At 58.1% G+C, this 112925-nt stretch carries 114 protein-coding genes and 1 tRNA gene (2 of these 115 only partly in view); 56 read left to right on the top strand and 59 right to left on the bottom strand.

Going from position 1 to position 112925, the window contains the following annotated elements:
- Positions 1–263, bottom strand: the beginning of a protein-coding gene (locus tag AC2FGE_RS12365) for an NADPH:quinone oxidoreductase family protein (protein WP_496819511.1). It extends 694 nt beyond the left edge of the window; 263 of the gene's 957 nt are visible here — the first part of the coding sequence; it begins with the start codon at positions 261–263; its stop codon lies off the left edge, out of view.
- 321 nt (positions 264–584) lie between these two features.
- Between AC2FGE_RS12365 and AC2FGE_RS12360 the strand changes: the two genes are divergently transcribed.
- The 3 genes from AC2FGE_RS12360 (at position 585) to AC2FGE_RS12350 (ending at position 3245) form a co-directional block, all read left to right on the top strand.
- Positions 585–956 (top strand): helix-turn-helix domain-containing protein, encoded by a 372-nt coding sequence (locus AC2FGE_RS12360; protein ID WP_170531851.1) that lies wholly within the window; start codon positions 585–587, stop codon positions 954–956.
- Between the two features lie 50 nt (positions 957–1006).
- Positions 1007–1798, top strand: coding sequence for a histidinol-phosphatase (hisN, locus tag AC2FGE_RS12355; protein WP_496819510.1), 792 nt, complete (start codon positions 1007–1009; stop codon positions 1796–1798).
- Positions 1799–1910: 112 nt separating this feature from the next.
- Positions 1911–3245 carry an 8-oxoguanine deaminase gene (locus tag AC2FGE_RS12350; RefSeq protein WP_496819509.1) on the top strand — a complete coding sequence of 445 codons (1335 nt, stop codon included), beginning with the start codon at positions 1911–1913 and terminating at the stop codon, positions 3243–3245.
- Between the two features lie 60 nt (positions 3246–3305).
- Here the strand turns inward: AC2FGE_RS12350 and guaD are convergent, their stop codons facing one another.
- A complete protein-coding gene (gene guaD / locus AC2FGE_RS12345) occupies positions 3306–4595 on the bottom strand; it encodes a guanine deaminase (RefSeq protein WP_496819508.1) in 1290 nt (429 codons plus the stop codon).
- A 139-nt stretch (positions 4596–4734) separates the two neighbouring features.
- On the opposite strand from guaD, the gene mgtE reads away from it, so the two are divergent.
- Positions 4735–6129, top strand: coding sequence for a magnesium transporter (gene mgtE, locus AC2FGE_RS12340; protein ID WP_496819507.1), 1395 nt, complete (start codon positions 4735–4737; stop codon positions 6127–6129).
- Entirely contained in the window at positions 6126–6689 is a 564-nt protein-coding gene (locus tag AC2FGE_RS12335; protein WP_496819506.1) for a 5-formyltetrahydrofolate cyclo-ligase, read from the top strand. Before mgtE ends, AC2FGE_RS12335 begins: the two co-directional genes overlap by 4 nt.
- Here the strand turns inward: AC2FGE_RS12335 and AC2FGE_RS12330 are convergent.
- Entirely contained in the window at positions 6686–6913 is a 228-nt protein-coding gene (locus AC2FGE_RS12330) for a putative hemolysin (protein WP_496819505.1), read from the bottom strand. The two genes, AC2FGE_RS12335 and AC2FGE_RS12330, sit on opposite strands and share 4 nt — an antisense overlap.
- A gap of 88 nt (positions 6914–7001) precedes the next feature.
- Between AC2FGE_RS12330 and AC2FGE_RS12325 the strand changes: the two genes are divergently transcribed.
- The 3 genes from AC2FGE_RS12325 (at position 7002) to AC2FGE_RS12315 (ending at position 10498) form a co-directional block, all read left to right on the top strand.
- On the top strand, positions 7002–7814 hold the full coding sequence (locus AC2FGE_RS12325) for a TIGR00282 family metallophosphoesterase (RefSeq protein WP_496819504.1): 813 nt from the start codon (positions 7002–7004) through the stop codon (positions 7812–7814).
- A 76-nt stretch (positions 7815–7890) separates the two neighbouring features.
- Positions 7891–9669 carry an SLC13 family permease gene (locus AC2FGE_RS12320; protein ID WP_496819503.1) on the top strand — a complete coding sequence of 593 codons (1779 nt, stop codon included), beginning with the start codon at positions 7891–7893 and terminating at the stop codon, positions 9667–9669.
- A 97-nt stretch (positions 9670–9766) separates the two neighbouring features.
- The gene (locus tag AC2FGE_RS12315) at positions 9767–10498 is read left to right on the top strand and encodes a YbaY family lipoprotein (protein WP_496819502.1); all 732 of its coding nucleotides are present in this window, start codon (positions 9767–9769) and stop codon (positions 10496–10498) included.
- Between the two features lie 6 nt (positions 10499–10504).
- Here AC2FGE_RS12315 and AC2FGE_RS12310 read toward each other — a convergent pair whose 3' ends face one another.
- The 4 genes from AC2FGE_RS12310 to AC2FGE_RS12295 all read right to left on the bottom strand — a co-directional run bounded on the left by AC2FGE_RS12310 (position 10505) and on the right by AC2FGE_RS12295 (position 15632).
- Entirely contained in the window at positions 10505–12166 is a 1662-nt protein-coding gene (locus AC2FGE_RS12310; RefSeq protein WP_496819501.1) for an FAD-binding dehydrogenase, read from the bottom strand.
- An 11-nt stretch (positions 12167–12177) separates the two neighbouring features.
- Positions 12178–13035 (bottom strand): bile acid:sodium symporter family protein, encoded by an 858-nt coding sequence (locus AC2FGE_RS12305; protein WP_496819500.1) that lies wholly within the window; start codon positions 13033–13035, stop codon positions 12178–12180.
- A 73-nt stretch (positions 13036–13108) separates the two neighbouring features.
- Positions 13109–13843 carry a glutamine amidotransferase gene (locus AC2FGE_RS12300; protein WP_496819499.1) on the bottom strand — a complete coding sequence of 245 codons (735 nt, stop codon included), beginning with the start codon at positions 13841–13843 and terminating at the stop codon, positions 13109–13111.
- A 16-nt stretch (positions 13844–13859) separates the two neighbouring features.
- Positions 13860–15632: an SLC13 family permease gene (locus AC2FGE_RS12295; RefSeq protein ID WP_496819498.1), complete on the bottom strand. Its 1773-nt coding sequence runs from the start codon at positions 15630–15632 to the stop codon at positions 13860–13862.
- A gap of 111 nt (positions 15633–15743) precedes the next feature.
- On the opposite strand from AC2FGE_RS12295, the gene AC2FGE_RS12290 reads away from it, so the two are divergent.
- Positions 15744–16484 (top strand): YebC/PmpR family DNA-binding transcriptional regulator, encoded by a 741-nt coding sequence (locus AC2FGE_RS12290; protein WP_480540440.1) that lies wholly within the window; start codon positions 15744–15746, stop codon positions 16482–16484.
- 58 nt (positions 16485–16542) lie between these two features.
- On the opposite strand, the gene AC2FGE_RS12285 is transcribed toward AC2FGE_RS12290, so the two are convergent.
- Positions 16543–17232 carry a nitroreductase family protein gene (locus AC2FGE_RS12285; protein WP_496819497.1) on the bottom strand — a complete coding sequence of 230 codons (690 nt, stop codon included), beginning with the start codon at positions 17230–17232 and terminating at the stop codon, positions 16543–16545.
- Positions 17233–17236: 4 nt separating this feature from the next.
- Positions 17237–18154, bottom strand: a complete 918-nt coding sequence (locus AC2FGE_RS12280; RefSeq protein WP_496819496.1) for a LysR family transcriptional regulator ArgP — start codon at positions 18152–18154, stop codon at positions 17237–17239.
- Between the two features lie 86 nt (positions 18155–18240).
- Between AC2FGE_RS12280 and AC2FGE_RS12275 the strand changes: the two genes are divergently transcribed.
- The 4 genes from AC2FGE_RS12275 (at position 18241) to AC2FGE_RS12260 (ending at position 21822) form a co-directional block, all read left to right on the top strand.
- Positions 18241–18840 carry a LysE/ArgO family amino acid transporter gene (locus tag AC2FGE_RS12275; RefSeq protein ID WP_496819495.1) on the top strand — a complete coding sequence of 200 codons (600 nt, stop codon included), beginning with the start codon at positions 18241–18243 and terminating at the stop codon, positions 18838–18840.
- A gap of 40 nt (positions 18841–18880) precedes the next feature.
- Positions 18881–19789, top strand: a complete 909-nt coding sequence (locus AC2FGE_RS12270; RefSeq protein ID WP_496819494.1) for a DMT family transporter — start codon at positions 18881–18883, stop codon at positions 19787–19789.
- A gap of 171 nt (positions 19790–19960) precedes the next feature.
- A complete protein-coding gene (gene betC, locus AC2FGE_RS12265; protein WP_496819493.1) occupies positions 19961–21469 on the top strand; it encodes a choline-sulfatase in 1509 nt (502 codons plus the stop codon).
- A 113-nt stretch (positions 21470–21582) separates the two neighbouring features.
- Positions 21583–21822, top strand: a complete 240-nt coding sequence (locus tag AC2FGE_RS12260; RefSeq protein ID WP_496819492.1) for an HP1242/YdcH family protein — start codon at positions 21583–21585, stop codon at positions 21820–21822.
- 73 nt (positions 21823–21895) lie between these two features.
- Here the strand turns inward: AC2FGE_RS12260 and AC2FGE_RS12255 are convergent, their stop codons facing one another.
- Positions 21896–23296, bottom strand: coding sequence for a helix-turn-helix domain-containing protein (locus AC2FGE_RS12255; RefSeq protein ID WP_496819491.1), 1401 nt, complete (start codon positions 23294–23296; stop codon positions 21896–21898).
- A gap of 65 nt (positions 23297–23361) precedes the next feature.
- Positions 23362–24567, bottom strand: coding sequence for a multidrug effflux MFS transporter (locus AC2FGE_RS12250; protein ID WP_496819490.1), 1206 nt, complete (start codon positions 24565–24567; stop codon positions 23362–23364).
- 183 nt (positions 24568–24750) lie between these two features.
- Between AC2FGE_RS12250 and AC2FGE_RS12245 the strand changes: the two genes are divergently transcribed.
- The 4 genes from AC2FGE_RS12245 (at position 24751) to AC2FGE_RS12230 (ending at position 27367) form a co-directional block, all read left to right on the top strand.
- Complete coding sequence (locus tag AC2FGE_RS12245; protein WP_496819489.1) at positions 24751–26283, top strand: acyl-CoA carboxylase subunit beta; 1533 nt, start codon at positions 24751–24753, stop codon at positions 26281–26283.
- A 111-nt stretch (positions 26284–26394) separates the two neighbouring features.
- Positions 26395–26880 carry a DUF6497 family protein gene (locus AC2FGE_RS12240; RefSeq protein WP_480547458.1) on the top strand — a complete coding sequence of 162 codons (486 nt, stop codon included), beginning with the start codon at positions 26395–26397 and terminating at the stop codon, positions 26878–26880.
- A 2-nt stretch (positions 26881–26882) separates the two neighbouring features.
- Positions 26883–27023 carry a hypothetical protein gene (locus AC2FGE_RS12235; RefSeq protein ID WP_480547460.1) on the top strand — a complete coding sequence of 47 codons (141 nt, stop codon included), beginning with the start codon at positions 26883–26885 and terminating at the stop codon, positions 27021–27023.
- Positions 27017–27367, top strand: coding sequence for a hypothetical protein (locus AC2FGE_RS12230; RefSeq protein ID WP_496819488.1), 351 nt, complete (start codon positions 27017–27019; stop codon positions 27365–27367). The genes AC2FGE_RS12235 and AC2FGE_RS12230 overlap by 7 nt, the downstream gene beginning before the upstream one ends.
- A gap of 71 nt (positions 27368–27438) precedes the next feature.
- Here the strand turns inward: AC2FGE_RS12230 and AC2FGE_RS12225 are convergent, their stop codons facing one another.
- A complete protein-coding gene (locus tag AC2FGE_RS12225) occupies positions 27439–28596 on the bottom strand; it encodes a DcaP family trimeric outer membrane transporter (protein ID WP_496819487.1) in 1158 nt (385 codons plus the stop codon).
- A gap of 650 nt (positions 28597–29246) precedes the next feature.
- Between AC2FGE_RS12225 and AC2FGE_RS12220 the strand changes: the two genes are divergently transcribed.
- The 3 genes from AC2FGE_RS12220 to AC2FGE_RS12210 all read left to right on the top strand — a co-directional run bounded on the left by AC2FGE_RS12220 (position 29247) and on the right by AC2FGE_RS12210 (position 32472).
- On the top strand, positions 29247–29450 hold the full coding sequence (locus AC2FGE_RS12220) for a hypothetical protein (RefSeq protein WP_496819486.1): 204 nt from the start codon (positions 29247–29249) through the stop codon (positions 29448–29450).
- A gap of 116 nt (positions 29451–29566) precedes the next feature.
- Positions 29567–31612, top strand: a complete 2046-nt coding sequence (locus AC2FGE_RS12215; protein WP_496819485.1) for an acetyl-CoA carboxylase biotin carboxylase subunit — start codon at positions 29567–29569, stop codon at positions 31610–31612.
- 32 nt (positions 31613–31644) lie between these two features.
- Positions 31645–32472, top strand: coding sequence for a hypothetical protein (locus tag AC2FGE_RS12210; RefSeq protein ID WP_496819484.1), 828 nt, complete (start codon positions 31645–31647; stop codon positions 32470–32472).
- A gap of 151 nt (positions 32473–32623) precedes the next feature.
- Here AC2FGE_RS12210 and AC2FGE_RS12205 read toward each other — a convergent pair whose 3' ends face one another.
- On the bottom strand, positions 32624–33076 hold the full coding sequence (locus AC2FGE_RS12205; RefSeq protein ID WP_496819483.1) for a DUF4174 domain-containing protein: 453 nt from the start codon (positions 33074–33076) through the stop codon (positions 32624–32626).
- A gap of 168 nt (positions 33077–33244) precedes the next feature.
- Here AC2FGE_RS12205 and scpA point away from each other — a divergent pair, with 168 nt between their 5' ends.
- The 6 genes from scpA (at position 33245) to AC2FGE_RS12175 (ending at position 38697) form a co-directional block, all read left to right on the top strand.
- Positions 33245–35371 carry a methylmalonyl-CoA mutase gene (gene scpA / locus AC2FGE_RS12200; RefSeq protein ID WP_496819482.1) on the top strand — a complete coding sequence of 709 codons (2127 nt, stop codon included), beginning with the start codon at positions 33245–33247 and terminating at the stop codon, positions 35369–35371.
- Positions 35372–35474: 103 nt separating this feature from the next.
- Complete coding sequence (locus AC2FGE_RS12195) at positions 35475–36077, top strand: VOC family protein (RefSeq protein WP_496819481.1); 603 nt, start codon at positions 35475–35477, stop codon at positions 36075–36077.
- Positions 36074–36562, top strand: coding sequence for a GNAT family N-acetyltransferase (locus tag AC2FGE_RS12190; protein WP_496819480.1), 489 nt, complete (start codon positions 36074–36076; stop codon positions 36560–36562). Before AC2FGE_RS12195 ends, AC2FGE_RS12190 begins: the two co-directional genes overlap by 4 nt.
- Before the next feature lie 45 nt (positions 36563–36607).
- Positions 36608–37288: a TerB family tellurite resistance protein gene (locus tag AC2FGE_RS12185; protein WP_496819479.1), complete on the top strand. Its 681-nt coding sequence runs from the start codon at positions 36608–36610 to the stop codon at positions 37286–37288.
- Between the two features lie 4 nt (positions 37289–37292).
- The gene (locus tag AC2FGE_RS12180; RefSeq protein ID WP_496819561.1) at positions 37293–38285 is read left to right on the top strand and encodes an endonuclease/exonuclease/phosphatase family protein; all 993 of its coding nucleotides are present in this window, start codon (positions 37293–37295) and stop codon (positions 38283–38285) included.
- 37 nt (positions 38286–38322) lie between these two features.
- Positions 38323–38697 carry a hypothetical protein gene (locus tag AC2FGE_RS12175; protein ID WP_496819478.1) on the top strand — a complete coding sequence of 125 codons (375 nt, stop codon included), beginning with the start codon at positions 38323–38325 and terminating at the stop codon, positions 38695–38697.
- 8 nt (positions 38698–38705) lie between these two features.
- On the opposite strand, the gene AC2FGE_RS12170 is transcribed toward AC2FGE_RS12175, so the two are convergent.
- The 4 genes from AC2FGE_RS12170 to AC2FGE_RS12155 all read right to left on the bottom strand — a co-directional run bounded on the left by AC2FGE_RS12170 (position 38706) and on the right by AC2FGE_RS12155 (position 43525).
- The gene (locus AC2FGE_RS12170; RefSeq protein WP_496819477.1) at positions 38706–40250 is read right to left on the bottom strand and encodes a Ppx/GppA family phosphatase; all 1545 of its coding nucleotides are present in this window, start codon (positions 40248–40250) and stop codon (positions 38706–38708) included.
- A 49-nt stretch (positions 40251–40299) separates the two neighbouring features.
- Positions 40300–40989 (bottom strand): HdaA/DnaA family protein, encoded by a 690-nt coding sequence (locus AC2FGE_RS12165; protein ID WP_496819476.1) that lies wholly within the window; start codon positions 40987–40989, stop codon positions 40300–40302.
- Positions 40990–42066 carry an AI-2E family transporter gene (locus AC2FGE_RS12160; protein ID WP_496819475.1) on the bottom strand — a complete coding sequence of 359 codons (1077 nt, stop codon included), beginning with the start codon at positions 42064–42066 and terminating at the stop codon, positions 40990–40992.
- 94 nt (positions 42067–42160) lie between these two features.
- A complete protein-coding gene (locus tag AC2FGE_RS12155; RefSeq protein WP_496819474.1) occupies positions 42161–43525 on the bottom strand; it encodes an FAD-dependent oxidoreductase in 1365 nt (454 codons plus the stop codon).
- A gap of 169 nt (positions 43526–43694) precedes the next feature.
- On the opposite strand from AC2FGE_RS12155, the gene proS reads away from it, so the two are divergent.
- Entirely contained in the window at positions 43695–45035 is a 1341-nt protein-coding gene (gene proS, locus AC2FGE_RS12150) for a proline--tRNA ligase (protein ID WP_496819473.1), read from the top strand.
- A 39-nt stretch (positions 45036–45074) separates the two neighbouring features.
- Here proS and AC2FGE_RS12145 read toward each other — a convergent pair whose 3' ends face one another.
- Positions 45075–45431: a hypothetical protein gene (locus AC2FGE_RS12145; RefSeq protein ID WP_496819472.1), complete on the bottom strand. Its 357-nt coding sequence runs from the start codon at positions 45429–45431 to the stop codon at positions 45075–45077.
- Between the two features lie 363 nt (positions 45432–45794).
- Between AC2FGE_RS12145 and AC2FGE_RS12140 the strand changes: the two genes are divergently transcribed.
- Together AC2FGE_RS12140 and AC2FGE_RS12135 are read left to right on the top strand one after the other, a co-directional pair.
- The gene (locus AC2FGE_RS12140) at positions 45795–47090 is read left to right on the top strand and encodes a lipoprotein-releasing ABC transporter permease subunit (protein ID WP_496819471.1); all 1296 of its coding nucleotides are present in this window, start codon (positions 45795–45797) and stop codon (positions 47088–47090) included.
- Positions 47083–47769 (top strand): ABC transporter ATP-binding protein, encoded by a 687-nt coding sequence (locus AC2FGE_RS12135; RefSeq protein WP_496819470.1) that lies wholly within the window; start codon positions 47083–47085, stop codon positions 47767–47769. Before AC2FGE_RS12140 ends, AC2FGE_RS12135 begins: the two co-directional genes overlap by 8 nt.
- Here the strand turns inward: AC2FGE_RS12135 and AC2FGE_RS12130 are convergent.
- Positions 47753–48190 carry a DMT family transporter gene (locus tag AC2FGE_RS12130; RefSeq protein WP_496819469.1) on the bottom strand — a complete coding sequence of 146 codons (438 nt, stop codon included), beginning with the start codon at positions 48188–48190 and terminating at the stop codon, positions 47753–47755. The genes AC2FGE_RS12135 and AC2FGE_RS12130 overlap by 17 nt on opposite strands.
- Positions 48191–48284: 94 nt before the next feature.
- Here AC2FGE_RS12130 and AC2FGE_RS12125 point away from each other — a divergent pair, with 94 nt between their 5' ends.
- Positions 48285–48686 carry a c-type cytochrome gene (locus AC2FGE_RS12125; RefSeq protein ID WP_496819468.1) on the top strand — a complete coding sequence of 134 codons (402 nt, stop codon included), beginning with the start codon at positions 48285–48287 and terminating at the stop codon, positions 48684–48686.
- A 3-nt stretch (positions 48687–48689) separates the two neighbouring features.
- Here the strand turns inward: AC2FGE_RS12125 and AC2FGE_RS12120 are convergent, their stop codons facing one another.
- Positions 48690–49376, bottom strand: a complete 687-nt coding sequence (locus tag AC2FGE_RS12120) for a hypothetical protein (RefSeq protein ID WP_496819467.1) — start codon at positions 49374–49376, stop codon at positions 48690–48692.
- A gap of 41 nt (positions 49377–49417) precedes the next feature.
- On the bottom strand, positions 49418–50080 hold the full coding sequence (locus AC2FGE_RS12115; RefSeq protein ID WP_496819466.1) for a DNA-3-methyladenine glycosylase I: 663 nt from the start codon (positions 50078–50080) through the stop codon (positions 49418–49420).
- Positions 50081–50237: 157 nt separating this feature from the next.
- Here AC2FGE_RS12115 and AC2FGE_RS12110 point away from each other — a divergent pair, with 157 nt between their 5' ends.
- The 4 genes from AC2FGE_RS12110 to AC2FGE_RS12095 all read left to right on the top strand — a co-directional run bounded on the left by AC2FGE_RS12110 (position 50238) and on the right by AC2FGE_RS12095 (position 51693).
- Positions 50238–50759 carry a DUF2478 domain-containing protein gene (locus AC2FGE_RS12110; RefSeq protein ID WP_496819465.1) on the top strand — a complete coding sequence of 174 codons (522 nt, stop codon included), beginning with the start codon at positions 50238–50240 and terminating at the stop codon, positions 50757–50759.
- A gap of 104 nt (positions 50760–50863) precedes the next feature.
- Positions 50864–50949 (top strand) — tRNA-Leu (locus AC2FGE_RS12105).
- Positions 50950–51048: 99 nt separating this feature from the next.
- On the top strand, positions 51049–51426 hold the full coding sequence (locus AC2FGE_RS12100) for a rhodanese-like domain-containing protein (RefSeq protein ID WP_496819464.1): 378 nt from the start codon (positions 51049–51051) through the stop codon (positions 51424–51426).
- Positions 51427–51504: 78 nt separating this feature from the next.
- Positions 51505–51693: a hypothetical protein gene (locus tag AC2FGE_RS12095; RefSeq protein ID WP_480547497.1), complete on the top strand. Its 189-nt coding sequence runs from the start codon at positions 51505–51507 to the stop codon at positions 51691–51693.
- On the opposite strand, the gene AC2FGE_RS12090 is transcribed toward AC2FGE_RS12095, so the two are convergent.
- Positions 51694–52494, bottom strand: a complete 801-nt coding sequence (locus tag AC2FGE_RS12090; RefSeq protein ID WP_496819463.1) for an alpha/beta fold hydrolase — start codon at positions 52492–52494, stop codon at positions 51694–51696. It abuts the gene before it with no gap.
- Positions 52495–52541: 47 nt separating this feature from the next.
- Here AC2FGE_RS12090 and AC2FGE_RS12085 point away from each other — a divergent pair, with 47 nt between their 5' ends.
- The 4 genes from AC2FGE_RS12085 to AC2FGE_RS12070 all read left to right on the top strand — a co-directional run bounded on the left by AC2FGE_RS12085 (position 52542) and on the right by AC2FGE_RS12070 (position 54661).
- The gene (locus AC2FGE_RS12085; RefSeq protein ID WP_496819462.1) at positions 52542–52916 is read left to right on the top strand and encodes a hypothetical protein; all 375 of its coding nucleotides are present in this window, start codon (positions 52542–52544) and stop codon (positions 52914–52916) included.
- Positions 52917–52968: 52 nt separating this feature from the next.
- A complete protein-coding gene (locus AC2FGE_RS12080) occupies positions 52969–53559 on the top strand; it encodes a TetR/AcrR family transcriptional regulator (RefSeq protein WP_496819461.1) in 591 nt (196 codons plus the stop codon).
- A gap of 91 nt (positions 53560–53650) precedes the next feature.
- On the top strand, positions 53651–54334 hold the full coding sequence (locus AC2FGE_RS12075; protein ID WP_496819460.1) for a PspA/IM30 family protein: 684 nt from the start codon (positions 53651–53653) through the stop codon (positions 54332–54334).
- A 42-nt stretch (positions 54335–54376) separates the two neighbouring features.
- Positions 54377–54661 carry a YiaA/YiaB family inner membrane protein gene (locus AC2FGE_RS12070; protein ID WP_496819459.1) on the top strand — a complete coding sequence of 95 codons (285 nt, stop codon included), beginning with the start codon at positions 54377–54379 and terminating at the stop codon, positions 54659–54661.
- Between the two features lie 149 nt (positions 54662–54810).
- Here the strand turns inward: AC2FGE_RS12070 and glyA are convergent, their stop codons facing one another.
- Entirely contained in the window at positions 54811–56106 is a 1296-nt protein-coding gene (glyA, locus tag AC2FGE_RS12065; protein WP_496819458.1) for a serine hydroxymethyltransferase, read from the bottom strand.
- Positions 56107–56274: 168 nt separating this feature from the next.
- Between glyA and AC2FGE_RS12060 the strand changes: the two genes are divergently transcribed.
- Complete coding sequence (locus AC2FGE_RS12060; protein ID WP_496819457.1) at positions 56275–57036, top strand: NAD kinase; 762 nt, start codon at positions 56275–56277, stop codon at positions 57034–57036.
- A gap of 256 nt (positions 57037–57292) precedes the next feature.
- Here the strand turns inward: AC2FGE_RS12060 and AC2FGE_RS12055 are convergent, their stop codons facing one another.
- From AC2FGE_RS12055 to AC2FGE_RS12045, 3 genes are all read right to left on the bottom strand, one after another.
- The gene (locus tag AC2FGE_RS12055) at positions 57293–58732 is read right to left on the bottom strand and encodes an amidase family protein (protein ID WP_496819456.1); all 1440 of its coding nucleotides are present in this window, start codon (positions 58730–58732) and stop codon (positions 57293–57295) included.
- Positions 58733–58809: 77 nt separating this feature from the next.
- Positions 58810–60699, bottom strand: a complete 1890-nt coding sequence (gene prpE, locus AC2FGE_RS12050) for a propionate-CoA ligase PrpE (protein WP_496819455.1) — start codon at positions 60697–60699, stop codon at positions 58810–58812.
- 251 nt (positions 60700–60950) lie between these two features.
- On the bottom strand, positions 60951–63224 hold the full coding sequence (locus AC2FGE_RS12045) for an NADP-dependent malic enzyme (protein ID WP_496819454.1): 2274 nt from the start codon (positions 63222–63224) through the stop codon (positions 60951–60953).
- A gap of 268 nt (positions 63225–63492) precedes the next feature.
- Between AC2FGE_RS12045 and AC2FGE_RS12040 the strand changes: the two genes are divergently transcribed.
- From AC2FGE_RS12040 to upp, 6 genes are all read left to right on the top strand, one after another.
- A complete protein-coding gene (locus AC2FGE_RS12040) occupies positions 63493–64596 on the top strand; it encodes a cupin domain-containing protein (protein WP_496819453.1) in 1104 nt (367 codons plus the stop codon).
- Between the two features lie 91 nt (positions 64597–64687).
- A complete protein-coding gene (locus tag AC2FGE_RS12035) occupies positions 64688–65080 on the top strand; it encodes a cytidine deaminase (protein ID WP_496819452.1) in 393 nt (130 codons plus the stop codon).
- A gap of 4 nt (positions 65081–65084) precedes the next feature.
- On the top strand, positions 65085–66392 hold the full coding sequence (locus tag AC2FGE_RS12030; RefSeq protein ID WP_496819451.1) for a thymidine phosphorylase: 1308 nt from the start codon (positions 65085–65087) through the stop codon (positions 66390–66392).
- The gene (locus AC2FGE_RS12025) at positions 66389–67600 is read left to right on the top strand and encodes a phosphopentomutase (protein WP_496819450.1); all 1212 of its coding nucleotides are present in this window, start codon (positions 66389–66391) and stop codon (positions 67598–67600) included. The genes AC2FGE_RS12030 and AC2FGE_RS12025 overlap by 4 nt, the downstream gene beginning before the upstream one ends.
- Positions 67597–68583 (top strand): adenosine deaminase, encoded by a 987-nt coding sequence (locus AC2FGE_RS12020; RefSeq protein ID WP_496819449.1) that lies wholly within the window; start codon positions 67597–67599, stop codon positions 68581–68583. Before AC2FGE_RS12025 ends, AC2FGE_RS12020 begins: the two co-directional genes overlap by 4 nt.
- The gene (upp, locus tag AC2FGE_RS12015; RefSeq protein ID WP_480827736.1) at positions 68580–69212 is read left to right on the top strand and encodes a uracil phosphoribosyltransferase; all 633 of its coding nucleotides are present in this window, start codon (positions 68580–68582) and stop codon (positions 69210–69212) included. Before AC2FGE_RS12020 ends, upp begins: the two co-directional genes overlap by 4 nt.
- Positions 69213–69218: 6 nt before the next feature.
- On the opposite strand, the gene AC2FGE_RS12010 is transcribed toward upp, so the two are convergent.
- Positions 69219–70232, bottom strand: coding sequence for a hypothetical protein (locus AC2FGE_RS12010; protein ID WP_496819448.1), 1014 nt, complete (start codon positions 70230–70232; stop codon positions 69219–69221).
- 128 nt (positions 70233–70360) lie between these two features.
- Between AC2FGE_RS12010 and AC2FGE_RS12005 the strand changes: the two genes are divergently transcribed.
- From AC2FGE_RS12005 to AC2FGE_RS11995, 3 genes are all read left to right on the top strand, one after another.
- The gene (locus tag AC2FGE_RS12005; RefSeq protein WP_496819447.1) at positions 70361–71296 is read left to right on the top strand and encodes a DMT family transporter; all 936 of its coding nucleotides are present in this window, start codon (positions 70361–70363) and stop codon (positions 71294–71296) included.
- Positions 71293–71949 (top strand): sulfotransferase family 2 domain-containing protein, encoded by a 657-nt coding sequence (locus AC2FGE_RS12000; RefSeq protein ID WP_496819446.1) that lies wholly within the window; start codon positions 71293–71295, stop codon positions 71947–71949. The genes AC2FGE_RS12005 and AC2FGE_RS12000 overlap by 4 nt, the downstream gene beginning before the upstream one ends.
- Positions 71950–72139: 190 nt before the next feature.
- Positions 72140–72901 (top strand): Hint domain-containing protein, encoded by a 762-nt coding sequence (locus AC2FGE_RS11995; RefSeq protein ID WP_496819445.1) that lies wholly within the window; start codon positions 72140–72142, stop codon positions 72899–72901.
- A 53-nt stretch (positions 72902–72954) separates the two neighbouring features.
- Here the strand turns inward: AC2FGE_RS11995 and AC2FGE_RS11990 are convergent, their stop codons facing one another.
- The 7 genes from AC2FGE_RS11990 to AC2FGE_RS11960 form a co-directional block, all read right to left on the bottom strand.
- The gene (locus AC2FGE_RS11990; RefSeq protein WP_496819444.1) at positions 72955–75156 is read right to left on the bottom strand and encodes a 3-hydroxyacyl-CoA dehydrogenase NAD-binding domain-containing protein; all 2202 of its coding nucleotides are present in this window, start codon (positions 75154–75156) and stop codon (positions 72955–72957) included.
- Positions 75149–75637 carry a cupin domain-containing protein gene (locus AC2FGE_RS11985; RefSeq protein ID WP_496819443.1) on the bottom strand — a complete coding sequence of 163 codons (489 nt, stop codon included), beginning with the start codon at positions 75635–75637 and terminating at the stop codon, positions 75149–75151. Before AC2FGE_RS11985 ends, AC2FGE_RS11990 begins: the two co-directional genes overlap by 8 nt.
- Positions 75637–76848, bottom strand: coding sequence for an acetyl-CoA C-acetyltransferase (locus AC2FGE_RS11980; RefSeq protein ID WP_496819442.1), 1212 nt, complete (start codon positions 76846–76848; stop codon positions 75637–75639). The genes AC2FGE_RS11985 and AC2FGE_RS11980 overlap by 1 nt, the downstream gene beginning before the upstream one ends.
- Before the next feature lie 11 nt (positions 76849–76859).
- Complete coding sequence (locus tag AC2FGE_RS11975) at positions 76860–77498, bottom strand: glutathione S-transferase family protein (RefSeq protein ID WP_496819441.1); 639 nt, start codon at positions 77496–77498, stop codon at positions 76860–76862.
- Between the two features lie 113 nt (positions 77499–77611).
- Positions 77612–79393 (bottom strand): acyl-CoA dehydrogenase C-terminal domain-containing protein, encoded by a 1782-nt coding sequence (locus tag AC2FGE_RS11970; protein ID WP_480540549.1) that lies wholly within the window; start codon positions 79391–79393, stop codon positions 77612–77614.
- 45 nt (positions 79394–79438) lie between these two features.
- Positions 79439–79840, bottom strand: coding sequence for a MerR family transcriptional regulator (locus AC2FGE_RS11965; RefSeq protein WP_170532003.1), 402 nt, complete (start codon positions 79838–79840; stop codon positions 79439–79441).
- A gap of 265 nt (positions 79841–80105) precedes the next feature.
- Positions 80106–80474, bottom strand: coding sequence for a MerR family transcriptional regulator (locus tag AC2FGE_RS11960; RefSeq protein WP_170532005.1), 369 nt, complete (start codon positions 80472–80474; stop codon positions 80106–80108).
- A gap of 113 nt (positions 80475–80587) precedes the next feature.
- On the opposite strand from AC2FGE_RS11960, the gene AC2FGE_RS11955 reads away from it, so the two are divergent.
- The 3 genes from AC2FGE_RS11955 to AC2FGE_RS11945 are packed head-to-tail and all read left to right on the top strand — an operon-like array spanning position 80588 to position 82846.
- Positions 80588–81007: a PaaI family thioesterase gene (locus AC2FGE_RS11955; protein WP_496819440.1), complete on the top strand. Its 420-nt coding sequence runs from the start codon at positions 80588–80590 to the stop codon at positions 81005–81007.
- 1 nt (position 81008) lies between these two features.
- Positions 81009–81527, top strand: coding sequence for a PaaI family thioesterase (locus AC2FGE_RS11950; protein ID WP_496819439.1), 519 nt, complete (start codon positions 81009–81011; stop codon positions 81525–81527).
- 2 nt (positions 81528–81529) lie between these two features.
- On the top strand, positions 81530–82846 hold the full coding sequence (locus AC2FGE_RS11945; protein ID WP_496819438.1) for an MATE family efflux transporter: 1317 nt from the start codon (positions 81530–81532) through the stop codon (positions 82844–82846).
- Here the strand turns inward: AC2FGE_RS11945 and arsC are convergent.
- From arsC to AC2FGE_RS11925, 4 genes are read right to left on the bottom strand one after another with little or no spacing between them, the layout of a single operon-like run.
- On the bottom strand, positions 82843–83184 hold the full coding sequence (gene arsC / locus AC2FGE_RS11940) for an arsenate reductase (glutaredoxin) (RefSeq protein WP_496819437.1): 342 nt from the start codon (positions 83182–83184) through the stop codon (positions 82843–82845). The two genes, AC2FGE_RS11945 and arsC, sit on opposite strands and share 4 nt — an antisense overlap.
- The gene (locus tag AC2FGE_RS11935) at positions 83181–84239 is read right to left on the bottom strand and encodes a quinone-dependent dihydroorotate dehydrogenase (RefSeq protein ID WP_496819436.1); all 1059 of its coding nucleotides are present in this window, start codon (positions 84237–84239) and stop codon (positions 83181–83183) included. The genes arsC and AC2FGE_RS11935 overlap by 4 nt, the downstream gene beginning before the upstream one ends.
- Complete coding sequence (locus AC2FGE_RS11930) at positions 84236–84667, bottom strand: DUF1330 domain-containing protein (protein WP_496819435.1); 432 nt, start codon at positions 84665–84667, stop codon at positions 84236–84238. The genes AC2FGE_RS11935 and AC2FGE_RS11930 overlap by 4 nt, the downstream gene beginning before the upstream one ends.
- Entirely contained in the window at positions 84664–85002 is a 339-nt protein-coding gene (locus tag AC2FGE_RS11925; protein WP_496819434.1) for a DUF952 domain-containing protein, read from the bottom strand. Before AC2FGE_RS11925 ends, AC2FGE_RS11930 begins: the two co-directional genes overlap by 4 nt.
- A gap of 109 nt (positions 85003–85111) precedes the next feature.
- Here AC2FGE_RS11925 and AC2FGE_RS11920 point away from each other — a divergent pair, with 109 nt between their 5' ends.
- Together AC2FGE_RS11920 and mnmH are read left to right on the top strand one after the other, a co-directional pair.
- Positions 85112–86695: a bifunctional metallophosphatase/5'-nucleotidase gene (locus AC2FGE_RS11920; protein ID WP_496819433.1), complete on the top strand. Its 1584-nt coding sequence runs from the start codon at positions 85112–85114 to the stop codon at positions 86693–86695.
- 144 nt (positions 86696–86839) lie between these two features.
- Positions 86840–87892, top strand: coding sequence for a tRNA 2-selenouridine(34) synthase MnmH (mnmH, locus tag AC2FGE_RS11915; RefSeq protein WP_496819432.1), 1053 nt, complete (start codon positions 86840–86842; stop codon positions 87890–87892).
- Here the strand turns inward: mnmH and selD are convergent.
- Genes selD through AC2FGE_RS11880 form a run of 7 tightly spaced genes read right to left on the bottom strand, consistent with a single transcriptional unit; the run spans position 87883 to position 95972 of the window.
- Complete coding sequence (gene selD, locus AC2FGE_RS11910) at positions 87883–90042, bottom strand: selenide, water dikinase SelD (RefSeq protein WP_496819431.1); 2160 nt, start codon at positions 90040–90042, stop codon at positions 87883–87885. The two genes, mnmH and selD, sit on opposite strands and share 10 nt — an antisense overlap.
- Positions 90043–90047: 5 nt before the next feature.
- Positions 90048–90434 (bottom strand): Na+/H+ antiporter subunit G, encoded by a 387-nt coding sequence (locus AC2FGE_RS11905; protein WP_496819430.1) that lies wholly within the window; start codon positions 90432–90434, stop codon positions 90048–90050.
- Positions 90435–90441: 7 nt separating this feature from the next.
- Positions 90442–90711, bottom strand: coding sequence for a K+/H+ antiporter subunit F (locus AC2FGE_RS11900; protein ID WP_170532030.1), 270 nt, complete (start codon positions 90709–90711; stop codon positions 90442–90444).
- Positions 90708–91205, bottom strand: a complete 498-nt coding sequence (locus AC2FGE_RS11895) for a Na+/H+ antiporter subunit E (protein WP_496819560.1) — start codon at positions 91203–91205, stop codon at positions 90708–90710. Before AC2FGE_RS11895 ends, AC2FGE_RS11900 begins: the two co-directional genes overlap by 4 nt.
- Positions 91205–92746, bottom strand: coding sequence for a monovalent cation/H+ antiporter subunit D (locus tag AC2FGE_RS11890; protein ID WP_496819429.1), 1542 nt, complete (start codon positions 92744–92746; stop codon positions 91205–91207). The genes AC2FGE_RS11895 and AC2FGE_RS11890 overlap by 1 nt, the downstream gene beginning before the upstream one ends.
- Complete coding sequence (locus tag AC2FGE_RS11885; RefSeq protein ID WP_496819428.1) at positions 92743–93102, bottom strand: Na+/H+ antiporter subunit C; 360 nt, start codon at positions 93100–93102, stop codon at positions 92743–92745. The genes AC2FGE_RS11890 and AC2FGE_RS11885 overlap by 4 nt, the downstream gene beginning before the upstream one ends.
- Positions 93102–95972 carry a monovalent cation/H+ antiporter subunit A gene (locus tag AC2FGE_RS11880; protein WP_496819427.1) on the bottom strand — a complete coding sequence of 957 codons (2871 nt, stop codon included), beginning with the start codon at positions 95970–95972 and terminating at the stop codon, positions 93102–93104. Before AC2FGE_RS11880 ends, AC2FGE_RS11885 begins: the two co-directional genes overlap by 1 nt.
- 221 nt (positions 95973–96193) lie before the next feature.
- Here AC2FGE_RS11880 and AC2FGE_RS11875 point away from each other — a divergent pair, with 221 nt between their 5' ends.
- Entirely contained in the window at positions 96194–96664 is a 471-nt protein-coding gene (locus AC2FGE_RS11875; protein WP_496819426.1) for a rhodanese-like domain-containing protein, read from the top strand.
- 5 nt (positions 96665–96669) lie between these two features.
- Positions 96670–97488: a CE1 family esterase gene (locus AC2FGE_RS11870; protein ID WP_496819425.1), complete on the top strand. Its 819-nt coding sequence runs from the start codon at positions 96670–96672 to the stop codon at positions 97486–97488.
- Here the strand turns inward: AC2FGE_RS11870 and mdoH are convergent, their stop codons facing one another.
- From mdoH to cbiE, 13 genes are all read right to left on the bottom strand, one after another.
- Positions 97489–99357 (bottom strand): glucans biosynthesis glucosyltransferase MdoH, encoded by a 1869-nt coding sequence (gene mdoH / locus AC2FGE_RS11865; protein ID WP_496819424.1) that lies wholly within the window; start codon positions 99355–99357, stop codon positions 97489–97491.
- Positions 99354–100853 (bottom strand): OpgD/OpgG family glucan biosynthesis protein, encoded by a 1500-nt coding sequence (locus AC2FGE_RS11860; RefSeq protein ID WP_496819423.1) that lies wholly within the window; start codon positions 100851–100853, stop codon positions 99354–99356. Before AC2FGE_RS11860 ends, mdoH begins: the two co-directional genes overlap by 4 nt.
- Entirely contained in the window at positions 100850–102067 is a 1218-nt protein-coding gene (locus AC2FGE_RS11855) for an OpgC family protein (RefSeq protein WP_496819422.1), read from the bottom strand. Before AC2FGE_RS11855 ends, AC2FGE_RS11860 begins: the two co-directional genes overlap by 4 nt.
- A 28-nt stretch (positions 102068–102095) precedes the next feature.
- Positions 102096–103466, bottom strand: coding sequence for a tetratricopeptide repeat protein (locus AC2FGE_RS11850; protein WP_496819421.1), 1371 nt, complete (start codon positions 103464–103466; stop codon positions 102096–102098).
- A gap of 179 nt (positions 103467–103645) precedes the next feature.
- Positions 103646–104830 carry a CaiB/BaiF CoA transferase family protein gene (locus AC2FGE_RS11845; protein ID WP_496819420.1) on the bottom strand — a complete coding sequence of 395 codons (1185 nt, stop codon included), beginning with the start codon at positions 104828–104830 and terminating at the stop codon, positions 103646–103648.
- Positions 104817–106436, bottom strand: coding sequence for a thiamine pyrophosphate-binding protein (locus AC2FGE_RS11840; RefSeq protein WP_496819419.1), 1620 nt, complete (start codon positions 106434–106436; stop codon positions 104817–104819). The genes AC2FGE_RS11845 and AC2FGE_RS11840 overlap by 14 nt, the downstream gene beginning before the upstream one ends.
- 78 nt (positions 106437–106514) lie before the next feature.
- Entirely contained in the window at positions 106515–106973 is a 459-nt protein-coding gene (locus tag AC2FGE_RS11835) for a DUF302 domain-containing protein (protein WP_496819418.1), read from the bottom strand.
- A 58-nt stretch (positions 106974–107031) separates the two neighbouring features.
- Positions 107032–107781 carry a precorrin-6A synthase (deacetylating) gene (gene cobF / locus AC2FGE_RS11830; protein WP_496819417.1) on the bottom strand — a complete coding sequence of 250 codons (750 nt, stop codon included), beginning with the start codon at positions 107779–107781 and terminating at the stop codon, positions 107032–107034.
- Positions 107774–108502: a uroporphyrinogen-III C-methyltransferase gene (gene cobA, locus AC2FGE_RS11825; RefSeq protein WP_496819416.1), complete on the bottom strand. Its 729-nt coding sequence runs from the start codon at positions 108500–108502 to the stop codon at positions 107774–107776. Before cobA ends, cobF begins: the two co-directional genes overlap by 8 nt.
- On the bottom strand, positions 108499–109815 hold the full coding sequence (locus tag AC2FGE_RS11820) for a cobyrinic acid a,c-diamide synthase CobB (RefSeq protein WP_496819415.1): 1317 nt from the start codon (positions 109813–109815) through the stop codon (positions 108499–108501). Before AC2FGE_RS11820 ends, cobA begins: the two co-directional genes overlap by 4 nt.
- Positions 109808–110602, bottom strand: a complete 795-nt coding sequence (gene cobM, locus AC2FGE_RS11815) for a precorrin-4 C(11)-methyltransferase (RefSeq protein WP_496819414.1) — start codon at positions 110600–110602, stop codon at positions 109808–109810. The genes AC2FGE_RS11820 and cobM overlap by 8 nt, the downstream gene beginning before the upstream one ends.
- Entirely contained in the window at positions 110599–110967 is a 369-nt protein-coding gene (locus AC2FGE_RS11810; protein ID WP_496819413.1) for a cobalamin biosynthesis protein, read from the bottom strand. The genes cobM and AC2FGE_RS11810 overlap by 4 nt, the downstream gene beginning before the upstream one ends.
- Complete coding sequence (gene cbiE / locus AC2FGE_RS11805) at positions 110964–112163, bottom strand: precorrin-6y C5,15-methyltransferase (decarboxylating) subunit CbiE (protein WP_496819412.1); 1200 nt, start codon at positions 112161–112163, stop codon at positions 110964–110966. The genes AC2FGE_RS11810 and cbiE overlap by 4 nt, the downstream gene beginning before the upstream one ends.
- Between cbiE and AC2FGE_RS11800 the strand changes: the two genes are divergently transcribed.
- Positions 112162–112893 (top strand): cobalt-precorrin-6A reductase, encoded by a 732-nt coding sequence (locus tag AC2FGE_RS11800; RefSeq protein WP_496819411.1) that lies wholly within the window; start codon positions 112162–112164, stop codon positions 112891–112893. The genes cbiE and AC2FGE_RS11800 overlap by 2 nt on opposite strands.
- On the opposite strand, the gene cobJ is transcribed toward AC2FGE_RS11800, so the two are convergent.
- On the bottom strand, positions 112884–112925 hold the end of the coding sequence (gene cobJ, locus AC2FGE_RS11795) for a precorrin-3B C(17)-methyltransferase (RefSeq protein WP_496819410.1). 723 nt of this gene lie beyond the right edge of the window; the window shows 42 of its 765 coding nt (coding positions 724–765); its start codon lies off the right edge, out of view — the gene reads right to left on this strand; its stop codon occupies positions 112884–112886. The genes AC2FGE_RS11800 and cobJ overlap by 10 nt on opposite strands.

Below are 112925 nucleotides of genomic sequence, written 5' to 3'. Positions count from 1 at the left end.
CCTGAATAGACGGCCACGCGGTCACCAATGCTGATGCCGCTTACATCGGCCCCCACGGCATCTATCACGCCCGCAACCTCCATCCCCAATGTGAACGGAGGGGCGGGCGTGTCCTGATATGTCCCTTTTTGCATCAGAAGGTCAGCAAAATTCAGCCCGCAGGCCTTGATCGCAACGCGCACCTGACCCGAGGAGGGATTCGGTATGTTGATCCGACACAGCTTGGCCTGCTCACCTGCGGATTGAATATGAAATGCCTGCATGGTCTGATCATCCCCTTGTGCGGGGCATAGGTGCGTTTTGCGCAGGGCTTGTCAATGATATTGGGTAACCTGGCTTACCTCGGAAAGTAACACGGTGTTCGCGGCTTGGGCTAATCAGTGGCACAACCATAAACCATCGTTCCGATTACATGACTCAACCATCTTGAAAAATGATCAAAAAAAAGCAATAAAGGCAGTTAGTGCTGTAATCGGGGGAGGCACGATCCGCATTAGGGAATGGTTAAATTCCGTTCTCTAAGTTTGCGATATCGGACGTCGCGCAATCCCGAACAGATGTTTGTGTACTAGAGGAGAATACCAATGACTCATCACGTCGATGTCCATGTGGGCAAGCGCGTTCGGCATCGCCGCTGGCTGATTGGGATGACCCAACAGCAATTGGCGCAGCAAGTTGGTATCAAGTTTCAACAGATCCAAAAATACGAAACCGGTGCCAACCGAATCAGTGCTTCCCGCCTTTGGGACATTGCCGAGGCATTGGATGTTCCCGTCAGCTTTTTCTTTGAAGGGTTGGAAGAGGTTCAGAAAAGCGCGGATGAAAAGAAATCTGTGCCTGCGGACCTGATGGGAGACAAGGAAGCGCTGGATCTGGTGCGCTCTTACTATGCAATCCCGGAAAATCAGCGTCGCCGTCTGTTCGAATTGGCACGGGTTCTGAGCGACGTTGCGTGATCTGATCGCGCGCGCTTGACTTTGACGGGCGTTGGCCGCACCAGTGGCCCATGCACCAGACCCATCTGACCGATATGGATGTTGCCGAAGAAATGGCCGACGCGGCACGCGCGGCCATTCTTCCGCATTTTCGCCAACACGATCTTGAAACCGATAACAAGCTGGAAGGCGGCTTTGATCCCGTGACCATCGCAGATCGCGCGGCTGAAAAAGCAATGCGAGAGGTGTTGCAGCGCCTTCGCCCGGATGACGGTATTCTGGGCGAAGAATACGGACAGACCGAAGGTCAAAGCGGTCGCGTTTGGGTTCTGGACCCAATCGACGGAACGCGTGGATTTGTCAGCGGCACACCGACCTGGGGCGTTTTGATCGCGCTCAGCACCTCAGAGGGCCCGGAGCTGGGGGTGATCGATCAACCCTATATCGGCGAAAGGTTCAGAGGATCGTCCGAGATTGCGCAGTTGACCGGCCCCTTGGGCATATCCAAGTTGGCGACACGCTCAGTAAAAACGCTCGACCAGGCCACCCTGTTCACAACCTTCCCCGAGGTCGGCACCTCGGAAGATCGCGCCGGGTTCGAAGCTGTGTCAAAACAGGTTCAACTGACGCGCTATGGCATGGATTGCTATGCCTACGCGCTGCTGGCAGCGGGACAGGCGGATTTGGTGATCGAGGCCGGGTTGAATTCCTATGACATTCAGGCCCCTATTGCAGTGATTGAGGCCGCCGGCGGCATTGTAACGGATTGGCAGGGCGGGCCCGCGCATAATGGCGGACGTGCCCTTGCAGCTGCCAATGCAGAGATTCACGCAGCCGCATTGAGCATTCTGCGCAACTACTAAACCATTGCCCAAATGGCGCCCTGCCGCTAAACCGGTGTCGGCCGGTTCTTACGCCTGTTTTCCACCGGCAACGCATTCCTTGCATGAGACAGGCAGTTGCAGGAGTGTGGATATGACTGAATTTCTTATCAAAAATGCCGATACCATCCTGACGATGGATGATGACCGTCGCGAGCTAAACGAGGCGGACATTCTGATCCGCAATGGCCAGATCGCACAGCTTGGTCACGGGCTGACAACAATGGGTGAGGTGCATGATGCCAAGGGCTGTGTCGTCACCCCGGGCTTGGTGAACACGCACCATCATCTCTATCAAACCCTGACCCGCGCGGTTCCGGGCGGGCAGGACGCGCTGCTTTTTGGCTGGTTGCAAACGCTCTATCCCATTTGGGCGCGGTTCGGGCCCGAGGAGATGTTTGCCTCGGCTCAGATCGGATTGGCAGAGCTGGCGCTATCCGGCTGCACCCTCAGTGCCGATCACCTGTATCTGTATCCCAATGGCGCGCGGTTGGAGGATACGATCGTTGCCGCTTCCGAGCTGGGCCTGCGGTTTCACCCAACGCGCGGCGCGATGAGCATCGGCGAAAGTGATGGCGGCCTGCCACCGGACAGTCTGGTTGAGGCTGAAAGGGACATCCTGAACGACATGATCCGCGTTGTGGATGCGTTTCATGATCCCAGCGACGGGTCGATGTGCCGCATCGGCCTCGCCCCCTGTTCGCCCTTCTCGGTCAGCCGCGATCTGATGCGTGATGCCGCTTTGCTGGCGCGTGACAAGGGCGTCATGCTTCACACCCATCTGGCCGAGAATGACGAGGATATCGCCTATTCCAAAGCGCAATTCGGTTGCCGACCAGGGCAATATGCCGAAGAGTTGGGCTGGACCGGCCCGGATGTCTGGCACGCCCATTGCGTCAAGCTGGACGGGGCCGAGATTGACCTGTTCTCGAGAACAGGAACCGGAGTGGCCCATTGCCCCTGTTCAAATTGTCGTCTTGGCTCGGGCATCGCGCCGGTGCGCAGCATGCGTGATCAGGGCGTGAAAGTTGGGCTCGGCGCGGATGGCTCGGCCAGCAATGATAACGGCAACCTGATACTCGAAGCGCGGCAGGCGATGCTTTTACAACGCGTCTCAAATGGGGCCGACGCCATGTCCGCCCGCGAAGCGCTGGAGATTGCGACCCGAGGCGGTGCGGATGTGCTGGGGCGGCCCGATTGCGGGCGGTTGATGCCGGGCAAACGGGCCGACATTGCCGTGTGGGACACGAATTGCATCGAAAGCGCGGGTAGCTGGGATCCAGCAGCTCTGTTGCTGGCCGGGCCCATGCAAGTCAAACACTTGTTTGTCGAAGGGCGTCAGATCGTGCGGGATGGTCACATCACGACGATTGACCTGCCACGTGCCATCGAAGCCCAAAACCGCCTGGCGCGCGCGTTGGCGCAATAGCAGAATCCGTCCTTCATCTGGCTAAAATATCCCCGCCGGCGGCATGCGCCAAAGGCGCATTCAGCAGGCCACCTGCCTCCCTCCGATCCAGACCTCGGCAATGGCGCGGTCATCGCCCATCATGATGGTTGGGAACACTGCCTCCCACAGATCATCCGCATGGGCCTCTCGCTGGGCAATCGCCGCGGTTGAGGCGAGGTCGATGACAACTAGATCCGCCTCCACTCCGGGTGCGATATTGCCGATGCAATCCTCCATCCTCAGTGCCCGGGCCGATCCGACCGTGCCCAGCCACAACAATTGCGCCGGGTGCAGCGGGCGGCCGCGCAGCTGACCGATCTCATAGGCGGCCGCCATCGTGCGCAGCATCGAGAAGCTCGACCCGCCGCCGGTATCGGTGGCCAACCCGACTCGGTGACCCGCATGGATCAGCCCGTTCATGTCAAACAGGCCCGAGCCGATGAACGTGTTCGAGGTTGGACAATGCACCAACGCTGCATCTACTTCGCGCAACCTGTCGCGTTCGCGGTCTTCCAGATGGATGACATGACCATAAAGGCCATTTCGACCCAGCAGACCGAATTTCTCATAGGTATCCAGATAGTCCCGTGCATTCGGGAACAGGGATCGGACCCATTCGATCTCATCCGTCTGCTCGCTCAGATGAGTTTGCATCAGGCAATGCGGGTGTTCGGCCCAAAGCGCGCCCAATGCCTCAAGCTGTTCAGGTGTCGAGGTGGGTGAAAATCGAGGCGTGATCGCGTAAGATAAACGATCCACGTGATGCCATTTCTCAAGCAGCGCTTCGGATTGGTCATACGCTGTTTGCGCAGTGTCCAGCAAACCCTCGGGCGCGTTGCGATCCATGCAGGTTTTGCCGGCAACAACCCGCTGTCCGCGTTGCTGCGCGACCGAAAAGAACGCATCGACGCTTTCGGGATGGATGGTGCAGAAACTGCACATGGTGGTGGTGCCATGCGCCGTTGTCAGATCGAGATAGCGGTTCGCAATCTCGGTCGCATAGTTGATGTCGCCGAACTTCATTTCTTCGGGAAAAGTATAGGTGTTCAGCCAGTCGATCAGCCGTTTGCCCCAGCTTGCGATCATTGCGGTCTGCGGGTAGTGAACATGGGGGTCAACAAACCCCGCCATGATCAGATGGTTGCCATAGTCTCGGGTTTCGGCGCCCGGGTGAGCGGCGGTCAAGGCGTCCAGCGCACCGACGGCCTGCACACGCCCATCTTCGATCACCACGACCTCATCCAGCCGGGTTGCGTCGGTTGGCTCCCCGTCAAACGGCGACCCGTCAAAACTTAGAACGCGCCCTTTCAAAAGCGTCTTTTGCGCCATTCGCCCTGTTCCCTAGCTGTTTGAGGCCACGGATAAGCATATGCGGGCGAAAGATGCGGGTAAATCGGCGTATTGTCATTGTTTTCCGGTAGCTGCTTCTTCTAATTAGGGATCAATGACCGAGGAAACGGGGGCAGATATGACGACAGGCTTTGATGAACCCGTAAGTGACTCGACCTCTGACGAGGATGTCTATGTGCTGGACCGCCGGACTGTCGCGGCCATTCTCTATGCCGTGGATGTGGATGATCGGGCCAAGCTGATCGAGCTGATGGAGCCGCTGCACGCCGCCGACATCGCCGACCTTCTGGAACAGATCAACCCATATGACCGTGCCCGGCTGATCCGTCTATATGACAGGGAATTTGACGGCGATATCCTCTCAGAATTGGATGAATCGGTCCGGGAAGAGGTCATCAACGTTCTGAACCCCGACGTTTTGGCCGAAGCGGTTCGGGACATGGAAAGCGACGATGTCGTTGACCTGCTGGAGGACCTTGAAGAACCACAGCAGGAAACCATCCTGGACGCGCTGGAGGATTCTGAGCGGGTTGCGGCGGAGCAGGCGCTTGCCTATCCGGAAAACTCGGCCGGTCGCCTTATGCAGCGTGAGGTGGTTATGGCCCCCGAGCATTGGACTGTTGGGCAAGCTATCGATTTCATGCGCGCCAATGACGATTTGCCTGAACAATTTTACCATGTCGTTCTGGTTGATCCGCGTCTGAAACCTGTGGCGCAGGTCACACTGGGCAAGTTGATGGCAACCCGGCGCGAGGTCCCCCTGCATGATCTGACAGAAGAGGAATTCCATGTCATTCCCGTTGATCAGGACGAAGAGGATGTGGCTTATGCGTTCAACCAGTATCACCTGATCTCTGCCCCGGTCGTGGATGCCGATGGCCGTCTGGTCGGCGTAATCACCATCGACGATGCTATGGTGGTGCTCGACGAGGAACACGAGGAAGATATTCTGCGCCTTGCCGGTGTCAGCGACGAAAGCTCGCTTTCGGACAGCGTAGCGGCGACCAGCCGTCGGCGTTTGCCCTGGCTGGCTGTGAACCTGTGCACGGCCATTTGTGCTTCGCTGGTGATTTCACAATTCGAGGCGGCGATCGATCAGTTGGTGGCGCTGGCGATCCTGATGCCGATTGTGGCCTCGATGGGGGGTAATGCAGGGACGCAATCACTGACCGTCGCGGTGCGGGCACTGGCGACGCGCGACCTGACTGCCGCCAACGTCATGCGTGTGATCCGGCGTGAGTTGCTGGTGGGCATGCTTAACGGGCTGTGCTTTGCCATTGTTTTGGGGACAGTAGGAATGCTGTGGTTTGACTCTCCGCTGCTGGGTGTCGTGATTGGATCAGCCTTGGTCGTGAACATGATCATTGCTGGCTTTGCGGGTACGGTAGTACCTGTGGTGCTGGACCGGCTGGGTGTTGACCCCGCTCTGGCTTCAGGGACTTTTGTGACGACCACAACGGATGTCATGGGGTTCTTCATCTTCTTGGGACTGGCCAGCGTGGTGCTTTTGTGACGGATCTGACTGAAATCAAGGCTGCGGCGCGCAAAGCGGCTTTCGCCCGCCGTAAAGCTGCGTTTGACGCGCGCCTGCCCGGCGCTGCGGGACGCCTGTCCGAGGTGCTGGCGGGGTATCGCGGCGTGCCCCTGTCTGGCTACATGCCGATCCGAACCGAGATCAACCCGTTGCCTACCATGGCCGAGGCCTCGGCCTATGGTCCGGTCGGTGTGCCTGTGATTCAAGCCGCCGGTCAGGCGCTCAAGTTCTCGCGCTGGACGGCTGAAGGGGCGTTGAAAGACGGTCCCTTTGGCGCAAAGGTGCCTGAGGTTGACGACTACTTCGACCCCGAAATCCTGATTGTTCCGCTGGTGGCCTTCGATGCGCAGGGCGGGCGCCTGGGCTATGGTGGCGGATTCTATGACCGTACGCTGGACGGGCTGCGCGCCAAGCGTCCGACGCTGGCCATCGGTTTTGCCTTTGATGCGCAAGAGGCCGAGGGGCTACCACTGGAATCCACCGATCAGCCCTTGGATGTGGTTGTCACCGAAAGCCGAGTTCTGAGCTTCAATACCTAACCCATATTCTCGGCCCGGAAATACTCCCATGCATCCTGCGTTGAACCATCGGGCAGCGTGCATGTCCCGGTTTGGCCATCCTCGCCATCCACTATCTGGTACTGCCCGCCTTTCTCAGCGCAGAAGGTTGCTGCCGGATTGGCCAGCCCAGTCGCTGGTTCCGAAGGCTGATCGCAGGCGGCAAGAGGGGCAAGCAGGACGGCGTAAATCAGGTGGCGGGTCATGAACGTCTCCGATCCAATGCGGTTTTGTGCTCTATGGCCTTAGTTTAATCGCTTGTGCTTGGCATTGACCACACTTAGGACGGTTGGAATGAGGATACTTTTTCTGGGTGACGTCATGGGCCGCGCGGGACGCACGGCTATCCAGCAGCATCTGCCGCGTCTGCGCGACGACTGGCGGCTGGATTTCGTTGTGGTCAATGGCGAGAATGCGTCAAACGGGATGGGCCTGACCGGCGATCATGCCAAGCTGTTGCTGGATACGGGTGCAGATTGTCTGACGCTGGGCGATCATGCCTTCGACCAGAAAGATATGCTGCAGTTCATCGAGAAAGAACCGCGCATCGTGCGCCCGGTGAACTTTGCCAAAGGCGCGCCGGGGCGGGGGCATCGCCTGTTCAACGCGCCCGGAGGGCGCAAGGTGCTGGTGGTTCAGGTGCTGGGGCAGGTGTTCATGAAACGGCCTTTTGACGATCCGTTCTCGGCCATAGAACCGATCCTGAAATCCCACCCGCGCGGCGGGCAGGCGAACGCCATCATCGTCGACATGCATTGCGAGGCCACGTCCGAGAAGATGGCGATGGGCCATTATTGCGACAAACGCGCCAGCCTTGTGGTGGGCACGCATACGCATGTGCCGACGGCGGATTCACAGATACTGCCCGGTGGCACGGCCTATCTGACGGATGCGGGGATGTGCGGTGACTATGACTCGGTCATTGGCATGGACAAGGTCGAGCCGCTGCGCCGGTTCATCACCGGTATGCCAAAGGCCCGGTTCACCCCTGCGAATGGCGAAGCAACGCTCAGCGGTGTGTTTGTCGAGACCAATGATCAGGACGGCAGTGCAAAAACCGTGCGCATGGTGCGCGTCGGTGGGCGGCTAGAGCAGGCGGCTCCGTAAAGGCTTGCTCTGCCTCGCGCAATGCGGGAAACTACCCATCAGGCGCTTGGGCCAGGGTTCGGACAGAATACCACGAATGCACTTCCTTTCACTGACAGACACCGGCAGCGCAGTTCTGGCGCTTTTGATTGTTGCGGGCATGTTCGTCATGTTCCTGCGCGAGGTTTACCCGACCGAAGTTGTCGCCATCGGTGGTGTTGCTTTGATGCTGGTGACGGGAATACTGCCCTATCAAAGCGCGCTGGCTGTGCTGTCAAACCCCGCCCCGTGGACCATTGCGGCGATGTTCATCATCATGGGGGCGCTGGTGCGTACAGGGGCACTGGATGCCTTCACCTCGACCGCGCAGAAACAGGCGCAAGTGAACCCGAAGATCGCCATCGCCCTGCTTATGGCATTTGTGGTTCTGGCCTCGGCGGTGGTCTCTAACACGCCCGTTGTTGTTGTGATGATCCCGGTCTTTGTCCAGATTGCGCGCACGCTGAATGTGCCAGCCTCAAAACTGCTGATTCCGCTGAGTTATGCGGCCATTCTGGGTGGAACGCTGACCCTGATCGGAACCTCGACCAACCTGCTGGTGGATGGTGTTGCCCGCACGCAGGGCATGCAACCCTTCACAATTTTCGAGGTCACCCCGCTGGGGATCGCGCTCGTCATCTATGGCATGGTCTACCTGCGTTTTATCGCGCCCCGACTGCTGCCGGATCGGGATAGCATGGCATCGCTGTTGAGTGATCGGTCCAAGATGAAGTTCTTTACCGAGGCCGTCATCCCGCCCGACAGTAACCTGATCGGGCGCGAAGTAACCGGCGTGCAGTTGTTCAAACGCCCCGGTGTACGACTGATCGACGTTGTGCGTGGCGATGAATCGTTACGACGCAATCTGCAAGGCGTGACGCTCAATGTGGGTGATCGGGTTGTTCTGCGCACCGAGATGACCGAACTTCTGAGCCTGCAACGCAACAAAGAGCTAAAGCGGGTTGATCAGGTGTCGGCGATTGAGACCAAAACGGTCGAGGTTCTGATCACTCCGGGCTGCCGTATGGTCGGACGCACGCTTGGGGCGCTCAGGCTGCGACGGCGCTATGGTGTCTACGTTCTGGCGGTTCATCGTCGGAACCAGAATATCGGCCGACAGTTGGATGATCTGGTCGTGCGCGTGGGCGATACACTGTTGTTGGAAGGCTCACCCGCCGACATTCAGAAACTGGCCGCAGATATGGACATGGTCGATGTGACCCAACCTTCGGCGCGTGCATTCCGTCGTAGCCATGCGCCTATTGCTATTGGTGCGTTGGTTGGGATTGTTGCTCTGGCAGCGTTTGGCATAGCACCTATCCTGTTGCTGTCGATTTTGGCGGTCGCAGCTGTCTTGGTCACGCGTTGCATCGACGCGGACGAGGCCTTTTCCTTTGTCGAGGGCCGCCTGCTGGCACTGATCTTCGCTATGCTTGCCATCGGAGCCGCTCTCGATGCTTCGGGTGCAGTGTCGCTGATCGTCGAGGCCATCGCGCCTTCGCTTGGGCTATTGCCACCCTTCCTGATCATATGGGCGGTATATCTGCTGACTTCGGTCTTAACCGAATTGGTGTCGAACAATGCGGTTGCAGTTGTGGTTACACCTATCGCTATAGGGTTGGCACAGGCGGTCGGGTTGGATCCACGCCCCTTGGTTGTCGCCGTCATGGTTGCGGCTTCGGCGTCTTTTGCAACGCCCATTGGATACCAGACCAATATGATGGTCTATGGTCCGGGCGGGTACAGGTTCACTGATTTCATGAAGGTGGGTATACCGCTCAACCTGACGGTTGGGCTGCTGGCGTCGCTACTGATCCCGTTGATCTGGCCTCTGTAAAATCGGCGCAAGCTTGCCGCCGCGCTGCGGTTGCCCTTGTAAAATCACGCGAACATACAAAGTTTTGTGCATGTGATTGTGCAGAGGGAATTGGATCATGTCTGCGAGAGTAACCGCAATTTGTACTGCAGCAGCTTTGATGCTGGGAATGGGTCAGGCGGGTATCGCCGGAACCGTCGCAGGATCAGCCACCTATCGTGAACGGATCGCTGTGCCGCCAGATGCCACCTTGTTTGTCGAACTTCAGGATGTCTCGCTGGCGGACGCGCCTGCTGTGACCTTGGCCGCTCAACGCTATGCACTGACAGGTGTTCCTGCACAGTTTAAGCTGACCTATGACGATTCACTGATCCGGGATGGGCACAGCTACATTGTTCGTGCGTCGATTTCGCAGGGTCAAAGGCTGCTGTTCACCACCGATACCAGTTATCCGGTTCTGACGAACGGTGCCGATGATGCGGTCGATCTGATCTTGATTCAGCTGCAGAGCGAACCTTCACTGGACAATACAGACTGGATTGTTGGAACGCTGAACGGCGCTCCGGTTGAGACTGAACGGCGGCCAGAACTGAACTTTGTACAGAACGGTGCATTCTCCGGTACTGGCGGGTGCAATCGGTTCACGGGTCAGGCCGGGATAACCGGCAACCAGATCGACTTTCCGGACAATATGGCCGCTACCCTGATGGCGTGCCCACCTCCGTTGGATGAGGTCGAACGTGAGTTTCTGAAAACGCTGCAAACCATTACGAGTTTTGCGCGGCAAGGGGATACATTGGCGCTGCTGGATGGGGCGGGTGAGCCGGTCATCCAACTGGCACGCAAGTAATCCAGATCAGGCCACCGCGCGCGACCGGCCCGCATTTCGGCCCGAGAAGATACAACCACCAAGAAACGTGCCCTCAAGCGCGTTGTAGCCGTGATAGCCGCCGCCGCCAAAACCTGCGACCTCTCCGGCGGCGAACAGGCCGGGCACCATTTGCCCGTCAGCACCGATCATCTGGCTATCCAGATTGGTCTGCAATCCGCCCAGTGTTTTGCGGGTCAGCACATGCAGTTTGACCGCAATCAGCGGGCCGTTCGAGGGGTCAAGGAACTTGTGCGGCTTGGCGGTGCGGATCAGTTTGTCTCCGCGATAGTTGCGCGCAGCAAGGATCGCCGTCATCTGCGCATCTTTCGAGAACGGATTGTCGACTTGGGAGTCCCTTGCCTCAATTTGTGCCCGCAGATGCGCCTCGTCAATCAATCCGCCGCCCAACTGGTTCATGCCGCTGACCAGTTCCGTCAAAGTATTGGCGACGACAAAATCCTCACCCTTTTCCTTGAAAGCCTCGACCGGTGCGGTGGCTTTTGAACCGGACAAGATGCGCTGCCGGATGACCTCTTTCCAACTGCCCGATGTGAAATCGGGGTTTTGTTCTGATCCCGACAAAGCGAATTCTTTTTTGATCACCTTCTGCGTCAGTACAAACCAGCTGTAATCGTATCCGGTTTTCAGGATCTCGCGCAGGGTCCCCAACGTGTCGAAGCCTGGCAGACAAGGAGGTTCCATCCGGTTGCCAGTCGCGTCGAACCACATTGAACTTGGTCCGGGCAGGATACGAATGCCATGAGCAGGCCAGATCGGATCCCAGTTTTTGACACCTTCGGTATAGTGCCACATGCGATCGCCGTTGATCACATGCCCCCCCGCCTTTTCGCTGATGGCGATCATGCGGCCATCTACGTGAAACGGCACGCCGGCGACCATGTCTGTGGGTGGCTTGCCCAGGCGATCTTGTGGCCAGTTCTTGCGGACCATTTCGAAATTGCCGCCAATCCCGCCGGATGTGACGATCACCGACGGTGCGTAGCACTCGAATTCCCCAATCTCTTCACGGTTGGTCTTGCCGCCGCGCTGGGCGGTGTCATCGGCCAAAACCTCACCCGATACACCTTTGGCGGTGCCGTTTTGCATAATGATGTGGCTGACCTGATGGCGGAACTTCAGCTCGATCAAACCTGCGCTGACATGGTCTTTGACGCGGCGAATGAAATGCTCCAGAACGCCCGGGCCCGTGCCCCAGGTGATATGAAACCGTGGGACCGAGTTGCCATGCCCATTGGCGAATGACCCACCCCTTTCGGCCCAACCGACAACCGGGAACCAGCGAAGACCCATCTCATGCAGCCATGGCCGCATTTCTCCGGCCGCAAACTCTACATAGGCTTCGGCCCATTTGCGCGGCCAGGTATCTTCGTCGCGGTCGAACTGGGCGCTGCCCATCCAGTCGCGCAGGGCCAAATCATGGCTGTCCTTGATCCCCATCCGGCGTTGTTCCGGCGTGTCGACCATGAACAGGCCACCCAGGCTCCAGAACGCCTGACCACCCAGAAAGCTTTCGGGTTCCTGATCAACCATGATCACCTTTTTGCCGCGGTCGCCCAGCTCGGCTGCTGCGGCCAGCCCAGCCAAACCGCTACCAACGACAATTGCATCTGCGGTGGTATTGGTCATGAGCGGTCCTTTCAGCGTTTGCGGAACCAGATGAGAAATGGCAGCACGACCGCATACATCGTGATCCCGTAGACGGCAGATGGCAGGGCCAACGGGCTGAACCCGCTGTCGGTACTGGTGATCAGGGCCGCCAGCGTGATCCCCAGCGTCGAGTTCTGGATGCCCGTATCGATTGAGATGCTTTTACACTCGGCCCATGACAGGTTTGCGGCACGCGCGATCCCCAGCCCGATCAGCAAAAGCGCGATATTCAAGGAAATCAAGCCCGTGCCCATAATGCCCAGATTATTGACAAAAGTTTGCCAGTTTCCGGCCAGCGCCGCCACGACGATCAGAACGAACAGGATGGAGGCGAGCATCGACAAGCCGCCTTCGACGCGGTTTGCAAACTCCGTTGCAAACTTACGAATACTGACGCCGATGGCGACGGGAAGGGTTGTGATCAGGAACATGGCAATAGCCAAACCGGTGATCGACACTTCGGGCGCGTTTTCTCCCATAAAATAGGTGATGGACCACGCAGCCAGAACCGGAACTGTTAGGATCGACAGAATGCTGATTACCGCGGTCAGGCTGACCGATAAGGCCACATCGCCCTTGGCCAATTTGGTCAGGATGTTGCTGGTTACGCCGCCGGGGCAGAAGCTGAGCAACATAAAGCCAACCGCGATCTCAGGGGGAAACCCAAACAAGGTAACAGTTGCGAATGCGGAGATGGGCAGCAGGATCACCTGACAGACCGCACCGATGGCAAAGGGGATTTTGCGGCTTAGCACGCGTCGGAAATCCGCGATCTCAAGCCCGATACCCAGCGATAGCATGATGATGGCCAGCGAGATCGGCAGGCCGACATTAATAAGCAAATCCAAGAACAACTCCTTCCCAGGGTGTTTCGGATCAGCCTACGCGAGCTTGAAAGCCGCAGGCAATACCGCCGTTAGGTCACTTGTAGCGCTGGACAAACCGGCGCAGGATTTCACCGGGCTGGGTGACATCTGCGGCGTTGCAGATATCGATCAGGATTTGTGCGTCTTCAGGTGGGAAATAGCCGTGATGCTTGTAGATATTGATGCGCTGTTCAAAGTCTTTTGCGTCCGCCTCAGGGTGAAACTGCGTTGCATAGACGTTCTGGCCCCAGCGGATCATTTGAAACGGACAAGGATCTGAGGTAACGAGGTGCACGCATCCGTCGGGCAGGGCCTGCACGGCTTCCTTATGGCCGACAAAAGCGTCGAATTCTGGCTTCAATCCCGCCGTCAGCGGGTCAGTCGCGCCATCGTTTGTCAGACGGCAGGCCGAGGGGCCGACCGGTTCCCCAAACTGGGCCTTGCTGACATCCCCGCCGAGATGAGCCGCCAGAACACCCAAGCCATAGCAGCAGCCCATGAACGGATGATCATGGGCGGTGATCTGAGGCATAAGCTCCATCACCGCACCTTCGATCTTTGCGTCAAGCGCTGATTTCGTGTTGGGATCGTCACTGACGCAGCCGGGGCCTCCGCCGACGATGACACCCGCGTAATCTGTGACATTCAGCCCCTCTGGCAGGTCCTCGCAATCCAGCCGAATGCGGTGCGTCTGCGCAGGCGATAGGCCGGTTTTGTCCAAAATCGAGGCATATTCGGCATCCGAAGCATCTGCCTCGGGGCGGAGTTGCAAGATCAGGAAGCGTTTCATAAGCGGCCTTTACCTGTCACAGCGGCCAGAAGACAAGGATTGAGGGGATCGAGACCGCGATGATCAGGATCTCCAGCGGCAATCCCATACGCCAGTAGTCGCCGAACCTGTAGCCACCGGGACCCAGAACCAGTGTATTGTTTTTGTGTCCGATGGGGGTGAGGAATGCAGCCGAGGCCGCCACCGCAACCGTCATCAGGAATGGATCGGGTGAAACTTCCAAAGTACGTGCCATCTGGATGCCCACAGGGGCGGCGACAATGGCTGTGGCGGTGTTGTTCAACACATCCGACAGGGTCATGGTCACGACCATCAGCACCGTTAGAATAGCCCAAGCGGGCAAGCCATTAGTCAGTTGAATCAAGGCGTTCGCGATGAGTTCAGTCCCGCCGGAGGTCTCCAACGCACTGCCTAAAGGGATCATTGACCCTAACAATACGACGACGGGCCATTCGATGTGATTGTAGATGTCGCTGATCGGCATGATCTTGGTCAACACATAGGCGATGACAACCAATCCCAACGCAATAGGCAGATAGATCAGGCCGACGCTAGCCGCCAGAACGGCCGCCGCAAACAGGCCAATGGCGAGCCAGGCTTTTTCATTTGCGGTTACGTTCAACCCGCGTTGTGCCAGTGGCAAACAGCCCAGCCATTCGGTCACATCCGCACCTCTATCGCGGGGGCAGAGCAGCAGGAGGATATCGCCTGCTTCCACCTCGGTCTTGCGGACCTGCTCGGTGATCTGGCGACCTTGGCGTGAGATACCCATCAGAACCGTACTCTGCCGCCACGCCAGCCCCAACCCCTGAGCGGTGCGACCTGCAATGCGGGCGCTTTCGGTGGCGACGACCTCGATCACTTCAAGCCCTTCGCCCTCGGCGGTCAGAACCTCCTGTCGCCGGGTGTCCGAGAAATCCAGCTTCAGGGCAGCGCGAAATTCGTCCAACGCTTCGGGGCGGGCCTCCAGCACCAGCGCGTCGCCTTCTTTCAGCGTAGCGTGGGAGGATCGGCCATAGCGTCGTTTGCCGTCGCGGATCAGGCCAATGATGGCGACATCAGATTTCTCGGCATCCTCATAAAGCTCGCTGACACGCTTACCGATATGCGGGGAGTCAGGAGGCAGGGTCAGTTCAGCGATGTATTCAGCAAGAGCTTCAGAAGCTTCTTGTTGCTGGCTCCGGTTCGGGATCAACCGCCAGCCAATGAGGGACACAAAGGCCAGCCCGGCAATGGCGGCAATACCGCCAACCGGAGCAAAATCGAACATCTTGAAGGGCTCGCCTAACGTTTCTGCGCGGATTGAGGCGATGATGATATTCGGCGGTGTGCCGATCAATGTGGCCATGCCACCCAGAATGGTCGCAAAACTCAGCGGCATCAGCGACAGTCCCACCGATCGCCCGGCCTTGCGCGCGGTCTGAATGTCCACCGGCATCAGCAGGGCCAGCGCGGCGACGTTGTTCATGAAGGCTGACAGAACCGCGCCGATCCCGCCCATCAGCGCGATATGGGCGCCCAAACCGCGTGAGGCATCAACCAGTGTGCGGGTGATCAGGAACACCGCCCCGGACCGGACCAGCCCGGCAGAGACGACCAGAACCAACGCAACGATGATCGTTGCAGGATGACCAAACCCGGCGAAGGCATTGTCCACCGATACAACACCCAGCACGACACCGATCATCAGGGCGGCGAAAGCCACGAGGTCATAGCGGAACCGGCCCCATAGCAGCATTCCAAAAACAGCAGCAAAAAGTGTGAAAAGAATGATTTGTTCTGTCGTCATGCCGCCACCATACCTGCATGGGGGCGTCTCGCAAGCCGATCCCTTGATCCCGCCCCCCGCAAACGTCTATATGAGCGCCGAACACGCAATTACGAATGACGAGGACGCACCATGGCAGGCCATTCCAAATGGGCCAACATCCAGCACCGCAAGGGACGTCAGGACGCCGCGCGGTCCAAACTGTTTTCTAAACTGTCGAAAGAGATCACGGTGGCCGCCAAGATGGGCGATCCTGATCCCGACAAGAACCCGCGCCTGCGTCTGGCGGTGAAAGAGGCCAAGTCGAACTCGGTCCCCAAGGACGTGATCGACCGCGCGATCAAGAAATCGGTTGCGGGTGAAGGCGACGAATACGAAGAAATCCGGTACGAGGGCTACGGCCCCAACGGTGTGGCCGTGATCGTTGAGACCATGACCGACAACCGCAACCGGACGGCTTCGACCGTTCGTTCCACGTTCTCGAAGAACGGCGGTAATCTGGGCGAGACCGGCTCGGTCGGGTTCATGTTCGATCGCAAAGGTGAGGTCATTTACCCGGCAGATGCGGGTGATGCGGACACGATTTTCGAAGCCGCGATTGAAGCAGGTGCCGAAGATGTCGAAAGTTCGGAAGACGGGCATATCATCTGGTGCGCGGATACCGATCTTAACGATGTCTCAAACGCTCTGGAAGGGGCGCTGGGCGAGTCGGAATCGACCAAGCTGATCTGGAAGCCCACCACCACAACCGAGTTGGGCCTAGAGGATATGCAAAAGCTGATGAAACTGGTTGATGCGCTTGAAGACGACGACGACGTTCAGCGCGTTACAACCAACTTCGAAGCCACTGACGAGGTCATGGCGCAGCTTTGAGGCCCGCCTTTCTTCGAACTTACGAACCCGGCCGTTAGGCCGGGTTTTTCGTTTGGCATCAGAAGAACGACGCGATTTCGTCCAAAGGTTTCTTCAGCTTGGCAACGGCTGGAACTGTTGCAGTTTCTGAAGGGTGTCCAACCGCGATGATCATTGTGGGTTTTTCAGAGGCTGGCCTCTTTAGGGCTGCGTTCAGAAACTTCATCGGATTGGGTGTGTGTGTCAGCGTTGACAAACCGGCGTGATGCAGCGCCGCTAGCAGGAACCCGGTGGCGATATTCACGCTTTCGGGGACGTAGTAGTTCTTGTAGCGCGTGCCGTCCTCGAACTCGCCCCAGCGCTGGGCGAAAACTACGATCAGCCAGGGGGCAATGGTCAGGTGATCCTTCACCGCGTTGGTGCCAATTGGTTCCAGTGCCTTGATCCATTCGTCCCCGGCACCACCCTCATAGAACCGGCGTTCCTCTTCTTCGGCCTCTTCGCGGATTTGCTGTTTCAGCGCGGCATCTGTAATGGCTGCAAAATGCCACGGCTGATGATTGGCGCCCGATGGGGCCGTGCCAGCCGTGCGCAGGCAGGTTTCGATCACCGCTTTCTCGACTGGGCGGGCCGAGAAATCGCGCACCGTATGGCGCTGCCGCATCTTGTCGTGGAAGGCCAGTGCAGCCTGCTGCATCTGATCGTCGCTGATCTCGCACCGGTCGGGCAGGGGGATCGGATCATAGCTGAGGGCGTCGCGTGAAAACATAAGGTTACTCCGAAGGTTTGCCTCTTATCCGCTTGCGCGCGCCGGGGATCAAGACTTTGGCGGCAGCCGCTTTGACCGCTTTGGTTAGCGGGGCCAGGGCTGGGGACAGGACGCGACCGACTTGCCAGGTCAATGCAACATCCAGATGTGCGCCGGGGATGAGGGGCTGCAACGTCCCTTCGGTTATGGGCTTGCGCACCAACGGTTCCGGGTTCATCCCCCACCCGACCCCTGCAATGGCGGCGTCAACGAAGCCGTGAGAGGATGGTAGAAAATGCGTTGGAGGTGTGATGCGACCACCCGCCTGAGCCTCAAACCACGTCTTTTGCAGGCCGTCTTTGCGGTTGAAAACAAGGCAGGGGGCGGCGCTGAGGGTGGATTTGTTTATACCTTCCAAAAACCAACGCCGCATGAAATCCGGGCTGGCCGTTGGCAAATACCTCAGGGTTCCAAGTTCAGTTGCATCACAGCCCGTCACCGGTTGACCATCCACGGTGATCGCCGCACTGACTTCGCCCCGGCGCAGCCATTCAGCCGAATGGTCCTGATCATCAATAACCAGATCAAACAACAGGCCGGATGCAGTGGCCATAACGTCAATAAACAGGGTCGCCAGTATATCCGCCGGAATGGCCACACGCACGCGGGCGGTTTCGTCGGTTTGATCTAGCGATAGCTCACGCGAGAGCTGCGCTTCGAGCAAACCGATATCTTCTGCATATTGCGCAATGCGCAAACCGGCGGGTGTTGCGGTGCAGGGGCTTCCGCGATTGATCAAGGTCGCGCCGACGCGATCCTCCAGCGCTTTGATCCGCTGAGAGACTGCAGAAGGCGTGACAGCCAATGTACTTGCGGCCGCATCAAAACTGCCGTGGCGCAAAATTGCGGACAGCGCTGACAGGTGATGAGGGTCGAGAAGCATTAGCCAAACTTAATTGAGTTTATCATCATTAATTTGGTAGTTCATGTGGATGACGATAGTCAACGCCTCGAACAGTAGGAGGCATCATGTTCACAACCTTTATCGCCGGTTTTGCGCTTAGCTTCAGCCTGATCCTAGCCATCGGGGCCCAAAACGCCTTTATCCTGCGACAGGGGTTGTGCCGCGAACATGTCTTTGCGCTGTGTCTGACCTGTGGGCTGTCTGACGCGATCCTGATTGCCGCCGGGGTTGCGGGATTTGGAACATTGGCGCAGGCCTTGCCGTGGTTTGAAACTGTGATGCGGTATGGTGGTGCCGCTTTCCTGATCTGGTACGCTTTTCGCAGCTTCATTTCAGCGTGGAAGGGGGGCGCGGCCCTCAAGGCTGGGAACGGCGATGCAACCAGCCTGCGGGCGGCCATGCTGACCGTTATGGCCTTCACCTGGTTGAACCCGCATGTCTATTTGGACACGGTTGTTCTGATCGGTTCAATCTCGGCGCAATATGAGGACCGGCTGAGCTTTGCGATTGGCGCGATGTTGGCCAGTTTCGTGTTCTTCTTCACTCTTGGCTACGGGGCTAGGATCTTGTCACCGTTCTTCGCGCGGCCAAGGGCCTGGCAGGTGTTGGATGTGATCATTGGCATCGTCATGCTGGGTATTGCTTTGAAACTTGTTATCATGTGAAGGGTTGCCCGTCCTGATGTTTCGGTGTTCAACCTAGCGCATGAATTCCCAAGCTGTTTCCTCGCGCCCGATCGCTGGCATGTTCTGGATGTTTGCCGCCGGGTTGAGCTTTGTTGTCATGACAGCTCTGGTCAAGTCTTTGGGCACGACCATGGACCCGATACAGGCGGCATTCCTGCGCTATGTTCTGGGCCTTGTTTTCCTGCTGCCTGCATTGAAGTCGATCCTGGCGACCCATCTCAGCAAGCGTGATCTTGCGTTGTTTGGACTGCGCGGCGTGATCCATGGCGGCGCGGTCATGCTGTGGTTCTACGCGATGACGCAGATCCCATTGGCCGAGGTGACGGCGATGAACTACATGACCCCGGTTTATGTCACGCTGGGCGCGGCGTTGTTTCTGGGTGAGAAGCTGGCCTTTCGCCGGATTGCCGCCATTCTGGTCGCGCTTATCGGGGTTCTGATCATCTTGCGACCGGGGTTCCGAGACGTGTCGCCTGGTCATGTTGCCATGCTTGGCACCGCGCTGACCCTCGGTGGGTCTTATCTGCTTGCCAAGCTGCTGGTGCGCGATATCCCACCTTCGGTCGTTGTGGCACATCTGTCGATCTGGGTCACACTTGTGTTGATACCGTTCGCCATCGCGGTCTGGAGCCCACCCAGCCTGCGCGATATTGGTGTCCTTTTCCTTGTGGCCAGCTTCGCTACAGCCGGGCATTATTTCATGACGCTGGCATTGCAGGCCGCACCGGTGGCGGTTACGCAGCCGGTCACCTTCCTGCAATTGATCTGGGCCACCGTGTTGGGGGCGCTGGTCTTCAACGAGCCCATTGATATCTGGGTGGTGGCTGGTGGTACACTGATCCTGGCGGCGGTCAGCTTTATTTCCTGGCGCGAGGCCGTGCTGAACCGGCGCGAACTGACACCACCCACCATCGCGACAAAGCTGTGATTTTGTATCGCGGAATGTTTGTTGATTGACGAGTCAACGTCTGCGCCCTAGCGTTTGCAGGCTGCGCCAGAGCAGGGTGAGGATCTTTCCCGTGCGATGAGATCATCGGCCATCGTGCGAGGTCCTGAAAGCCAACTCTTTGGCCGTTACTTTTTGATTGGGACCCGACAAATGACCAAGCCGAATATTCTGATCCTTATGGTGGATCAGCTGAATGGAACCCTCTTTCCCGATGGCCCTGCAGACTGGCTGCATGCGCCCAATCTGAAGAAGCTGGCAGCGCGCTCGACGCGCTTTGCAAATGCCTATACCGCGTCGCCCCTATGCGCGCCGGGCCGGGCGAGTTTTATGTCGGGTCAATTGCCCTCGCGTACCGGAGTTTATGACAACGCAGCCGAGTTTCGCAGCGATATCCCGACCTATGCGCATCATCTGCGCCGTGCCGGATACTACACCTGCCTGTCCGGTAAAATGCACTTTGTCGGACCGGATCAACTGCACGGGTTTGAAGACCGGCTGACAACCGACATTTATCCCGCCGATTTCGGTTGGACCCCGGACTATCGCAAACCCGGTGAGCGGATTGATTGGTGGTATCACAATATGGGTTCAGTCACCGGCGCCGGTGTGGCCGAGATTTCCAACCAGATGGAATATGATGACGAAGTCGCTTACCACGCCAAGACCAAGATTTACGATCTGGCCCGAGGTCAGGATGACCGCCCGTGGTGCCTGACCGTCAGCTTTACGCATCCACACGACCCTTATGTTGCACGCCGCAAGTATTGGGACCTGTATGAGGATTGCGAGCATCTGTTGCCTGATGTCGCGGACCTTGGCTATGACAACCAGGACCCGCATTCGCAACGGATTTTCGATGCCAATGACTGGCGCAGCTTTGATATCTCCGAAGACGACATACGCAAATCCCGCCGAGCCTATTTTGCCAATATCTCGTATCTGGACGACAAGATTGGTGAGATCTTTGAGGTGCTTGAAACCACCCGGCAGGAGGCAATCATTCTGTTTGTCTCGGATCACGGCGACATGCTGGGTGAACGCGGGTTGTGGTTCAAGATGACGTTCTTTGAGGGCTCGTCGCGTGTGCCATTGATGATCTCCGCCCCTGATTTGCCTGCGGGCCTGATCGAAACGCCTGTGTCCACAATTGACGTGACCCCGACTCTCGGCGCACTCGCGGGTGTTGATATGGCCGAGATCGCCCCGTGGACGGATGGTGAGGACCTATGCCCATTGGCAAAAGGGGCTGAACGGAGGGCGCCCGTGGCGATGGAATACGCGGCCGAAGCGTCTTATGCGCCGCTTGTGTCCCTTCGATATGGCAAGTGGAAGTATAACCGGTGTGCCCTTGATCCTGATCAGCTGTTTGATATTGAGAGGGACCCGCAAGAACTGACCAATCTGGCCGATAATCCAGACCATGCGGGCACGCTGGAAAGCCTGCGCGTGAAATCGCAGGCGCGGTGGGATCTGGATCAGTTCGATGCAGATGTGCGGGCCAGTCAGGCGCGCCGTTGGGTGGTTTATGAGGCGTTGCGGCAGGGCGGCTACTACCCTTGGGATTATCAGCCACTGCAAAAAGCCTCGGAACGCTATATGCGCAATCACATGGATTTGAATGATGTCGAAGAAAAACAGCGCTTCCCACGCGGTGAATAGTCTTGCGCTTGGGGTTGGTGGGATGAACCTGATTAGTTTGATCCGCGTCAAAGTAGCGGCGGTTGTGGGTTGCTAGACAGACCCCACACAATCATGTTTTAGGAGCGAACAGCATGTCTCACACCCCGCACGAACTGGCCGAAGAGTTTCCGGACAAGGTTGAACTGATGAGCCAGCTCAAGCAATCGGACGCGCATTTCGCGCGACTGGCCGATGAATACCATGAAATCAACCGGCGGGTGCACCGGGCCGAGACAAACATCGAACCCGTGGAAGAACTGGTCGAAGGTGAGATGCGCAAGAAACGCGCGGCGCTGAAAGATGAAATCTGGGGGATGCTGTCGAAGACCTGAGGGTTTGAGCGGGGGCTCTGCCCCCGTCACGGCAGGCCGCGACTCCCCCGAGATATTTACAGCCAGGTGAAGATCAGGTCACTTTGTAGGGCAGGGTGCCGCGCGTATGGGTGTCGATGCTCAGGCGGCGTTCCAACGGAGGGACCGAACGTTGGTGGCAGGTTTGCCGTTCGCAAATCCGGCAGGAAATACCGATAGGTTCGTAGGCGCTGGCGTTGTTGATGTCGAGATTGTCCGCATAGACAAGGGCTTGTGCGTGGCGTACCTCGCATCCTAGGGCGATGGCATAGCGGCGGACGGGCGCGCCGTAGGAACCGCCTGATTTCGAGATATCGCGTGCCAGCGAGATGTATTTGACCCCGTCCGGTGTTTCCGCAAGTTGCAGCAGGAAGTGCCCGGGTGTTTCGAATGCGCGGTGCACGTTCCAAAGCGGGCAGGCGCCTCCGAACCGGGCGAATTGCAAACGTGTTGCGGAATGGCGTTTGGTGATGGTTCCGGCTTGATCGACGCGGACGAAGAAGAACGGGATGCCCTTGGCACCCGGTCGTTGCAGCGTGGAGAGGCGGTGCGCGATCTGTTCGATTGATGCGCCGAAACGGGTACTGAGCAACTCTAGATCATGGCGGGTTTCCTGTGCCGCAGCCAAAAAACTGGCGTAGGGCATCAGCGACGCACCGGCGAAGTAGTTGGCCAATCCGATCTTGGCGATGGATCGCGCCTCATCGCTCTGGAACTTGGCGAAGTCCAGTGTGGCTTCCAACAGTTTGTCCTGGCTGATAAGGGCGACCTGCAGCAACAACTGGAAGACCTGAGTTTGCGGCGCCGCGCGGGATGACAGGCGCAAAGTTTTGCTTTCAGAATCATAGGCGCGCAGGGTTTCGATGTCTGAGAACACAACTTGAATGCCACGTTCGGCCAGACCGTTCAGTGCGGCCTCACGGATGCCCCCCGGCGTTTCGGCCCGATTTGCAAACAGTTCGGCGGCGCGGTCGACGGCATCGATGTAGTTATCGCAATAGTGAAAGAAGTCTCGCACCTCCTCCCAAGGGCTGGCTTGTGTGCGTGAATCTTCGCGTCCCAATGCCTCATCCAATGAGGCGAGGCGTTCATGGGTTTGGCGGTAGGTGCGGTGAAGTTCAATAAAGGCGCGCGCCAGGGCGGGGGCGTTCGATGCGGTCAATCGCAAATCGGCCAAGGGTGGAATGGTATCCGCAAAAACCGGATCGGCGAGCGCTTCGCGCATATCAGAGACCAGACGTTCGCTGTCACCTGTGCTGAGCTCGGTGACATCCATTCCGAACTCCTGCGCCAATGCCAGTACGACCGTGGTCGAGATCGGACGGTTGTTGTTCTCCATCTGATTGAGGTAAGGCAGCGAAACGCCAAGCTTTGCGGCAAATTCTTTTTGAGTGAGGGATAAACGGGTGCGCATCTCGCGCAGTTTTGCGCCCGCGTAGAGTTTTTGGGTGGCCATGGCGTGCCTTTGCAAGTTTACCTATTGAGGAGGCTAACTTTGCAAACTCTGGAAGGCAAGCGGGCTTACAGGCCCAATTGCCGTTCGCGCCGGATCACAGAGTGGATCGAACCAATTGCCAGAACTGCAGTGGTCAGCATCAGCCAGAGCAGTGGCATGGCGCCGGTCTCGACTGTCAGTAGGGCTCCGGCCAATGCGCTGAGCCCTGCGCCGCCGCCCAACATTATGGCCCCGCTTAGGCCTGCTGCGGTGGCGGCCAGATGCGGGCGGACCGATAGCGCACCGGATGTCGCGTTGGGGATGGTCATGCCATTGCCGATGCCCACAAAGGTCATGAAACCGAAAAAGCTGAGCGCACCGCCTGCCCCGATCAGGAACAGCGCAGCCGAGATCGCCACGCCTGCGGCGTTTAGGACGCTACCCCAAAGAACCATACGGTTGATCCCAAAGCGTGTGGAATAGCGCCCGCTCAGGAAGTTTCCGAGAAAATATCCGACGGCTGGCGCGCCAAAGTAGAACCCGACCTCGGCTGCGCTGAGCCCGAATAGCTCGGTTCCAATGAAGGGTGCGCCGCCCAGATAGGCGAAGAACGCGCCGGACGAGAAGGCAGATGACAGTGAATAGCCCCAAAAGCGTGGGGATTTCAGAAGTTCGGGATATTCCCTGAACTGCTGGATCAGGGTTTTGCCGCTTTTTGCAGAGGTTTCACCGAAGTCCCAATAGGTTAGGACGAGTACCAGCGCGCCTAGCGCGAATGGCAGCCAGAAATTGGCTTTCCAGCCAAAACTTTCTTCTAGGATGCCGCCGATCGCGGGGCCAATCATCGGGACCACTGCCATCCCCATGGTGACATAGCCAATCATGGATGCGGCTTGATCCTGGTCATACATGTCCCGGACCGCCGCGCGGCTAAGAACCATACCGACAACGATCGCCGCCTGGCACATGCGGAAGATCAGAAAAACTTCGGCGGTGGGGGCGTAGATGCATCCTAGCGTTGCCAGCAGAAACAGCGACAACCCCCACAGCAGCACCGGCCTGCGCCCGGCTTTGTCCGCGATGGGGCCGATCAGAATCTGCAGCACCGCATTGACCAGCAGATACAGCGCAATCGACAATTGCATGACCTTGTAGTCCGTTGCGAAATACAGCGCCATGTTGGGTAGGCTAGGCAAAAACAAATTCATGCTCAGTGCCGCAAGGCCGGACAGCAAAACAAGGGTGCTGATTGTAGGTGGTGTGCGGCGAACCGCAGTCGATCTGAACTGCATAGTTCACATGTATAGTAGCGGTTTTCGGGAATGCCAGATCAGTATTGGGTTAGTCTGGAAAATTAGCAATTTTACAATTTATCAAATTATGGTTTTCAAATATTTGCAAATTTGCGGGAAAGAACTTTAGCCGACGCTTGGCAGCGGGTAGTGTCCGCTTGAATTTTATAGGGGATATGCGCCATGAAAGACATCCTTTCCGAGCTTGAAAATCGTCGTGAGGCGGCGCGTTTGGGCGGCGGGCAAAAGCGAATTGATGCCCAGCACGGTCGCGGTAAACTAACCGCGCGCGAGCGGATCGAGTTGCTGTTGGACGAAGGCAGTTTTGAAGAATTTGACATGTTTGTCAGTCATCGCTGCACCGATTTCGGCATGGAAAAACAACAACCTGCCGGGGATGGTGTGGTGACCGGATGGGGCACGATCAATGGACGTATGGTCTATGTCTTCAGCCAGGATTTCACGGTCTTTGGTGGCTCGCTTTCGGAAACACATGCGCAGAAGATCTGCAAGGTCATGGATATGGCAGTTCAGAACGGAGCGCCTATCATCGGCATCAACGACTCGGGCGGGGCGCGTATCCAGGAAGGTGTGGCTTCGCTTGCGGGATATGCCGAGGTGTTCCAGCGCAACATCACCGCCTCGGGCGTGGTGCCGCAGATCAGCGTGATCATGGGCCCCTGCGCGGGTGGCGCGGTGTACAGCCCGGCGATGACGGACTTTATCTTCATGGTCAAGGACTCGTCCTATATGTTCGTGACCGGTCCCGACGTGGTCAAGACCGTCACAAACGAAGTGGTCACGGCCGAAGAGCTTGGTGGTGCGTCGACCCACACCAAAAAGTCATCCGTTGCGGATGGCGCGTTCGAAAACGATGTCGAAGCACTGGCCGAGGTGCGCCGCCTTGTCGACTTCCTGCCGCTGAATAACCGCGAGAAACCTCCGGTCCGTCCGTTCTTTGATGATCCGGATCGCGTGGAGAAATCCCTGGATACGCTGGTGCCGGACAATCCGAACACACCGTATGACATGAAGGAACTGATCACGAAGATCGCAGACGAAGGCGATTTCTACGAGATCCAGGAAGACTTTGCCAAGAACATCATCACCGGTTTCATCCGGCTTGAAGGGCAGACAGTTGGCGTTGTGGCGAACCAGCCGATGGTTCTGGCAGGGTGTTTGGACATCGATAGTTCGCGCAAAGCGGCGCGGTTCGTTCGCTTCTGTGACTGTTTCGAGATCCCGATCCTGACGCTGGTTGACGTGCCGGGCTTCCTGCCGGGAACGCAGCAGGAATATAGCGGTGTGATCAAGCATGGTGCCAAGCTGCTGTATGCCTATGGCGAAGCGACCGTGCCGAAGGTCACGGTTATCACCCGCAAGGCCTATGGCGGTGCTTATGTTGTTATGGCGTCCAAGCATCTGCGCGGCGATTTCAACTATGCCTGGCCCACGGCCGAGATCGCGGTGATGGGTGCGAAAGGCGCGACCGAGATCATCCACCGTGCTGATCTGAAAGATGCCGAGAAAACTGCGCAACACGTGGCCGACTATGAAGATCGCTTTGCGAATCCATTTGTGGCGGCTGAACGTGGCTTTGTGGATGAGGTGATCATGCCCCATTCAACCCGCCGCCGTGTCTCGCGTGCTTTTGCCAGCTTGCGGGGCAAGCAGCTGAAGAACCCCTGGAAAAAACACGACAATATCCCGTTGTAAGGTACTCAGGGCGGAGAACCCGCCCTGCGCCTTGGACCACGCTGAACATAAGGATGGTTTAGAATCTGCCGCCAAATAAGGCAGGTTTGACAAAATCTGCTAAATAGTTGAATGATCCTCCCCAGCAATCATAGAACTGCGCAGGCCACAAGCACTGCGCGCGCGACCCCGGAAGGAGGAGCTTGCCGTTGGCGGGTCCGGGGCCGCGCCAAAGTTTTGCTGGCCAGCCTGTTTGCGACCCCGGCTTTCCCACAATCGGACATTCCGCTGCCTGTTCCATCTGGCCAGCCCGTGCATCTGAACAATGTTCTGTTGGACAATAATCCGGGTGAGCTTTGGGTTCGGTTTCGGTTCATTGCCCCAAAGATCGGAGCAACCGTGGGTCGGATCGGCTATGATGTGGCCTCAAAAGACATGACGCATTTGTGCCAGACCCTGGCCATTGCTTATGTCGCCCAGCATGAATTGGACCCGGCGCTTGTGATCATCTCGCTGGCGGACCGGCCTATCGAATTCGGCGACAGTGCGCCGGATGCCACACAGTTCTTTGAAGCCTATCGGTTGGAACCGTCCGGGTGTATCTGGGAGGGGCTTTGACCATGATCACCGAATTTCATGCGCTCACAGCGTCTCAGACCAATGATGCGGCTTTGGAGGTGCGCACTATGACCTCATCCCGAAACGGATGTGAATTTCCCGGTTTCAAACACGACGTCATGTCAGAGGTGCCGACATGCTGAAACATCGCGGATTTCCCGGGCGTCTGGCTGGTACCGATTTTCAGTTCACCATTCGCCGGGCCAACCCAAAAGGTGTAACCCCGATCACCCGCCGTGAACGGTTTCGGGATCGCAAACCCGCCGACCGCAGGGCCGATGCGGGGTTTCTAGAGGCGCTATGGCAGGCTTTTGGCGATCAGCCGTTTGAGCGCGGCAATCTGGATGCGGGTCGGCTGAGTTGGCTGTTTGGGCGCGAAGTCATTCCGGCAGAAGATCCGTTCGACCCGGAAAGCTATGATGCGTTGCTGGTAATTGATCTGGACGCCGCGCGCGCGTCGTTTCCCGATTTGTTCGGCGCGGGTTGATCATGTTGAACTTCATGCCGCCTTTAGCAAGAGAGACCCCGCCCAGTGTCGGGCTGGGTCCGATAGGCGCATCAGAAGTTCAACTGGGCGGCAAGCTGAATCCGATTGCCGTCGAAGTTCTGACCGGAATTCACGTCGTTCCGCTCGCCATAGATGTATTCGGCGCTCAGCGTCAGATTGTCGGTCGCCTTGTAGAAGGCGTTGACATGGATGGTCTCCAACTCGGTGAACGCCAGCGTTCCGGTCGACGTGGCCAGATCATATTCCTCGCGTCCGTAGGCGATGCCGACGTTCCACTTGTCACTCAGGTCCTGGCGGAATTCGACCGTGTAGCCATCGACATCGTTGGCTTCACCCCCGACAATCGCATCGCCCAGGCCAATCAGGTATGGGCCAAGGGCCTGACCGTGGACATAGTTGACCTGAAACAGGCCGCCCGCCCAAGGCCGGATCGAGCCAGACAGGGTCACGCCCCACTGATCGGCCTCGGTCGTACCGTCGCTTGTTTGTGCGTTGCCATAGAGCGCCGCGGCACGCGCTATATATGTGCCGTTGTTATACTCGGCTGCAGCCGTAAGAACCGGATCATCCGAGTTCGATCCGCCGACATTTTCTTCGATCGAGGTGCTGAACACGGTGTTCGTGCCCAGATTGGCAGTGTAACGAACCTGCGGCACACGGGCAAAGGCGATACCAACGGGGCCGTTGAACTCAACCGAGGTCGGATAGGTATCCAGCGGCATGAAGTTCGTCCAGGTCTGGCCGATCAACCAGTTGTCACCAATGGTGATATTGGCATGACGCAGGCGCAGTTCAGCGGTACCGTTCGAGGCGAAAAGGTCCAGTTCCAACTGTCCGCCGATTTCACCGATGCCGCTTGGGGTACTTGTGCGCAATCCGATCCGCGACTGACGGACTGTCGCACCAAAGGTTCCGTCGGTTGCAGCCGACGGCTCTCCAATATCGTTTACAAATGCCGTATCCCCCTGATCGAATTCGAAATCGTAGAAGAAATCGGCTTTGACATAGCCGTAGACATCCAGAGTGGTGTTTCCGATTCTGAAATCGCCATTGGCAGGTCCCGCGCGATTGGCCTCAAGCGCTTCTACCCTGGCGCGCAGCGCGTCCAGTTCGGCCTGCGTTTGGGCATCCTCAGCCAAAACAATCGTACCGGTTGCACAGAGAGCAGAGGCAGCGAGCAGGATTGCCTTTTTCCGTATTATGGTCATGTGGGTGTTTCCTTGTGTGCAAAAATGCAATCGCAGCGTTCCACGCGATTGACAGCTTCGGAAATCACGAGATTGGGACGAAAAAGCCTAAATTTCTCAAGGGAATGTGCGTCTTGGGGCCAATCAATTCACGGCAGGGTGAGCGGCTCTGCCAAGCGCATGAATGTGAACATGTTTTCACGCAGAGTGATCGCATCAACATGTGATGCTGCGTCCGCAAAAAGATCGGTTTGGATCGGGGAATGTAACGATATTGTGACAGATGCTATTTGCTGCATGCCCGGAACGCCGGAAAAAGAGATCGGCGCAATTTTGCGCGGAAATACGCCGTATGGGCAGATTCCAGCCGGAATCTACGCCGGAAACAATACTTTGTTTGCCGCATGCATTGTGGAGTGCAAGCTGATCGGGCCGTGCGGCTCTACTTTGCCTGCGCCGCACATGCACCTACTATTCCGTACCCCTTCCTTCCGCGGGCAGGCTTGTGTTTCCCACAATGTCCTGTCCGCGTTTTTCTTTGTGCATCCTGCAGGTATCAAGCGGCATAAATCTGCGCAAAATGTGGATTTGCTGTGTTTGATATTGAATAACAGGGCCCAAACCCAGCATCTGACCTCAAGGATATCAAATCGAGCAAGAGGGCAGACAACATGCAAATCTCACGTTTCATTCTGGTTGCAGCAACCTGCGCGGGCCTGTCGGCCTGTGGTGACACGACCGGCGAACAGGCATTGCTGGGTGGCGGAGCCGGCGCGGTCGGGGCGGCCGTCCTCAGCGCGGACCCGCTGTTTGGCGCGGCCGTTGGTGCGGCGGGCAACGTCCTTTACTGCAAAACACAAAACAACTGTAACTAACGCTAATTCCTTGGGGCGTGCTTCGTCCCATCCGTCATCGCGTATCACGCCGTTGCGGGGATCATTCCCTGCGGCGGCGTTTTGCGTTTCCAGAACACCAAATCAAAGGACATCGTATGTTCAATAAGATCCTGATCGCCAACCGGGGCGAAATCGCCTGCCGGGTCATCAAGACCGCCCGTAAGATGGGTATCGGCACCGTTGCCATTTACTCGGACGCGGACAGGAACGCGCTGCATGTCTCGATGGCGGATGAGGCGGTGCATATTGGCCCGCCGCCTGCGAACCAGTCTTACATCGTGATCGACAAGGTCATGGACGCCATCCGCCAAAGCGGCGCGCAGGCGGTTCATCCCGGTTATGGCTTCCTGTCTGAAAACGCCAAGTTTGCCGAGGCGCTTGAGGCAGAAGGCGTCGCCTTTGTTGGCCCGCCGAAAGGCGCGATTGAGGCGATGGGGGACAAGATCACCTCAAAAAAGATCGCTCAGGAGGCGGGTGTTTCAACCGTACCCGGCTATATGGGCCTGATTGAGGACGCGGAAGAGGCGGTCAAGATTTCGAACCAGATCGGTTATCCCGTGATGATTAAGGCCAGCGCCGGTGGTGGCGGTAAAGGCATGCGGATTGCCTGGAATGACGAGGAGGCGCGTGAAGGTTTCCAGTCTTCCAAGAACGAGGCGGCGAACTCGTTTGGCGATGACCGGATTTTCATCGAGAAATTTGTGACACAGCCGCGCCATATCGAGATTCAGGTTCTGTGCGACAACCACGGCAACGGCATCTATCTGGGCGAGCGCGAGTGCTCGATCCAGCGTCGGAACCAGAAAGTGGTAGAGGAAGCGCCGTCGCCCTTCCTGGATGAAGCGACGCGCAAGGCAATGGGGGAACAGGCCGTCGCTTTAGCAAAAGCCGTGGGCTATTCCAGCGCGGGCACGGTGGAGTTTATCGTCGACGGTCAGAAGAACTTCTACTTCCTCGAAATGAACACCCGCCTGCAGGTGGAACACCCGGTCACCGAGTTGATCACTGGCGTCGATCTGGTTGAGCAGATGATCCGCGTGGCCAATGGTGAGCCCTTGTCGATCACGCAGGACGACGTGACGCTGACCGGATGGGCCATTGAAAACCGTCTGTATGCGGAAGATCCGTATCGCAACTTCTTGCCCTCAATCGGGCGTCTGACCCGCTATCGCCCGCCGCAGGAAATCGCGGCTGGCCCGATGCTGGTCAACGGCAAATGGCAGGGTGACGCGCCGGAAGGTGAGGCCGCTGTACGCAACGACACCGGTGTCTACGAGGGGGGCGAGATCAGCATGTATTACGATCCGATGATCGCCAAGCTGTGCACCTGGGCCCCGACTCGCGAGGCCGCAATTGAGGCGATGCGTGTTGCGCTGGACAGCTTCGAAGTCGAGGGCATCGGCCACAATCTACCGTTCCTGTCGGCGGTGATGGATCACCCCAAATTCATCAGCGGTGATATGACGACAGCCTTCATCGCCGAAGAGTATCCGGATGGGTTTGAAGGTGTCACCTTACCTGAAGGTGATCTGCGCCGGATCGCGGCCTCCTGCGCTGCGATGCACCGTGTGGCCGAAATTAGGCGTACACGCGTATCGGGCCGGATGGACAACCACGAACGCAAGGTTGGCAAGCGCTGGGTTGTGGCCCTTGAAGGCCATGAACTGCCTGTTCAGGTCAATGCCGACAAAGAAGGCGCGACGGTCAAGTTCGAGGACGGATCAAGCATCCGCGTGTCCTCGGACTGGACGCCGGGTGATCAACTGGCAGTGATGGATGTTGATGGCAGCCCGCTTGTTTTGAAGGTGGGCAAGGTTACAGGCGGGTTCCGGGTGCGCAACCGTGGCGCGGACCTGAAAGTACTGGTACGCCGACCACGTCAGGCCGAACTTGCCAAGCTGATGCCCGAGAAACTGCCGCCGGATACCTCGAAAATGCTGCTGTGCCCGATGCCGGGCCTGGTCGTGAAGGTCGATGTCGAAGTCGGGCAGGAGATTCAGGAAGGTCAGGCGCTTTGCACGATCGAGGCGATGAAGATGGAAAACATCCTGCGTGCCGAAAAGAAAGGCACCGTTGCCAAGATCAACGCGGGCGCAGGTGACAGTTTGGCTGTGGATGATGTGATCATGGAATTCGAGTGATGTTCAGCGGGCATCGCGAAATAGACTTTTGCGTGCTCGCTTTTCTGACCTCGGCAATGCTTGGCGGTGTGGTTTTGGCTTATCTGAGACATGAAATCGGCGATTTGACCCTGATCCTGATCGGGTCTGCTCTGTTGCTCGGGTTTTATAGCTGGGCCATTCCACCGCTTCTGCGTCGCAGTTTCCTTCGAATCCTCGTGGTTTTGCCCCCGTTTCTTCTGCTGGGGGTGATTGGAGGGATAGTCGTCTGGGAATACGTACCGGACGCTGCAAGGGACAAGGTCTACCCGGCTTTGGTAACCGGCTCGGTTATCGTTCTTGGGTGGTTCGTGACGTTTCTGTTTTCGTCTTACGCCGAGGCGCAGAAATTCCATCTTCAGCGGAGGGATACGCTGATTGCGTTGAGAAATGAGATTTTCGCATTGGTGGATAAACTGGATAACCAGCCTATCGCGGCCCATGCGGAGAAGGTTCAAAAACGCATTCTGAGCGGTGACGGCACGGATGCGAACGGGAACCCGATCGAGTATTTCCCGTTTTCAACCATGGAAAGCGAACCCATCGTATTTGAGGCGATTTCATCGTCTATCCCAGCGCTTGGCGAAGATACCGTTGCAAGTGTCGTCCGCTTTTATGCCGAATACACCGATTTGCGACGCATGATCGAGGATTCCCGGAATGAGCAGACGCAGAACTTATCTCGCAAACGCCGTGTGGCGTTTCATGAACAATTGACGAACCGCAGAATTAGCACGCTACGCTGGGGCTTGCGCGCGTTGGTTGCCATCAATGTCGAGATGGAGCACGAAAATCCCGAGGGAATTAATCGTTCTGGTGAGAATGAGGATGTAAACCCTTGATCCTATTGTGCGAAATAGGACCCGGCAGCCGATCAGATGTCGCCGCTGATCGGCTTTTCCGGAGATTTCTCTGGTTGGTCACTGCTATAAAGCATGATCTTATCCTCACCTTCTATGCCTTCAACATAGTATCTATTGGTGAATATTTCAATTACGGTTTCGCCGCATCCCGCCGCTCGCGAATTTCGCGTTCGCGCAGGGGGGTCTTGTCGATGGACCGGCCAATCTCGCGCACACTCCACGGGCTGGGTTTACGCAGTTTGACCACGCCGTCCTTGTCAACGAACACCATCTGGAACCCGCGCGGGCGCAGCTTTGACCGGATCGGAGACCGCGCCGACGGATCGGTGTCGGTCAGGACCACCACGTCCCGATCCCGCATCTCCTCTTCACCGTCTAGCAACAAGTCAATCTGCTGTTGGAACCGGGGGTCGGCAGGTGTGTCTGCAAAGACGATGATGGGTCGGTTGATCCATAGAAACTCGCTGAGGTCGCTATCGCCTGCCGGGCGAACGAAATCATCATCGGAGGGTGCCGATCCGTCGGCCGCCAAAGCCGCCAACGGGAATAGCGTCGAAAAAACAAAGGCAAGCGTTCGTGTCATGGGGCCTCCTGCTGGAATGAATATAGCCCCTGTCTGCATGAATGCGACCGGTGATTTAAACAAGGCGTTCAAATTCTTGCGTTTTGCAGACCGCAAATCCGCCCTTTCACAGACAACAGCGCGCAGGCAAAGGCCGGGCGCGCCCCGAAACGAGAAAAGGATATTGCCATGACCGATAAGAAAGACTGGCAGGCGCTGGCCGAAAAAGAGCTGCGTGGTCGCCCGCTGGATGACCTGACCAAAGAGACGCTGGAAGGCATCGACGTTAAACCGCTCTATACGCAGGAAGACACCGCTGACCTGCCGCATATGGGCTCGCTTCCGGGCTTTGGCCCGTTCACGCGCGGCGTTAAGGCAACCATGTATGCGGGGCGGCCGTGGACGATCCGTCAGTATGCCGGGTTCTCGACCGCCGAGGAATCGAACGCCTTCTATCGTCGCAACCTGGCTGCGGGTCAACAGGGGGTTTCTGTGGCCTTCGATCTGGCAACACACCGGGGCTATGACAGTGATCACCCGCGGGTCGTGGGCGATGTGGGTAAGGCCGGCGTCGCCATCGATTCAGTCGAGGATATGAAAATCCTTTTCGACGGTATCCCGCTGGACAAGGTCTCGGTCTCGATGACGATGAACGGCGCGGTTATCCCGATCCTGGCCAGTTTCATTGTTGCGGGTGAGGAACAGGGGCATGATAAATCCGTGCTGTCCGGCACCATTCAGAACGACATTCTTAAAGAGTTCATGGTGCGAAACACCTATATTTATCCGCCCGAGCCGTCGATGAAGATCATTTCGGACATCATCGAATACACGTCGAACGAGATGCCCAAGTTCAACTCGATCTCGATCTCGGGCTATCATATGCAAGAGGCCGGGGCGAACCTGGTGCAGGAACTGGCCTATACGCTGGCGGATGGCCGCGAATATGTGCGTGCCGCGACGCAATCAGGCATGGATGTCGACAAGTTCGCGGGCCGTCTGTCGTTTTTCTTTGCCATCGGCATGAACTTCTTCATGGAGATCGCCAAACTACGTGCTGCACGCACGCTGTGGCATCGTGTAATGACCGAGTTCGGGGCGAAATCCGAACGCTCAAAAATGCTACGCACACATTGCCAGACATCCGGCGTGTCGTTGCAGGAGCAGGACCCCTATAACAACGTGATCCGCACCGCCTATGAGGCCATGAGTGCAGTTTTAGGCGGTACTCAATCGCTGCACACCAACGCGCTGGACGAGGCAATTGCCCTTCCCACCGATTTCTCGGCCCGCATCGCGCGGAACACGCAGTTGGTGCTGCAGGAAGAAACCGGCGTGACCGATGTCGTCGATCCACTGGCTGGTTCGTACTATATCGAAAGTCTGACCAATGAGCTGGTCGAAAAAGCCTGGGCCCTGATGGAAGAGGTCGAGGAGATGGGCGGCATGACCAAGGCCGTGGCCAGCGGAATGCCCAAGCTGCGGATCGAAGAAAGCGCCGCGCGGCGTCAGGCGATGATCGACCGGGGCGAAGAGGTGATCGTTGGCGTCAACAAATACCGCAAGGAACAGGAAGACCCGATCGACATTCTGGATGTCGATAATGTCGCCGTGCGCGAGGCTCAGGTGGCACGTCTGGAACGTATCCGTGCAACCCGCGATGAGGCCGCGTGCCAACAGGCATTGGACGCGTTGACGAACACCGCCCAGCAGGGCGGAAACCTTTTGGCCGCCGCCGTCGAGGCTGCACGTGCCCGCGCATCCGTAGGAGAGATCAGCATGGCAATGGAAGAAGAATTCGGCCGTCACCGCGCCGAGGTGAAAACGCTGGCCGGGGTCTATGGCGCTGCCTATGAGGGCGACGAAGGCTTCGCTGCGATCCAGAAATCCATCGAGGATTTCGCCCAGACCGAAGGTCGCCGACCCCGTTTGCTGGTGGTCAAGATGGGGCAGGACGGACATGACCGTGGGGCCAAGGTCATTGCCACGGCCTTTGCCGACATTGGCTTTGACGTGGATGTTGGCCCGTTGTTCCAGACCCCGGCTGAGGCCGCACAGGATGCGGTCGACAATGACGTCCACGTGGTCGGAATTTCCTCGCAGGCAGCGGGTCACAAGACGCTTGCACCGCAGCTGGTCGAGGAGCTTAAGAAAGCCGGGGCCGAGGATATCATCGTGATTTGCGGGGGGGTGATCCCGCAGCAGGACTATCAGTTCCTCTATGATCATGGCGTCAAGGCGATCTTTGGGCCCGGAACGAACATCCCTGAGGCAGCGCAGGATATCCTGCGTCTGATCAAAGAAGCGCGTAACTAATCTAGGCGCAGGTTTTTCGACGAAAAATCTTGTGCGCGGAAGCGCTTGGGTGAAACATGCGACCAGATCTACGGATCTGGTCTTTTTTCTTGGGGAGGTGCGGATGCTACTTGATCACTTGGCCGTAGCCGGCGAAACGCTGGAGGCGGCATCGGCCCATATTGAAAAGGCGTTGGGTGTTTCGCTTCAACCCGGCGGAAAACACGAAAAATTTGGCACTTACAATCGTCTTTTAGGCCTCAGGGATGGTCTGTATCTGGAAGCGATTGCTATTGATCCTGACGCAGCCGTACCCCAGCGGACCCGTTGGTTTGATCTGGATCGGTTTTCAGGAAACCCGCGGCTGACCAATTGGATCTGCAGCGTTCCTGATATCGAAGCCGCACTTGCAACGTTTCCTGATGGCACCGGAACCCCCATTGATCTGACCCGGGGGGCTTTGACATGGCGTATGGCTGTGCCGCCCAACGGACGCTTGCCCTTCGATAATCTGTTTCCTGCGTTGATCCAATGGCAGGGCGATTTGCACCCTGCGCAGATGTTGCAGGACAGCGGGTGCAGTTTGCGAAGGTTAATCGTGTATCACCCGGAGGCATTGGTACTGGCCCAGCATTTAGGAGAACTTGACTTGGTTGTCTTCGACACCGGTCCTGCCTCGATGCAGGCAGAGTTCGAAACGCCTCATGGGGTGCGAGTGTTGGAATGACGGTTCGGCAGGCCTGCCCGGATGACGCTGCTCAGATCGCCGCGATCACGAACGCCATCATCCGCGACACGTTGGTGACCTTCACCACCGAGGAACGCAGCACTGAAGCGATTGCCAATGATATTCGCGACCGTGGCCCGTCATTTCTGGTCGCTGAAGATAAGGGACAGGTGCTTGGTTTTGCGACATATGGGATGTTTCGAAACGGACCGGGATACGCCAACACGCGGGAACACTCGATCCAGTTGGCAGAAGGGGCGCGGGGCAAAGGGATTGGTCGCGCCTTAATGACAGAGTTGGAAGCTGTGGCGCGTGCGGATGGGGTTCATGTTCTCGTGGCGGGCATTTCATCCGCTAACCCTTCGGCCATCGCCTTCCATACAGCCCTTGGGTTCGGCGAAGTTGGGCGTATGCCCGAGGTCGGCTTTAAGTGGGGACAACGGCTGGATCTGGTGCTGATGCAGAAAATTCTTTCATCGGAGTGATCTGTCGCACCTGACAGTCGCAACGAGGCACGCTAGGGTGCGCCCATGTCGATTTGGATCCGAATATCTGATGCGCTGAGTGCGTTGGCCCAAGGCGAAAGTCTGACGGCGGTTTTTGAGAAGCTGCGTTCACCACCCGAACGCTCGGTTGCCTTCACCATTGCCGTGATTGCGCTGGGGGCCAAAATGGCCAAGGCGGACGGACAGGTTACGCGCGATGAGGTCACGGCCTTTCGGGATGTGTTCCAGATCGCGCGCGCGGATGAAGAAGGCGCGGCGCGGGTCTTCAACATGGCGCGGACGGATGTTGCAGGCTATCAGGACTATGCCCGCAAGATTGCTCGCATGTTTTCCGAAGACAGCACCGCGCTTTGCGACCTGATGGAGGGTTTGTTCCACATCGCCATGGCAGATGGGTTCTATCACCCCAACGAGAATGAATTCCTGGAAGATGTCAGTCGCATCTTTGGACAGACCGATGCGCAATTTCTGGCCTTGCGCGCGCGCTTTGTGCCGGATGCGCCGAATGATCCTTATGTGGTTCTGGGTGTTTCGCGGGATATGCCAGTGTCCGAGATTCGCAAAGTGTGGCGTCAACTGGTGCGCGATACCCATCCTGATGCGATGATGGCGCGCGGTGTCCCGGAAGAGGCGATCCGCCTTGCCGAAAAGAAGATGATCGACATCAATCAAGCCTGGGATGACATCAACGGCGCGCGGGCCTGAGCGGATGCGGCTGGCGACCTACAACATCGAATGGTTCGCCAATCTTTTCGACAAAAACGATGCGCTGATCATGGATGACAGCTGGTCGGGTCGTCATGATGTAACGAAGGCCCAGCAGGTTGAGGCGATTGCCAAGGTTCTGACCGCGCTGGATGCGGACGCCATCCTGATCGTCGAAGCGCCCAATACTGGAAAGCGCCAGAACACGGTGCGGGCGTTGCAAGGCTTTGCCGAGGCGTTTGATATGCGAACGCAGCGCGCGGTTATGGGTTTTGCCAACGACACGCATCAGGAACTCGCCCTGCTCTATGATCCAGATGTGCTAACGGCCCGACATGAGCCGCGCGACGATGCGAATGCGCCGCGGTTCGATCGCTCCTTTCAGATCGACCTGGATGTAGATGCGACTGAGGATGTGGTGCGGTTCTCGAAACCCCCGATGGAGTTGCTGGTTCAGTCAAACTCCGGTTTTGAGTTCCGCATGATCGGCGCTCATCTCAAATCCAAAGCGCCGCATGGTGCAGGATCCCGCGATGAGGCCATCAGGATTTCAATCGCCAACCGGCGCAAGCAACTTGCACAGGCAATCTGGCTGTCACGGCGGGTGGTCGACCATGTCGCGGCACAGGAGCCCGTTGTGCTTCTGGGCGATCTCAATGATGGTCCGGGTTTGGATGAGTTCGAGCATCTGTTCGGGCGTTCATCGGTTGAGATCTTGCTGCAGGCCGGACTTTTTGATCCCCATGCCGTTACGGCGCATGGCCCCCGACCGGGGTCTGTCCCTTCCACTGCTCGGTTCGCCCGCCCAAAAGAGGGCAAGTTTCTGGAGGCTTTGCTGGACTATATCATGATTAGCGAAGACCTGCGTAACCGCGAACCCGATTGGCGCATCTGGCACCCGTTTCGGGATGCGGCTTGCTGGACATCTGTTGAACTGCGCGAGGCGCTACTAACCGCCTCGGATCACTTCCCGGTCACGCTGGATATCGAGTTGTGACCTTCCCTGAGACCCTTTGAGGGCATATATTACCTGTATGAAACGCCTTCTGATCATCGCGGTCTTGTCGACCAGCCTCGGCACTCCTGCATCTGCGCAGGAAGATGACAGCAAATCCCTGATGGAGCAGGGGGCCGAGCTCTTCTTTGAAGGGTTGCGCCGAGAGATGGAGCCTGCCCTGGATGAGCTTTTGGGTATGGCGGAATCACTGGGCCCGGCAATGCAATCCTTCCTTCAGGAAATGGGTCCTGCATTGGCCGAGCTTGCAGCCGAGATCAAGGATTGGAGCGCGTATGAAGCGCCCGAAATCCTACCAAATGGCGATATCATCATCCGCAAGAAACCTGTACCGGATGATGATGCCAGCCCCGATCTTGAAGATAAGGCACCGGATGAAGGCACCGATATCTGATCGGGTCTTTAACCTTTGACGATCACGCGTACCTCGGATTTCAGGGCGTTTGACAGCGAGTTCAGGCGCGCCTCGGCCACTTCATTAAACAAGGGTTCTGCCGCTTTGGGCAGGAACAGTTCAAGCTGGCGCTTTTTGGGATAAAATCTAAGCCGGCCGATATTGGCTTCGTTGTGCATCCATAGCATTGCACCAAAGCGCATTGCCTTTCCCAAAATCTCGGCTTGTTTCTGCCCCGGCTCATCCAGCAACTCGTACAATGGCGCAAAGCGATTGCCTTCGCGTTTATTGCGATAGCGGTGCTGTAGCGCCAGCCCGATAAAAATCCGTTCGGAATGTTTCAGGCCGCCCAGATTGGCGCGCGTGACATAGTCGAAACAGGCCTCGGCCCGATAATCGGGATGCGCGCGCCAACTGACGTCATGCAGCAGGCAGGCGGCCTTGATTAGTCGGACCCGCGCGGGCGGCGCTGAATTGAACAATGGCATCACAAAGTCATACAGGTTCCGCCCGAAACCCGGCAGGCGGGCATCCTTGGATTCGGAAAACCGGCTGGCTTCGATCAAAGGGTCGCGATCCCTGATCTCTTGTGACATCTGCTCGTACAACAAACCTTCACGAATGCCGTAGCTTGAGACTGCGATATCCTTCGGTTTGAATGTTCGGATCAATCGCCCCAGAACATCCATCGCATAGGGGATCAACGCCATTCGGGAACTGGACACCCCCGCTTGGCTGCGCAGTTTGTCGTGATCATTGGCTTCAATGAACTTGATCGTGTCGCGCACCTGTGTCGTTGTCATACGGTACTCATGCAGAACATTGAGCGGGTAGCCACGGCGCAACATGTCGATCCGTGCGAATGCGCGCCAGCTGCCGCCGACGAGAAACAAGCGGTCCCGCTGCTGACCAAGCTGAGCGCGCAGCTCCTCCATCGTGTCCTTGATATGCGCTTTTCGCGCGCGCCGCCCACCTTTGATGTCACGCAGTTTCAGCGGCCCAAGGGCTGAGGTTACCCGTCGCCCAACCTGACCATCTCCGATCTCGGCCAGTTCCATCGACGATCCGCCGATATCGCAGATTAGACCGTAAGCTCCTGGCCAGCCCAGCAACACGCCCTGTGCGGACAGGCGCGCCTCTTCCTGGCCGTCGATCACGGCGACATTTAGCCCGGTTTGGGCCTGAACCTCGGCACAGAAATCCGGCCCGTCATTGGCTTCGCGCACGGCTGCGGTTGCAACCACATGCAGGCCAGGCAGGTCCAAGTCCTGCGCCAGTTGCTGGAAACGGCGCAACGCGGCCAGAGCCCTTTCCCGCCCGCGTGGGTTCAGCTTTCCGGTCTCAGACAACCCTGCGCCAAGCTCGCACATGACTTTTTCATTGTAGAAATAGGCCGGCGACCGCGCCGCGCCGTCGAAAATCACCATCCGGACCGAGTTCGAGCCCACATCGACAACACCCACCCGTGACAGCGCCCGCGCGCCCGGGTCATCGAACAGAGGTTTACCGAATGGGCCCCAGTCCGGGATGTCGGTTTCGACGGTCTGATCCATGTGTCTTCCAGATATTCTGGGATTAGAATGCGAAATCACCGATATTGGGTCAATCACTTGCATTCATCTGATCCGTTTTTTCGTTCAAAACCCGCACGGCCAAAGCCCGCGTGATCTCACGTTTTTCGGCAAGGGCCAGTTGATCCAATTGTTGGACAACCTTGGCGGCTGTCTCAAAGCGGCGATCCATATGTTTTACCAGATAGGCGATAACCTCGGGGCCCGGGTTCAGCTGACGGTCCAGGAACAGCTTGGCCAGCACAGCCCCCAGCAACGCGTCATCAGGCGGTTCCAAGGCCACGTGGTGCGCGCCCTCAACCCGGCTTTGAAGGTCGGCCAGCGGCAGATGCCAAAGCTTGGGCACCAATCGCCCAGTCATCAACAGGGCATGCCCTTCGGCCAAGGCGAGATTGTGCAGATGAAACAGCACCTTTTGCTGTTCCAAATCATCTGCAATGGCTGGAACATTCTCGACCGCAATGGGTGTGCGGGCCAGTTCAGGCACCGCATCATAGTCCAGATCAGCAGCCTGCACGATGCGCCCACCGGTTTCGGCTGCCCAGACATGGGCCAGATGGGTTTTGCCAGACCCAGCTGGGCCGCTGAGCACCAGCTTGTTTCCGGGCCACGAGGTCGCAGATATCATCGCCACGGCCAGTGCATTGGCCGGAGAGACAAAGAAATCATCACGCTCCAGCGCGGTTTTGGCTGGCAGATCAAAGCTCAGTTGTTGGGCCATTTAGTCGTCGTCCTGACCCTGTTGCCCTTCGAGGCCGGTATATAGCCGGCTGTCAAGGTAGAGCGATGTGCCAAACCGTGCCAAAACGCCCAGGGCGGCGGCGACCGGGACTGCAATCAACATCCCGACAAAGCCAAAGAGCGCACCAAACACCGACAGCGCCAACAACAGCCAGACCGGGTGCAATCCAACCGAACTGCCAACCAGTTTCGGGGTCAGAAAGTTGCCTTCGGTCACTTGGCCCAACGCAAAGATGCCCGCGATCAGGCCGATATGCGCCCAGTCGCCCCAGAACTGGAACAGGGCCAGCCCGATGGCCAGTGTGCCACCGATCAGTGCGCCTAGATAAGGAATAAAGGTCACCAGCCCGGCGATGAACCCTACGACCAGACCAAACTGTAAACCAGCAATCATCAAGGCGACCGCGTAATAGGTGCCTAGGATCAGGCAGACTGTACCCATGCCGCGCACGAACGAGGCCAGCACAGCATCAATCTCGCCCGCCAGCCGCTTGATCGTTGGAGCGTGGTCGCGGGGCAGAAGCTCTCCGATCCGGGCGATCATGCGATCCCAGTCCAGCAGCAGGTAGACGGCAACCACCGGGACGATGACCAACAGGACCACGATGTTGATGGCTGATCCAAGAGAGGACAGTACCGTTTCCAGCACATCACCGGTTTTGGACTTCAGGGTTTCCCCGAATGAGACCAGCATCTGATGGGTGCTGGAGTCCTGATCCAGCAAGGATGGGAATTGCTTCTCGATGAAGCCGCGCAACTGCTTGAACAGGCTGGGTAAAATATCAATCAGATCCAGCAGCTGTGTAATAAGGGCCGGAACGACCATCAGGATCGCCAGGATGAACCCAAGCACACCAACAACCGTGATAATGCCCGTGGCCGCCATCCGTGACAGGCCTAGCTTTTCCAGCCGATCAGCGATGGGATCAAGGAAATAGGCAATCGCGCCGCCGATCACAAAAGGCAGAAGAACATCACCCAATGCCCACAGGACCAATATAAAAATCGCTGCGGCGATGCCCCAGTATCTGAGTTGATCCTTAACCGGCAAAGCCATGATTGCCCTCGCGTTCTGGTCGTCGAGGATGTTCTTGGCCTATGGGGCTGATCGATGCAAGGGCTTCATGGGTCCGTGCTTGCCGAGGGGCCGATCAGAAGACCCGAACCCCTTGTCGATCAAGCTCTTTGTGAACCGGTGACAGATCCAGCGCATCCAGCTCGCGATCGCTTTTGAGCGCATGTGCGGCGGCTATTCCGGCCCCTTGGCCCATAACGGCACAGCAGGCCATATTGCGGGTGGCCGCGTGGGCGACCCTGTCGGCCCCATGAGATCGACCGGCGACCAGCAGGCCCTTGATCCCTTTGGGCAGCATCGAGCGATAGGGGATTTGCATATACCGCCCCGTCGTGGGCAGGATCAGGATACCGTAGCCGTCGATGAATTCGGGGTAGATGCCGATGGAATCTTCGAATCTGCCTTGGTGCCGCGCATCATCTTCGGTCATGTTATAGACCGCATCGATCTTGCGGGTGTCCCGAATGCCGATGGTCATCCCGAAATTTCGCAACCGCGCATTTTCACACCCCGGCATGAAGCGGCGTAGCGCTTCGATGGCCAGCATCGACTGACGGCGGCCCTCGATCTCGCCATGTGTCAGGCTGTCTGGGTCGGTGCCGTCGACATCGGCCAAATGGATGAGATTCATATAGGTCAGCTCGCCTGTATCGTGCATTGCACCCCAGGTCCCTGCGATCGTGTTCAGATGTGGTGGGATCAGCCCCTCGTCAATCGCCTGTTGGAAGGGTTTGTGCACGAAGGGAGAGAACATATTGTCCTCCTTGCCGGAGGTTTCGATGTTCCACTCACCGCCACCGCCCCAATCCTTGTAGGTCTGTGGATCGGACTTCACGCCCTCCATAAAGGCGCGTTTGTCGACGCCTGCCAGATGGAACATGACCGAAGCCGCCATCATATCCTCGCGCGCCGTTTTCTGCGTCGGTGCGCCCGCGCGATGGGCCACATCCGCATCGCCAGTGGCATCAATGACCACCTTGGCCAGGATCGCCTCGCGCCCGGCTTTCGATTCAGTGATGATCCCGGTGATCCGGTCGCCATCCATGATCGGGGCCACGAACTGCCGATGCAACATTGGACGCACGCCTGCCTCTTCGACCAGCTTGTCGGCCACCAGTTTGAACCCTTCGCTGTCCAGTTCATAGCTGAGCGATTGGCTTTCAGGCACCGCTGCGCCCATCTCCTTGGCGCGGGTTTCAAACTCCATACCGATACCGCCGGCTTCGACCGTTTGTTCATGGCGGTACCAGGCAAACCCTTCGACCCCCACGGCGGTGATGTTGCCACCCATGCAGCCGAACCGATCAACCAGCGACACCGCTGCCCCTGCACGCGCCGCTGCCAGCGCCGCCGCCAAACCAGCAGGGCCGGAGCCAACGACCAGAACATCGGTCTGGTGAACCACTGGAATCTGACGGGCGGGTTCCTGAATCGTCTGCATCGGCGCCTCTTGAGTTTTACAATTTCGTTACACTTGGGAAAACTTGATTGGTCGGTCAATCAAAAAACAAACTGAGGCTAAGTTCTTATTTCACCAATGTACGATTGCCCCCGGCGGGGCTTTGGCATAATCACCTTTTTGTTGGAATATCACCCTAAAAGGTTAAGTCATGCGCCTCAGCCGTTACTTTCTGCCCGTTCTCAAGGAAAACCCTGCTGAGGCCCAGATCGTCAGCCACCGGCTGATGCTGCGCGCCGGAATGATCAAGCAGGCTGCTGCCGGTATTTATTCGTGGCTGCCGCTGGGCTTCAAAGTGCTGCGCAAGCTGGAAAACATCGTGCATGAGGAACAGGCGCGGGCAGGGCATATCGCCATTCAGATGCCCATCCTGCAATCGGCGGACTTGTGGCGCGAATCCGGGCGGTATGACGATTATGGTCAGGAAATGCTGCGCATGCAGGACCGCCATGGCCGAGACTTGCTCTATACCCCCACGGCCGAGGAACTGGTGACAGACATATTCCGTGGACATGTCAGCAGTTACAAAGACTTGCCGCTGACGCTTTACCAAATCCAGTGGAAGTTCCGCGACGAAATCCGCCCACGTTTCGGCGTGATGCGCGGGCGCGAGTTCTACATGAAGGACGGCTACAATTTTGACCTGACGAAAGAAGACGCGCTGCACGCTTACAACCGCCATCTGGTGAGCTATCTGCGCACCTATGAGCGTATGGGCTTGCAGGCCATTCCAATGCGCGCCGATTCCGGCCCCATTGGTGGCGACGATACGCATGAGTTTCTGGTGCTGGCTGACACAGGCGAGTCCGAGGTCTTCTATGACAGCGCCGTTACCGATCTGACTTTCGGCGACCGAGACATTGACTATGATGACCGTGCGCAATGTCAGGCGATCCTGGAAGAGTTCACCTCGAAATACGCGCGCACGGATGAAACCCACGATGAGGCGCTGTTCAACCAAGTGCCGGAAGATCGCCGCCGCGTCGCACGTGGGATCGAGGTAGGTCAGATCTTCTACTTCGGCACCAAGTATTCGGAAGCCATGGGCGCGACCGTTCAAGGCCCTGATGGTAAGCCGACACCCGTTCACATGGGCAGCCATGGGATCGGCGTTAGCCGTTTGATCGGTGCTATCATCGAAGCCAGCCACGATGACAAAGGTATTGTCTGGCCCGAGGGCGTGACCCCGTTCCATTGCGGCATCGTTAACCTGAAGCAGGGTGACGACGAAGCGGATGCGGCCTGTGACAAACTCTATGGTGCTCTGACCGCTCTGGGTCTTGAGCCGCTCTATGATGACCGCAATGAACGGGCAGGGGGCAAGTTCGCCACGATGGACCTGATTGGCCTGCCGTGGCGCATCACGGTCGGGCCGCGTGGTCTGAAAAACGGTGTGGTTGAACTGACTTGCCGCCGTACAGGCGAAAGCGAGGAGCTAAGCCCCGAAGCCGCCGTGACCAAAGTTGCGGAAATCTATAAGGGTATCGCCTGACCAAGGCGATACGCGCAGACCAAGGTCAGCGCGGCGTTCTTACTGCGTTGACACTGGGCGGGCGACCAACAGCTCTCCGTCGGCTTGATTGCCGCGCGCGACGACGATCGGGCGGCCCAGCCGGTTGACCAGTTCCTTCAGTTCAAAGCCCAGAAACCGTATCCCGCAAACCCGCTGACCGGTTGCGCGGTCGGTTATGCAAAGGCGGCCCTTGAGGAAGGCGAGGCGATAGCCCTTATCCCTCAACCGGTCTGCCAAACCGTTCCAACTGACAGCTTTTGAAAAAATCGGACGGATCGCAGCCCGCAGCAATGCGGCTGTTTCACAATCCAGTTCTGTTGCTGTTGCACGAACCAAAATACGGTCCGCCCCCTCTGGTGTATTCTGAATATTCATTGAGCGACCCCCGCTCTGAAATGTGTTCCCCCAAATCAGGGTGACAAAGTTTCTAAAAATAAGCAAAAAGCGAAATAATATTGCTTAATATATGTGGCATTTTGAGTTCAGTCACTCACGCAATGCCCGTATTGACTTCATAGCTGAAACAATATGGCGATGTCTGTGAAGGGCGTCACAACCGACAGGGTAGTTGTTGAATCCAACAACACTTTTTATCTGAGCACCCAAAGCAGATGTCAGTGTTGATTCGCTTATTTGAGACGATCACTTTGCATGCGGTCGGTGATGCGTTCACAAGGCGCTTGACCATTGCCCGAAATGCCGAGAGGGTCGCCGCCAAACAACAAGACCGGAGCAGGCATGGCCAAGACACCCCCGCCTTTTGCCCCTTTTGAATGGAAGATCGCCTGGCGATACCTGCGGGCCCGCCGGGCCGAGGGGGGCGTCAGTGTTATGACCTGGATCTCGCTGATTGGGATCACTCTGGCCGTGTTCGCCTTGATCGCGACACTCGCTGTGCGTTCCGGGTTCCGGGCCGAATTCGTCGGCACGATCCTTGGGGCCAATGCACACATCACTGTCTATTCCTCAGGCGAGATTGATGCGCAGGGGCACGTGATACGTACGATGGAGGATTACGAAGAACGCGCAGCGCGGATCGCGCAGGTTCCGGGTGTAGAACGGGCGGCACCTTTGGTCAAAGGTCAGGTTCTGATCACAAATCGCGACCGCAGCAGCGGGGCTGAGGTGTTTGGCATCCGGCCCGATGACCTGATGGACCTGCCGGGCATCGCGCAAGCCGAACAATCGGCGGGGGATTTGTCTCTGTTTCAATCGGGCGAGGACGTGATCGCCATCGGCTCGGGCGTGGCGCGTACCATTGGGGCCACAGTGGGGGATACGGTTAAGCTGACCTCGCCCAACGGTGTCAGAACCGCCTTTGGAACCTCGCCACGTGTGAATGCCTATCGCGTGGTCTATGTGTTTTCCGCGGGGCGATATGACATCGACCGCACGCGCGTTTACATGCCGTTTTCGCAGGCCCAGAGCTTTTTCAACCGCGAGGGCGTGGCGGATGAGATCGAGGTGATGGTCACGCAACCCGAAGCGATGAACCCGATCCTGATCCCAATCCTCGAAGCCTCGGGTGAGCGCAGCCAGATCTGGACATGGCAGGATGCCTCGGGTGGGTTTCTGCGTGCGCTGGAGGTTGAAGACAACGTGATGTTCATCATCCTGTCGATCCTCGTGCTGATTGCCGCGATGAACATTGTCTCGGGCCTGATCATGTTGGTAAAGAACAAGGGTCGTGACATCGGCATCTTGCGCACGATCGGCCTGAGCGAAGGATCGGTGCTGCGGGTGTTTTTCATCTGCGGTGCGTTCACAGGCATCATCGGAACCGCGATGGGTGTCATCTTCGGCTGTCTGTTTGCCATCTACATTGATCCCATCTTTTCTTTTGTGAACTATGCGATGGGCGGTGGAGTCTGGGATCCGTCCATTCGTGGAATCTATGCCCTTCCGGCAGAACTGCATCTCAGCGATGTCCTCAAGGCCGTGGCCCTTTCACTGGGCTTGTCTTTTGTTGTCACATATTTCCCCGCCCGCCGCGCGGCGCGGCTGAACCCGGTTGAGGCACTGCGCTATGAATGATGTGACATTGCGATTGAAGGGCCTGACCAAGACCTACCTGCAAGGAACACCGGGCGAAGTGCAGGTTCTGCGGGGCGTTGATCTGGAATTGAACGCAGGTGAGGCGGTGGCGATGGTCGCACCTTCGGGTGCAGGCAAATCCACCTTGCTGCACATCGCGGGCCTTTTGGATATGCCGGATGACGGTCAGGTTGAAATCGGCGGCCAGGATGTCAGTGGCAAGGGCGACCGCACGCGCACCGCTCTGCGGCGGCAGGACATCGGCTTTGTCTACCAATTCCATCATCTTCTGCCGGAATTTACCGCCTTGGAAAACATCACCCTGCCGCAACTGGCAAACGGGATCGCTGAGAAAGCAGCGCAAGACCGGGCGATGTCATTGCTGGACCGTGTCGGGGTGGCCGCCCGTGCCAGCCATCGCCCGGCGGCTTTGTCGGGTGGCGAACAACAGCGCGTGGCGTTTTGCCGGGCGCTGGCGAACACACCCAAAGTGTTGCTGGCCGATGAGCCAACCGGGAACCTTGATCCGGAAACCTCTGATCAGGTGTTTGATGCGTTGATGAGGCTTGTCCGGGATGAGGGCCTTTCGGCCTTGATTGCAACCCACAACATGGACCTTGCGGCGCGTATGGATCGGATGGTGCGGCTAGAAGGTGGTACTCTCAAGCCAGTTGAGTGATCGCAACGCCCAGAGCCATCACCGTGATCCCACCCGCGCGTATCCATGTCAGCGGCGTGACCTGGGCCCCAAACAGCCCAAAATGATCAATCGCTGCGGTGCTGACTAGTTGGCCAAGAAGCACGAAGAACACTGCATTTCCAACACCGAAATGCGGCGCGACATGAGTGATCGACAAGACGTAAAACGCGACCAGAACGCCTGCGAGCAGCAGGTGTTTGGGGGCCTGTGCAACCTTGGTGATCGCCGCGAAGCCCGGAAACAACAACATCACAAGCGCTGATGCCGCAAAGGCGATGGCAAACAGGATCACCGCAGCCGTGGTGGGGGAACCGATCAGCTTCCCAAGTGCTGCGTTCAATGCGGCAAGGATGGGTACTCCGATTCCGGCGGCCAGCATGATGGCTGCGTATTGTGTCATGAACCTTACCCTCTTGCTTCGTTGATCTGGATCATTGCGCCAAGCGGTCCATCGGACAAGCCTGCAAATGCTATTGCGGATAGGAGAGGATGCGATGAAGTGGTCAAAGCTGGGAACTATAGCTGCCGTGCTTGTCATGTCGGCGCAAAGCGCGGCGGCACAAGATGTACAAACTGGTGCTGAACTGTATCAACACTATTGTGCGACCTGCCACGGAATTGACGCCATGGGGCAAGGCCCAATGGCAGGAGTTCTTATTATTCAGCCGACCGATTTGACGGAACTGACGAAAGACGGGCGTTTCCCAACGGCGCGGGTTGTTGCCCGGATCGACGGGCGTGACCCTTTGGTGAGTCATGGAAGCCCGATGCCGGTGTACGGCCCATATTTTGAAGGGCAAGACACATCCATGAAAACGGAAGAAGGGCAGCCAATTCTGACCAGTCAGCCTATTGTTGATCTGGTGGCCTATCTCAAAACCCTGCAAGGCACCTGAAATCTAGCTGCAAATTCCTTCGATCTTGGCATCGCTCCACGGGATCGCGATGTCACGCTCACGGCCTTCCTGGGGCAGGGGGGAGAGGTCGAAATGCGTACCCAGCATCTTGTGCAGGCGCTTGGTGCGCTGTGCCTGTGGGTCCAACGACCGGCAACAGACATATTCTTCGACAATCGCGCCCTGCTGTTCATAGCCGTAAGACAGAAAGTCGGGCGAGGTATCCAGATCAAACAAATACGGGTCCTCGCGCCCGCCATGCTCTGCCGCCGCACGCAGCGGGTGATAGCCGGTTGTCTTGCGGTTCTGCCACTGCCAGACATGGGTCAGTTCATGCGCCAGCAGCATGGCCGCGATAAGGTTCATCTGCTCGGGATAGTCTGACATGTAGTCTTCGAGATACCAGTCACGCGCGAAGTAAACCTTGTCGAACAAAGCAATTGCCGCAGGTTTCCCTGTTACCGGTCCGGGCTCGATGGGTGGAAGGATACGTTCGCGACAAGCCAAACGCGGGCGTGCTTTTCGGTCATATGTGACCGGCACAACCGGCGCACCTTCGACGAGGCGTACGCGATCCAGGTTGAGCGTGTCGCCTTGTATTTCGTCAGCAAAGTCACGCTCTTGCTGTGTCAGCGGGCGTCCGCAGGTCGCAAGAGCTAGGAACGCTAAAATCAATACACGCAAACTCATGTGCAAAGCCTATCCTGCCGCATCGGTTGCGCAAGCCGTTTTCAAAGGCTCATTGCAAGTACACGGCTGATTTCTGTCAGGGACCGGCCAGATTGATCCATCCAAGTGTTAAAGGCCTGTTGTACGGCGGCCATGGCTTTCTTGGATGTGGGGGCTTTGTCCACTACACCTTCGGCGATCAGCCGTGCGGTCACGTCCTGTGACAGGATAAAGCTGTCGCGGCCTGCAAACCGCATAGCATATTGGGCGGACGCGCCTCCCAACCGTGATCCGCGTTGGCCCAACATGGCCAGAAGGCCGATATAGTCGGTCGAGGGCCATCCGCCCAGAACCTCACCCGCGCCGCCTTGATCGCGCAGTTCGAGCAAGAATGCGGCGTTGTCCCGGACAGTGGCGATCTTGGTTCCATTGCGCACGATCCGAGTGTCCTGCAGCAGAGCGTCGAACTTCTCATCATCCATAAAGGCGCAGCGGCCCACATCGAACCCGTCAAAGGCCGTTTCGAACCCGTCCCATTTCGCCTCGATAACCTTCCAGTTGAACCCCGCCTGAAAGATGCATTTGGTCAGGATCGAGAGCCAGCGATCCTCGGGCATTGCCGCAAGTTCTTGCGGCGTTTTGGGTTTGCTGAGTTTGGCGTTCAAAGCATCTGCCCCGCCATGGCGACCTGCCGATATCTCAAATATCTCATCAAATGAACGCATTGCTTTACCCTCCGCAGCGCCTGCTTGTGCCTTGATGCCAGATCGCTTGTTCAGTTGCCAAGCGTGATAGATGTGCGGCTTCTACTTTGGAAGGAGTGGTCGGAGCCCACAGAGCGTGCTATTTGAAGCGTTCCACCAGATTTACGAGGGTTCCACTATGTTTCTGGCCTATGTCACCACCACAGATCGCGGCGCAACGGACCGGTTGCTCAGCGCGGTCGCGGAGAATCTGCTGGCCTCGGGTGCGAAACTGGCGGGCGTTGTGCAAACCAACACCGAATGTACCGATAGCAGCCGGTGCGATATGGATGTCCGCGTTCTTCCCGCAGGCGATACGATCCGCATCTCGCAGTCTTTGGGCACGCAATCCCGCGGCTGTCGGCTGGATCCGGCGGCGCTTGAACAGGCGGTGGGCTATGTCACTGCGTCCTTGGCAAATTCCCCGCAGCTGTTGATTATCAACAAGTTCGGCAAACATGAGGCCGATGGCCGTGGCTTCCGCCCGGTGATTGCCGAAGCTCTGGCGCAGGACATTCCTGTTCTGGTGGGCGTAAACGGATTGAATCGCGAGAAGTTTTTGGGGTTCACAGGCGGTGAAGCCGAACCACTCGTGCCCGAGTTGTCCGCCATTTCGGCCTGGTTTGACCGTGTGGTGGCTGCAAGGGCGGATGCGGCCTAGGCGCGCGCATACTAATCCTGCTGGTCGGGCAGCAAAACACATTGTCTTCATGGTCTTGTCGCCTTAATGGTTTTTGCGAGATCCAATAGGGCTCAACGTATCTTGCCCGCGTGGTGGAATGGTAGACACAAGAGACTTAAAATCTCTGGGCCGAAAGGCCGTGCCGGTTCGAGTCCGGCCGCGGGTACCAAGATACGTTTTGCAATCCCAAAAAGCCGGTTGCAGATGTCTACACCTTCCAAAGTTCGCATGTTAGCTTTGCCTCGAAAACTCAGGCAAAGGGGTGAACATGCCAGCAACTGTAAAAGAGATGATGGAGGCCGCAAATACGGTCGTGCCGCGTGTGGATGTGACGCAGGCTCAGGCGTTGATCGATCAGGGAGCATTGCTGCTGGATATTCGCGGTGCAGAAGAGGTGCAGAAAACGGGTCGTGCGGCAGGGTCGCATCATATTCCGCGCGGCATGCTGGAATTCCGCGCCGATGAAACGCTGCAATCCCATGATCCGCAGATGCTCAAGGACCGCGCAATTGTGATCTACTGTGCGTCCGGTGGTCGGGCCGCGTTGGCAGGAAAGCTGCTGCTGGATATGGGGTATGAACAGGTGTTCAATCTGGGCGGCTTGAGCGATTGGATGAATGGCGGCGGAAAGGTCGTGGACAGCTGACAAACTGACCCAGATCAACGTCAAAGTATGTTCGTTGGCCTAAGATGACATGACGTTCAACCAAATGGATCACATGTCATGTTTCGTCTTGCTGCGCTGCTTTATTCCATGATTGCCACCGCCCTCGCAGGGTCTGCGGTGATTGGTGTTTTATCGTTGGGCATGGTCTCGGTCATGGCGATTCTGTCAGCCGCCGCTGCGGGTGCGCTTGTCGCGCTTCCGGCGGCTTGGCTGATCGCCCGACGCTTGTACCAGGAGGCAGGTTAGTCAGGCGTTCAGGAATGTTCTGACCGCAGCCTCGAATTCTCGTGGTTTTTCAGCATGCAGCCAGTGGCCTGCGCCTGGGATTTTGGCAAAGCGTGCACCGGGAAACAGGCTGCGAATGTGGTCGCGGTGTTCAGGCAGAACATAGTCGGATGCTGCGCCAGACAGAAACAGGGCGGACCCGTCCCAGGCGCCGCCTATTTCGGGAAATCCCATGATGTTTGGCATCTGATCGGCCAACACATCCAAATTCAGCAACCAGCGTTTTCCCGCAACATTCAGTGACTGCGTGAAAAAGCTCTGCAAAGCGCGTTCAACCCCCAACTCCGCCAGTTGCTGTTCGGCATCCGATCGGCGGTTGACCTGCGACATATCAACGGCGCGCATGGCTTTGATGAACTGAATCTGGCTGTGCCCATATGCGACCGGTGCGATATCGGCCACCACGAGTTTGCGCACCAGATCCCCATGCTGCAGGGTCAGGGCCATCGCGGCTTTACCCCCCATCGAGTGCCCCAGCACATCCACGGATCCGCCGATCTGCTTGATGACCTGAGCGATATCCCCTGCTAAAGCCGGATAGTCGTGTTGTGGGTCCCAAAGGCTGTGCGCATGGTTTCGCATATCCACCGCGATCACCTGCCGTTCATCCGATAGGCGACGTGCGATCACGCCCCAATTCCTGGCCGATCCATAAAGGCCATGAGCAATAACAAGAGGCGGTAGCGCAGTCGGATCGCCATGTACAATCGTGTTCAGCATATCCGCGTGATACAGGTGACCATTTGAAACAACCAGCCCCATTGTGGCGTGCCTTCACAGGAGCTAGTGTCGCGCGTCAGGAGAACGCGATGTCACAAGACGCTAAAATTCAGGATCGAATTGCTGAAACCGTTGCATTGCTGCGGGTCAAGCTAGGCGTGCGTGACAAAACGCTTCAGGCGTCGATTCGCCGGGCCAAACGCCGCCTACCGCGCCGGGTGTTCAAACAGGCGATGGTTCTGGCCCGGGCCGAACAAATGTCAGCCCACCCTAAGCTGCGTTTGGTTCTGGATACGCCTGCTCTGACCAAAGCCGCTGATGAGGTTCAGACCCATCTTAGCGCCATCAATCTGGCCGACCGGCGATGGGGCTGGTTTCTGGGTATGCTGGGTGGACTGGCGTTTAACATGCTGGCCTTTGGGGCACTGCTTCTGGCGTTTCTGATGTGGCGGGGCTTGATCTGATCCACTCTACTGTCTTATGCGCTGTGAACGAGGTTCAAACCCCGAGGACAGCATGACCACAAAATCTCAGCTCAGACGCGAACAGTTGCGCGAGAAACTGATCGAAGCGGCCGAGTTTCGCATTGACCGGGATGGGCTCAAGGACCTCAGGGCGCGGGACTTGTCCAAGGATGCGGGATGCGCGCTGGGTGCCATCTACAATGTGTTCGAGGATTTGAACGCCATTATCATGGCCGTTAACGGGTGCACTTTTCGACGGTTGGGGCAGGCGGTCGGATCCTCCTTTGATGGCAGCGAGCCGCCTGTTCAGCGCCTTGTTGTCATGAGTGTCGCGTATCTGAATTTCGCAGATCAGAACACAAACCTGTGGCGTGCGCTTTTTGATCTTCAAATGGCCGATGATGGTCCGGTGCCCGATTGGTATCGGGATGCGCTTCGCGGGCTTTTTGCCTATATCGCCGAACCTGTTGGCCAGCTTTTTCCTGATCTGGACGGGGTTGAGGCTGATCTGATGACACGCGCCCTATTTTCATCGGTGCATGGCATTGTAACCCTGGGGTTGGAAAACCGCATCTCGGGTGTCCCGCCCGAACAGATCGAACGGATGATCACGCAGGTTCTTTCACGAATTGGAAACAAATAGTTTCCTGAACGACGTTCATAAAATTCTTGAACGTTGTTCATTCTATTTCTATATCCGATTTTTGAACGATGTTCATATATCGGAGGAGCACATGTTCAGTACGTTGAAGACATTGATTAACGGGGCAAACGCCCGGGCCGAAGACCGCCTGCGCGACACCTACTCAATTGAATTGATCGACCAGAAAATCCGCGAGGCCGAGCAGAACCTGAAAGCCGCCAAGCTCACTCTGGCCAGCATGATCCAGAAGCAGCGCAATGAGACGCGGCAGATCGACGGACTAAAGACGCGGATTGACGACCTTATGAACCGGGCGCGTCAGGCATTGGCAGATGAGCGTCAGGATCTGGTGGAAAGTGCCGCTCAGGCGGTGGCTGATCTGGAAAATGAGCTGACGGTGCGGTCGCAAACTGTGGACCGGTTAGAGGCGCGCATTCTTCAACTGCGCCATTCCGTACAGGCAGCCAGCCGTCGGATTTTGGATTTGAAACAAGGTGCAATATCCGCCCGGGCGGTTAAACGAGAACAGGGGCTGCAAAGGCGACTGAACCGGCAACTGGGCGGGGACAGCCCGATTGACGAAGCCGAAACCCTTATCGCACGCGTGATGCAGCAAGAAGATCCGTTTGAACAATCCGAAATCCTGCGGGAAATCGATGCGAGCCTGGATCACAGCACGGTATCTGTGCGGATGGAAGAGGCCGGCTACGGCCCGAAAACCCGTGCCACCGCCGACGATGTGCTGAGCCGGCTTCGCACGCAGCAAGACAGCTAAATCCAATCTCAACCGAACAAGAATTTCTCACGGAGACTTACAATGAATACACGTAACGAAAACGGTTTGATCCTGATGCTGAACGGTGCAGGTGTTGTGGTGGCTTATGCTTTGCTTGCGATCTCGCTGTATCTGTCCACCGATGTGCCGCTGGCCACAAAAGGATATTGGGGCATGGGGATCGTTCTTCTGACGCTTAGCCTGATTAATGTGGTCAAGTACCGCTTTGATGCTCGCACAGCCGAGGATCGGATCAATCGCATCGAAGAGGCGCGGAATGAAAAGCTGCTGGAAGATGCGCTCAAGGATACCGACCCGGATATCTGACACCAACCGCGCCGGGCCCAACAGGGCACGGCGCATGGCCCAACACTTTCAGCGCATACGATGCGCGCAAAAGGGGCGGGAGAGCCCCGTTTCCGACAAAAAACGGCGCCTGGATCATCGGGCGCCGCTTTCTTTAGTTCAGAACCTGATTACAGGTTCGGATAGATCGGGAATTTGGCGCAAAGCTCTGCGACTTCGGCCTTGACCTTGGTCTCGACCGCAGCGTTGCCGTCTTCGCCATTGGCGGCCAGACCGTCGACAACCTCGATGATCCAATCCGCGATCTGGCGGAATTCACCCTCTCCAAAGCCGCGGGTGGTGCCAGCGGGCGAGCCTAGACGGATGCCGCTGGTCACGGTCGGTTTCTCAGGATCAAATGGAACGCCGTTCTTGTTGCAGGTGATATGGGCACGACCAAGCGCCTTCTCGGTCGCGTTGCCCTTGACGCCTTTAGGGCGCAGGTCGACCAGCACCACATGGGTGTCGGTGCCGTGGGTCACCGTGTCCAGACCGCCCTTGATCAGTTGATCCGACAACGCCTGCGCATTGGTGATGACCTGCTGAATATAGCCTTTGAATTCGGGGCGCAGCGCCTCGCCGAAAGCCACCGCCTTGGCTGCGATCACATGCATCAGCGGGCCGCCTTGAATGCCGGGGAAGATGGCCGAGTTCACTTTCTTGGCGATCGCTTCGTCATTGGTCAGGATCATGCCGCCGCGCGGGCCGCGCAGGGTCTTGTGCGTGGTCGTTGTGGCCACATGCGCATGGGGGAAGGGGCTGGGATGTTCACCTGCTGCGATCAGGCCAGCAATATGGGCCATGTCGACGTGCAGATAGGCACCTACCATGTCGGCGATCTCGCGCATGCGAGCAAAGTCGATAACGCGGGGAATGGCCGAGCCGCCCGCGATGATCAGTTTGGGCTGATGCTCTTTCGCCAGCGCTTCGATCTCATCATAGTCGATCAGGTTGTCCTGTTTACGCACACCGTAATGCACGGCGTTGAACCATTTGCCCGACTGGTTGGGAGCCGCGCCGTGGGTCAGGTGACCGCCCGCATCCAGGCTCATGCCCAGAATGGTGTCGCCCGGTTTGATCAGTGCCTGAAACACACCCTGGTTCGCCTGAGATCCAGAATTCGGCTGCACGTTGGCAAAGTCGCAACCAAACAGCTCTTTCGCGCGGTCAATCGCCAGATTCTCGGCGATGTCGACGAATTGACACCCGCCATAGTAGCGACGGCCCGGATAGCCTTCGGCGTATTTGTTGGTCATCACCGAGCCCTGTGCCTGCATCACGGCGGCAGAGACGATGTTCTCGGACGCGATCAGCTCGATCTCGTCACGCTGGCGGCCCAGCTCGGATGTGATCGAGCCGAACAGTTCGGGGTCACGATCAGCAAGGGATTGGGTGAAAAAACCCGTATCACGAATGTTGGCGTTCATTTGCGCTCCATAGAACTGGGGTAGTTAGCTGCGGATTTCCTATAGGAAACCACCTTGAGGCAAAAGCAATAAAGCGACGATTTGGCCAGCTGCGGCGTCAAGTCTGGCCTATTGAGGAAAGGTATGTTTGTTTCGGAACCAAATGTGCAGCACTGGAAACCGGACGTTATGAAAAAGAGAATCGCTTTTCTTGCCAGCGATGCCCAAATGGCTCAGGACGCCCGTGATCGCCTGATCCAGACCTATGGAAACGCAGCTCCGCGCGATGCAGATGTTGTCGTCGCTTTGGGCGGCGATGGCTTTATGTTGCGGACGGTGAAGAACCTGCAGCATCTCGATACACCCGTTTATGGTATGAACCGGGGCACCATCGGCTTTCTGATGAACACCTATCACGAAGATGATCTGCTGGCCCGTCTTGAAGATGCGCAGGAAGAGGTCATCAATCCGTTGGCCATGCGCGCGATGGACCAATCGGGAAAGCTGCATCAGGCGCTGGCGATTAACGAGGTTTCATTGCTGCGGGCAGGGCCTCAGGCCGCGCGATTGAAGATCAGCGTTGATGGGCGCGAACGCATGACAGAGTTGATGTGCGATGGGGCGCTTCTATCCACGCCTGCGGGATCAACGGCCTATAACTACTCGGCCCACGGGCCGATTCTGCCGATTGGAGCGGACGTTCTGGCTCTGACGCCCATCGCTGCATTTCGGCCCCGCCGCTGGCGCGGGGCGCTTTTGCCCAAGATTGCAAAGGTGCGATTTGACGTGTTGGATGCGGATAAACGCCCCGTGATGGCGGATGCGGATTCCGTCTCGTTTCCAGATATCGATTGGGTCGAGATCAGATCCGAGCCTGCTATCAAACACCGTATTTTGTTTGATCCCGGCCATGGTCTTGAAGAGCGTTTGATCTCGGAGCAATTCACATAGATCGCGAATTTTTGAGATTTTTTTGGCGTTGTGTGAAGAAGTTCACACTCGATTTTTTAACGTTTGGCTAATCTGAACAGGCTCGGAGATCACGCTATGGTGGGAGTGAGTGGCCACCAAACGGCGTTTTCGAATGATTGCGCAAATTTCGCGCTGGCGAGGGTGGGTGGTGCTACGCTCGTCATCAGATATCCGGGCACATTTAAGCAGCTGGACCCCGGGCAAAATACCCCGGGGTCTATTTCTTTTCAAAGGCTTAAGTGCTGCTTTCCATCTGGTCCCAAAGTGGCAAACACATCTGCCCGACCCGCGTCTCAATCGCTGCGGCAGCATCTACGGCCAGATCTTCACGCCAGCGACGCGCCGCAATTTGTATGTTGATGGGCTGTGGCCCATTGGGCAGATCTGCCAGCCGGGCTGGAACACAAGCGGCGGGCAGGCCCAAAAAGTTCATCGCATAGGAATAAACGGCGCAGCCCAGAACCTCATGCACACCTCCGGCCCCTTCGGTGTCGCGGTCTGGTTTAAAAAACGGCTGGGGCAGGAAGGGCGACAAGACCAGAGGATAGTCCTGCAAGAACAGGGACCATTCGCGCGCATAGTGGCTGCGTTTGGCCAGCATCTGCAGCAGCTCGGTTTCGACGATGGGCGGGAATTCCTGAAAATAGACATCAAAGATGTCCCGGATGGTTTGTGATCCTGCCGCTTCAACATCCGATTTCATAAGCGTCAGAACTTCTCCCATCAGGGTGCGATACCCGATGCGTCCGCACTCAAACACATCGGGCGGATCGATCTCAACCACCCTATAGCCTGCATCCAGCAAGGCGTCTTTGGCCGTGTCCAGCGCCTTTTCGACCTCTGCATGCAGGGCATAGCCAAAGGTGTTTTTGGTAAAGGCCACTTTGATCGGACCTTCCAATGCCGCTCCGCGCCAGGACATCGGCACGTGGAAGGGGTCCCGTGGGTCCGCGGCAATCAGACTTGGCATGGACAGATGAAGATCCGCAGCAGACCGGGTGAGCAGCCCCTGAACAGACATGGATTGTGCCAGTAACCCGCGCTCGGCCTTTTGGCTGGGGTTCCAGGCGGGAACACGGCCCAGGCCGGGTTTCACCGTGACCGCCCCGTTTGCAGCGGCCGGAAACCGCAGGCTGCCGCCGATATCGTTGCCATGCGCCAGCGCGCCGATGCCTGCCATCACCGCAGCGCCCGCACCCCCCGAGGATCCCCCGGCCGAGATATGACGGCCCCAGGGGTTGTGTGTGCGGCCATAAAGCGGGTTGTCGGTATCTGCGCGAAACGAGAATTCAGGTGTGTTCGTGCGCCCGATCACAATTGCACCTGCCTTTTGCAGGTTCGACACAACCGGCGCGTCATCTGGCGCGATCACGTCCTTCAACGCGACCACGCCGTTTGTGGTGGCGTGGCCCTTTTGATCGACATTCACTTTGATCGTGACCGGCACTCCATAAAGCGGGCCGGGGTTTTCGCCTTTGGCCCTTAACTGATCCAACCCTCGGGCGCGTTCCAACGCCTCGGTGCTCAGATATTCGACCACCGCATTAAGATCAGGATTTACGGCATTCATCCGATCAATCGCCGCCTGAACCGAGGTTTCGGCACTTAGATCACCGCGATGGGTCAGATCGGTCAGCTCAGCCGCGCTGAGACGCCAGATATCACTTTTTGTCATGGGCCCTCTCTGTCTACCAGCGACAGTAGGGGGCCTGTTTCAGGTTGCAAGAGGAGACGGTGCGAACCGCCCCCTTTCTATTGTGCGTAGCCGATGGTCTGCAGGGCCGTTCTGATCTCATCCAAAATGACCGGATCGTCTATGGTTGCGGGCATCTTGTAGTCCTGCCCATCTGCGATTGAAACCATCGTACCGCGCAGGATCTTACCCGAACGCGTCTTCGGCAAACGATCCACTACAACCGCCAATTTGAAGGCTGCGACCGGTCCGATCTTGTCGCGAACCATCTTGACGACCTCCTGAACCACATCGCCGTGATCACGTGTTGCGCCTGCATTCAGGCACAGGAAACCCACCGGCATCTGGCCTTTCAACTGATCCGAAACACCGATCACCGCGCATTCGGCAACATCGGGGTGGGCGGCCAGAACTTCTTCCATGCCGCCCGTCGACAGGCGATGACCGGCCACGTTGATCACATCATCGGTGCGCGCCATGATGTAAAGATATCCATCCTCGTCGATCATGCCTGCGTCGCCGGTCTCATAATAGCCGGGGAAATGTTCAAGATAGGATTTCTTGAATCGCGCTTCGGCATTCCACAATGTCGGCAGCGTACCGGGAGGCAGGGGCAGCTTTACTGCAATCGCCCCCAATTCGCCCGGTTTCATCGGATGGCCGCCTTCATCAAGGATTTGCACATCATAACCGGGCATCGGCTTGGCCGGAGAGCCTAGCTTAATTGGAAGTTCCTCAATTCCCAGCGGGTTGCCTGCGATGGTCCAGCCGGTTTCCGTCTGCCACCAGTGATCGATCACTGGAACCTTAAGCGCGTCTTGCGCCCAAATGATTGTATCGGGATCGGCCCGCTCACCCGCCAGATAGAGCGCCCGCAGACAGGATAGATCGTATGTCGAAAGCAGCTCGCCCTTTGGGTCTTCGCGTTTGACTGCGCGGATCGCAGTCGGCGCGGTAAAAAAGCTGCGCACATTATGTTCCGAAATCACGCGCCAGAAGGTGCCTGCATCTGGTGTGCCCACAGGTTTGCCCTCGAACACAATCGTGGTGTTGCCGTGGATCAGCGGGGCGTAGCAGATATAGGAATGCCCAACGACCCAGCCCACATCAGAAGCCGCCCAGAACACATCGCCCGGATCGACATTATAGATGTTCTTCATCGACCAGTTGAGCGCCACCAGATGCCCGGCTGTTGGGCGCACAACGCCTTTCGGCGCGCCAGTGGTGCCCGAAGTGTAAAGGATATAGGCCGGGTCATTGCCCGCCACGGGAACACATTCGGCGGGTTCAACGCCGTACTGGAAGCCATGCCAGTTGAAATCGCGCCCTTTGATCAGCTGTGCAACCTCTTGTTCACGCTGAAAAATCACACAGAATTCGGGCTTGTGTTCGGACAGTTCGATGGCCCCGTCCAACAACGGTTTGTAGTGTACAACACGGCCCGGTTCCAACCCGCAAGAGGCGGCAATAATCGCCTTGGGTTTCGCGTCATCGATCCGAACCGCCAGTTCGTTGCTGGCAAACCCACCAAAAACAACCGAGTGAACAGCACCTAGGCGCGCGCAGGCCAGCATCGCCTCAAGCGCTTCTGGGATCATGGGCATGTAGATGATGACCCGGTCGCCCTTCTCGACGCCTTTGGCGCGCAGAGCTCCGGCCAGTGTGGCAACACGGTTGCGCAGTTCGACATACGAGATCTCGCGCTTGGTATGCGTGATCGGGCTGTCATAGATAATCGCGGCCTGTTCGCCGCGCCCGTTTTCGACATGGCGGTCAACAGCGTTCCAGCAAGTGTTGACCTGCGCATCGCTGAACCATTCGTAAAGAGGGGCGTCGTCGTCAAACAAAGCCTTGGTCGGAGGTTGAACCCAGTCGATCCCTTTTGCAGCGTCCATCCAGAACGCCTCGGGGTTGTTTTTCCAGCTGTCGTAAACGTCCTGATATGCCAATTCATCGTCCTCCCAAAGCAATGCGCTTGTTGTTAGGGACCGTCTGCATTTCAGACAAGCTGCGCAAGTGACGGCGCGTCAGTTTATCGCAAAACATTTGCAGGAATGTTCAGAATTGGCTGCAAATTTTTGCAAACTCACTGAAAACTTATGGTCTGAGTTTAGGAAAGTCTGAAATTGCAAATTTGCTAACTTGCTGCTGCAAAGAGCCGACTCGGTCTTTAATCGTGCCGGCCCAGTTTGCGCCCAGTTCAACCATATTGCGCGACCGGAGTACCGGCGATGGCGGCCATGTTCAGCAATCCGCGGGCAGTGATAGCCGGGGTGACGATATGAGCTTTGTTGCCCATGCCCATAAGTATTGGTCCGACCTCGATGCCGTTTGCCTTCATTTTCAGAACATTCCGAACCCCACTTGCAGCATCCGCATGTGCAAAAATCAGCACATTGGCGACACCATCCAGGCGCGAGTCGGGGAATATGCGGGACCGCAAATCCGGGTCCAGCGCTGTATCCAAGTTCATCTCACCCTCATAGATGAAATCCCTTGGTTTCTGGTCCAGTATCTCGATGGCCGCGCGCAGGCGCTTGCCGGACCCTTCCGCCTGATTGCCGAACTGCGATTGTGAGCAAAAGGCGATCTTGGGTTCAATACCAAAGCGGCGCACATGCCGGGCTGCTCCGATGGTTGCTTCGGCCAGTTCCTCGGGCGAGGGCAACTGACGCACATGAGTATCCGCGATGAATAGCGGGCCATCTTCAAGGATCATCAGAGACAACGCACCGTGAGGGTGTAGAGCAGCTGTGTTCAAAACCTGCTCGACGTAGTTCAAGTGCCAGCGGTATTCACCAAACGTGCCGCAAATCATACTGTCAGCTTCACCCCTGTGCACCATGATCGCGCCGATGGCGGTGGTGTTAGTGCGCATGATGGCCTTGGCCAGATCGGGCGTCACACCCTGGCGTTGCATGATTTTATGGTAGGAATTCCAATAGTCGTAATACCGCGGATCATTTTCAGGGTTTACGATCTGGCAGTCTGTGCCGGGTCGGATCGTAAGGCCCAGCCGCTCACAGCGTGCCTCGATCACTTCAGGGCGACCGATCAGGATCGGCGTTTCAGTGGTTTCTTCCAAAATAGCCTGAGCGGCGCGCAGGACACGCTCATCCTCGCCCTCGGCAAACACGATCCGGCGCGAGGCAGCAGCGGCGGCTTCGAACACGGGTCGCATAAGCAAGGCGGATTTGAAGACAGTCTGGTTCAGCTTTTCCTTATAGGCATCCAGATCCTCAATCGGGCGCTTTGCCACCCCGCTGTCCATCGCGGCCTTGGCGACCGAGGATGACACAACGCCCACCAAGCGCGGGTCAAAGGGCTTGGGGATCAGGTAGTCGGGCCCAAATGTCAGCTGTTCGCCCTTATAGGCCGCTGCAGCCTCGGCGCTTGTGGTGGCGCGGGCCATTTCGGCGATCCCATCCACACAGGCGATTTGCATCTCATCATTGATTTCGGTCGCGCCAACGTCCAGCGCGCCCCGGAAGATGAATGGGAAACACAGGACATTGTTGACCTGATTGGGAAAATCACTGCGGCCCGTTGCGATGATCGCGTCAGGGGCCACTTCGCGCGCCGCTTGTGGCAGGATTTCAGGCGTAGGGTTGGCCAGAGCAAAGATAATCGGCTGTTTGGCCATCCTGCTGACCATCTCGGGCTTCAGCACATTGGGACCGCTGAGGCCCAGGAACAGATCCGCGCCGTCGATCACGTCATCCAGCGTGCGCAGATCGGTCTTTTGCGCGAACTGATCCTTGTGCGGGTTCATATCCTCTTCGCGGCCTTCATAGACCAGCCCGTGTATATCGCACAGCCAGATGTTTTCACGCTTCACACCGAGTTTGACCAGCATGCTGAGGCAGGCGATCCCGGCGGCCCCGCCACCGGTCGAGACGATCTTGATATCTTCAAAAGATTTACCGGCAACGTGCAGCGCATTCTTGGCAGCCGCTCCGACCACAATCGCCGTCCCGTGCTGGTCGTCGTGGAACACGGGGATATTCATACGCTCGCGGCACAGCTTTTCGACAATAAAGCAATCCGGGGCCTTGATATCCTCCAGATTAATCGCTCCAAAGGTTGGTTCCAGCGCGCAGACGATATTGGCCAGCTTTTCCGGGTCGGGCTGGTCCAGTTCGATATCGAAACAATCGATCCCGGCGAATTTCTTAAACAGAACCGCCTTGCCCTCCATCACCGGTTTGGAGGCCAGAGCGCCGATATTGCCCAGCCCCAGAACAGCCGTGCCATTTGAGACGACACCCACCAGATTGCCTCGCGCCGTATAGTGCTCGGCATTTGAGGGGTCGGCTTTAATCTCAAGGCTGGCCTCGGCCACCCCCGGAGAATAGGCACGCGCCAGATCGCGGCCATTGGCCATGGGTTTCGTTGCCCTGATCTCAAGCTTTCCGGGTTTCGGATGGGCGTGATAGTCGAGTGCGGCTTGTCTTTGGCTGCTTGAGTCTGACATCAGCGGTACGGCTCCGTTTTGAGATTTGGTTTAGTGTTAAACTATTTGTTTTGACTTGGCTACGCTGCGTCACCTTCCTACATCAGTATCACGTCTTTTCTCTGCCTGGTCGGATTTCTGCGATCCCGTTGTGGTCCGATTGCGACGGTGTTGCTGCCAGATTAGGCCGTATTTGACTGCGGATTGGCGCCGGGAATGTTCTTTTCGATTGGCATTTTGGCTACGGTTCTGATCGGATAGCCGAAACTGCTGACCGAAGAGACCAAAGATGAGCCAAACTGTAACTCCTTCGCCGATCCGCGCTGAAATCCGCCTGCCCACGCAGGAGTTGAGAGAGGATATCCCGTTCTACACCAAAGTGTTGGGGATGAAGATGGATATGATCTATCCAGCCGATGACCCTCGGGTCGGGGTGTTTTCCGGGCATGGGTTGCGGCTGCGGATTGAAAAGGATGCGCCGGAACCAGCAGGCACCTTGCGTATTCTGACGGACGATCCCGATGGCTTTGCCGAAGGCAAGCGCGCGCTGGTCGCGCCAAATGGCACACGCATTGAAATCGAAGAGCTTGATCCGCCTCTTGTGATGCCAGAAACGGTGCATTCTTTTGTGGTTCGCAGACTCAAGGATCAGGCCCCATGGATCATTGGTCGGGCTGGGATGCACTATCGCGATTTGGTGCCGGATCGCTTGGGGGGTTCGATCATCGCCAGTCATATCCGCATTCCCGACGGTGGTCCGGTGCCGGATATGGTGCATTTCCACAAGGTTGGGTTCCAGCTGATCTTTTGCATCCATGGCTGGGTCGATGTTGTTTATGAGGATCAGGGCGACAAGATGCGCCTGAACGCCGGCGATTGTTTTATCCAGCCACCGGAAATCCGCCACCGCGTGCTGGAAGCCTCAGATAATGTGCAGGTGATCGAGATTGGCGTCCCGGCCGAACATGTGACCGAGATTGATCATGAAATGACGCTTCCGACCCCGCATTTGCGCCCGGAACGGGAATGGCAGGGCCAGCGCTTTGTGTATAACAAGGCGCTGGATGCGGAATGGGTGCCGTTCCGCCTTCCGGGTTATATCTGCCGCGACACGACGATTGCCGAGAACACCAAAGGCGTGGCCGGCGTGCAGGTCGTGCGTCGAGGGCACGGTCAGCCCGTCTGGGCGCGTCACGACACCGATATTCACTTTGCCTTCGTGATGGATGGAGAGGTCACATTGGAAGGGGAAGGTCGCGAACCCTATAGGCTGGAGCAAGGTGATGCCTTCGTGATCCCGCCGGGAATGCGGAACCGATTGTCTGATCCGTCCGACAATATCGAATTGCTTGAGGTCACCTTGCCGGGAACGTTCAATACGACACTGGATTAGTCAAAAAACAAACGCTCAGGGGTTCAACTTCCCCGGAGTTTTTCAGTAAGGTATGTTTTTCTGACCGGTTGATCAAAAATAGGGAATCGCCATGTCGCTCAAAGATGCCGCCCTGAAAGTTCGCGAAAACGCCCATGCGCCATATTCGAATTTTAAGGTGGGCGCGGCGGTCCTGTCTGGCTCGGGCGCGCTCTATGTCGGCTGCAATGTTGAGAATGTGGCCTATCCCGAAGGCACCTGTGCCGAGGCTGGGGCAATTGCCGCGATGGTTGCCGCAGGTGAGACCGAACTGGCCGAAGTCTATGTGGTGGCCCAAAGCCCGCAGCCGGTGCCGCCCTGCGGCGGGTGCCGCCAAAAGCTGGCCGAGTTTGGTGCGCGCAGCGTCAAGGTAACCTTGGCAACCACGGATGGCGTCGAGTTTGAAACAACCATCGGAGACCTTCTGCCCGGCGCGTTCGACGCTTCTCATATGCAGGACGTCTGACCAGATGGATGCCCGCTCGATCATCGCCAAGCTGCGTCGGACCGAGGTTCCATCGGCTCAGGAGCTGAACTGGTTCGCGCAAGGCCTCGCCGATGGTGCTGTTAGCGACGCGCAGGCGGGTGCCTTTGCGATGGCCGTCTGCATGGGCGGTCTGGGTGCCCGGGGTCGCGCTGATCTGACCGTAGCAATGCGGGACAGCGGCGATGTGCTCAGCTGGGATGTTGATGGTCCGGTGATCGACAAACACTCAACCGGTGGCGTGGGCGATTGCGTCAGCCTGGTGCTTGCACCGGCATTGGCGGAATGCGGGGCTTATGTCCCGATGATCTCGGGGCGCGGTTTGGGTCACACGGGCGGCACGCTGGACAAGCTTGAGGCGATACCCGGCGTTACCACGCAGATTGGGCAGGACCGCCTAGCTCAGATTTTGAAAAACACTGGTGCCGCAATTGTCGGTGCGACGGGGCAGATCGCGCCTGCGGATAAACGACTTTATGCCATCCGTGATGTGACTGCGACGGTAGAAAGCCTTGATCTGATCACCGCTTCGATCCTGTCCAAGAAATTGGCGGCCAGCCCGGATGCGTTGGTGCTGGACGTCAAGGTTGGCAGCGGTGCGTTTATGAAAACATTCGAAGAGGCCCGCTCACTGGCCACTGCGCTGACCGAAACTGCAAACGCGGCAGGGTGTCGGACCTCTGCCGTGATTACGGACATGAACCAGCCCTTGGCCCCGTCATTGGGTAATGCGCTTGAAGTGGCTGAGGTGATGAAGGTCCTAACGGGTTATGCCTCTTCGCCGTTGGCCGAGATTTCCGCGGAACTTGGCGGTGTATTGCTGGCCGATGCGGGGATGTGCAAAACCGCCGAACAGGGCCGGGATAAGATCGCCGATATCATCCGCGATGGTCGCGCGGCTGAGCGGTTCGGACGGATGATCGCAGCAGTAGGTGGCCCTGTGCAATTCGTGGACACTTGGCAGCGTTTCCTGCCCGAAGCCAGCGTTATCCGCGAAGTCCCAGCGCCGAAGGACGGATATATCTCAGCCATTGATGGCGAGGCTTTGGGCCTTGCAGTTGTCGCTTTGGGCGGTGGCCGTCAGGTCGAAAGCGATGTGATCGATCCCGCCGTGGGCCTGTCGAACATGGTGCGTTTGGGCGAAAAAGTGACGAAAGGCACCCCGCTTGCCGCCATTCATGCGGCCCGAGAGGATGCAGCGCGGCAAGCAACCGAGCGTGTGCTGGCAGCCATCCAGATTGATGGCGCACCAATCGCTTCACCCGATCTTGTGCATGAAAGGATCAGTGCATGAGCCGTGCCTTTCTGGTGGTTATGGATTCAGTTGGCATTGGTGGTGCTCCGGATGCTGGGCAGTTCTTCAATGGCGACATACCGGATACCGGTGCCAACACGGTGGCGCATATCGCCCAGGCTTGTGCGCAAGGTCTGGCTGAAGACGAGCGAACCGGGCCGTTGAACGTGCCAAATCTGGACGTGCTGGGATTGGGCGCTGCGGTGCGTCTGGCCTCGGGCGATGCAACACCGGGTTTGGACGCGCACCCGACCGGCCTGTGGGGTTGCGCGCGCGAGCTTTCACCGGGCAAGGATACACCCTCAGGCCATTGGGAACTCGCCGGACTGCCAGTCCCTTGGGATTGGCATTTCTTCCCGGATACGCAACCGGCCTTCCCCGCCGAGCTAAGTCGGGCTGCTGCCGAGGCCGCGGGGACCGAGGGTATTCTGGGCGATTGCCATGCCTCAGGCACCGCGATCATTGCGGAATTGGGGGCCGAGCATTTGCGGACTGGTTGGCCGATCTGCTACACCTCGGCCGACAGTGTGTTCCAGATCGCCGCGCATGAGGAAAGCTTTGGCCTGGAGCGCCTGTTGAACATGTGCAAAGCGCTGGCGCCGCGCCTGCATGAGATGAAAGTGGGCCGTGTCATTGCGCGTCCGTTTATTGGTTCACCGGAAGATGGGTTCACACGCACCACAAATCGCAAGGATTTTGCCATCCTGCCGCCTGCACCGGTTTTGACCAATTGGGTGCAGGATGCCGGTTGTCGCGTGCATGCCGTTGGCAAGATCGGCGACATCTTCTCGATGCAGGGGATCGATACGCTGCACAAAGGTTCGGATGCCGAGTTGATGCGGTATTTGTCTGATCTGGTGGACGAGGCTGAGGAGGGTAGTCTGACCTTCGCCAATTTTGTCGAGTTCGACAGCCTTTACGGTCACCGCCGCGACATCAGTGGTTATGCAAGGGCGTTGGAATGGTTCGACCGCGAGATTGGGACGATTCTGCAAAAGCTGCGCCCCGGCGACCTTCTTCTGTTGACCGCGGATCACGGCAATGATCCAAGTTGGACCGGCACGGATCACACTCGGGAGCAGGTTCCAGTGCTGATCGTCGGGGCAGGTGCGGGCCAGATCGGCCAGATCAATTTCGCAGACGTCGCCGCCAGCATCGCCCACCATCTGACCATACCGGTGCAAGGGCCGGGAAAGAGCTTTCTATGACTGTTGCCAACCTGCCCAAGATTGAATTGCACCTGCACCATGAAGGTGCCGCCCCGCCGGCCTTTATCCGTCAGTTGGCGCATGAAAAACGCATCGATCTGAGCGGAATTTTCAAACCCGATGGCAGCTATGATTTCCGGGATTTCGCCCATTTCCTATGCGTTTATGAAGCGGCCTGTGAGGTCCTGAAAACGCCCGAGGATTTTCGCCGCCTGACGCTGGCGATCCTTGAAGAAAGCGCGGCAAATGGGGTGGTTTATTCAGAAACCTTTCTCAGCCCGGATTTTTGTGGTGGTGGTGATCTACACGCCTGGCGCGACTATCTGACGGCCATCCAAGACGCAGCAGAAGAGGCCGAGCGCAGGTTTGGCATCACCCTGCGTGGGGTTGTCACATGTGTGCGCCATTTCGGACCCGAGCAGTCCAAGCTAAGCGCCCATTGCGCAGCGGAAACCGCTGGCGATTGGATCACCGGCTTTGGAATGGGTGGAAACGAATCCGTAGGCACTCAGGGCGATTTCAAATGGGCCTTTGATTGTGCGCGTGAGGCGGGTCTGCGCTTGACCACCCATGCGGGTGAGTTTGGCGGCCCCGAGAGCGTCCGCGATGCGGTGCGGGAACTTGGTGTTGAGCGTATAGGCCATGGTGTGCGCGCCATCGAAGACCCTGATCTGGTTCATGAATTGGCGGATCGAGGCACCACGCTTGAGGTCTGCCCTGGATCGAATGTGGTACTGGGCCTGTTCCCGGATTTCGCTGCTCATCCGATTGCGCGCTTGCGGGATGCGGGCGTGAACGTCACCATATCTACGGATGACCCGCCGTTTTTTCACACGACCATGCGGCGCGAATATGAGATGCTGAACGCAGCGTTTGGTTGGCAGGCCGAAGACTTCGCCGCCTTGAATGAAACCGCCCTGAACGCCGCGTTTTGCGATGAGGACACCCGCGCGCGGGTCAAGAAAAGACTGGAGACCACATGAGCGATCACCTGACCATCGTTGACCACCCATTGGTGCAACACAAACTGACGCTCATGCGGGACAAGGGCACTTCGACCGCTGAGTTCCGGCAGTTGCTGCGCGAAATCACCTTGTTGCTGGCCTATGAGGTCACGCGCGAGCTAAAGCTGACCACCCGCCATATCGAAACCCCGATGGAGGAGATGGACGCCCCCATTCTGGCCGGAAAGAAGCTGGCGCTGGTCTCGATCCTGCGTGCGGGCAACGGGATGTTGGATGGGGTTCTAGAACTGATCCCATCAGCGCGCGTGGGGTTTGTGGGCCTCTACCGGGATGAAGAGACGTTGAAGCCGGTGCAATATTACTTCAAAGCACCTGAAGGCCTGAAGGACCGTCTGGTCATCGCGGTGGACCCGATGCTGGCCACGGGCAACAGCTCTGCCGCGGCAATTGATCTGCTGAAAGAGGCGGGCGCGACCGACATTCTGTTCCTTTGCTTGCTGGCTGCCCCTGAAGGCGTTGCACGCATGAAAGAAGCACATCCCGACGTGCATATCGTGACCGCCGCGCTGGATCGTGAGCTGAATTCCAAGGGCTATATCATGCCTGGACTTGGGGACGCCGGGGACCGGATGTTCGGGACGAAATAGCCCCGCTTATCCGCCGCAGATGTTTTGAAGCTGGACCCAATCACGGTCCGGCAACACCTGTTCCAATGTCCGCCCTGCCATCGGGTCCGCCTCGATCAGCCCCAGCACCGTTTCGCCGGTAATGTCGCGCGCATAAGCGTAGGGGGTCGAGGGCAGGGCGGCCTGTGCGAACATCGCCAACAAATCCTGGTCCGTCACCGAAGGACGCGGTTCGGACAGAACCTGTTCGGTATAAGTATCGATAATCTGAGATGTCAGACCTCCGGTCGTCAGAAGACGAAAGGCCGAGGTTGCACCGGTGCGGTCCAACAGATCATCCAGAGGGTCCTGCTGCGCTGAACGGGTACGTTCAGCGATGATATATCCAGCGGCCACGGCAGGATCCTCATGATCTTCGACCAGGGACCGGTTCAGCAGAACGGTGCCGCCCGGCAGGCTCAGGCTGTCCTGAACACCGGCAGGCAGAATGATGATCTGGCGCACTCCGGTTCGTTGGGCCAGACGGTCCAGCGAGTCCTGTGCATCGCGTGAGGCACAAGCACGGCCCGAAACGCGTTCGATCCGTTTCAGGATCGTCTCGCCGATCTCTTGCCGTTTGACCTCGGGCACGACCGAGACAACATGGCTTTGCAACGCGCCTGGCAACCAAAGCAACATTACCGCAAGAACGGCCGCAACAACCCCACCAACGCTCAGCCAACGCAACCGCCCAGGATGCGGGCGGGCCCGGTCGATGGCGCGTTGCAGCCGGTCGATGGCTTCAAGCATCGTTTTTTCGCTCTCGGCCAGTTCCAGCGTTTCATCCGGGTCGCCATCAGGGTTGAATATCGCCGGATATGTCCCAGGGTTCTGCCGCTCCAATGCCGCCAATGACCAATGGGTCAAGGCGCGATCATTGAAATCCGAGATCGTCAGCGTCGCCTCTCCGATCGACACGACAACTTCGCGCCGCTGCTCATCGGGCGAAGGGCGCCACAGACCGGTGGCTTCGATCCGCTGGTACTGTTTCAGGGCCGTCATCTGGGTTGGGTCTGCTCGAAATTTGTTTTGCCACAGCATAACACGCGGCGAAGGCACGGCGCAAACGTGTTGCGCCTGCACGTTCAATTGTGCTGGATGGCGGGGCATGGAACGGGATCGTCAAAAATATGCAGGCAGGGAAAAGAAACGCACCGGTACTGGCCGCTGCCCTCATGCTGGGGGCGATGGCGATCATCGGGGTCATCGACAATGTGGTGATCCTGTTGGCCGACACAATCGGCCTGTGGCAGTTTCACCTAAGCCGCGCTCTTTTGATGCTGCCGCTGATTGCGGGCTTGTCCCTGATCGGGTTTGGCACGCTTAGGCCCAAGCGCTGGGGGCCTGTCATATTGCGCAGCGTCCTGATCACATTTGCCATGTTGTTTTATTTTGGTTCTCTGGCATTGATGCCAATCGCCCAAGCCCTGGCCGGGCTTTTCAGCGCCCCGATATTTGTGCTGCTGATAACGGCGCTGGGATTGAAGCAACCCATCGGACCTTGGCGCATCGGGGCTGTGTCGATCGGTTTTGTCGGTATCCTGTGTGTGCTCCAGCCCAGCCCGACGGATTTTGACGTAAGGACCCTGCTGCCCATTCTGGGTGGGTTGCTTTATGCGCTCAGCTCGATCACCACGCGGCAATTGTGCTCCGAAGAAAGCACCTTGGCATTGCTGGCCAATATGGTGATCACGCTGGGGCTGGCGGGCGCCATCGGCATGGCGTTCTTGACGGCCTTTCCGGTTGCCACACCTGAAGGTGCCGAAGGGTTCGTCACCCGCGGCGCTGTCAGAGAGTTCCAGCCTGCCATCCCATGGTTGTTGGTGCAGGCTATAGGGTCGACTGTTGCCGTGTTCATGCTGATCAAAGCCTATCAGGTGGGCGAGCCGTCCTTTGTAGCGGTGTTTGAATACTCGGTGATGGTGTTCGGTCCGCTGTTTGCCTGGGTCGCATTGGGCCAATCCATCGGCGCAATGCAGGTCGTCGGGATCGGGTTGATTGCGTCAGCAGGGGTTCTGTTGGGGTGGCGATCCAGTCGTCCGCAGGCCGAGCAGGAGATCGCATGATTATCTCGACCGGGCGCCGATATGTATTTGTGCATATGCCCAAGACTGGGGGAACCTCTCTTGCGCTAGCATTGGAGCAGCGGGCGATGAAGGACGATATCCTGCTTGGGGATACACCCAAGGCAATCAAACGCAGACATCGGGCGAGGTCACTAAACGCGCGGGGGCGGTTGTGGAAGCATTCGACTTTGGCCGATATCGACGGGGTTTTGTCGACGCAGGCTATCGAGGACATGTTTGTCTTCACCTTGGTCCGCAATCCGTGGGATCGGATTGTCAGTTACTATCACTGGCTGCGGACACAGCACTTTGAGCATGCGGATGTGGCTCGCGCGCAAGAGCAGGATTTTGAGGGGTTCGTGTTGCACCCTGCCACACTAAGAACCTTTCAACACAACCCGGCCCGCACGTATGTGACCATGTCCAACGGGATCGAGAAATGTGACGCCTTCATCCGCCTTGAGCATTTCAGGGAAGATTCGAAACACTTGGTCGATCACCTTGGGTTCGATTTGGCGTTGCCACATCTCAACAGGTCTGAACGGGACCGCGATTACCGCCAGTATTATGGGGCGAAGACACGCGAAGCGGTTGCACGGGCCTGCGCAGAAGATATTCAGAGATTCGGATATCTGTTCGACGGCCCTGCATAGCTCGAGTTTCCAAATTTGAACCAAAGACAATGGTCAGGATATTTTTGTGTAAGGAATCCGCGCGGAATTCGCCTTAAATGGCCCAAATTGGGCGCAAATATGTCAGGAATAAGTCACTCCGACATTTTCCGTGCTACCCATGATGCAGTGTTGGTTTGTGCCAAAGGGGGTAGGGCACGTGTTAGAAGTAGTGAGTTTTTCTGAGTTTTCGGATCAGCCTGTTGACGCTGATCACAACAACCTTGATCAGGCCGTAAACGCCCGCCGTGGGGGGCTGTTGCATGGCACCAAGGTTGCGACCACAAGCGGTTGGAAACTGATCGAACGCATCGCTGTAGGCGATTTGGTCCGAACGCTGGATAACGGATTTCGAGAAGTGCGTCGGGTTTCGACCTGTTGCGTCGTCATTCCAGCCGATGAAACCCGCGCCGATTACATGCCGATCTTTGTCCCTGCGCGTGCAGCCTATAACGGTCGGCCTGTCTGGTTGATGCCCGAACAGGGTATGGCCGTTGATCTTGGCAAGCTTGATCCAGAGGCGGATGGGGTATCGGTCATTCCTGCACGACTGTTGAATGGTTCCTGCCGGATGTCGTCACAGGTGCCGGGGTCATCGTTTCAGGTGACCACGCTGTTCTTTGACACGGATGAGGTGATCTTTGTCGAAGGCGGGCTGCAGGCCTTTTGCCCGGCGGGTCGCTTCGGGATGGGGGCAAAGCGAGATCAAGCGCCCTATCAGGTCGCTGATGATGCAGCGGCTGCGGCGCTGATCGCTTCGATCGCCGTCAAAGGAGATGTTTCGGTTCTGGCCAACCCATTGGGGGCTTTGCCCGCGCCGATCCCGCAGGACCCGATATTCCCAATCCGCCCGCCCGCGGGATTGCGGCGTCCGGGACGCCCAGGTCGACCGAATTCACCGGTTCTGTTCTTGCGGTCTGAATGGCGGATTTAATTTAGCACTAAGTCAGATACAGGCGCGGATGTCCGCGCCTGTATCTTTATTGGTTAAGCTGCTTTTGCTTCAGGGTCGAAGCGGGCATAGAAGCTCTGACCTTTTTCCGCCATTTCACGCAGCAAAGGCGGGCAGGCAAAGCGCTCGCCATAGGCTTTGCTCAACTGGTCGCAGCGCTCGGCTGCATAGGGCGTGCCGATGATGTCCAGCCAGCTGAGCGGGCCGCCCGACCAGGGCGCAAAGCCCCAGGCCAGGATCGCGCCAACATCGCCTTCGCGGATGTCTTCCAGAACGCCTTCTTCCAGCGCACGAACTGCCTCCAGAACCTGTGCGAACATCAGACGTTCCTGCACTTCGATCAGGTCGGGCTGATCTTCGGCATGCGGGTACTTCTCGGCCAGACCCTTCCAGTATTCGACCCGTTTGCCTTTTTCGTCATAGTCGAAGAAGCCTGCGTTCGCCTTACGGCCCAAGCGGCCCTCTTCTTCCATCCAGAAGATCAGATCGTCGCCGGGGTTTTCCGGGTAGGCATCGCCCATCGCAGCCTTGGTGGCACGCGCGATCTTGGCCCCCAGATCAATCGAGGTCTCGTCGTTCAACTGGATCGGCCCCACTGGAAAGCCCAACTGACGTGCGGCATTGTCGATCAGAACGGGGCTGACGCCCTCGGTGATCATGCGCAGACCTTCGTTGATATAGGGAATGATGCATCGGTTGGCGTAGAAGAAGCGCGCATCGTTGACCACGATGGGCGTCTTGCGAATCTGGCGGACATAGTCCAGCGCCTTGGCAACTGCGCGATCGCCAGTTTCCTTGCCTTTGATGATTTCAACCAGGAACATCTTCTCCACCGGAGAGAAGAAGTGGATGCCAATGAATTGCTCGGGCCGAACGGAGGCCTTCGCCAGATCGGTGATCGGCAGGGTAGAGGTGTTCGAGGCAAAGATGCAATCCTCGGGGATGATTGCCTCGACCTTCTTGGTCATCTCAGCCTTCACGCCGGGGTCTTCAAATACGGCCTCGATGATCAGATCACAGCCTTTCAGGTGATCCAGATCCGGGGTCGCGGTGATCAGGCCCAGCATGGCCTCTTTCTTCTCCGCCGTGACCTTGCCGCGTTTGATACCCTTGTCCAGATAGGTCTCGGTATAGGCTTTGCCCTTGTCCGCGGCCCCCTGATCACGGTCGATCAGCACAACCTCCATCCCGGCCTGCGCCGACACCAGCGCGATCCCGGCACCCATCATGCCTGCACCCAGAACGCCGATTTTCTTAACGCGCTGATCTGGCACATCCTTCGGACGTACTGCACCTTTCTCCAGCGCTTCCTTGTTCAGGAACAGCGACCGGATCATGGCCGAGGACGAGGGGTTCATCAGGACATTGGTGAACCAGCGCGCTTCGATCTTCAAGGCGGTGTCGAAATCGACCAGAGCACCTTCATAAACTGCACTTAGCAAAGCCTTTGCTGCCGGGAATGCGCCTTGGGTCTTACCGTTCACCATCGCCGAAGCGCCGACGAAATTCATGAAGCCTGCGGGATGGTAGGGCGCGCCGCCGGGCATCTTGTAACCTTTGGCATCCCAAGGCTTGACCAGATCGGCGTCCTTGGCGTTCAGCACCCATTCCTTGGCTGCGGCCATCGGGTCGGCGGCGATCTCGTCAATGTAACCTGCGCCCTTGGCTTTCTTGACGTCCAGCATCTTGCCTTCCAGCAGCAGCGGTGCAGCCGCGATCGCGCCGACCTTACGGACCATCCGCGTGGTGCCGCCCGCGCCGGGGAAGATGCCGACCATGATCTCGGGCAGGCCGTATTTGGCCTTGGGGTTCTCAGCCGCGAAGATGCGGTGCGTGGACAGGGGTAATTCCATACCAATGCCCGCAGCGGTGCCGGGTAGAACGGTGGCAATCGGCTTGCCGCCTTTCTTGGTTTTGGGGTCCATGCCTGCCATCTCGATCTTGCGCAGCAGGGCGTGCATCCGCATCGTGCCATCAAATAGGCCCTTGGCGGGATTGTCGCCCGCTTCTTCCTTCATAACAGCCAGCAGGTTCAGGTCCATGCCGCCCGCAAACGACCCGTCTTTGCCAGAGGTGACGATAATGCCTTTGACCTCATCGTCCGCAAGTGCCCGATCGATGCAATCGCTCAGCTGCGCCAGCCCGTCAAAGGACATAACATTCATGGTTTTGCCGGGGACATCCCAGGTGATCGTTGCGACGCCGTCTGCGTCTTTGGTCAGAGTGAAATCAGTCATTGTCATCTCCAATCTGGTCAGCCGTCAGCGGGCTGCCATCTTTGCGGGTAAAGTGAAAGCCGTCGGCATCAAACTTCACCATCATGTCTATGTCGCTGTAATAGCCGGTCTCGGTCGGGGTCCGTGTGCCCACCACCAAAAAGGTCGCGGGCGCATCGGTTTTGTTCACAAGGTGATGGCCGTTGGCTTCACCTGCTGGCCATGCGGCGCAGTCACCGGGCAGCATCTGGTGTTCGCCATCATCATCGATCAGCACGCATTCGCCGCTGAGCATGATGGCAAACTCGTCCTGCTCCATGTGGTAGTGGCGCAGCGAGGACATCCCCTCAGGCTCCAGCCGCACTATGTTGACCCCGTATTGAGTCAGACCGCCCTCATCTCCGATCCGCTGAACGAAACGACCCGCAGTCGCATCGGCCAGTTTCCCGGGATAGGACGATCCCCCCTGAAACGGGATCTGAGAGAGATTCAGCTTGGGCATCAGACCCGCTCGATAATGGTTGCTGCACCCATGCCGGACGCGATGCAGAGCGTGGCCAGGCCGGTTTCCTTGTCCTGACGCTCCAGCTCATCCAGCAGTGTACCGATGATCATCGCACCGGTTGCGCCCAGCGGGTGACCCATCGCGATCGAGCCGCCATTGACGTTTACCAGCGCCGGATCGACGTCGAACGCCTGCTGGAAGCGCAGTACGACCGACGCGAAGGCTTCGTTCACTTCGAACAGGTCCAGATCGCTGATCTGCATGCCATTGTCGGCAAGGATTTTCTCGGTCACCGGAACCGGGCCGGTCAACATGATGGTCGGGTCGGTGCCGATCTTCGCGGTCGCCTTGATGCGGGCGCGTGGCTTGAGGCCGTATTTCTCACCGAATTCCTTATTGCCGATCAGAACAGCGGCCGAGCCGTCCACGATGCCCGAGCTGTTGCCCGCGTGGTGGATGTGGTTGATCCGCTCCAGATGCGGGTATTTCAGCATCGCGACCTTGTCGAAGCCGGGCATCTGCTCACCCATCATCTGGAAGGATGGGTTCAACGCGCCGAGGCTTTGCATGTCGGTGCCGGGGCGCATGTATTCGTCGCGATCCAGAATGGTCAGGCCGTTCTGGTCCTTGATGGTGATGACCGACTTCTCAAACCGGTTGTCTTCCCAAGCCGCAGCCGCGCGTTTCTGCGATTCAACCGCCAACGCGTCCGCGTCGTCGCGGCTGAACCCATACTCGGTTGCGATGATATCGGCCGAGATGCCCTGCGGTACAAAGTAGGTGTCCATTGCCAGTGTTGGGTCTACGGCAATCGCGGCACCGTCGCTGCCCATGGCCACGCGACCCATCATCTCAACACCACCAGCGATATAGGCTTCGCCCGCGCCGCCTTTGACTTGGTTAGCGGCAAGGTTCACGGCTTCCATGCCCGAGGCACAGAAGCGGTTGATCGCCAGTCCGGGGATCGACTGGTCTAGGTCAGAGGCCAGAACCGCCGAGCGCGCCAGACAGCCGCCTTGCTCCATCACCTGGGTGACGTTGCCCCAGATCACATCCTCAACGGCGTGACCTTCGAGGTTGTTGCGTTCCTTGATCGCGTTCAGGGTCAAGGCGGACAGGCGCACCGAGGTCACTTCGTGCAGGCTGCCATCCTTGCGACCCTTGCCGCGCGGTGTGCGCAGGGCGTCATAAATGTAAGCTTCGGTCATGGGTCTTCTCCTTAAGCTCGATCCGACGGGTTGCCGGGCATCAGGTCATAGGGGTGTTTCCAGCCGGGCTGCTCGGAAAGGCGAGTCAGCCAGGCATCGATATTGGGCCAGTCGGCACGGTCAAAGCCGAATGGTTCGGGATAGTAGAGGTAGCCGCAGCAGCTGAGATCGGCGTTGGTCACGCCGTCCCCAACAATCCAGTCGCGGCCCTCAAGGTGGGTGTTCAGAACATCGTAGGCCACTTTCAGACGACCTTGGTTGAAGGCAATCACATCGGCATTGCGGTGTTCTTCGGGGAGGAAATTGATCAGAAAACGGGTCACGCCCGCCATCGAACTGAGCTTGTGATTGTCCCACAGCACCCAGCGCAGAATGTCGTAGTTTTCTTCCCGAGTCTTGCCACCGAACTTGCCGGATTTCTCGGTGACATAAGCCTGAATGGCGCCAGACTGGGAGGTTTTGAAATCACCGTCGATCAGGAAAGGCGCTTCGCCCATTACATTGACGTCCGAGCGGAACTCAGGGCTGCGAGTGACACCTTTGAAGAAATCGACAAAGACCGGCTCCCACTCAAGGCCAGACATTTCCAGCGCCAAAGCAGCTTTGTACGAATTGCCGCTTTCACCGAAGCAGTGCAGTTTTATGGTCATGCGAGCGCCCCTCCCAAGGCATGTTGCACGTTATCCTGATACGTTCCCCGAGCACTCCGACGGAGCTCGGGGTTATCTGGTCCTCGGATCAGAGCCCAAGGACCAGATTGAGATCAGAAGTTCACCGCGTCCAGCGCCATCACAGTGTCGGCACCGGTCTGGATGCGAGCCAGATGCATGGCGGTCGCGGGCAGGCGACGGGCCATATAAAAACGGCCGGTGTTGATCTTGGTCTCGTAGAACTCTTTGTCCGAGGCCCCACCGTCCAGCGCATCTTGAGCAGCCTTCGCCATCTGCGCCCACATCAGGCCCAGGCAAACATGACCGAACATGTGCATGAAGTCATAAGACCCAGACAGAGCGTTGTTCGGGTTCTTCATGCCTTCCTGCATGAAGTACATGCCAGCCGCTTGCAGGTCTTTCGACGCGGCTTTCAGCGGTTCGATAAAGGCTTTGTCATAAGCTTCGTTCTGGCCTGCGTTTTCCTTGCAGAAGGATTTGACCATATCGAAGAACGCCATGACGTGCTTGCCGCCATCCTGCGCCAGTTTCCGGCCCACAAGATCCAGCGCTTGAACGCCGTTTGCGCCTTCGTAGATCATCGCGATACGGGCATCGCGGGTGTATTGCGACATGCCCCATTCTTCGATGTAACCGTGGCCGCCGTAAACCTGCTGCGCCTGAACGGTCATGTCGTAACCTTCGTCGGTCAGGAAGCCCTTGATGACCGGTGTTAGCAACGAGATCAGCCCGTCCGCGTCCTTGTCGCCCGAACGGTGCGCCTTGTCGATCATGGTTGCGCCCCACAAGATGAACGCACGCGCGCCCTCAGTGAAGCTTTTCTGATCCATCAGGTTGCGGCGGATGTCGGGATGCACGATCAGCGGATCGGCGGGGCCGTCCGGGTTTTTCACACCTGTTACGTCACGGCCCTGCAGGCGGTCTTTGGCGTATTCTACAGCGTTCTGATACGCAGCTTCGGCCTGCGACAAGCCTTGCATGCCCACACCCAGACGCGCTTCGTTCATCATGGTGAACATGGCGCGCATGCCTTTGTGCTCCTCGCCCAGCAGCCAGCCGGTGGCTTCGTCATAGTTCATGACGCAGGTCGAGTTGCCGTGGATGCCCATCTTTTCTTCGATCTTGCCGACCGAGACACCGTTGCGCTCACCCGGAGTACCGTCTTCGTTCACGATGAATTTCGGCACGATGAACAGCGATACGCCCTTGATCCCCTCAGGACCACCGGGGATTTTGGCCAAGACCAGATGGATGACGTTATCGGCCATGTCGTGATCACCCGCCGAGATAAAGATCTTCTGGCCGGAAATCTTGTAGCTGCCGTCGCCCTGCGGTTCCGCCTTGGTGCGCATCAGGCCCAGATCGGTGCCGCAATGCGGTTCGGTCAGGTTCATGGTGCCGGTCCATTCGCAGCTAACCATGTTGGGCAGATAGGTGTTTTTCTGCTCTTCCGACCCATGGGCCAAAATAGCCGAGGCCGCGCCATGGGTCAGGCCCTGATACATCACAAACGCTTGGTTTGCGCCCGAGAACATCTCACCTACTGCGGTGCCGATGACATAAGGCATGTTCTGGCCGCCATACTCTTCCGGCATGTCAAGGCCAGTCCAGCCACCTTCCTTCACCTGCTCGAAGGCGTCTTTGAATCCGGTTGGCGTGTACACAATCCCGTTTTCCAACCGGCACCCTTCGGTGTCACCCACCACGTTCAACGGATGCAGAACATTGGTGGCGACCTTGCCGGCTTCTTCCAGAACGGCGCCGGTAAACTCGGCTTCCAGTTCGTCATAGCCGGGGATATCCGACTGCGAGACTTTCAGAACGTCGTGCAGGATGAACTGCGTGTCTTTGGTTGGCGCGTTGTAAACGGGCATGTGAAGCTCCCTTAATTCAGATGTCCGGGTGATAGGCGGTCGATGTTATTCGGCCGCCTTCTTGTCTTGTTTCATTGAAGAGATGACTTTCTCTCCCCAACGCAATTGTTCTTTCAGATCGTCAATCGCCTGCGTCAGCTCTTCGCGGCGTGATTCCATGTCGGCCAGACGTTCGCACGCAATCTCGTAGGTGCGCGACATCTGGGTCAGCTGTTGATCACCCACATGGTACAAATCCAGAAGTTGCCGAATTTCTTCCAGGCTAAAGCCGAACCGTTTTCCACGCAGGATTAACTTCAGCCGCGCGCGGTCGCGTTTGGTGAACAGGCGTTTCTGACCCTCGCGGATCGGGAACAGCAGTTCCTTGGCTTCGTAGAACCGCAAAGTACGTGGTGTGACATCATAGGTCCCGCACATCTCGCGGATGGTCATAAGATCTTCGGTCATTCGTCATACTCTCGTCACTGGTGTCATGCGACACGAGTTGCGTAGTCGTTGTCTGCTTTACAACATGAGAATGACGTTTACGTAATCCCGACGCTGCGTCATTTCAAAGTTGACGTAACATCCAAACACGTAAAGCCGCCGGATCGCAATTTTATTTCCGTGACGTCAGGCTGGAATCGGACCGATGGGCCCGAAAAACCGAATGTGATCCTGACATGCAGGCCACGTCCTAAGGCGAAACAGTTCGATTCAAGGGTGGTGAAATTCAGGAAATGGAATTCGCAGTTTGATCGCGCAACTGCTTGAGCGCATCCATTGCTTCGTCCAGTTGTTTGCGCTGTTGACGCAGCTCATCCATCTGTCGATCAGCCATTTCAACAAAGGCCGCCATCTGCGCCTGATTGCCTTGATCTTCATAGATCAGCAGCCACTGGCGAATTTCTTCCAAAGGGAAACCGAACTTGCGACCGCGCATGATAAGCGTCATCCGGGCGCATTCGCGCGGGCCGTAAAACCGGGATCGCCCTTCGCGATCGGGCTGCAACAGCTCGATATACTCGTAGTAACGCAAGGTGCGCGGCGTCACGTCGAATTCGGCGCACATTTCTTTGAATGACAAACGGTTGTCGGACATTCCTGGTCTCCTCCACGGCAACCTACGTCCTTGCCACGTCAAGCGCAACAGGTGGGCTTGCCCTTTGCAATTTCTACAGATCATAAAGGGGCGTCACGATAGGAAGTCAGCAAATGGTCGATAAGACACGTCTAGCCCGCCAGTTTATCGAAGCGACTCCCCATGCGCGCGCTATCGGTTTGCACCTGACCCAGATTGGCGAGGGCGAGGCAGAAATCACAATGCCCTATAATGCAGATCTGATCGGCGATCCCAGAACAGGGGTGATTCACGGGGGGGCGATTTCGACCATTTTGGACACCTGTTGCGGTGCGGCTGTCATGAGCCATCCGTCCTCACCCGGTGGGACCGCGACGATCAACCTGAGGATCGACTATATGCGCGCAGCGACACCGGGCCAGACGATCACCGCGCGGGCCAGCTGCTATCACATCACCCGCAATGTGGCGTTTGTGCGTGCAACGGCCATGGATGATGATCACGATCGGCCTGTAGCAACCGCTTCGGGCTCGTTCACGGTGGAGGGAAAGTAACATGGCCAGAACCCGCCCTGAACCGATGCAGGTGGTTAAGCATCGCCGCGACGGTGCCTTGCGCGCTTTGGTCGACGGCGTTCCCTACATCCGATTTCTCAACATCAGTTTTGACCGTAGAGGTGATGAACTGACTGGCGTTCTGAACTTCGATGAGAAACTGATTGGAAACCCGTTCCTTCCAGCTATCCATGGCGGCGTAACGGCCGCGTTTTTAGAGGTCACGGCCGTGATCACGCTGAGTTGGGAACACTTGTTTTCCGATATCGAAAGTGGGGAAATCAATGCCGAATCTATCATGACCGATGAAACGATCCGCTTTCCAAAGACCATCGATTTCACGGTCGACTATCTGCGGTCAGGCCTGCCACGGGATGCCTATGCGCGTGCCTTCGTGAATCGGGCGGGTCGACGTTATGCCTCGGTTCGGGTTGAGGCGTGGCAGGATAATCACGCCAAACTGTTTGCGCAGGCCACCGGGCATTTCCTGATGCCGCAGCCAGCCAGGGGCAAGGGCTGATCATGACAGATGCTTCGGCGCCCATAACACATGGGCGGGTGCTGAAAATCGCCATTCCCATCGTTCTGTCCAACGCCACTGTGCCGATTCTAGGTGCGGTGGATACCGGCGTGGTGGGGCAGATGGGCGCGGCGGCCCCGATCGGAGCCGTGGGCATCGGTGCGGTGATCCTGTCTGCGATCTACTGGATTTTCGGTTTCCTGCGCATGGGCACGACAGGCCTTGCGGCACAGGCACGTGGGGCAGGGGACAGCGACGAGATGCGCGCGCTGCTGATCCGCGGGTTGATGCTGGGCGGGGCTGCGGGGCTCGTTTTCATTCTGGCGCAGGTCGCCATTTTCAGCGGCGCGTTCCTGCTGTCGCCAGCCAGCCCCGAGGTCGAAACCCTTGCGCGCACCTATCTTGAGATCCGAATCTGGGGCGCACCTGCGACAATTGCCCTTTTTGCGGTTACAGGCTGGCTGATCGCGGTCGAGCGTACGCGGGGCGTTTTTGTTCTGCAAATCTGGATGAATGGCCTCAATATCGTCTTGGATCTGTGGTTTGTTCTGGGGTTGGACTGGGGTGTCGAAGGTGTGGCGATTGCCACTTTGATCGCGGAATGGACCGGGCTGGCGCTGGGCCTGTGGTTGTGCCGCGATGGATTTCGAGACCGTATCTGGCAGGACTGGCCCCGCATCTTTGATACCGCGCGTTTGCGCAGGATGCTGCAGGTGAACAGCGATATCATGATCCGCTCGATCCTGCTCACCGGTTCGTTCACGACCTTTCTGTTTGTGGGCTCGGATTTGGGGGACGTCAATCTGGCCGCCAATCAGGTGCTTCTGCAGTTTCTGGAAATCACCGCCTTTGCACTGGACGGCTTTGCCTTTTCAGCCGAGGCGCTGGTTGGCAGCGCTGTAGGTGCACGGGATCGGTATCAGGTGCGGCGGGCCTCGGTCATGGCATCGCAATGGGGCGTTGGGGGGGCGGTTTTGCTGGGCGCGGTGTTTTTTCTGGCTGGCCCTGCCTTGATCGACCTGATGTCCACCTCGCCCGAGGTGCGCCAAGCAGGGCGCGAGTTCCTGTTCTGGGCTGCTCTTGCCCCAGTGATCGGCGTCGCCAGTTGGATGTTTGATGGCATCTACATTGGTGCGACCTGGACCCGGGCGATGCGCAGCGCGATGCTGCAATCTGTGGCGATTTATATTGTCGCCCTGTTCGCTCTGGTCCCTGCGTTCGGCAATCATGGGCTTTGGGCCGCGCTGATGGTGCTGAACCTTGCGCGCGGTGTGACCATGGGCTGGCGCTATCCCCGGCTTGAGGCGCAGGTGACCTAGAGCAGACCCAGCAGGTTTTCCGGCGGACGACCGAGGGCGGCTTTGCTCTCGGTGATGGCCAGAGGGCGTTCGATCAGGATCGGATGATCTGCCATGGCCTGGATCAAATCCGTATCTGGCGTGTCTTCTGACAGGCCCAGTTCCTTGAACAGCTTCTCGCCTGTGCGCATCATCTGAATGGCGGGCACCCCCAGCAGAGCCTGCGCCTTGCGCAGCGTGTCTAATGAGGGCGCATCCTCAAGGTATTTATGAACCAGAACCTCTGCACCGCGTTCCTCCAGCAGAGCCAGACCCATGCGGGATTTCGAACAGCGTGGGTTATGCCAATATTCAATCACAGCCAATCCTCTCGTTTGCGGCCCACGGCCTGCGCCACGGTGTCAAACCCGTCGCGTGCCAATAAAGTATCCAGGCCCTGCGCAATCTCGGCAGCCAGAGACAGGCCGCTATAGACCATAGCCGTATAGAACTGTACGGCTGACGCCCCGGCGCAAATCTTGGCATAAGCCTGTTCCGCCGTGCTGACCCCGCCGACGCCAATCAAGGGAAGATTGCCTTCGGTCAGTTGGCTGAGCTTTGCCAGAACACGTGTAGATTTCTCGAACAACGGTGCGCCGGACAGGCCACCTTGCTCGGCCTTGTGTGCGCTGCGCAGGCCATCGCGCGACAGCGTGGTATTGGTGGCGATCACAGCGTCCACACCCGTCTCAACGGCGACCTCTGCGATGTCCTGCAACTCGGTCTCTGTCAGGTCTGGTGCGATCTTCAGAAAGACCGGCAGCGGGCGGGGCAGAGCGTTGCGCGTTTCAATCACGCCACCCAGCAACGCGCCAAGGGCCGCTTTTCCCTGAAGATCCCGCAGCTTTTCGGTGTTGGGGGAGGATACATTCACAGTGGCAAAATCCAGATATGCGGCGCAATGATCCAGTACTTTGGCAAAGTCACCGGGCCGGTCGTCGCTGTCTTTGTTTGCCCCCAGATTCAGGCCAATCACCGCATCTTTGGGGCGGTTGGCTAGGCGTTGGGCCATGACCTCCATCCCGTCATTGTTGAATCCAAAGCGATTGATGGCGGCCTTGTCTTCGGTCAGACGGAACAGGCGCGGTTTGGGGTTTCCAGGTTGCGGGCGCGGGGTCACGGCGCCCACTTCGATAAATCCAAACCCGGCGCGGGACAGCGGGGTTAGGACCTCTCCGTTCTTGTCGAAACCGGCGGCCAGACCCACAGGGTTGGGCAGGTGCAGCCCGGCAACTTCGGTTGCCAGCCGCGTAGACGTTACCGGCCCCGGCATCGGTGCCAGCCCGGCTTTTAGTGCTTTGATTGACAGGCCATGCGCTGTTTCCGGATCAAACTGGTGCAGTGCGGCCAGGCCAAGTTTTTCGGTCAGTTTCATCCGAATGCAGCTCCACCCTCGGCTGCGCCGCATCGGATCAGTCGTGAGGTCTCTACGGCGGCCTGGCGATGTACCACAGCCTTTTGATAGCTCGGGTCGGTCACCATTTCCAAAAATGCGTGGGCAGTGGGGTAGCGCGCGATGAACATTTCGTCCCATGCCTCATCCTGCGGCCCTATTAATGTGCTCTGAAACGCACCGCGCCACAGGATCGACACTCCTAATCTGGCGATGATCGGGGCCGTTTCGGCTCCGTAATTGCGATAGGCCCGCGCCCCGGTTAGCCCGGCATCGGCCAGATCATGATCCGCAGGGTAAGCAGCCATGGGGCGAAACTTGACAAGGTTCAGCATCTCAATCGGCTGATCCCGATCTAGCGCCTTGAAAGTGTCGAACTGCTCACGTTCGGGATCGATGTAAGCGGTCATGCCATCTCCTCGGGGAACTGATGGGTTTGGCCATCAAAGGGCAGGGGCCGCGACCAAATCACATCACTCATCTTGATCTGGCGGTATAGGTGCGGAAACAGCGCCCCGCCGCGCGAAACCTCCCATTTCAGGTCATCCCCCATCGCATCCCCGTCACACGCCAGCAAGGTCAGCCCGTCGATAGCAGCAAAATGCTTGGCCGCCGTTTCGGCAGCCTGCTCTGCCGTCGAGAAATGCACGAACCCATCCGCCACATCGATCGGCGCACCGTCTGAGGCGCCCTCGGCCTGCAACTGAGCCCATTCATCGGCCCGGAAAATTTTGTAAATCAGCATGACACGGGTGATGCCCCGCACGGAACGGGGAATCAAGTCAGATTTGCCCCTTTGACTCTTCCCCGACATCGGCGCACGATCTGGTCGAACAACGATAGGGAGTATTTGTATGTTGACCCGTTTCATGGCCTCTGTTGCCGTATTGGGGCTGACCGCCGGGATCGCGGCTGCTGACTACAAACTGACGATTTTGCACACAAACGACATTCACAGCCGCATTGAATCGATCAACAAATACGATTCGACCTGTGACGCAGAAGGCGAAGCCGAAGGGAAATGCTTTGGCGGCGTTGCACGATTGAAAACCATTCTGGACGCCAAGCGTGCAGATATGGCGGATGAGAACGTTTTGGTTCTGGACGCAGGTGATCCGTTCCAAGGTTCGCTGTTCTACACCACCTATAAAGGTGCGGCAGAGGCCGAGTTTATGGAGGCCATCGGCTATGACGTGATGGCCGTCGGCAACCACGAATTTGACGACGGTCCCGAAGGCCTTGCTGCGTTCATTGATACGGTCAGCTTCCCTGTGATTTCGGGTAACCTGGATTTGTCGACTTCTGCTGAACTCAAGGACAAGGTGGAAAATCACGTGGTTCTTGAGGTTGGCGGCCAGAAGATCGGCATCATCTCAGCGCTGGCAACCGACACAGTCGACACCTCGAGCCCTGGCAAGGATGTGGTGTTTCAGGATGAGATCGAAAGCTTGAAGGCCGATGTCGCGGCTTTGCAGGATGAGGGTGTCAACATCATCATCGCACTGAACCACGTGGGTCTGGCCAAAGACCTGGAGATTGCCGCGCAAGTGCCGGGGTTGGATTTGGTGGTTGGTGGTCACTCGCACACGCTGCTATCGAACACCAATGAAGACGCGGCGGGCCCGTACCCGATGATGGTGGGCGATGTCCCCGTTGTGCAAGCCTATGCCTATTCGAAATATCTGGGTGAGGTCACACTGACCTTTGATGATGATGGCAATCTGATTTCGGCAGAGGGTGAGCCGATCCTGCTGGATGCCTCGGTCACTCCGGATGCAGGCATCGCTGCACGTGTCGCCGAAATGGGCGCGCCGATTGAAGAGATGAAACAGCGCGTGGTTGCTGAAACCGGCGCTGCCGTCGAAGGGTCGCGCGATATCTGTCGGGTGCAGGAATGCGAGATGGGCAATCTGGTTGCCGACGCAATGCTGGCACGTGTTGCCGACCAAGGTGCTCAGATCGCAATCGCAAACTCGGGCGGCCTGCGCGCGTCAATTGACGAAGGTGAAGTCACCATGGGCGAGGTTTTAACGGTTCTGCCATTCCAGAACACCCTCTCGACCTTTGAAATCAGCGGTCAGGGTGTGATTGATGCGCTGGAGAACGGTGTCAGCCAAGTCGAAGAAGTCAAAGGCCGCTTCCCTCAAGTTGCCGGGCTGAGCTTTACTTGGGACCCATCGGTTGCCCCGAACGAAGGACGCATCACCGAAGTGATGGTGGCCGAGGGTGACGGCTTTGTGCCCATCGATCCGGCAGCGACCTATCTTGTCGTGACCAACAACTACGTGCGCAACGGCGGTGACGGTTACAAGATGTTCGAAGGCGACGATAAGAACGCCTATGACTTCGGACCCGATCTGGCGGATGTAACCGCTGAATACCTGGCCGAAAACGCGCCCTATCAACCGTATGTAGACGGACGCATCAAGCAGAAGTAACGCCCTGCAAAAGATCAAAAAGCCGCATCCTCGTGATGCGGCTTCTGTAGCTTTAGCTTTCGAGTTGCCGTTCGTGATTCATTTTACTCAAACAAGCGACTAGACAAGGTTTTCTTAGATGGCTCGGGCAACTAAACCGCTGGCATGGCATTGAAATTCTCTGACTTACCACAGCTATATGCCCATGCTTTCGACACCGTGATCGATGTCCGGAGCCCGGCTGAGTTTGCAGAGGATCATCTGCCCGGTGCGATCAACCTGCCGGTTCTGGACAATGCCGAACGCGCCCGGGTCGGAACGATCTACAAGCAACAAAGCCCGTTTCTGGCCCGCAAACTTGGGGCGGCTTTGGTGTTTCGAAATGCGGCCAATCATATCGAACACAGCCTTAGCCATCATGAGGGCGACTGGCGGCCACTGGTCTATTGCTGGCGCGGTGGGCAGCGGTCCGGGTCGTTTGCGTGGACGTTGCAACAGATCGGTTGGCGAGCCGAGGTCATTGAAGGCGGGTATCGAACCTATCGGCGTCTGGTAAACGCTTATTTGTATGAACATTCATTGCCGTTTCGACTGATCGCACTGGATGGCTATACCGGCACGGCCAAAACCGAGTTGCTGCATCATTTGCAGCGGCGTGGTGTTCAGGTCGTCGACCTGGAGCGGTTGGCCAATCACCGGGGCTCGTTGTTGGGTGAGATGCCTGGTGGACAGCCCAGCCAGAAAGCGTTCGAGTCAGCGCTTTCCGCTGCTTTCTGCGCGCTTGATCCGGCACGCCCGGTTGTGGTTGAGGCGGAATCCTCGAAGATTGGCGAGCGAATCCTGCCACCCAGCTTGTGGACGGCGATGTGTGCCGCTCCGCGCATTCAGATCGTTGCGCCGGTTGCGGCACGGGCCGCGTATTTGATGCAGGCTTATGATGATATCCTGTCCGATAGTGCGCGTTTGCGCGATCGCCTATCCCCGTTGCGGGTTCACCGTGGGCATGAGGTGGTGGATGCATGGCTGGCATTGATCGATGCGGGCGACAAGCGCGCGTTGACCCGTGCATTGATCGAACAGCACTATGACCCGGCCTATGCCAAGTCGCGCCGTGCTCATCCCGTAGACCCCGTTGCGCGGGTCGAGGTGCAAAAGCTGGACGGCAGCGGCCTGAGGCACGCGGCAGCAGAGATAGAAACCGCGCTGGATCAGCTTTGAAGGCGCAGCCCGGGCGTGTCGGTCAGGTGACCGATCCTGACCGCCGGATAGCCCGCCGTCTGCAGCGCGTCTAACATGGCGTCTGCGTCGTCTCGTGCGACTGCGGCCAGCAAGCCGCCTGCAGTTTGAGGGTCAAATAGCAGGGCCGCCTTGCCATCCGAGGGAAGCCCGGGTGCGATGGATCGGTTGTCAGAAAACAGTGTCGAATGAACACCGCCGTTGCTCAGGTCAATCGCTCCAGGCATCACCGGAACCGCGTCCAAATACAGTACGGCGCCACAGGCTGAGGCGTCGCATATGCCTTGCAGATGCCCGGCAAGCCCGAACCCTGTGACATCCGTCATCGCCCGGGCCCGCGACAATATCTTCGCCGCCCGGCCTTGTGGCTGGGTCATCAGCTTGTAAGCTTCTGCGACATCGGCTCCATTTGCCTCTCCTGCCATTTCTGCGGCCATTAAAACGCCGCTTCCGATGGGTTTGGTCAGGATCAGAACATCGCCTGGCCGCCCCCCAGCCAATGTGATCGGCGGTTCAGGGCACAAACCGGTGATGGTGAAGCCCAGGGTCATTTCGTCCCCCATCGAGCTATGGCCGCCCACGATCTCGGCCCCGGCGTCCTGTATGATCTCATTGGCAGCGGTCATGATCTCGGACAGGGTGCGTTCCTGCAATATGGCAGACATGCGCGGCAAAATGATGGTGGCGGTTGCGGCTTGGGGTTGGGCCCCCATCGCCCAGATATCACCAAGCGCATGGACAGCCGTGATGCGCGTCATCAGAACGGGATCAGAGGTCAGGCTGCGCAGATGATCCGTTGTCATCACTTGTTGCGCCTTGCCCGTTGTTAGCAGGGCGGCATCGTCACCGGGTAAGGATGTCACATCCGAGCGGACGGGTTTCGGCAGAGCGTGTAATACGCGTTGCAAGGCCCCTCGACCCACTTTGGCCCCACAGCCGCCGCACATGGGCTTGTCTCCCAATGCCTCAGACATCCCGTCAGCGCGGTCGCGCGGCAATGCAGGGGGGGGCATGTGGGGCAGATCGCGGAACTTGTCCATGAAACTCTGGTCGATGCGATTTTTCCACCGCCACATCATGGGGCCGCTGAAGGACCGGCCCAGACGTTCTCCCAAAGCGGATTTTTGGCCCAGAGAGATCAGTTTCAGATAGTCCTTCTGCGGCACATAGCGCCGCATCCTCCCAGCCCCCAGCGCAGCACGTAGGTTGTGGAACAGAACCGGAGCCTCACGCACCGCGAACACACCCGCCTTGGGGCGCGGGTTGTCGCTCAGGTGGGCGCAATCACCGGCGGCGAAGATGGCGGGATCACTAGACTGAAGATGCCCGTTCACACGGATAAAGCCCTCGTAAAGGTCCAGACCTGTGCGGGCGATCCAGTCATAAGGCCGGGCGCCAGCGGCCCCGGTGACAAAGTCGGCCTCGATCTGCCGTCCATCTTCCAATTCGATATGGTCTGGCGCGATATGTGCGATGGCGGATTGCTCCAGAACGTTGACACCAAGATCATCCATCGCCCGGCGGATTGTAGCTGCGGCTTTGGGTTCGGTCGCAGACAGGGCCGCCGAATTGTCGATCAGCGTCACCCGCGCGGGACGTTGTCGGGCTTGCAGCGCGTGGGCCATTGCCATTGCCAGTTCAACCCCGGCAACACCGCCGCCGATCACAACCACGGCGGCGGGGCCGGGCTTGCCCAGATACGCGGCCCAGCGGCTGGCGAAGGGGCCCAGGGGTTTGGCAGGTACTGCGTATTCCGTAAACCCTGGCATGCCGGGCATATCTGATGTGATCCCGACATTGACCGAGGCGACATCGAACGCAACCGGCATTCGACCGGGGATATGGATCAGTTGCTGATCGGTGTCGATAGCGTCGACCGACCCCAGAACAATCCGCGCATCCGCAAAACGCGCCAGCTTCACCAGATCAATGTCCAGTTCAGACCGCGCGTAATGCCCTGCAACATAGCCCGGCAACATTCCGGAATAAGGCGCGGTCGGGCCGGGGTTGATCACCGTCACCCGCGCACCGGGCAGTGGATTCATCCCCCATTTGCGCAGCAGCAGCGCATGCGTGTGCCCTCCGCCAATGAGAACCAGATCGCGGGTCAGGGGCAGCGGAGGATTTTGCATAGGGCTCAGTTCGTGCTGTGGTCCGGGACGTCTTCGACCTGCTCGACTGCGTGGGTGGCCCAAAGCTCATCCTCGCCCGCATCTGGCAGATCGCTGGGCTTTTCATGGCGGTGAACATGCCATTTTGCAATGAACAGGGCCGTGATCGGGGCCGTGAGGAACAAAAATAGCGTGATCAGCAGCTCGTGCAGCGACAGCTTGCTTTCCAGCAGAACCGAATGGCAGATCGAAGCCAGAAGCACGCCGCCAACCCCCAAGGTTGTCGCTTTGGTGGGGGCATGCAGACGCGACATCGGGTCTTTGAGCTTGACCATTCCGAAGGATCCGACAAAGCCAAAGATGCCCGATACGATCAGAAAGACGGTGATCAGAAGTTCGAAGAAAAACGTCATCCCGCCCTCACTCGATAATATTGCCGCGCAGCATGAAGCGCGCGTAGGCCACGGTTGAGACAAAGCCTAACATGGCGATGATCATGGCGGCCTCGAAGAAGATTTCGGTGCCCTGATCAAGCCCGTAGAGGATCATCAGCGCGATGGTGTTAATGACCATCGTGTCCAGTGCCAGAACGCGGGTGCCGACCCCATCTGCGGTGATGATCCGCCACAGGCACATCAGGATTGCCGCTCCGAAACAGGTGAAGGCGAAGTAGATGGCGTATTCGATCATTCGAAAATCTCCTTCAGGCGGCGTTCATAGCGTTGTTTGATCTGGTCCCGAACAGCCTCGGGCTCAGGGGCGTCCAGACAGTGAACCAGCAGGTTATGGCCTTGTGCCGACAGATCGCAACTGACCGTGCCAGGGGTCATAGTGATGGTGCCCGCCAGTACTGTGATCGCTTCGGGTGTGCGCAATTCTAGCGGGACGCAGATCCAGTTCGGTTGGCGATCCGCATCTCGCTTGAACAGGATAATCCGGGCGACGGTAATGTTGGCCATCACTATGTCCCACAGGACCACCAGAATATACTCCACTACCATTGGCCAGTTATGCAGTTTTGGACGATCCGGCCAGTAGGGTTGCGTGATAAAGGGGATGATGATCCCCAGGATGAGGCCGAAGACCAGCGAGTTCAAAGACCCGTTATTGGCCAGCAGGACCCACACAACTGTCAGCAAAAAAGTCAGATGCGGATGCGGGAATACGCGACGCAGCAGCTTGATCATTCTTCCACTCCCAACACAGCCGAGATGTAGTGCTCGGGCGTGAACAATTGTTCAGCGGTTTGGCTTGTATAGTCCAGTGCGGGTCCGGCAAAGATGGTCAGCAGGATCAGCCCGGCCACCAGACCAAAGACTGACGCAAAGGCCAGACCCGGTTGCGGTTCAGGTGCGGGCAGGGGGGTGGCCTCCTCCTCCGGCGCTTCCTCAGAGCCGACGTGTTCGGCATCGTGGCTTTTCCAGAAGATCAAAGACCCGGCCCGCGCCAGTCCGACGATTGTCACGAAAGACCCGATCAGAACAACCGCCCATACCGATGTTGAATCCGACGCATCGCGTGCGGCATCCAGAACCAGCAGCTTGCCGATAAAACCCGAGAGGGGCGGCATACCGGCCATGGCGATGGCCCCCACGAAAAACAGTCCCGAGATCAGCCCGGTCTGCGCCATGGGTGTCATCGGGGTGATGGCCCCGCCACGCCGTTCCATAACCAGATCGGCGATCAAGAACATGAGTGCCGTCGCCAAAGTCGAATGGAACACATAGTACAGCGCGGCTGCGCTGGCTTGCGGCGTAAACAGCGAGATTGCAATCAACAGCGTTCCCATTGAGGCGATCGCACAGAACGCAACCATCCGTGCAATGTGTTGTGAGCCCAGAATACCTATGGCTCCGACGGCAAGGGTGACCAGAGCCGCCGGTTGCAACCAGTCGCCCGCCAGCCCCTGGGTTGCTTCGACCTCGGGTCCAAAGGCGAGTGTGTACATCCGAATGATCGAATAAGCACCGACTTTGGTCATGATCGCAAACAGGGCGGCCACGGGCAGTGGCGCATTGGCATAGCTAGCTGGCAGCCAGAAATGCAGCGGTAGAACGGCGGCCTTGATACAGAAAACCAGCAGCAACAGCACCGCGCCCACCCGCAACAGGGCGGTATCTTCAGCTGGCATCTCAGCTACACGAAGGGCAATGTCGGCCATGTTCAGCGTGCCTGTCACACCATAAAGCGTGCCCAAGGCAAACAGGAACAGGGTCGAGCCCAGAAGGTTGTATGCGACATACTGCACGCCGGCTTTCAGGCGAACAGAGCCGCCCCCGTGGGTCATCAGACCGTAGGAGGCAATAAGAAGGACCTCGAAGAACACAAACAGGTTAAAGGCGTCGCCGGTCAGGAAGGCCCCGCACACGCCCATAAGCTGGAAATGGAACAGTGCGTGGAAATGTTTCCCTCGATCATCCCAGCCCGAGGCGATGGCATAGAGCACTATGGGCAGGGCCAGCAATGCGGTCAGCAGTACCATCATGGCCGATAGCCTGTCCAACACCATGACAATGCCAAAAGGGGCCGGCCAATCGCCTAACTCATAGACTTGAATATCCCCGCCTGACGCCTGCGCGGTGATGGTCAGTGCGATACCCAGCAAGGCGACAACACCCGCGACCGAGAAAATACGCTGCAGATCCAGATGATATCGCAGGACCATGATGATAAACGGAGCCAGGATCGCAGGAAGGACGATCGGCGCAACGATCCAGTGGTTCATGCGTCTTCTCCTGGCGCGTCCACGCTGTCATGCGGGCTCATATCGATATGGTCATCTTTTGACGATAGGTAGGCCGACAGTGCGATCATCACGATCACAGCGGTCATCCCGAACGAAATCACGATGGCCGTCAGCACCAGCGCCTGCGGCAGTGGGTCGGTATAGGGGACATCCTTGTATTTGTTCAGAACGGCAGGCGCGTTCAACGCCAGACGCCCGGTGGCAAACAGGAACACGTTCACCGCATAAGTGATCAGGGACAGGCCAAGAATGACCGGGAATGTCCGTCGGCGTAGGATCAGGAAAATCCCGGCGGCGGTCAGAATGCCTACGGCAGAGGCAACCAGCGCTTCCATCAGGCCTGCTCCTTCTCTTCGTCTTGTTCTGGTGGATCATCCCGTAGCGGGTTGATATCCATCGGGAATTCCTGCGCCATGCCCGGCCGCCATGCAAAGCGCGACAGGCTATCGAGCGCCAGCATCACGGCGCCAAGAACTGCCAGGAACACGCCCGTGTCGAACAACATGGCGGTGGCCCATTCGAACTCTTCCAGTGGCGGCCAGTTGATATAGCCGAAATCGCTGGTCAGGAAGGGACGTTCATTGAACCACGCGCCCAAACCGGTGGCCGCAGCGATCAATACACCCCAACCGATGGTGCCGTGATAATAGAACCTTTGTCGTTCGATGGCCCAGGTGTAGCCGCTGGCCATGTATTGCATGAGGAACGCAATCGCCACGATCAGGCCGGCGATGAAACCACCCCCGGGCTGGTTATGACCGCGGAAGAAAATGTAAGCGCCCACCATCAAGGCAATCGGCATCATCACACGGGTTGCGACAACCATCATCAGCGGATGCGAGTCCCCCGATTGCGGCCAATGCGGTTTGCGGTTCAGCAGGTAACCACGCACATTTGTGCCCAGTACAGCCTCGGTCAGGGCAAATATGATCAGCGCCGCGATGCCCAGCACGATGATCTCACCAAAAGTATCAAAACCCCGGAAGTCGACCAGAATGACGTTTACCACATTGGTACCGCCGCCGCCTTTGTACGAATTCGCCAGATGGAACTCGGAAATCGTAGGAAAGGCAAAGTCGCGCAGCATGATTGCATAGATCAGGGCTCCTGTCCCCAGGCCGGCGACAACGGAAATTGCAGCATCCCGCCAACGCCGCGCCGCACTGCTGTCCCACGGTGTCTCGGTGGGCAAAAAGTTCAGTGACAACAACAGCAGGATCATCGTCACCACTTCGACCGAGATTTGGGTCAGCGCCAGATCCGGGGCCGACAGATAGTTGAAGGCAACCGAAACGATCAGGCCAACAACGCCGATCAGAACCAGTGATAGCAAGCGGTTGCGATGGAACCACATGATCCCCAGGGTTGAGCCGACCAGGCAAATCCAGCCGATGATCGGGATGAATTGCGCAGGCAACGGAATGCGGGTCTCAACGCCGATCGTGCCGGTCGTGTAGGCGTAGTAGCCTAGCCCAACTGTGAAAGCGACAAAGATGATAGCATAGCGACTGAGCACACCGTTATGGAGCTCATCCGTGATCCAGCGGCTTAGCTGTGTGAAGCGGTTGATCAGCGCCTCGAAGATCAACTTGGCCTCGGGGCGGGGCAGAGCGTTCCAGAACCGTTCGCAATGCTTGTGCAGCCCCAGCAGGAACAGGCCCCCCAGCGTCGCGACGACGGACATGAATAGGGCAGGTGTGAATCCATGCCAGAGTTTGAGTGAGTAATAGGGCAGTTTCTCGCCGCCGATAACAGCGCTTGAAACTACGGCAACCAAGGGACCGACGATTGTTGCTGAGTTCAGGCCGATCAGGATCACCAGCACCACAAGGAAGGCCGGCGCGATCCACAACCCAACCGGAGGGTCATGGGGGTGGGCAGGGTAGTCGCTGCGCTCACGGCCAAGAAACACGTGACCGACAAATCGGAACGAATAGGCCGCCGAAAACAGCGCCGCCACCAGGGCCAGACCCGGCACAAGATAATGCAAGTGCAACCAGGTGGTATGCACGGTTTCTTCCAACATCATTTCTTTCGATAGGAAGCCGTTCAGCGGTGGCAGACCGGCCATCGAAAGTGCTGCAATCGTGCCGATTGTGAAGGTGACTGGCATAAGGTGACGCAGCCCACCGAGCCGTTTGATATCCCGCGTACCGGTTTCATGATCGATGATCCCGGCGGTCATGAACAGGGCTGCTTTGAAGGTCGCGTGGTTGATGATGTGGAAGACGGCTGCCACTGCGGCGAACTTGGTGCCAAACCCAAGCAGCATGGTGATAAGTCCCAGATGTGAGACGGTCGAAAACGCAAGCAGAGCCTTCAGGTCGTCCTTGAACAGCGCAATCACCGCGCCGATCAGCATGGTCACCAGACCTGTCGTGGCCACGATATAGAACCACGCATCGGTGCCTGACAGAACCGGCCACATCCGCGCCATCAAAAATAGACCTGCCTTCACCATCGTGGCCGAGTGCAGGTAGGCCGATACCGGCGTCGGTGCCGCCATCGCGTGCGGCAGCCAGAAATGGAACGGGAACTGCGCCGATTTGGTGAAGCAGCCCAGCAAGATCAGGATCAGCGCGGGCAGGTAGTAGGGTGAGGCCTGTATCAGCTCTTTGTTCTGCAGAATGACGCTGAGGTCGTAGGACCCCACGATATTGCCCAGGATCAGCATCCCGGCGATCATCGCCAGCCCGCCGCCGCCTGTGACTGCAAGTGCCATCCGCGCACCCTGTCGACCTTCAGGCAGGTGTTTCCAATAGCCGATCAGCAGGAAGGAACTGAGTGAGGTGAGCTCCCAGAAAATCAGCAAAAGCAGGATGTTATCGGATAGTACAATGCCAACCATCGCGCCCTGGAACAGCAAGAGATAGGTGTAAAATTGTCCCATCGGATCTTCGCGCGACAGGTAGAACCGCGCATAGAGGATGATCAGTAGGCCGATACCCAAAATCAGCAGGGCAAACAGAAAGCCCAGCCCATCCAGCATGAAATTCGCGTTCAGACCGAGGTTTGGAATCCAATCAAATCGCGCCGTCACGACCTCGCCACGCATTACGGCCGGGATGTGGATCAGCAATCCCATTAGGGCAAGGAAGGTGGTCAACCCAGCGGCAGAGGCGGCTGCGTTTCGTCCTGCCCGGATCAAAAGGGCTGGAAAAACAGCTCCGAGAAAGGGAAGAGCCGCGATAAGGAATAGGGACAAGTGCGATACTCCGGTGTGGGCGGTCGATATGACTGAATTCTGAAGGATAATTTATTGGCTGCCGGGAAATTGCAAGGTTTCGAAAAGGACTAAAGGACGTATTTCGGGCGGAACCCTGCTGCGTGATAATGACGCGAACTTGATCGTGGTGGCCATTCTTGACCAAAGCGTCTTCGTCTTTGATGTGTTACAACAAGGCGGTCAACGCAAAAGGGTGCCGCATGGCTGAGAATACAAACCGCGCCCGAAGGTGGGTTTTGCTGGGGGGCGGCGCGGCCCTGGTCGTTGGCTTTGCAATCCGCGAATACCGTTTGATCCCACAGAATTATTCGGGCGGTCAGCTTGATGTCGCGCGGGCGCATCAAAGTGCGGTCTCAGGTGACATCCTGCTGGTTGATATTCGCACCCCGCGCGAATGGAAGGCGACAGGCATCGCGCAGGGCGCGCAGCCGCTGGATATGCGCCGGGATGATTTCGTGCCAGCTTTGCTGCAATTGACCGGCGGGGATCAAGCCGGACCGATTGCCCTGATCTGTGCGCGCGGCGTGCGGTCAGCGCGGCTGAGCAATCAACTGACCGAGGCGGGATTTACCAATATAATCGACGTGCCGGAAGGTATGCTGGGATCAGCGGCAGGGCCGGGTTGGGTTCGGTCCGGATTACCGGTCGAGACGTATTCTGAGGAGACCTGAGCAAGATGAAGTACTGGTTGTCTGCCTGTTTGGTCGTTGCGGCCCAGTCCGCATATGCTGATTGTGGCCCGGATGAAGGCACGTGCAAGACCGCCTTGGGCGAATATCACATCGAACTGCCCAGTGCCGAAAACCCGCCTTTGCTGGTGTTCTTGCATGGCTATGGCGGCAGCGGCTCCGGCACCATGAACAACCGCAGCATGGTCGAGCCCTTATTGGCCCGTGGATACGCCGTCATGGCCCCCGAGGGGCTGGAGCGACCGGATCGCGGCGGCACCAAAAGTTGGAACTTTTACCCGGGCTTCGGCGAACGGGATGAGACTGTCTTTCTAAGCGAAGTTGTAAGCGATGCGGCAGAGCGGTTCGGCATCGATAGCGATCGCGCCGTTCTGGGCGGGTTCTCGGCCGGAGGGTTCATGGTGAACTACCTGGCCTGCGACGCGCCCGAGACCTTCTCGGCCTATGTGCCGGTTTCCGGCGGGTTCTGGCGACCACATCCAGAAGCCTGCAATGGGCCGGTGCGCCTGTTCCATACCCATGGCTGGATAGACAATGTTGTGCCGCTCGAAGGACGGCTGCTTGGGGGTGGTCGTTTTCATCAGGGTGATATCTTTGCCGGGCTTGAAATCTGGCGTATTGCCAACGGATGCGTTGACACCAAGCCCAGCGGGTTCACCACGACCGGTCCGTTCATGCGCCGGTATTGGAGCGGCTGCGCTGATGGCAGCGCGCTCGAATTTGCTCTGTTCCCGGGCGGCCATACCGTTCCCAATGGTTGGGCGGACATGATGGTGGATTGGTACGAAGGTCTGCCCGGCGGTTGATTACTCTGCCGGTGTCATGCTGCTTTTACCTTCGATCAGACGTTTCAGCTCATCGCGATGACGACGTGCTGAGCGGGTGATATCCGGCTCGGCAAAGTCCTCGCGCATTCCGACCATCTGGCGTGCAGCCCCTGCAGAGACACCGCTAAGTGCTGAGAGCGGAATCGCAAATGCCAAGCTGATCGCAATCGGGGCCAGCCAAACCGAAACCAGTCCGGCCATAATCCCTACACTGAGCGCGACGCCGCTAACGGTTTCCAATGCATGGCAGAAGATCAATGTGCGCAGACTATAGCTGCCTCCGTTACGCGCCTGCGGGGACCAACCTTTTTGCAGGCCCAAGGCGGTGCGGAACACGGCAATCATCTGCTGCACCATCAGGATCGGCGCGTAGAGGATCGATAGGATGACCTCGAACAGGAACGAGGTAAAGAACCGCCGCCAGCCACCGAAATCTGAATAGCGGACACCGCTCAGCGGCAGGGCGGCCACGCCCAAGACTTTGGGGGCCAGCAGCATGGCATACATCACCAGAATGATCAGCACGTGGCGGGTTTCGCTCATCTCGGGCCATTGCGGGAACAAAGGGTTGTCGGGGCTGAAATAGTGCAGAACCGACGCTTCTTCGCCTTGACCGATCAGCGCCCACATCAGCAGCAGCGCAAACCATAGCGGTGACATGAGATAGCCGACCGCACCATGGAACATGTGAAACCGCGAGACCGAGCGGAACCCGCGCGAGCCAAGCAGTTTCAGATGTTGCAGGTTCCCCTGGCACCAGCGGCGATCCCGCATGGCGTGGTCGATGAGGGTGGGTGGTGTTTCTTCGTATGATCCACGGATGCGCGGCAGGAAGCGCACTCCCCACCCAGCACGCCGCAGCAGACCAGCTTCGACGAAGTCGTGGCTCATGATCAGCGTGTCTTGCCCGTTGAACGAACGCAGCTTGGGCAAGCCCGCACAAGTAGCAAAAGCTTTGGTGCGGATGATGGCGTTATGACCCCAGTAATTGCCTTCTTGTCCGCACCAACGGGCCAGACCTTCGGCAAAGGCAATACCATAGACGCCATTGGCGAATTGCTGCATCCGCGCAAAGACCGACTGCGCGCCGATCAGTTGCGGATAGCTTTGGATCAGCCCCGCACTGGGGTCACGGGCCAGAGAATCCGTCAGGCGGGCGATGGCGCGTCCGGTCATCAGACTGTCCGCATCCAGCACCAACATCGCATCCCAATCGCCACCCCAGCGGCTGACCCAATCGGCGATGTTGCCCACTTTGCGGTCCGTGTTCTGTCCGCGGCGGCGATAGTAGAGTTTCAGATCGGGGGCCAGCGTGGTGCGCAGCGCCTCGATACTGGCTTGTTCCTGTGCGGCGATTTCGGGGTCGCGTGTATCCGACAGGATGAACATGGCGTATTCGTGCCGTCCGCCGCGTGCGCGCAGCTGTTCTAGCATGGTGCGAGCATTGCCCAGTACAAACCATGGCACTTCGTTGTAGATCGGCATTAACAAGGCGACACGCAGCGGCTGCGCGCGAACCTGAGCGACCGGGCGTTCTTGCCGCGAAAGCGAGATCATGCCCAGCAGGACGGTGCAGACCGTGAACGAGATCCAGAAGAAGTTGAATGAGATCAGCGCCAGCAGAATGCCTTCGACCAGGTTGATACCTTCGGCCCCGAACCAGTCGGTCATCACCCATAGCAGGCCAAGTGTGGCCGCCATGGCCGGTGAGAAAGCCAGCGCGCGCCAGAACCCGGCTGAGCGATGTTTGCTTAATGGCACCTCGGCATCGCGGAACCCGGCGCTGAAATCCTGCGCGGGCATGGCCAGCGGCGCCTCGGGTGGCATGATATGCAAATCGCTGTTCATGCGGTCCAACGATACAGCCACACTTCGGAGGCCGGGCGTTTGTTGACCCGCAGTTGTGCACGCAGTTCGACGTGGTCACGTTCACCGGGTTGGAAGGAAAACGCCAGACGCACACCGCCAGTATCGGGGTTGCGTTGCAACACACCGTCCGAGGTTTCCGCATGAGGCGAGTTGGCAAAGATGGTAACCGCGTCCAGATCATCAAACAGCTCACTGGGTTCGAAATCGATCACGGCCAGACGGCCTTCGCCAAAGGTGTTTTCACCCATCGCGGTGTTGATCACACTCGGCATTGGGGTGCGCTGCGGTTCTTCACCCCAAATCAGACGATAGGTCAGATCAACTTGGCTACCAGCAGCATAGGGTTCTGCCGGACGCCAATAGGCAACGATGTTGTCGTAGATCTCCTGATCGGCGGGAATCTCAACCAGTGTTACCGTGCCTTTGCCCCAATCAGAGCCGGGCTCGACCCATAGACTGGGGCGCTTGTGATAGTTCGCCTCAAGATCTGCATAGTCTGAAAATGCGCGCTTGCGCTGCATCAGACCGAACCCTTGGGGGTTGGTATCCACGAAGGACGAAATTTGCAGGCGGGTCGGGTTGGCCAAAGGCCGCCAGATCACCTCTCCCGCGCCGTTGCGGATCAGCAGCCCGTCGCTGTCATGGACGGCGGGGCGGAAATCATCAAAGCGGCTGTGGTTGGTTTGATCGAACAGGAACATCGAGGTTCCGGGCGCAATGCCGACATGATCCAGTTCGGTACGTGGGAACAAGGTGGCCTCGACATCCATGATGCAATCGGCCCCTGCGGTCACGTTGAACCGGTAAGCCCCGGTCACACTGGGGCTGTCCATCAGGGCGTGAACCACCATGTTGCGTTGGCCCGGTTCCGGGCGTTCCAGCCAGAAGCGAATGAATTCGGGGAATTCCTCGCCATCCGGGTCGCCGGTTTTCAGCGCCAGACCGCGTGCGGACAGGCCGTAAACCTCGTGCAGACCGATGGCGCGGAAATAGCTGGCCCCTTGCCAGACGCAGAACTCATCGGTTTCACCTGGGCGGTGCATTTCGGTGCGCAGACGCAGGCCAGAGAAACCCAGGGTTTCGTCGATGGGAAGGGTCGGGACCTCTTCGGCCTTGTCGAACATCTCAAGATCGAAAGCGACCGGCTTGGCCATCCCGTTCTCGACGGTCGAGACCTGAATCGTGCGCGGGAAATACAGGCCGGGCGTGAAGAAATCGACGTTGAAAGGTGTCTCGGTCTCGTACCAGAGCGCGCGGTCCAGCCGGAACCTGATCGAGCGGTATTGTTGATAGGTCAGGTCCTGCCATTCCTGCGGTACCATCTCACGCTCGGCAAAGGGGCGGCTGGCCAGTTCGCGGGCCAACTCGATCACATGGTTGCGGTCAAACGGCACTGCACCGCCAGAGGCAAAGGTGGCCGGCGCCAGCAATAGCGCTGAAGTAGAAGCCAGAAATGCGCGGCGCGTCAGGGTCATCTCTTTGATTTCCAAGGCTGTGATTTGAACCAAGCCGCCAGATAGGCCACCGCGATGATCATGGCAAAGCCAATCGTGTTGGCGGCGAAGACGGTGGCAAAATCCCGCCCAGCCTGATCCAAAGCAACGCCGATCAGGCGCGCTGCAGCCATCGAAAAGACGAAGACGGCGAGTGACTGCTGACCCACTTTGGTGATCAGTTTCAACACCACCTGCCAGATGCGCGCACCAAGGCTGTGCCCCGAAGCGATCAGGCGGTGTCCATGTTCACCGGCGACGACCCAACCCAGATAGGCCAGTGACAGGAAGTGGATATAGCGGAACAGGCCGAACTCGGTCTTGCCGCGCAGTTCCTTGGTCAGGGGCCAGATGTCGCGGATTTGCTCGGCCAGGCCCGGGGCCGCGGATTGTACCCACAGAAATACCTTCCAGGACCCAATCGGCGCGGACAGAACCAGAAAGGCAATCGCTGCCCAGATCAGCGTTTTTGAGACCGTAGGGGCCGGGATCCAGCCACGCATGAAGGCAAAGCCGGTGAAGAACAGCAATTGCCAGCCAAACGGGTTGAAGAACCATTGACGATCCGACCACGGCTCGGCTGGAAGCGCCAGTGCGCCGGTTTGCGCGATAAACCAGATCGCCACGGAAACGGCGACCATCAGCCAGAAGTTGACCCGATACAGCGCCATGTAAAGCGGCATCATTGCCAGAACCACCAGATACATCGGCAGGATGTCAAAGTAGTTCGGCACATAGGTCAGCGTGAAAATCCCCACCATCTGAGAGGCCGGGTCCTTATAGAAGTGCTGAAGGTTCAGGGATGAGATGTAAGTCTTTTCAAACGCACCGGTCTGGTCCAGTGCGGCCATGGTCATGGCGACAAAGAAGAACAGACAGATATGGGCCCAATAGACTTGCCAGATGCGGAACGCCACGCGAGCCGTACCCATCCTCCAACCCTTGCGCAGAAACGCACCGCCAAAGGCGATGGCCGAAGCCATGCCGGAACAGAACACAAAAATCTCGGTCGCATCAGAAAACCCGAACCGGGCCGGAATCCAACTTGTCCAAGGATTGCCCGGGATATGGGCCACCAGAATAATGAACATCGCAATTCCGCGGTAAAAATCCAGTCGCGGATCGCGTATCGTGGCCGGGGCAGCCGAATGGGCCGCCGCAGGCGCAAAATCAGAAGCGGGCGAAATAGTCGCCATACGTTTTCTGTCCTTCTTGGTCTTTTGGTTATTCAGCCGGGACGCTTTGTGCGTCTCCGCTGTCGCGGGCCGCTTCGATCAATGCACGGCGCGCTAGTGCGTAATTGTCCTCACCCCCGGCGCGTTTCGCGCGGCGATCATCCAGAATGCGCTCGACCGCATCCAGACGACCAGCACGCAGGCCGGAATCAATTGTGATGCGCTCGAATACATCACGCTGGGCGTGGCTGCCACCGGCCAGTTGCATACCGGCCCGAGCGGTTGACAGGAAGTCAAAGGCCGCGCCGTAGAGCCCGTCGCCAAACGCCTCAAGCCCCTTGGCGGCTGCGATGCCCGGATCAGACATGCGGATCGGGGTGTCGCCCTGATTGCGCTGCGCATCTTTCTGGATACGCTGCAGCATTTTGCCGGTCGCATCTCCGCGATTGTCACCGGTCAGAGCCAGCAGATAGTGCAGGTCGGCAAAGATCAGACAGCCATCTTCGGTTCGGGCGGCGCTGAGATCGGCCAGTTCTTCCCAGCGGTTGCCGACATCGACGCCCTCGAGCTCCAACCGAGACAGCAGCGATGTGGCGTTCGAGATGTCGCGGTAATCATCCGTCTTGTCCTTACGGATATGTTGGTCATAAAGCGCCATCACCTGATCGACCTGACCCAGATCCAGATGCATCAATGCCTTGTGCCACCAGACGTGATAGCGGAAATTGTTGCAGTGCGCCCAGGCGTCTTCGCGCCCGGCCAGCCAATCTAGGCCCAACTGGGCATTGCCCGTCATCTCATGCACATGGGCCACCGCATGCAGGCCCCAGGCATCGTCCGACACCATCCAAAGCGCCTGGCGCCCGGCAATCTCGGCCTTCTGGTAGGCGCCGGTTTCTTCCAGCGCAAAGGAGTGGCAACCCAGCAGGTAGCCGCGCCCGGCATGATCGGGCTCATAGGCGGGCAAGATGCGTTCGATCGACCGCCGCATCCCCTCGGCATCCCCCAGAACAAACCGGGTCGCATGGCTGAGTTTCATCGCCAGCGTATCAGTTGGATGGGCGCGCAGAATCTCTTCGAACTTCTGGATCGCCTGCGTGGGTAGGTCGGACAGATAAAGCGACAGGGCCTCAACATACAGCCGTTCGCGGGCTGATACGGGTTGGCGTTCCATCGCAGTGGTGGCCGCAGTCAGCGCTTCGGTCGCAACGGGCAGCATTTCGCGCCGCCCCAGCAGAACCATGAACAGGCCCTTGATCGCATGGCCAAGGGCAAAATCCGGTTCCAGCTCAAGCACCTTACCCAAATGCTGAGGGGTGATTGCTGCATGCGCCATGAACCCAAGCAGAACACCGTCCCACGCTTCGGCGCTGGCCGAGTGGGTCAAAGTGTTTATCTGTCCAAAAACGTCTTGTTTCATACTTGGGTCCAATCCGACTGAGATATTCGACACTGTTTGATTTATCAGAGTGTGCGGGCGCGTCGTAACAGTATCGACCCTGCTCTCGAATTGGTGAAAACCCGTGTGTGCGAAAATTGAAAAAAACCGCCGATTCAAGGGCATGTTTCAGCAACTTGCCGCCGAAATGGGCAAGTGTTTCAGTCTTCAAAGGGGTTTTCAGCGCCTAAAATGTCATCAGTGTCTGCACCGAACAGCGGCGGGGCGTGCCGGTATGTTACAGGCGTGCGGGACAGTTTCAGCGGATTCCCGATCAGATTCACCTCACCCGGTTCGGCTTGCATGGTGATCTGCATCTCGCGCGCATCCACCTGATCGGTGTCGAACACCTGATCCAATGTCTGTACCGGACCAACAGGGACTTTTCGAAGTTCGAGTTCGGTGATCACGGTTTGCGTACTGTGTGACTGGAGCGCAGGCCGCAGGATAGCATTCAGTGCTTCGCGATGCTCCAGCCTGACCGGGTTGGTGGCGAAACGCGGGTCATCGGCCAGGTCGGGATGGCCGATGAAATCGCAAAAACGGCGGAACTGGCTGTCATTGCCAACAGCCAAAATCACGTGGCCATCGGCGGTCTGATAGACCTCATATGGCACGATATTGGGATGTCCATTGCCACGTCGCTGAGGAACATCGCCCGAGGTCAGATAGTTGACGCCTTCGTTGATCAGCCAGGCCACCTGCGAATCCACCAGCGCCAGATCGACCTGCTGCCCTTCACCGGTCAGATCGCGGTGGCGCAGGGCGGCCAGAATGCCGACAGCGGCGTACATTCCGCACATGACATCAGAGATGCCTACGCCTACTTTCATAGGCGCGCCGTCGGGGTCGCCGGTCAGTGACATGATCCCACCATAGCCTTGTGCCATCAGGTCATATCCGGGCTTGCTGGAATTGGGTCCGGTTTGGCCGTAGCCGGAAATCGAACAATAGACGAGGCCGGGAAGATCCTGCGATAAGCTGTTGTAATCCAGCCCGTATTTCGCCAATCCGCCGGGTTTGAAATTCTCGATCAGGATATCAGCATGCGAGGCCAGACGCTTGATTTCGGCCTGCCCCTCGGGCGTTGCAATGTCGACGGCGACGGATTTCTTGTTTCGATTGGCCGACATGTAATAGGCGCTCAGGTCCGAGCGGTTGCCTTCGGCATCCGTCACATATGGCGGGCCCCATTGCCGCGTGTCATCCCCGCCCGAGGCCGGGTTTTCAACCTTGATGACGCTTGCGCCCAGATCGCCCAGCAATTGTGTGCAGGTCGGTCCGGCCAGAATGCGAGACAGGTCCAGTACTTTGACGCCTTTCAGCGGCCCGTCAGATGCGGCCATCATATCCTCCACGCTCGATCTCGGCGGCGATCACAGTGAAGCGGTCGGCCTTGACCGCCTCTTGCAACGCCGACCGCAGTTCTGCGCGGTTGCGAACAGTATGTCCATAGCCTCCGAAGGCGCGCCCGATGGCTGCAAAGTCGTGGCGGTCGAAATCAACACCCCGATTGCCCATCTGGCGCTGGCGCTGTTTCAGCTCGATCAGCGCAAGACTTGCATCGACAAAGACCAGAAAGATTGGATTGCCGCCCAGCTCGGCGGCGGTCGACAGCTCTCCGGCCACCATTAGAAACCCGGCATCGCCCGAGAAGCTGATGACTGGTCGATCCGGTTCGGCCAGTTTCAAACCGATGGCCATGGGCAGCGCACATCCCATCGTGCAAAGCGCCGAAGACTGGATCAGCCCGCGCGGCTCGTGACAATCCCACATCTGGCTTAGAAGAATGCGGTGCGCCCCACTGTCTGCTGTAGCAAGAGTGTTTTTAGGAAGGGTTGCGCGTGTCTCGGCGATGACTGCGGCAGGCCCCCAGTCGTCGTCTTGCGGGAAGGCTTGCGCCAGCGCTGCCTTGACCTGAGCGGGTTCACCACCGGGCCAGGTGGCGCGGGCGGGTGTGCCTTTGGCCATGGCTTCAAGGGTTTCGCCTGTATCGGCCACCAGGTTCAGCCCGGCCTGATGCATGTAGTGATCATTGACCACAGCCGAGATATCGATGACGCGCTTTTGGTCCGGATCCCAGATTTCACGCCAGCCGGGGCGCATCTCGATCGGGTCATAGCCCAAGCACAGAACCAGATCGGATTGTTCGATCAGCGGGATCAAATGCTTATCAGCCAAAGGCGACAGCCCTGCACCACCCAGACAAAGCGGGTGATCTTCGGGGACGACACCCTTGGCCTTGTAGGTTGTCACAAAGGGGATGTTGAAATGTTCCAGAAACGCCTGCACCACGCTGCACGAGTCATCGTAAAGAACGTCCAGCCCAATGATCGCCACGGGGCGCTCAGCCTCGGCCACCCAACGACGCGCCTTGTCGAGGCAATCGCCTTCCGGGGCCACGGCTGCGACCTTGGCCAAACGCCGACGCTTGGTCGAAGACACGCGCGTATCGGCAACCGAGATTGGTACATCGATATGTACCGGGCCGGGTCGGGGTTGGTTGGCCAGGGATACGGCCTTATCCGCAATGATATCAGCGCCTTCCGAGGTCATCACAAAGGTGGCCTTGGTGATCGAGCGATAGACCTGACTGTGATCCATCACTTGATGCGTATAGGTCAACGCCTCATCGGGATCGACGCAGCCTGTCAGGACAATCATCGGCACCCGATCCTGAAACGCGTTGGCAACAACGTTGATCCCGTTCATCGCGCCCGGACCAATGGTGGCAACCAGAATGGCGGGCGCGCCGTCGCGGTGATGCACGGCCTCGGCCATGAATCCGGCCGCGTTTTCATGTTTGGCCAGATGAAAGGTGATCCCTGCCTGTTCTAATGCGTCGACCAGCGTCAGAACCTCGCCGCCGGGCATGCCAAAAGCATGACGGCATCCGGCCTCATACAAGCGTTGTGCCAGCAAATCAGCCGCGCGTGGGGACAGGTCGTGCATCAATCAGCTCCGGAATTTTCTTTGCCAAGCAGATGTCTGACCTTCGTGCAAGAGGCAAGCCGGATCACGCCAGTGTGACTATTTGAGCGCCGATTCCGCGATGGATTGAAATTTTGCGTCCAGTTCTACCGCGATGTCGGACAAGGCCACGCCACCTTGGTCGGCATATGGGGCGAAGACAAAGCTGGGTGTTTTGTAGGACAGGGTCGCAGTTCCGTCTTCATTCTCGGTGACATAGAACCGGATCGGGGCTTCGATCATCGCCTCGGTTGAAGTTTCCAGAACCCGCACGGCATAGTCATTGTTGAACACGCCGATCACCCGATTGCCGGGGATGGTGATGCCGCGCGCTGCTGCCGCCTTGGTTGGTCCAGCCTGAGTCACCACGATCAGCCCGTTTGCTTTGACCGCGGTCTTGGTGTCCGCGACTAGGGCCTCATAGGTCTTATCGGTCTTATACACTGCCCAGCCGGGCAGTGCCTGATCGGCCAGGGCAGACGAAGCAAACAGGCACAGGGCTACGAACAGGGCTTTCATATCAAAGACCTCCGACAGTTGGTTCGTTCTTGATGCCAGACTTCGAGGAGGCGTGCACTCACATTACCGTGTGGATTTTTTGCAGCAGATAGATGTCCATGATCCAGCCGTGATTGGCGCGGGCCTTGGCGCGAGTGTCCAATATCTGTTGGGCAACGTCGATCAGCGGACCATGGATCAGGATTTCCTCTTTCATCCCGACATAAGCGCCCCACCAGATGTCAAAATCCGCCATTTCAAGGCTTTGGAATGAGCATTCCCCATCCAACATCACGGCAACTTTTGAAGCATCCGCAGGCCAGCCTTCATCACGCAAGCACCGGCCGGTTGTGACCACATAAGGTGTGCCAATATCATTGATCGGGATCGCATGCGCGGCGGTCAGGGCTTGTAGAGCGGTGATCCCCGGGATGACTCGTTTGCGGGGCTGCGGGTGCAATCGGGCTGCGATGCGCAGAGAACTGTCATAGAGCGATGGGTCGCCCCAGATCAGCAGCGCCACTTTGGTTGCATCCGGGTACTCTGCTATGGCTGCCTGCCAGCGCAATGCAATGGCGTCATGCCAGTCGTCGACACCTTGCAGATATCCCTCATCCGAGCGGCGCTTGGGGATGTCGAAATAGGCGATTTGAGGCGGCGTTTCACAAGCCTTTGCGATGATCTCTTCCCGCACCCCGGCCAGATCGGCCTTGTTGTCGCCTTTGCGTGGGATCAGTATCAGATCGGCCTCTCGCATCGCTTGCATACCCTGCAGGGTCACATGATCGGGGTTGCCGGTGCCGATACCGATCAGCGTCAATTCAAGCATCCTCGAACTCCGCCAACGGGCCATAGAGGATCAGCGCCGGGGCCGTTCCGACCTCGGATTTCAGCTTGTCGGCCAGTGCGCCGATGGTCGAGCGATGAAGGACCTGATCCGGGGTCGAAACGGATTCCGCAAGCAACGCAGGCGTCTCCAACGGCAAACCATGAGCATGCAGCGCGTCGACCAGCAAGGGAAAGGTGCGCTTGCCCATGAATACAACCGTTGTGGCCAGCCCATCGGCCAGGGCAGGCAGGTTCAGGTCCTCGGGCAACTGCCCGCTTACATCGTGGCCGGTAACAAACTGCACCCGGCGTGCAGTCAGGCGGCGGGTCAGGGGAATACCGGCCGAGGCAGCCGCTGCAACAGCAGAGGGGATGCCCGGTATGATCTCATAATCGATCCCGGCCTCGCGCAACGCCACCAGTTCTTCTTCCAACCGACCAAACAACCCGCCATCCCCGGATTTCAGTCGCACAACACGCTGCCCTGTCTGGGCATATTCGACCAGCAAGCGGCTGACATGGTTCTGCTTGGGCGATGGGCGACCAGCGCGCTTTCCGACCCCAACCAAATCTGCATCTTCGCGCGCATGGCTCAGGATCGGGCCGCTGCTCAGGTCATCAAACAACACAGCATCGGCCTTCTGTAGCCGGTCTACGGCCTTGAGTGTCAGCAGTTCCGGATCACCGGGACCGGAGCCGATGAACGAGACAAAACCACTCATGCCGAAGCCTCGGCGATCAAGTGAAAGAACGTGCCGGTGACATTGCCGCGCACCGATCCGGTTTGAGGGCCTTCCGTGCCTTCGGCATCAAAGACGCGCGCCAGCGGAGCATCGGGTTGGTCGACGATCGAGGAATAGTGGAATTCATGCCCGCGCAGGGCGGTGCCTGTGGCTAGCCCGGGCATCGGCGCTAGCAATTCGGCCCGGCGATAACCCAGATTGAACTTGCGCTTCTCATAGGAGGTGACCAGCCCAAGCAGCCCGGCCATCCTGTGCCGTGTGCCGTCCTTGTCGATCAATCCTTCGCCCAAAGCCATGTACCCGCCGCATTCGCCGTGAACCGGTTTGGTTTCGGCGTGGCGGCGCAATCCGGTTAGAAACCTGTCAGCAGCAGCCAACTTGCCCGCATGCAGCTCGGGGTATCCGCCCGGCAACCAGACCAGATCGGCATCCGCGGCCGGGGCCTCATCTGCCAAAGGAGAGAACGGCAGCACCTCGGCCCCAGCCGCCCGCCAGCCCTCCAGCAAATGTGGGTAGGTAAAGGAAAATGCCGCGTCCTGGGCCAATGCAATCCGCTGGGCTGGGGGGCGCGGCAGCGCGGCTGACGATGGCCCAGCCGGGCCTGAGGAGGCCGCCCGCTTGATCGCCTCCAAATCCACATGCTCACGCAGGAATGCTGCATAGCCCACAATGGCGCTTTCCAGATCGGGATGCTCAACAGCTTGGATCAAACCCAGATGCCGTTCGGGCAGGGCCAGATCACCGCGTCGCGGCAACACGCCTAAAACCGGCAGACCTGCGCGTTCCATCCCCAGTCGCGTCAATCGCTCATGCCGGGGGCTGGCGCAGCGGTTCAGGATCACGCCTGCAAAGGGCAGATCGGGATTGTACATCTTGAAACCAAGGGCAGTGGCTGCGGCCGATTGCGCCTGACCGCCGACATCCAGTACCAGAACCACCGGCCAACCCATTCGCTGCGCCGTCTCGGCACTTGACCCATGCCCCGTTTCTCCAGACTTGGCCACGCCGTCAAACAAGCCCATCGAACCTTCGGCGACGACAATATCCGCCCCGTCCGCCTGAGCAGAGATCGCATTCAGCAGCGGATCACCCATCGCCCAACTGTCGAGGTTGAACGAGGCCCGCCCCGCCGCTGCCCGGTGAAAGGCCGGGTCGATGTAGTCGGGGCCGCTTTTGAATGGCTGTACGGTCAACCCATCCTCGGCCAATGCCCGCAACAGGCCAAGCATGACAGTGGTCTTCCCGGTTCCCGAAGACGGGGCCGAGATCAGTATGCCCGGAGGATTAGTCATCGCCGTGCTCCCAGCTGGACCATGGGCTATCCGCACTTTGTGGGCGATATCGACGGTCATAAGTCTTTGAATATAGACAGCTTTCGTCAAACCCTTCGCCTGCCAACGCGGGTCCGACCATGATCAGAGCGGTGCGCGAAATGCTTTCGTCCAGCGCATCCTTCAGGGTGTCCAACGTCGCGCGGATGATCCGCTCGTCCGGCCAACTGGCGCGATAGACAACGGCCACGGGGCAATCGGCACCATAGGCTGGGGTCAAATCCGCGATGACCTTGTCCAAATTGCCGATCGACAAGTGAATGGCCAGCGTGGCGCCGGTACGCGCGAAGTTACTCAGCGTCTCACCTTCGGGCATTGACGAAGCCCGCCCCGGCGTCCGCGTCAGAACCACTGATTGTGCCAGGCCGGGCAGGGTTAGTTCGGTCCCCAAAGCCGCGGCAGCTGCGGCAAAAGACGGAACGCCGGGGGTGACGCTTATCGGAATGCCCATCTCCTTCAAGCGGCGGATCTGTTCCCCCATAGCCGACCAGACCGACAGGTCGCCGGAATGCAAACGGGCCACGTCCTGACCTGCCTGATGAGCGGCATCAATCTCGGCCATGATCTGATCCAGGTCCATCGGCGCGGTGTTCACGATCTTCGCGCCTTCGGGGCAATAGGTCAGGATCTCTTCAGGCACCAGCGAGCCCGCATAAAGGCAAACGGGGCAAGAGGCGATGATATCGCGCCCGCGCAGGGTCAACAGGTCGGCGGCACCCGGTCCGGCGCCAATGAAATGAACGGTCATATCTGTCCTCCGATGGCGATGGCACAGGTGGCCAGCCGGTCGTCTGATATCTGTCTGGGTGTAAGCAGCCGCGCGCCGTATCCGGCAGCGGCCAATGCGGATGCTTCTGCCACGCTGCCGGTGCCATAGCTGGCACGGCTGCGGGGTGAACATGTCAGGGTGCGTTGATCGGCCAGGTTCGCAGGGGCAACCAGGTGCAACGGCAAACCGATGGTTGCAGCAAACCCCGCCAAAGCGGCATGGCCATCTTTGTCAGCGACCGTGGCCAACGCGTCCACCATGTGGCCAGAGGCCGCCAGATCATAGGCCGCCGTTAAGCTGTCCACTGTGGCGGCGCTGGAAAACCCAAGACCGGCGATGATCATAGGGTCGCACTCCACTGCACCACCGGATAGGCAGATTTCCATCCGCGTCGGGGTCCCAGCGGGCCCGCCTGCGCTAATTCTATCCGCAGCAAATCCCCGCCAAGGGTTTCGTGCCACTGCGCCAACAAGGCCTCGCTTTCCAGCGTCACGGCATTGGCGACAAGCCGCGTGCCCGCTTTCAGGTGGTCACGCAACCAGATCAGCAAGGCCTCGGACAAGCCGCCACCGATGAATACAACGTCTGGATCAGCCAAGCCTGACAACGCCTCAGGTGCGGTGCCATGAATGACATCCAGACGATCCTGCCCCAATGTATCCGCATTGCGACGAATGCGGTCCGCGCGCTCTGCCAGCGGCTCAATCGAAGTTGCGGTCAGCGTCGGGTCGCACATCAGCCATTCGATGCTGATGGAACCGGTGCCACCACCGATATCCCACAGGTGCTCGCCCCTTTGCGGTGCCAGCGCGGACAAAGTCAAAGCGCGGATGGGACGTTTGGTGATCTGACCATCGGTTTCAAAGATGTCGTCCGGCTTGCCGGAGGCTTTGGGGAAGGACAGGCCGGGGCCGGTAACCTCAAGCCCGACGCAGACGGGATGATCGAAGGTGCCCAGCAGGGCTTGGGTCAGCGAAACCGTCTGCGTGTTTTCGCGCGGTCCGCCAAGGGCTTGCATCACGTGCAGTGCGCTGTCGGCAAAACCGGTCTCTGTCAGATAGGTCGCCAGTTCGGCCACTGCCTTACCGTCGCGCAGCAGCAGGATCGCGCGCAGCCCCGGCGCCAGATGAGGGCGCAACCGGGTCAGGGGCGCGGCATGCAGCCCAAAGGTCAGTGTGGTTTCCAACGGCCATCCCAATCGGGCAGCAGCCAGCGAAAAGGTGGATTGACCGGGCAGGGCGGTCCATTCGCCCGCGTCAAAGGTCCGGGCAATGACCGAACCGGCCCCGAACCAGAACGGATCGCCTGAGGCCAGCACAACCGTGAGTCGCCCGCGCATGTCGGTTAGCATGGGTACTCCATCGGCAAACGGCGCGGGCCATTCGACCCGCTTGGCCTGAGTTTCCGGGATCAGCGACAGATGCCGGGGCGGGCCCATGACGATTTCGGCCCGATCCAGGGCTTGACGACTTGCGGGCGGCAGGCCATCCAGTCCATCTTCGCCCAGTCCCAGAATGGTCAGCCACGGAGCTTCATGCATGCCCAAACTCCTGCTTCTTGGCGGCACGACCGAGGCCAATGCGCTGGCCCGTAGCCTTGCCGAACGGGGGATGAGCGCAATTTACTCCTATGCCGGGCGCGTGGACAATCCGCGTCCGCAGCCGCTGCCGATTCGCGTGGGTGGGTTCGGCGGTGTTGATGGGCTGACCGGATACATCCGCGACACCGCGATTACGCATGTTGTGGACGCAACGCACCCCTTCGCAGCGAAGATGAGCACCAACGCCATCGCTGCGTGCAAAGTGGCGGATGTTCCGCTTGCCGCTTTGACCCGACCTGCCTGGAGCCCGCAAGAGGGCGATCGCTGGCAACATGTGCCGGATATCCCAGCAGCTGTTGCGGCGCTTGAAGGTCCCGCTCGGCGTGTGTTTCTGGCTGTGGGTCGAATGCACTTGCAGGATTTCGCGGCCCAACCCCAACATCACTATTTGTTGCGATTGGTCGATGAACCGGAAACTGTGCCGCTGCCCAACGCCGAAGTTGTGGTCTCGCGCGGGCCGTTCACCGTTGAGGGCGACCTTGCATTGATGAAGCGCCACGGCGTCGAACTGGTTGTTTCCAAGAACGCGGGCGGCACGGGTGCACGCGCCAAGCTGGATGCTGCGCGGGCGCTGGGTGTGCAGGTCCTGATGATTGACCGTCCCAGCCTTCCGCCTCGGCGGGGGCTGGTTTCGGTGGACCAGGTTTTGGACTGGCTTGATCATCCCTGACCCTCGGCCAAAGTGAACCTTGGTGTGTAGAC

Source organism: Ruegeria sp. YTSA075 (assembly GCF_059610245.1).
Note: the sequence above shows the minus strand (reverse complement) of the source record. Positions and strands in the feature narration are given on the sequence as shown.

Coding starts and splice junctions, on each gene's coding strand:
- AC2FGE_RS12360 (WP_170531851.1), top strand. CDS start 585: ATGACTCATCACGTCGATGTCCATGTGGGCAAGCGCGTTCGGCATCGC.
- hisN (WP_496819510.1), top strand. CDS start 1,007: ATGCACCAGACCCATCTGACCGATATGGATGTTGCCGAAGAAATGGCC.
- AC2FGE_RS12350 (WP_496819509.1), top strand. CDS start 1,911: ATGACTGAATTTCTTATCAAAAATGCCGATACCATCCTGACGATGGAT.
- guaD (WP_496819508.1), bottom strand. CDS start 4,595: ATGGCGCAAAAGACGCTTTTGAAAGGGCGCGTTCTAAGTTTTGACGGG.
- mgtE (WP_496819507.1), top strand. CDS start 4,735: ATGACGACAGGCTTTGATGAACCCGTAAGTGACTCGACCTCTGACGAG.
- AC2FGE_RS12330 (WP_496819505.1), bottom strand. CDS start 6,913: ATGACCCGCCACCTGATTTACGCCGTCCTGCTTGCCCCTCTTGCCGCC.
- AC2FGE_RS12325 (WP_496819504.1), top strand. CDS start 7,002: ATGAGGATACTTTTTCTGGGTGACGTCATGGGCCGCGCGGGACGCACG.
- AC2FGE_RS12320 (WP_496819503.1), top strand. CDS start 7,891: ATGCACTTCCTTTCACTGACAGACACCGGCAGCGCAGTTCTGGCGCTT.
- AC2FGE_RS12315 (WP_496819502.1), top strand. CDS start 9,767: ATGTCTGCGAGAGTAACCGCAATTTGTACTGCAGCAGCTTTGATGCTG.
- AC2FGE_RS12310 (WP_496819501.1), bottom strand. CDS start 12,166: ATGACCAATACCACCGCAGATGCAATTGTCGTTGGTAGCGGTTTGGCT.
- AC2FGE_RS12300 (WP_496819499.1), bottom strand. CDS start 13,843: ATGAAACGCTTCCTGATCTTGCAACTCCGCCCCGAGGCAGATGCTTCG.
- AC2FGE_RS12295 (WP_496819498.1), bottom strand. CDS start 15,632: ATGACGACAGAACAAATCATTCTTTTCACACTTTTTGCTGCTGTTTTT.
- AC2FGE_RS12290 (WP_480540440.1), top strand. CDS start 15,744: ATGGCAGGCCATTCCAAATGGGCCAACATCCAGCACCGCAAGGGACGT.
- AC2FGE_RS12285 (WP_496819497.1), bottom strand. CDS start 17,232: ATGTTTTCACGCGACGCCCTCAGCTATGATCCGATCCCCCTGCCCGAC.
- AC2FGE_RS12280 (WP_496819496.1), bottom strand. CDS start 18,154: ATGCTTCTCGACCCTCATCACCTGTCAGCGCTGTCCGCAATTTTGCGC.
- AC2FGE_RS12275 (WP_496819495.1), top strand. CDS start 18,241: ATGTTCACAACCTTTATCGCCGGTTTTGCGCTTAGCTTCAGCCTGATC.
- AC2FGE_RS12270 (WP_496819494.1), top strand. CDS start 18,881: ATGAATTCCCAAGCTGTTTCCTCGCGCCCGATCGCTGGCATGTTCTGG.
- betC (WP_496819493.1), top strand. CDS start 19,961: ATGACCAAGCCGAATATTCTGATCCTTATGGTGGATCAGCTGAATGGA.
- AC2FGE_RS12260 (WP_496819492.1), top strand. CDS start 21,583: ATGTCTCACACCCCGCACGAACTGGCCGAAGAGTTTCCGGACAAGGTT.
- AC2FGE_RS12255 (WP_496819491.1), bottom strand. CDS start 23,296: ATGGCCACCCAAAAACTCTACGCGGGCGCAAAACTGCGCGAGATGCGC.
- AC2FGE_RS12250 (WP_496819490.1), bottom strand. CDS start 24,567: ATGCAGTTCAGATCGACTGCGGTTCGCCGCACACCACCTACAATCAGC.
- AC2FGE_RS12245 (WP_496819489.1), top strand. CDS start 24,751: ATGAAAGACATCCTTTCCGAGCTTGAAAATCGTCGTGAGGCGGCGCGT.
- AC2FGE_RS12240 (WP_480547458.1), top strand. CDS start 26,395: ATGATCCTCCCCAGCAATCATAGAACTGCGCAGGCCACAAGCACTGCG.
- AC2FGE_RS12235 (WP_480547460.1), top strand. CDS start 26,883: ATGATCACCGAATTTCATGCGCTCACAGCGTCTCAGACCAATGATGCG.
- AC2FGE_RS12230 (WP_496819488.1), top strand. CDS start 27,017: ATGCTGAAACATCGCGGATTTCCCGGGCGTCTGGCTGGTACCGATTTT.
- AC2FGE_RS12225 (WP_496819487.1), bottom strand. CDS start 28,596: ATGACCATAATACGGAAAAAGGCAATCCTGCTCGCTGCCTCTGCTCTC.
- AC2FGE_RS12220 (WP_496819486.1), top strand. CDS start 29,247: ATGCAAATCTCACGTTTCATTCTGGTTGCAGCAACCTGCGCGGGCCTG.
- AC2FGE_RS12215 (WP_496819485.1), top strand. CDS start 29,567: ATGTTCAATAAGATCCTGATCGCCAACCGGGGCGAAATCGCCTGCCGG.
- AC2FGE_RS12205 (WP_496819483.1), bottom strand. CDS start 33,076: ATGACACGAACGCTTGCCTTTGTTTTTTCGACGCTATTCCCGTTGGCG.
- scpA (WP_496819482.1), top strand. CDS start 33,245: ATGACCGATAAGAAAGACTGGCAGGCGCTGGCCGAAAAAGAGCTGCGT.
- AC2FGE_RS12195 (WP_496819481.1), top strand. CDS start 35,475: ATGCTACTTGATCACTTGGCCGTAGCCGGCGAAACGCTGGAGGCGGCA.
- AC2FGE_RS12190 (WP_496819480.1), top strand. CDS start 36,074: ATGACGGTTCGGCAGGCCTGCCCGGATGACGCTGCTCAGATCGCCGCG.
- AC2FGE_RS12185 (WP_496819479.1), top strand. CDS start 36,608: ATGTCGATTTGGATCCGAATATCTGATGCGCTGAGTGCGTTGGCCCAA.
- AC2FGE_RS12180 (WP_496819561.1), top strand. CDS start 37,293: ATGCGGCTGGCGACCTACAACATCGAATGGTTCGCCAATCTTTTCGAC.
- AC2FGE_RS12175 (WP_496819478.1), top strand. CDS start 38,323: ATGAAACGCCTTCTGATCATCGCGGTCTTGTCGACCAGCCTCGGCACT.
- AC2FGE_RS12170 (WP_496819477.1), bottom strand. CDS start 40,250: ATGGATCAGACCGTCGAAACCGACATCCCGGACTGGGGCCCATTCGGT.
- AC2FGE_RS12165 (WP_496819476.1), bottom strand. CDS start 40,989: ATGGCCCAACAACTGAGCTTTGATCTGCCAGCCAAAACCGCGCTGGAG.
- AC2FGE_RS12160 (WP_496819475.1), bottom strand. CDS start 42,066: ATGGCTTTGCCGGTTAAGGATCAACTCAGATACTGGGGCATCGCCGCA.
- AC2FGE_RS12155 (WP_496819474.1), bottom strand. CDS start 43,525: ATGCAGACGATTCAGGAACCCGCCCGTCAGATTCCAGTGGTTCACCAG.
- proS (WP_496819473.1), top strand. CDS start 43,695: ATGCGCCTCAGCCGTTACTTTCTGCCCGTTCTCAAGGAAAACCCTGCT.
- AC2FGE_RS12145 (WP_496819472.1), bottom strand. CDS start 45,431: ATGAATATTCAGAATACACCAGAGGGGGCGGACCGTATTTTGGTTCGT.
- AC2FGE_RS12140 (WP_496819471.1), top strand. CDS start 45,795: ATGGCCAAGACACCCCCGCCTTTTGCCCCTTTTGAATGGAAGATCGCC.
- AC2FGE_RS12135 (WP_496819470.1), top strand. CDS start 47,083: ATGAATGATGTGACATTGCGATTGAAGGGCCTGACCAAGACCTACCTG.
- AC2FGE_RS12130 (WP_496819469.1), bottom strand. CDS start 48,190: ATGACACAATACGCAGCCATCATGCTGGCCGCCGGAATCGGAGTACCC.
- AC2FGE_RS12125 (WP_496819468.1), top strand. CDS start 48,285: ATGAAGTGGTCAAAGCTGGGAACTATAGCTGCCGTGCTTGTCATGTCG.
- AC2FGE_RS12120 (WP_496819467.1), bottom strand. CDS start 49,376: ATGAGTTTGCGTGTATTGATTTTAGCGTTCCTAGCTCTTGCGACCTGC.
- AC2FGE_RS12115 (WP_496819466.1), bottom strand. CDS start 50,080: ATGCGTTCATTTGATGAGATATTTGAGATATCGGCAGGTCGCCATGGC.
- AC2FGE_RS12110 (WP_496819465.1), top strand. CDS start 50,238: ATGTTTCTGGCCTATGTCACCACCACAGATCGCGGCGCAACGGACCGG.
- AC2FGE_RS12100 (WP_496819464.1), top strand. CDS start 51,049: ATGCCAGCAACTGTAAAAGAGATGATGGAGGCCGCAAATACGGTCGTG.
- AC2FGE_RS12095 (WP_480547497.1), top strand. CDS start 51,505: ATGTTTCGTCTTGCTGCGCTGCTTTATTCCATGATTGCCACCGCCCTC.
- AC2FGE_RS12090 (WP_496819463.1), bottom strand. CDS start 52,494: ATGGGGCTGGTTGTTTCAAATGGTCACCTGTATCACGCGGATATGCTG.
- AC2FGE_RS12085 (WP_496819462.1), top strand. CDS start 52,542: ATGTCACAAGACGCTAAAATTCAGGATCGAATTGCTGAAACCGTTGCA.
- AC2FGE_RS12080 (WP_496819461.1), top strand. CDS start 52,969: ATGACCACAAAATCTCAGCTCAGACGCGAACAGTTGCGCGAGAAACTG.
- AC2FGE_RS12075 (WP_496819460.1), top strand. CDS start 53,651: ATGTTCAGTACGTTGAAGACATTGATTAACGGGGCAAACGCCCGGGCC.
- AC2FGE_RS12070 (WP_496819459.1), top strand. CDS start 54,377: ATGAATACACGTAACGAAAACGGTTTGATCCTGATGCTGAACGGTGCA.
- glyA (WP_496819458.1), bottom strand. CDS start 56,106: ATGAACGCCAACATTCGTGATACGGGTTTTTTCACCCAATCCCTTGCT.
- AC2FGE_RS12060 (WP_496819457.1), top strand. CDS start 56,275: ATGAAAAAGAGAATCGCTTTTCTTGCCAGCGATGCCCAAATGGCTCAG.
- AC2FGE_RS12055 (WP_496819456.1), bottom strand. CDS start 58,732: ATGACAAAAAGTGATATCTGGCGTCTCAGCGCGGCTGAGCTGACCGAT.
- AC2FGE_RS12045 (WP_496819454.1), bottom strand. CDS start 63,224: ATGTCAGACTCAAGCAGCCAAAGACAAGCCGCACTCGACTATCACGCC.
- AC2FGE_RS12040 (WP_496819453.1), top strand. CDS start 63,493: ATGAGCCAAACTGTAACTCCTTCGCCGATCCGCGCTGAAATCCGCCTG.
- AC2FGE_RS12035 (WP_496819452.1), top strand. CDS start 64,688: ATGTCGCTCAAAGATGCCGCCCTGAAAGTTCGCGAAAACGCCCATGCG.
- AC2FGE_RS12030 (WP_496819451.1), top strand. CDS start 65,085: ATGGATGCCCGCTCGATCATCGCCAAGCTGCGTCGGACCGAGGTTCCA.
- AC2FGE_RS12025 (WP_496819450.1), top strand. CDS start 66,389: ATGAGCCGTGCCTTTCTGGTGGTTATGGATTCAGTTGGCATTGGTGGT.
- AC2FGE_RS12020 (WP_496819449.1), top strand. CDS start 67,597: ATGACTGTTGCCAACCTGCCCAAGATTGAATTGCACCTGCACCATGAA.
- upp (WP_480827736.1), top strand. CDS start 68,580: ATGAGCGATCACCTGACCATCGTTGACCACCCATTGGTGCAACACAAA.
- AC2FGE_RS12010 (WP_496819448.1), bottom strand. CDS start 70,232: ATGACGGCCCTGAAACAGTACCAGCGGATCGAAGCCACCGGTCTGTGG.
- AC2FGE_RS12005 (WP_496819447.1), top strand. CDS start 70,361: ATGCAGGCAGGGAAAAGAAACGCACCGGTACTGGCCGCTGCCCTCATG.
- AC2FGE_RS12000 (WP_496819446.1), top strand. CDS start 71,293: ATGATTATCTCGACCGGGCGCCGATATGTATTTGTGCATATGCCCAAG.
- AC2FGE_RS11990 (WP_496819444.1), bottom strand. CDS start 75,156: ATGACTGATTTCACTCTGACCAAAGACGCAGACGGCGTCGCAACGATC.
- AC2FGE_RS11985 (WP_496819443.1), bottom strand. CDS start 75,637: ATGCCCAAGCTGAATCTCTCTCAGATCCCGTTTCAGGGGGGATCGTCC.
- AC2FGE_RS11980 (WP_496819442.1), bottom strand. CDS start 76,848: ATGACCGAAGCTTACATTTATGACGCCCTGCGCACACCGCGCGGCAAG.
- AC2FGE_RS11975 (WP_496819441.1), bottom strand. CDS start 77,498: ATGACCATAAAACTGCACTGCTTCGGTGAAAGCGGCAATTCGTACAAA.
- AC2FGE_RS11970 (WP_480540549.1), bottom strand. CDS start 79,393: ATGCCCGTTTACAACGCGCCAACCAAAGACACGCAGTTCATCCTGCAC.
- AC2FGE_RS11965 (WP_170532003.1), bottom strand. CDS start 79,840: ATGACCGAAGATCTTATGACCATCCGCGAGATGTGCGGGACCTATGAT.
- AC2FGE_RS11960 (WP_170532005.1), bottom strand. CDS start 80,474: ATGTCCGACAACCGTTTGTCATTCAAAGAAATGTGCGCCGAATTCGAC.
- AC2FGE_RS11955 (WP_496819440.1), top strand. CDS start 80,588: ATGGTCGATAAGACACGTCTAGCCCGCCAGTTTATCGAAGCGACTCCC.
- AC2FGE_RS11950 (WP_496819439.1), top strand. CDS start 81,009: ATGGCCAGAACCCGCCCTGAACCGATGCAGGTGGTTAAGCATCGCCGC.
- AC2FGE_RS11945 (WP_496819438.1), top strand. CDS start 81,530: ATGACAGATGCTTCGGCGCCCATAACACATGGGCGGGTGCTGAAAATC.
- AC2FGE_RS11935 (WP_496819436.1), bottom strand. CDS start 84,239: ATGAAACTGACCGAAAAACTTGGCCTGGCCGCACTGCACCAGTTTGAT.
- AC2FGE_RS11930 (WP_496819435.1), bottom strand. CDS start 84,667: ATGACCGCTTACATCGATCCCGAACGTGAGCAGTTCGACACTTTCAAG.
- AC2FGE_RS11925 (WP_496819434.1), bottom strand. CDS start 85,002: ATGCTGATTTACAAAATTTTCCGGGCCGATGAATGGGCTCAGTTGCAG.
- AC2FGE_RS11920 (WP_496819433.1), top strand. CDS start 85,112: ATGTTGACCCGTTTCATGGCCTCTGTTGCCGTATTGGGGCTGACCGCC.
- mnmH (WP_496819432.1), top strand. CDS start 86,840: ATGGCATTGAAATTCTCTGACTTACCACAGCTATATGCCCATGCTTTC.
- selD (WP_496819431.1), bottom strand. CDS start 90,042: ATGCAAAATCCTCCGCTGCCCCTGACCCGCGATCTGGTTCTCATTGGC.
- AC2FGE_RS11905 (WP_496819430.1), bottom strand. CDS start 90,434: ATGACGTTTTTCTTCGAACTTCTGATCACCGTCTTTCTGATCGTATCG.
- AC2FGE_RS11900 (WP_170532030.1), bottom strand. CDS start 90,711: ATGATCGAATACGCCATCTACTTCGCCTTCACCTGTTTCGGAGCGGCA.
- AC2FGE_RS11890 (WP_496819429.1), bottom strand. CDS start 92,746: ATGAACCACTGGATCGTTGCGCCGATCGTCCTTCCTGCGATCCTGGCT.
- AC2FGE_RS11885 (WP_496819428.1), bottom strand. CDS start 93,102: ATGGAAGCGCTGGTTGCCTCTGCCGTAGGCATTCTGACCGCCGCCGGG.
- AC2FGE_RS11875 (WP_496819426.1), top strand. CDS start 96,194: ATGGCTGAGAATACAAACCGCGCCCGAAGGTGGGTTTTGCTGGGGGGC.
- AC2FGE_RS11870 (WP_496819425.1), top strand. CDS start 96,670: ATGAAGTACTGGTTGTCTGCCTGTTTGGTCGTTGCGGCCCAGTCCGCA.
- mdoH (WP_496819424.1), bottom strand. CDS start 99,357: ATGAACAGCGATTTGCATATCATGCCACCCGAGGCGCCGCTGGCCATG.
- AC2FGE_RS11860 (WP_496819423.1), bottom strand. CDS start 100,853: ATGACCCTGACGCGCCGCGCATTTCTGGCTTCTACTTCAGCGCTATTG.
- AC2FGE_RS11855 (WP_496819422.1), bottom strand. CDS start 102,067: ATGGCGACTATTTCGCCCGCTTCTGATTTTGCGCCTGCGGCGGCCCAT.
- AC2FGE_RS11850 (WP_496819421.1), bottom strand. CDS start 103,466: ATGAAACAAGACGTTTTTGGACAGATAAACACTTTGACCCACTCGGCC.
- AC2FGE_RS11845 (WP_496819420.1), bottom strand. CDS start 104,830: ATGGCCGCATCTGACGGGCCGCTGAAAGGCGTCAAAGTACTGGACCTG.
- AC2FGE_RS11840 (WP_496819419.1), bottom strand. CDS start 106,436: ATGCACGACCTGTCCCCACGCGCGGCTGATTTGCTGGCACAACGCTTG.
- AC2FGE_RS11835 (WP_496819418.1), bottom strand. CDS start 106,973: ATGAAAGCCCTGTTCGTAGCCCTGTGCCTGTTTGCTTCGTCTGCCCTG.
- cobF (WP_496819417.1), bottom strand. CDS start 107,781: ATGCTTGAATTGACGCTGATCGGTATCGGCACCGGCAACCCCGATCAT.
- cobA (WP_496819416.1), bottom strand. CDS start 108,502: ATGAGTGGTTTTGTCTCGTTCATCGGCTCCGGTCCCGGTGATCCGGAA.
- AC2FGE_RS11820 (WP_496819415.1), bottom strand. CDS start 109,815: ATGACTAATCCTCCGGGCATACTGATCTCGGCCCCGTCTTCGGGAACC.
- cobM (WP_496819414.1), bottom strand. CDS start 110,602: ATGACCGTTCATTTCATTGGCGCCGGACCGGGTGCCGCCGACCTGTTG.
- AC2FGE_RS11810 (WP_496819413.1), bottom strand. CDS start 110,967: ATGATCATCGCCGGTCTTGGGTTTTCCAGCGCCGCCACAGTGGACAGC.
- AC2FGE_RS11800 (WP_496819411.1), top strand. CDS start 112,162: ATGCCCAAACTCCTGCTTCTTGGCGGCACGACCGAGGCCAATGCGCTG.
- cbiE (WP_496819412.1), bottom strand. CDS start 112,163: ATGCATGAAGCTCCGTGGCTGACCATTCTGGGACTGGGCGAAGATGGA.